This is a genomic window from Blattabacterium cuenoti (assembly GCF_014251735.1).
GTDB classification, from domain to species: domain Bacteria; phylum Bacteroidota; class Bacteroidia; order Flavobacteriales; family Blattabacteriaceae; genus Blattabacterium; species Blattabacterium cuenoti_C.
Genome location: NZ_CP059197.1, coordinates 362501 through 477843 on the forward strand (window position 1 = coordinate 362501; position 115343 = coordinate 477843).

Annotated in this window: 120 protein-coding genes, 6 tRNA genes, 2 rRNA genes, 1 other RNA gene and 1 pseudogene (2 of these 130 running past the window's edge); 40 read left to right on the plus strand and 90 right to left on the minus strand. The window is 27.9% G+C overall.

Going from position 1 to position 115343, the window contains the following annotated elements; all coding sequences use genetic code 11:
- The 4 genes from H0H60_RS01685 to H0H60_RS01700 form a co-directional block, all read right to left on the minus strand.
- Positions 1 to 252, minus strand: a 23S ribosomal RNA gene (locus H0H60_RS01685); it reaches 2636 nt to the left of the window's first position.
- Between the two features lie 55 nt (positions 253 to 307).
- A tRNA-Ala gene (locus H0H60_RS01690) sits at positions 308 to 381 on the minus strand.
- 10 nt (positions 382 to 391) lie between these two features.
- Positions 392 to 465 (minus strand) — tRNA-Ile (locus tag H0H60_RS01695).
- A gap of 61 nt (positions 466 to 526) precedes the next feature.
- Positions 527 to 2064, minus strand: a 16S ribosomal RNA gene (locus H0H60_RS01700).
- The 16S and 23S rRNA genes sit together here with 2 tRNA genes alongside, the layout of an rRNA operon.
- 217 nt (positions 2065 to 2281) lie before the next feature.
- On the opposite strand from H0H60_RS01700, the gene queA reads away from it, so the two are divergent.
- From queA to topA, 3 genes are read left to right on the plus strand one after another with little or no spacing between them, the layout of a single operon-like run.
- Positions 2282 to 3325, plus strand: coding sequence for a tRNA preQ1(34) S-adenosylmethionine ribosyltransferase-isomerase QueA (gene queA, locus H0H60_RS01705; RefSeq protein ID WP_185862466.1), 1044 nt, complete (start codon positions 2282 to 2284; stop codon positions 3323 to 3325).
- A 51-nt stretch (positions 3326 to 3376) separates the two neighbouring features.
- On the plus strand, positions 3377 to 4354 hold the full coding sequence (locus H0H60_RS01710; protein ID WP_185862467.1) for a polyprenyl synthetase family protein: 978 nt from the start codon (positions 3377 to 3379) through the stop codon (positions 4352 to 4354).
- A 23-nt stretch (positions 4355 to 4377) separates the two neighbouring features.
- Positions 4378 to 6474, plus strand: a complete 2097-nt coding sequence (gene topA, locus H0H60_RS01715; protein WP_185862468.1) for a type I DNA topoisomerase — start codon at positions 4378 to 4380, stop codon at positions 6472 to 6474.
- Positions 6475 to 6490: 16 nt separating this feature from the next.
- Here the strand turns inward: topA and H0H60_RS01720 are convergent, their stop codons facing one another.
- Complete coding sequence (locus tag H0H60_RS01720) at positions 6491 to 6913, minus strand: hypothetical protein (RefSeq protein ID WP_185862469.1); 423 nt, start codon at positions 6911 to 6913, stop codon at positions 6491 to 6493.
- A 244-nt stretch (positions 6914 to 7157) separates the two neighbouring features.
- Between H0H60_RS01720 and rsmI the strand changes: the two genes are divergently transcribed.
- Complete coding sequence (gene rsmI, locus H0H60_RS01725) at positions 7158 to 7823, plus strand: 16S rRNA (cytidine(1402)-2'-O)-methyltransferase (RefSeq protein ID WP_185862470.1); 666 nt, start codon at positions 7158 to 7160, stop codon at positions 7821 to 7823.
- Here rsmI and asd read toward each other — a convergent pair.
- A complete protein-coding gene (asd, locus tag H0H60_RS01730) occupies positions 7820 to 8818 on the minus strand; it encodes an aspartate-semialdehyde dehydrogenase (RefSeq protein WP_185862471.1) in 999 nt (332 codons plus the stop codon). The genes rsmI and asd overlap by 4 nt on opposite strands.
- Positions 8819 to 8979: 161 nt before the next feature.
- On the opposite strand from asd, the gene gmk reads away from it, so the two are divergent.
- Positions 8980 to 9564, plus strand: a complete 585-nt coding sequence (gmk, locus tag H0H60_RS01735) for a guanylate kinase (protein WP_185862472.1) — start codon at positions 8980 to 8982, stop codon at positions 9562 to 9564.
- Here gmk and H0H60_RS01740 read toward each other — a convergent pair.
- The 3 genes from H0H60_RS01740 to H0H60_RS01750 form a co-directional block, all read right to left on the minus strand.
- Positions 9546 to 9620 (minus strand) — tRNA-Pro (locus H0H60_RS01740). The genes gmk and H0H60_RS01740 overlap by 19 nt on opposite strands.
- Positions 9621 to 9625: 5 nt before the next feature.
- A tRNA-Asn gene (locus H0H60_RS01745) sits at positions 9626 to 9699 on the minus strand.
- Complete coding sequence (locus H0H60_RS01750) at positions 9700 to 10137, minus strand: RpiB/LacA/LacB family sugar-phosphate isomerase (RefSeq protein ID WP_185862473.1); 438 nt, start codon at positions 10135 to 10137, stop codon at positions 9700 to 9702.
- Positions 10138 to 10247: 110 nt separating this feature from the next.
- Here H0H60_RS01750 and H0H60_RS01755 point away from each other — a divergent pair, with 110 nt between their 5' ends.
- The 4 genes from H0H60_RS01755 (at position 10248) to H0H60_RS01770 (ending at position 12590) form a co-directional block, all read left to right on the plus strand.
- Complete coding sequence (locus H0H60_RS01755) at positions 10248 to 11453, plus strand: phosphoglycerate kinase (RefSeq protein WP_185862976.1); 1206 nt, start codon at positions 10248 to 10250, stop codon at positions 11451 to 11453.
- A 74-nt stretch (positions 11454 to 11527) separates the two neighbouring features.
- Positions 11528 to 12142, plus strand: coding sequence for a superoxide dismutase (locus H0H60_RS01760; protein ID WP_185862474.1), 615 nt, complete (start codon positions 11528 to 11530; stop codon positions 12140 to 12142).
- A gap of 1 nt (position 12143) precedes the next feature.
- Positions 12144 to 12497 carry a dihydroneopterin aldolase gene (gene folB, locus H0H60_RS01765; protein ID WP_185862475.1) on the plus strand — a complete coding sequence of 118 codons (354 nt, stop codon included), beginning with the start codon at positions 12144 to 12146 and terminating at the stop codon, positions 12495 to 12497.
- Between the two features lie 22 nt (positions 12498 to 12519).
- Positions 12520 to 12590 (plus strand) — tRNA-Cys (locus H0H60_RS01770).
- A 57-nt stretch (positions 12591 to 12647) separates the two neighbouring features.
- Here the strand turns inward: H0H60_RS01770 and H0H60_RS03175 are convergent.
- Positions 12648 to 12875 (minus strand): annotated as a pseudogene (locus tag H0H60_RS03175) (hypothetical protein); the annotation flags it as partial.
- Positions 12876 to 12987: 112 nt separating this feature from the next.
- Here H0H60_RS03175 and H0H60_RS01780 point away from each other — a divergent pair.
- Entirely contained in the window at positions 12988 to 13731 is a 744-nt protein-coding gene (locus tag H0H60_RS01780; protein WP_185862476.1) for a uroporphyrinogen-III synthase, read from the plus strand.
- Between the two features lie 3 nt (positions 13732 to 13734).
- On the opposite strand, the gene glmS is transcribed toward H0H60_RS01780, so the two are convergent.
- On the minus strand, positions 13735 to 15585 hold the full coding sequence (glmS, locus tag H0H60_RS01785) for a glutamine--fructose-6-phosphate transaminase (isomerizing) (RefSeq protein ID WP_185862477.1): 1851 nt from the start codon (positions 15583 to 15585) through the stop codon (positions 13735 to 13737).
- A gap of 41 nt (positions 15586 to 15626) precedes the next feature.
- Positions 15627 to 16442, minus strand: coding sequence for a glycogen/starch synthase (locus H0H60_RS01790; protein WP_185849563.1), 816 nt, complete (start codon positions 16440 to 16442; stop codon positions 15627 to 15629).
- Positions 16443 to 16610: 168 nt separating this feature from the next.
- Here H0H60_RS01790 and rnr point away from each other — a divergent pair, with 168 nt between their 5' ends.
- Positions 16611 to 18566, plus strand: a complete 1956-nt coding sequence (rnr, locus tag H0H60_RS01795) for a ribonuclease R (RefSeq protein ID WP_185862478.1) — start codon at positions 16611 to 16613, stop codon at positions 18564 to 18566.
- 12 nt (positions 18567 to 18578) lie between these two features.
- On the opposite strand, the gene coaD is transcribed toward rnr, so the two are convergent.
- Complete coding sequence (coaD, locus tag H0H60_RS01800; protein ID WP_185862479.1) at positions 18579 to 19046, minus strand: pantetheine-phosphate adenylyltransferase; 468 nt, start codon at positions 19044 to 19046, stop codon at positions 18579 to 18581.
- 70 nt (positions 19047 to 19116) lie between these two features.
- Between coaD and H0H60_RS01805 the strand changes: the two genes are divergently transcribed.
- The 3 genes from H0H60_RS01805 to H0H60_RS01815 are packed head-to-tail and all read left to right on the plus strand — an operon-like array spanning position 19117 to position 23493.
- The gene (locus H0H60_RS01805) at positions 19117 to 20175 is read left to right on the plus strand and encodes a PSP1 domain-containing protein (RefSeq protein WP_185862480.1); all 1059 of its coding nucleotides are present in this window, start codon (positions 19117 to 19119) and stop codon (positions 20173 to 20175) included.
- Between the two features lie 33 nt (positions 20176 to 20208).
- Entirely contained in the window at positions 20209 to 22527 is a 2319-nt protein-coding gene (locus H0H60_RS01810; protein WP_185862481.1) for a transglycosylase domain-containing protein, read from the plus strand.
- 9 nt (positions 22528 to 22536) lie between these two features.
- Positions 22537 to 23493 carry an NAD(P)-dependent oxidoreductase gene (locus H0H60_RS01815; protein WP_185862482.1) on the plus strand — a complete coding sequence of 319 codons (957 nt, stop codon included), beginning with the start codon at positions 22537 to 22539 and terminating at the stop codon, positions 23491 to 23493.
- On the opposite strand, the gene H0H60_RS01820 is transcribed toward H0H60_RS01815, so the two are convergent.
- The 14 genes from H0H60_RS01820 to menB all read right to left on the minus strand — a co-directional run bounded on the left by H0H60_RS01820 (position 23490) and on the right by menB (position 38778).
- Complete coding sequence (locus H0H60_RS01820) at positions 23490 to 24989, minus strand: TSUP family transporter (protein ID WP_238784883.1); 1500 nt, start codon at positions 24987 to 24989, stop codon at positions 23490 to 23492. The genes H0H60_RS01815 and H0H60_RS01820 overlap by 4 nt on opposite strands.
- Positions 24977 to 26662 carry an NADPH-dependent assimilatory sulfite reductase hemoprotein subunit gene (locus tag H0H60_RS01825; protein ID WP_185862483.1) on the minus strand — a complete coding sequence of 562 codons (1686 nt, stop codon included), beginning with the start codon at positions 26660 to 26662 and terminating at the stop codon, positions 24977 to 24979. The genes H0H60_RS01820 and H0H60_RS01825 overlap by 13 nt, the downstream gene beginning before the upstream one ends.
- 29 nt (positions 26663 to 26691) lie before the next feature.
- Positions 26692 to 28374, minus strand: coding sequence for a diflavin oxidoreductase (locus H0H60_RS01830; RefSeq protein WP_185862484.1), 1683 nt, complete (start codon positions 28372 to 28374; stop codon positions 26692 to 26694).
- 47 nt (positions 28375 to 28421) lie between these two features.
- Positions 28422 to 29234 (minus strand): uroporphyrinogen-III C-methyltransferase, encoded by an 813-nt coding sequence (gene cobA, locus H0H60_RS01835; protein ID WP_185862485.1) that lies wholly within the window; start codon positions 29232 to 29234, stop codon positions 28422 to 28424.
- 13 nt (positions 29235 to 29247) lie between these two features.
- Positions 29248 to 30162, minus strand: coding sequence for a cysteine synthase A (gene cysK / locus H0H60_RS01840; RefSeq protein WP_185862486.1), 915 nt, complete (start codon positions 30160 to 30162; stop codon positions 29248 to 29250).
- A 21-nt stretch (positions 30163 to 30183) separates the two neighbouring features.
- Complete coding sequence (locus tag H0H60_RS01845; protein WP_185862487.1) at positions 30184 to 31017, minus strand: serine O-acetyltransferase; 834 nt, start codon at positions 31015 to 31017, stop codon at positions 30184 to 30186.
- A 20-nt stretch (positions 31018 to 31037) separates the two neighbouring features.
- A complete protein-coding gene (locus H0H60_RS01850; protein ID WP_185862488.1) occupies positions 31038 to 32276 on the minus strand; it encodes a sulfate adenylyltransferase subunit 1 in 1239 nt (412 codons plus the stop codon).
- A gap of 18 nt (positions 32277 to 32294) precedes the next feature.
- Entirely contained in the window at positions 32295 to 33203 is a 909-nt protein-coding gene (gene cysD, locus H0H60_RS01855) for a sulfate adenylyltransferase subunit CysD (RefSeq protein ID WP_185862978.1), read from the minus strand.
- 27 nt (positions 33204 to 33230) lie between these two features.
- Positions 33231 to 33965: a phosphoadenylyl-sulfate reductase gene (locus tag H0H60_RS01860; RefSeq protein WP_185862489.1), complete on the minus strand. Its 735-nt coding sequence runs from the start codon at positions 33963 to 33965 to the stop codon at positions 33231 to 33233.
- A 190-nt stretch (positions 33966 to 34155) separates the two neighbouring features.
- Positions 34156 to 35232: an AMP-binding protein gene (locus H0H60_RS01865; protein WP_185862490.1), complete on the minus strand. Its 1077-nt coding sequence runs from the start codon at positions 35230 to 35232 to the stop codon at positions 34156 to 34158.
- A complete protein-coding gene (locus H0H60_RS01870; RefSeq protein WP_185862491.1) occupies positions 35208 to 36275 on the minus strand; it encodes an enolase C-terminal domain-like protein in 1068 nt (355 codons plus the stop codon). The genes H0H60_RS01865 and H0H60_RS01870 overlap by 25 nt, the downstream gene beginning before the upstream one ends.
- A gap of 26 nt (positions 36276 to 36301) precedes the next feature.
- Positions 36302 to 37000 carry a metal-dependent hydrolase gene (locus H0H60_RS01875; protein ID WP_185862492.1) on the minus strand — a complete coding sequence of 233 codons (699 nt, stop codon included), beginning with the start codon at positions 36998 to 37000 and terminating at the stop codon, positions 36302 to 36304.
- Positions 37001 to 37051: 51 nt separating this feature from the next.
- Entirely contained in the window at positions 37052 to 37957 is a 906-nt protein-coding gene (gene menA, locus H0H60_RS01880; RefSeq protein ID WP_185862493.1) for a 1,4-dihydroxy-2-naphthoate octaprenyltransferase, read from the minus strand.
- Positions 37954 to 38778 carry a 1,4-dihydroxy-2-naphthoyl-CoA synthase gene (gene menB, locus H0H60_RS01885; protein ID WP_185862494.1) on the minus strand — a complete coding sequence of 275 codons (825 nt, stop codon included), beginning with the start codon at positions 38776 to 38778 and terminating at the stop codon, positions 37954 to 37956. The genes menA and menB overlap by 4 nt, the downstream gene beginning before the upstream one ends.
- A 68-nt stretch (positions 38779 to 38846) precedes the next feature.
- Between menB and H0H60_RS01890 the strand changes: the two genes are divergently transcribed.
- Positions 38847 to 39257: a hypothetical protein gene (locus H0H60_RS01890; RefSeq protein ID WP_185862495.1), complete on the plus strand. Its 411-nt coding sequence runs from the start codon at positions 38847 to 38849 to the stop codon at positions 39255 to 39257.
- On the opposite strand, the gene H0H60_RS01895 is transcribed toward H0H60_RS01890, so the two are convergent.
- From H0H60_RS01895 to rplM, 39 genes are read right to left on the minus strand one after another with little or no spacing between them, the layout of a single operon-like run.
- Positions 39231 to 40493: an SLC13 family permease gene (locus tag H0H60_RS01895; protein WP_185862496.1), complete on the minus strand. Its 1263-nt coding sequence runs from the start codon at positions 40491 to 40493 to the stop codon at positions 39231 to 39233. The genes H0H60_RS01890 and H0H60_RS01895 overlap by 27 nt on opposite strands.
- 39 nt (positions 40494 to 40532) lie before the next feature.
- The gene (gene eno / locus H0H60_RS01900) at positions 40533 to 41813 is read right to left on the minus strand and encodes a phosphopyruvate hydratase (RefSeq protein WP_185862497.1); all 1281 of its coding nucleotides are present in this window, start codon (positions 41811 to 41813) and stop codon (positions 40533 to 40535) included.
- A complete protein-coding gene (gene rplQ / locus H0H60_RS01905; protein WP_185862498.1) occupies positions 41806 to 42261 on the minus strand; it encodes a 50S ribosomal protein L17 in 456 nt (151 codons plus the stop codon). The genes eno and rplQ overlap by 8 nt, the downstream gene beginning before the upstream one ends.
- Before the next feature lie 11 nt (positions 42262 to 42272).
- Positions 42273 to 43271 (minus strand): DNA-directed RNA polymerase subunit alpha, encoded by a 999-nt coding sequence (locus tag H0H60_RS01910; protein WP_185862499.1) that lies wholly within the window; start codon positions 43269 to 43271, stop codon positions 42273 to 42275.
- 14 nt (positions 43272 to 43285) lie between these two features.
- Entirely contained in the window at positions 43286 to 43894 is a 609-nt protein-coding gene (gene rpsD, locus H0H60_RS01915) for a 30S ribosomal protein S4 (RefSeq protein ID WP_185862500.1), read from the minus strand.
- Positions 43895 to 43904: 10 nt separating this feature from the next.
- Complete coding sequence (gene rpsK / locus H0H60_RS01920; RefSeq protein WP_185862501.1) at positions 43905 to 44297, minus strand: 30S ribosomal protein S11; 393 nt, start codon at positions 44295 to 44297, stop codon at positions 43905 to 43907.
- Positions 44298 to 44300: 3 nt separating this feature from the next.
- On the minus strand, positions 44301 to 44681 hold the full coding sequence (gene rpsM, locus H0H60_RS01925) for a 30S ribosomal protein S13 (protein ID WP_185862502.1): 381 nt from the start codon (positions 44679 to 44681) through the stop codon (positions 44301 to 44303).
- A gap of 13 nt (positions 44682 to 44694) precedes the next feature.
- Entirely contained in the window at positions 44695 to 44811 is a 117-nt protein-coding gene (rpmJ, locus tag H0H60_RS01930; RefSeq protein WP_185849590.1) for a 50S ribosomal protein L36, read from the minus strand.
- A 10-nt stretch (positions 44812 to 44821) separates the two neighbouring features.
- Positions 44822 to 45037: a translation initiation factor IF-1 gene (gene infA, locus H0H60_RS01935; RefSeq protein ID WP_012821520.1), complete on the minus strand. Its 216-nt coding sequence runs from the start codon at positions 45035 to 45037 to the stop codon at positions 44822 to 44824.
- A gap of 45 nt (positions 45038 to 45082) precedes the next feature.
- A complete protein-coding gene (secY, locus tag H0H60_RS01940; protein WP_185862503.1) occupies positions 45083 to 46480 on the minus strand; it encodes a preprotein translocase subunit SecY in 1398 nt (465 codons plus the stop codon).
- A gap of 32 nt (positions 46481 to 46512) precedes the next feature.
- Positions 46513 to 46977: a 50S ribosomal protein L15 gene (gene rplO, locus H0H60_RS01945; protein ID WP_185862504.1), complete on the minus strand. Its 465-nt coding sequence runs from the start codon at positions 46975 to 46977 to the stop codon at positions 46513 to 46515.
- 17 nt (positions 46978 to 46994) lie between these two features.
- Positions 46995 to 47522: a 30S ribosomal protein S5 gene (rpsE, locus tag H0H60_RS01950; protein ID WP_185862505.1), complete on the minus strand. Its 528-nt coding sequence runs from the start codon at positions 47520 to 47522 to the stop codon at positions 46995 to 46997.
- A 17-nt stretch (positions 47523 to 47539) separates the two neighbouring features.
- The gene (rplR, locus tag H0H60_RS01955; protein WP_185862506.1) at positions 47540 to 47875 is read right to left on the minus strand and encodes a 50S ribosomal protein L18; all 336 of its coding nucleotides are present in this window, start codon (positions 47873 to 47875) and stop codon (positions 47540 to 47542) included.
- A gap of 4 nt (positions 47876 to 47879) precedes the next feature.
- Entirely contained in the window at positions 47880 to 48425 is a 546-nt protein-coding gene (gene rplF, locus H0H60_RS01960) for a 50S ribosomal protein L6 (protein WP_185862507.1), read from the minus strand.
- A gap of 13 nt (positions 48426 to 48438) precedes the next feature.
- The gene (gene rpsH, locus H0H60_RS01965) at positions 48439 to 48828 is read right to left on the minus strand and encodes a 30S ribosomal protein S8 (protein ID WP_185862508.1); all 390 of its coding nucleotides are present in this window, start codon (positions 48826 to 48828) and stop codon (positions 48439 to 48441) included.
- 16 nt (positions 48829 to 48844) lie between these two features.
- Positions 48845 to 49114, minus strand: a complete 270-nt coding sequence (rpsN, locus tag H0H60_RS01970) for a 30S ribosomal protein S14 (RefSeq protein ID WP_185862509.1) — start codon at positions 49112 to 49114, stop codon at positions 48845 to 48847.
- A gap of 9 nt (positions 49115 to 49123) precedes the next feature.
- Positions 49124 to 49675 carry a 50S ribosomal protein L5 gene (gene rplE, locus H0H60_RS01975; RefSeq protein ID WP_185862510.1) on the minus strand — a complete coding sequence of 184 codons (552 nt, stop codon included), beginning with the start codon at positions 49673 to 49675 and terminating at the stop codon, positions 49124 to 49126.
- Positions 49672 to 49890 (minus strand): 50S ribosomal protein L24, encoded by a 219-nt coding sequence (rplX, locus tag H0H60_RS01980; RefSeq protein WP_185862511.1) that lies wholly within the window; start codon positions 49888 to 49890, stop codon positions 49672 to 49674. Before rplX ends, rplE begins: the two co-directional genes overlap by 4 nt.
- 12 nt (positions 49891 to 49902) lie before the next feature.
- Entirely contained in the window at positions 49903 to 50274 is a 372-nt protein-coding gene (rplN, locus tag H0H60_RS01985) for a 50S ribosomal protein L14 (protein ID WP_185862512.1), read from the minus strand.
- Position 50275: 1 nt separating this feature from the next.
- A complete protein-coding gene (gene rpsQ / locus H0H60_RS01990) occupies positions 50276 to 50566 on the minus strand; it encodes a 30S ribosomal protein S17 (RefSeq protein ID WP_185862513.1) in 291 nt (96 codons plus the stop codon).
- Entirely contained in the window at positions 50559 to 50750 is a 192-nt protein-coding gene (rpmC, locus tag H0H60_RS01995) for a 50S ribosomal protein L29 (RefSeq protein ID WP_185862514.1), read from the minus strand. The genes rpsQ and rpmC overlap by 8 nt, the downstream gene beginning before the upstream one ends.
- On the minus strand, positions 50750 to 51169 hold the full coding sequence (rplP, locus tag H0H60_RS02000; RefSeq protein ID WP_185862979.1) for a 50S ribosomal protein L16: 420 nt from the start codon (positions 51167 to 51169) through the stop codon (positions 50750 to 50752). The genes rpmC and rplP overlap by 1 nt, the downstream gene beginning before the upstream one ends.
- Positions 51170 to 51179: 10 nt before the next feature.
- Positions 51180 to 51887: a 30S ribosomal protein S3 gene (rpsC, locus tag H0H60_RS02005; RefSeq protein WP_185862515.1), complete on the minus strand. Its 708-nt coding sequence runs from the start codon at positions 51885 to 51887 to the stop codon at positions 51180 to 51182.
- A gap of 9 nt (positions 51888 to 51896) precedes the next feature.
- Complete coding sequence (locus H0H60_RS02010) at positions 51897 to 52259, minus strand: large ribosomal subunit protein uL22 (RefSeq protein WP_185862516.1); 363 nt, start codon at positions 52257 to 52259, stop codon at positions 51897 to 51899.
- 30 nt (positions 52260 to 52289) lie between these two features.
- Positions 52290 to 52574, minus strand: a complete 285-nt coding sequence (gene rpsS, locus H0H60_RS02015) for a 30S ribosomal protein S19 (RefSeq protein ID WP_185862517.1) — start codon at positions 52572 to 52574, stop codon at positions 52290 to 52292.
- A 6-nt stretch (positions 52575 to 52580) separates the two neighbouring features.
- Positions 52581 to 53405, minus strand: coding sequence for a 50S ribosomal protein L2 (rplB, locus tag H0H60_RS02020; RefSeq protein ID WP_185862518.1), 825 nt, complete (start codon positions 53403 to 53405; stop codon positions 52581 to 52583).
- Positions 53406 to 53410: 5 nt separating this feature from the next.
- Positions 53411 to 53695: a 50S ribosomal protein L23 gene (rplW, locus tag H0H60_RS02025; RefSeq protein ID WP_185862519.1), complete on the minus strand. Its 285-nt coding sequence runs from the start codon at positions 53693 to 53695 to the stop codon at positions 53411 to 53413.
- 11 nt (positions 53696 to 53706) lie between these two features.
- Positions 53707 to 54339, minus strand: coding sequence for a 50S ribosomal protein L4 (rplD, locus tag H0H60_RS02030; protein WP_185862520.1), 633 nt, complete (start codon positions 54337 to 54339; stop codon positions 53707 to 53709).
- A complete protein-coding gene (gene rplC, locus H0H60_RS02035) occupies positions 54330 to 54962 on the minus strand; it encodes a 50S ribosomal protein L3 (protein WP_185862521.1) in 633 nt (210 codons plus the stop codon). Before rplC ends, rplD begins: the two co-directional genes overlap by 10 nt.
- 11 nt (positions 54963 to 54973) lie before the next feature.
- A complete protein-coding gene (rpsJ, locus tag H0H60_RS02040) occupies positions 54974 to 55279 on the minus strand; it encodes a 30S ribosomal protein S10 (RefSeq protein ID WP_185862522.1) in 306 nt (101 codons plus the stop codon).
- Between the two features lie 25 nt (positions 55280 to 55304).
- Positions 55305 to 57428, minus strand: coding sequence for an elongation factor G (fusA, locus tag H0H60_RS02045; protein WP_185862523.1), 2124 nt, complete (start codon positions 57426 to 57428; stop codon positions 55305 to 55307).
- Between the two features lie 4 nt (positions 57429 to 57432).
- The gene (rpsG, locus tag H0H60_RS02050; RefSeq protein ID WP_185862524.1) at positions 57433 to 57909 is read right to left on the minus strand and encodes a 30S ribosomal protein S7; all 477 of its coding nucleotides are present in this window, start codon (positions 57907 to 57909) and stop codon (positions 57433 to 57435) included.
- A gap of 3 nt (positions 57910 to 57912) precedes the next feature.
- A complete protein-coding gene (rpsL, locus tag H0H60_RS02055; protein ID WP_185862525.1) occupies positions 57913 to 58290 on the minus strand; it encodes a 30S ribosomal protein S12 in 378 nt (125 codons plus the stop codon).
- Positions 58291 to 58350: 60 nt separating this feature from the next.
- Complete coding sequence (map, locus tag H0H60_RS02060; RefSeq protein WP_185862526.1) at positions 58351 to 59160, minus strand: type I methionyl aminopeptidase; 810 nt, start codon at positions 59158 to 59160, stop codon at positions 58351 to 58353.
- Complete coding sequence (gene gpmI / locus H0H60_RS02065; RefSeq protein WP_185862527.1) at positions 59144 to 60697, minus strand: 2,3-bisphosphoglycerate-independent phosphoglycerate mutase; 1554 nt, start codon at positions 60695 to 60697, stop codon at positions 59144 to 59146. The genes map and gpmI overlap by 17 nt, the downstream gene beginning before the upstream one ends.
- A gap of 7 nt (positions 60698 to 60704) precedes the next feature.
- Positions 60705 to 61526 carry a translation elongation factor Ts gene (gene tsf / locus H0H60_RS02070; protein WP_185862528.1) on the minus strand — a complete coding sequence of 274 codons (822 nt, stop codon included), beginning with the start codon at positions 61524 to 61526 and terminating at the stop codon, positions 60705 to 60707.
- Complete coding sequence (gene rpsB / locus H0H60_RS02075; protein ID WP_185862529.1) at positions 61523 to 62266, minus strand: 30S ribosomal protein S2; 744 nt, start codon at positions 62264 to 62266, stop codon at positions 61523 to 61525. The genes tsf and rpsB overlap by 4 nt, the downstream gene beginning before the upstream one ends.
- A 15-nt stretch (positions 62267 to 62281) precedes the next feature.
- Entirely contained in the window at positions 62282 to 62659 is a 378-nt protein-coding gene (rpsI, locus tag H0H60_RS02080) for a 30S ribosomal protein S9 (protein ID WP_185862530.1), read from the minus strand.
- Between the two features lie 5 nt (positions 62660 to 62664).
- On the minus strand, positions 62665 to 63117 hold the full coding sequence (gene rplM / locus H0H60_RS02085; RefSeq protein ID WP_185862531.1) for a 50S ribosomal protein L13: 453 nt from the start codon (positions 63115 to 63117) through the stop codon (positions 62665 to 62667).
- Between the two features lie 203 nt (positions 63118 to 63320).
- On the opposite strand from rplM, the gene dnaK reads away from it, so the two are divergent.
- Positions 63321 to 65225, plus strand: a complete 1905-nt coding sequence (gene dnaK / locus H0H60_RS02090; RefSeq protein ID WP_185862532.1) for a molecular chaperone DnaK — start codon at positions 63321 to 63323, stop codon at positions 65223 to 65225.
- A gap of 43 nt (positions 65226 to 65268) precedes the next feature.
- On the opposite strand, the gene H0H60_RS02095 is transcribed toward dnaK, so the two are convergent.
- The 4 genes from H0H60_RS02095 to rsfS are packed head-to-tail and all read right to left on the minus strand — an operon-like array spanning position 65269 to position 69113.
- Positions 65269 to 65934 carry a phosphatidylserine decarboxylase family protein gene (locus H0H60_RS02095; protein WP_185862533.1) on the minus strand — a complete coding sequence of 222 codons (666 nt, stop codon included), beginning with the start codon at positions 65932 to 65934 and terminating at the stop codon, positions 65269 to 65271.
- Between the two features lie 10 nt (positions 65935 to 65944).
- Entirely contained in the window at positions 65945 to 66763 is an 819-nt protein-coding gene (locus tag H0H60_RS02100) for a phosphatidate cytidylyltransferase (protein ID WP_185862534.1), read from the minus strand.
- Positions 66764 to 66794: 31 nt separating this feature from the next.
- On the minus strand, positions 66795 to 68753 hold the full coding sequence (ftsH, locus tag H0H60_RS02105) for an ATP-dependent zinc metalloprotease FtsH (RefSeq protein WP_185862535.1): 1959 nt from the start codon (positions 68751 to 68753) through the stop codon (positions 66795 to 66797).
- A gap of 48 nt (positions 68754 to 68801) precedes the next feature.
- Positions 68802 to 69113, minus strand: a complete 312-nt coding sequence (gene rsfS / locus H0H60_RS02110; protein WP_185862536.1) for a ribosome silencing factor — start codon at positions 69111 to 69113, stop codon at positions 68802 to 68804.
- A 120-nt stretch (positions 69114 to 69233) separates the two neighbouring features.
- Between rsfS and H0H60_RS02115 the strand changes: the two genes are divergently transcribed.
- Complete coding sequence (locus tag H0H60_RS02115) at positions 69234 to 70001, plus strand: biotin--[acetyl-CoA-carboxylase] ligase (protein WP_185862537.1); 768 nt, start codon at positions 69234 to 69236, stop codon at positions 69999 to 70001.
- Here the strand turns inward: H0H60_RS02115 and yidC are convergent.
- Positions 69998 to 71800 (minus strand): membrane protein insertase YidC, encoded by a 1803-nt coding sequence (gene yidC / locus H0H60_RS02120; protein WP_185862538.1) that lies wholly within the window; start codon positions 71798 to 71800, stop codon positions 69998 to 70000. The genes H0H60_RS02115 and yidC overlap by 4 nt on opposite strands.
- Positions 71797 to 73431 carry a CTP synthase gene (locus tag H0H60_RS02125; protein WP_185862539.1) on the minus strand — a complete coding sequence of 545 codons (1635 nt, stop codon included), beginning with the start codon at positions 73429 to 73431 and terminating at the stop codon, positions 71797 to 71799. Before H0H60_RS02125 ends, yidC begins: the two co-directional genes overlap by 4 nt.
- 112 nt (positions 73432 to 73543) lie before the next feature.
- Between H0H60_RS02125 and ffs the strand changes: the two genes are divergently transcribed.
- Positions 73544 to 73645, plus strand: an RNA gene (gene ffs / locus H0H60_RS02130) — signal recognition particle sRNA small type.
- A gap of 56 nt (positions 73646 to 73701) precedes the next feature.
- Positions 73702 to 74928, plus strand: coding sequence for an ATP-dependent Clp protease ATP-binding subunit ClpX (gene clpX / locus H0H60_RS02135; RefSeq protein WP_185862540.1), 1227 nt, complete (start codon positions 73702 to 73704; stop codon positions 74926 to 74928).
- 14 nt (positions 74929 to 74942) lie between these two features.
- Here clpX and obgE read toward each other — a convergent pair whose 3' ends face one another.
- From obgE to lpdA, 3 genes are all read right to left on the minus strand, one after another.
- A complete protein-coding gene (gene obgE, locus H0H60_RS02140) occupies positions 74943 to 75944 on the minus strand; it encodes a GTPase ObgE (protein ID WP_185862541.1) in 1002 nt (333 codons plus the stop codon).
- Positions 75944 to 76522 carry a nucleoside monophosphate kinase gene (locus H0H60_RS02145; protein ID WP_185862542.1) on the minus strand — a complete coding sequence of 193 codons (579 nt, stop codon included), beginning with the start codon at positions 76520 to 76522 and terminating at the stop codon, positions 75944 to 75946. Before H0H60_RS02145 ends, obgE begins: the two co-directional genes overlap by 1 nt.
- 75 nt (positions 76523 to 76597) lie before the next feature.
- Positions 76598 to 77986, minus strand: coding sequence for a dihydrolipoyl dehydrogenase (lpdA, locus tag H0H60_RS02150; RefSeq protein ID WP_185862543.1), 1389 nt, complete (start codon positions 77984 to 77986; stop codon positions 76598 to 76600).
- A gap of 126 nt (positions 77987 to 78112) precedes the next feature.
- On the opposite strand from lpdA, the gene fsa reads away from it, so the two are divergent.
- Positions 78113 to 78769 (plus strand): fructose-6-phosphate aldolase, encoded by a 657-nt coding sequence (gene fsa / locus H0H60_RS02155; RefSeq protein WP_185862544.1) that lies wholly within the window; start codon positions 78113 to 78115, stop codon positions 78767 to 78769.
- On the opposite strand, the gene H0H60_RS02160 is transcribed toward fsa, so the two are convergent.
- The 5 genes from H0H60_RS02160 to H0H60_RS02180 all read right to left on the minus strand — a co-directional run bounded on the left by H0H60_RS02160 (position 78766) and on the right by H0H60_RS02180 (position 81603).
- A complete protein-coding gene (locus H0H60_RS02160) occupies positions 78766 to 79077 on the minus strand; it encodes a hypothetical protein (RefSeq protein ID WP_185862545.1) in 312 nt (103 codons plus the stop codon). The genes fsa and H0H60_RS02160 overlap by 4 nt on opposite strands.
- Entirely contained in the window at positions 79074 to 79757 is a 684-nt protein-coding gene (locus H0H60_RS02165; protein WP_185862546.1) for an outer membrane protein assembly factor BamD, read from the minus strand. The genes H0H60_RS02160 and H0H60_RS02165 overlap by 4 nt, the downstream gene beginning before the upstream one ends.
- A 27-nt stretch (positions 79758 to 79784) precedes the next feature.
- On the minus strand, positions 79785 to 80300 hold the full coding sequence (locus H0H60_RS02170; RefSeq protein ID WP_185862547.1) for a ferritin: 516 nt from the start codon (positions 80298 to 80300) through the stop codon (positions 79785 to 79787).
- Positions 80290 to 81195 carry a 4-hydroxy-tetrahydrodipicolinate synthase gene (dapA, locus tag H0H60_RS02175; protein WP_185862548.1) on the minus strand — a complete coding sequence of 302 codons (906 nt, stop codon included), beginning with the start codon at positions 81193 to 81195 and terminating at the stop codon, positions 80290 to 80292. The genes H0H60_RS02170 and dapA overlap by 11 nt, the downstream gene beginning before the upstream one ends.
- A gap of 135 nt (positions 81196 to 81330) precedes the next feature.
- Positions 81331 to 81603, minus strand: coding sequence for an RNA recognition motif domain-containing protein (locus tag H0H60_RS02180; protein ID WP_012821568.1), 273 nt, complete (start codon positions 81601 to 81603; stop codon positions 81331 to 81333).
- Positions 81604 to 81817: 214 nt separating this feature from the next.
- On the opposite strand from H0H60_RS02180, the gene pncB reads away from it, so the two are divergent.
- The 7 genes from pncB to groL all read left to right on the plus strand — a co-directional run bounded on the left by pncB (position 81818) and on the right by groL (position 88582).
- Complete coding sequence (gene pncB / locus H0H60_RS02185) at positions 81818 to 83002, plus strand: nicotinate phosphoribosyltransferase (RefSeq protein ID WP_185862549.1); 1185 nt, start codon at positions 81818 to 81820, stop codon at positions 83000 to 83002.
- Between the two features lie 79 nt (positions 83003 to 83081).
- Positions 83082 to 84494, plus strand: coding sequence for a tRNA (N6-isopentenyl adenosine(37)-C2)-methylthiotransferase MiaB (gene miaB / locus H0H60_RS02190; RefSeq protein ID WP_185862550.1), 1413 nt, complete (start codon positions 83082 to 83084; stop codon positions 84492 to 84494).
- An 18-nt stretch (positions 84495 to 84512) separates the two neighbouring features.
- Positions 84513 to 85793 (plus strand): sigma-54 interaction domain-containing protein, encoded by a 1281-nt coding sequence (locus H0H60_RS02195; RefSeq protein WP_185862551.1) that lies wholly within the window; start codon positions 84513 to 84515, stop codon positions 85791 to 85793.
- Entirely contained in the window at positions 85783 to 86250 is a 468-nt protein-coding gene (locus H0H60_RS02200; protein ID WP_185862552.1) for a hypothetical protein, read from the plus strand. The genes H0H60_RS02195 and H0H60_RS02200 overlap by 11 nt, the downstream gene beginning before the upstream one ends.
- A 9-nt stretch (positions 86251 to 86259) precedes the next feature.
- Positions 86260 to 86490, plus strand: a complete 231-nt coding sequence (gene secG / locus H0H60_RS02205) for a preprotein translocase subunit SecG (protein ID WP_185862553.1) — start codon at positions 86260 to 86262, stop codon at positions 86488 to 86490.
- A 123-nt stretch (positions 86491 to 86613) separates the two neighbouring features.
- Positions 86614 to 86892, plus strand: a complete 279-nt coding sequence (locus tag H0H60_RS02210) for a co-chaperone GroES (RefSeq protein ID WP_185849640.1) — start codon at positions 86614 to 86616, stop codon at positions 86890 to 86892.
- Positions 86893 to 86941: 49 nt separating this feature from the next.
- Positions 86942 to 88582 carry a chaperonin GroEL gene (groL, locus tag H0H60_RS02215; RefSeq protein ID WP_185862554.1) on the plus strand — a complete coding sequence of 547 codons (1641 nt, stop codon included), beginning with the start codon at positions 86942 to 86944 and terminating at the stop codon, positions 88580 to 88582.
- 62 nt (positions 88583 to 88644) lie between these two features.
- Here groL and H0H60_RS02220 read toward each other — a convergent pair whose 3' ends face one another.
- The 3 genes from H0H60_RS02220 to H0H60_RS02230 all read right to left on the minus strand — a co-directional run bounded on the left by H0H60_RS02220 (position 88645) and on the right by H0H60_RS02230 (position 91374).
- Complete coding sequence (locus tag H0H60_RS02220) at positions 88645 to 89124, minus strand: KdsC family phosphatase (RefSeq protein WP_394366731.1); 480 nt, start codon at positions 89122 to 89124, stop codon at positions 88645 to 88647.
- Between the two features lie 97 nt (positions 89125 to 89221).
- Positions 89222 to 89611, minus strand: a complete 390-nt coding sequence (locus H0H60_RS02225) for a DUF3276 family protein (protein ID WP_185849643.1) — start codon at positions 89609 to 89611, stop codon at positions 89222 to 89224.
- Positions 89612 to 89703: 92 nt separating this feature from the next.
- A complete protein-coding gene (locus H0H60_RS02230) occupies positions 89704 to 91374 on the minus strand; it encodes an ABC transporter ATP-binding protein (protein WP_238784884.1) in 1671 nt (556 codons plus the stop codon).
- 123 nt (positions 91375 to 91497) lie between these two features.
- Here H0H60_RS02230 and nusB point away from each other — a divergent pair, with 123 nt between their 5' ends.
- The 4 genes from nusB to H0H60_RS02250 are packed head-to-tail and all read left to right on the plus strand — an operon-like array spanning position 91498 to position 93556.
- Positions 91498 to 92460 (plus strand): transcription antitermination factor NusB, encoded by a 963-nt coding sequence (gene nusB / locus H0H60_RS02235; protein ID WP_238784885.1) that lies wholly within the window; start codon positions 91498 to 91500, stop codon positions 92458 to 92460.
- Positions 92461 to 92506: 46 nt separating this feature from the next.
- Complete coding sequence (gene yajC, locus H0H60_RS02240; RefSeq protein ID WP_185862557.1) at positions 92507 to 92842, plus strand: preprotein translocase subunit YajC; 336 nt, start codon at positions 92507 to 92509, stop codon at positions 92840 to 92842.
- Positions 92839 to 93456, plus strand: coding sequence for a dephospho-CoA kinase (gene coaE / locus H0H60_RS02245; protein ID WP_185862558.1), 618 nt, complete (start codon positions 92839 to 92841; stop codon positions 93454 to 93456). Before yajC ends, coaE begins: the two co-directional genes overlap by 4 nt.
- Positions 93440 to 93556, plus strand: a complete 117-nt coding sequence (locus H0H60_RS02250) for a 30S ribosomal protein THX (RefSeq protein ID WP_185862559.1) — start codon at positions 93440 to 93442, stop codon at positions 93554 to 93556. Before coaE ends, H0H60_RS02250 begins: the two co-directional genes overlap by 17 nt.
- On the opposite strand, the gene H0H60_RS02255 is transcribed toward H0H60_RS02250, so the two are convergent.
- Positions 93553 to 94245: a zinc metallopeptidase gene (locus H0H60_RS02255; RefSeq protein WP_185862560.1), complete on the minus strand. Its 693-nt coding sequence runs from the start codon at positions 94243 to 94245 to the stop codon at positions 93553 to 93555. The two genes, H0H60_RS02250 and H0H60_RS02255, sit on opposite strands and share 4 nt — an antisense overlap.
- A gap of 106 nt (positions 94246 to 94351) precedes the next feature.
- On the opposite strand from H0H60_RS02255, the gene H0H60_RS02260 reads away from it, so the two are divergent.
- Complete coding sequence (locus H0H60_RS02260) at positions 94352 to 95641, plus strand: NAD(P)/FAD-dependent oxidoreductase (protein ID WP_185862561.1); 1290 nt, start codon at positions 94352 to 94354, stop codon at positions 95639 to 95641.
- On the opposite strand, the gene H0H60_RS02265 is transcribed toward H0H60_RS02260, so the two are convergent.
- Positions 95628 to 96686: a chorismate-binding protein gene (locus H0H60_RS02265; protein WP_185862562.1), complete on the minus strand. Its 1059-nt coding sequence runs from the start codon at positions 96684 to 96686 to the stop codon at positions 95628 to 95630. The two genes, H0H60_RS02260 and H0H60_RS02265, sit on opposite strands and share 14 nt — an antisense overlap.
- Positions 96674 to 97126 carry a PaaI family thioesterase gene (locus tag H0H60_RS02270; protein WP_185862563.1) on the minus strand — a complete coding sequence of 151 codons (453 nt, stop codon included), beginning with the start codon at positions 97124 to 97126 and terminating at the stop codon, positions 96674 to 96676. The genes H0H60_RS02265 and H0H60_RS02270 overlap by 13 nt, the downstream gene beginning before the upstream one ends.
- 261 nt (positions 97127 to 97387) lie before the next feature.
- Between H0H60_RS02270 and H0H60_RS02275 the strand changes: the two genes are divergently transcribed.
- The 7 genes from H0H60_RS02275 (at position 97388) to miaA (ending at position 104582) form a co-directional block, all read left to right on the plus strand.
- Entirely contained in the window at positions 97388 to 97930 is a 543-nt protein-coding gene (locus tag H0H60_RS02275; protein WP_185862564.1) for an isopentenyl-diphosphate Delta-isomerase, read from the plus strand.
- 19 nt (positions 97931 to 97949) lie between these two features.
- Positions 97950 to 98360 carry a 6-pyruvoyl trahydropterin synthase family protein gene (locus H0H60_RS02280; protein WP_185862565.1) on the plus strand — a complete coding sequence of 137 codons (411 nt, stop codon included), beginning with the start codon at positions 97950 to 97952 and terminating at the stop codon, positions 98358 to 98360.
- Positions 98350 to 99456 carry a glycine cleavage system aminomethyltransferase GcvT gene (gene gcvT / locus H0H60_RS02285; protein WP_185862981.1) on the plus strand — a complete coding sequence of 369 codons (1107 nt, stop codon included), beginning with the start codon at positions 98350 to 98352 and terminating at the stop codon, positions 99454 to 99456. Before H0H60_RS02280 ends, gcvT begins: the two co-directional genes overlap by 11 nt.
- 138 nt (positions 99457 to 99594) lie before the next feature.
- A complete protein-coding gene (locus H0H60_RS02290; protein WP_238784921.1) occupies positions 99595 to 100839 on the plus strand; it encodes an MATE family efflux transporter in 1245 nt (414 codons plus the stop codon).
- An 89-nt stretch (positions 100840 to 100928) separates the two neighbouring features.
- Positions 100929 to 102557: a DEAD/DEAH box helicase gene (locus tag H0H60_RS02295; RefSeq protein ID WP_185862566.1), complete on the plus strand. Its 1629-nt coding sequence runs from the start codon at positions 100929 to 100931 to the stop codon at positions 102555 to 102557.
- A 10-nt stretch (positions 102558 to 102567) separates the two neighbouring features.
- Positions 102568 to 103647 (plus strand): chorismate synthase, encoded by a 1080-nt coding sequence (gene aroC / locus H0H60_RS02300; protein WP_185862567.1) that lies wholly within the window; start codon positions 102568 to 102570, stop codon positions 103645 to 103647.
- A complete protein-coding gene (gene miaA, locus H0H60_RS02305; RefSeq protein ID WP_185862983.1) occupies positions 103644 to 104582 on the plus strand; it encodes a tRNA (adenosine(37)-N6)-dimethylallyltransferase MiaA in 939 nt (312 codons plus the stop codon). The genes aroC and miaA overlap by 4 nt, the downstream gene beginning before the upstream one ends.
- On the opposite strand, the gene H0H60_RS02310 is transcribed toward miaA, so the two are convergent.
- Together H0H60_RS02310 and H0H60_RS02315 are read right to left on the minus strand one after the other, a co-directional pair.
- Positions 104542 to 104617, minus strand: a tRNA-Val gene (locus H0H60_RS02310). The genes miaA and H0H60_RS02310 overlap by 41 nt on opposite strands.
- A 29-nt stretch (positions 104618 to 104646) precedes the next feature.
- Positions 104647 to 105948 carry a bifunctional folylpolyglutamate synthase/dihydrofolate synthase gene (locus H0H60_RS02315; RefSeq protein ID WP_185862568.1) on the minus strand — a complete coding sequence of 434 codons (1302 nt, stop codon included), beginning with the start codon at positions 105946 to 105948 and terminating at the stop codon, positions 104647 to 104649.
- Between the two features lie 82 nt (positions 105949 to 106030).
- On the opposite strand from H0H60_RS02315, the gene glnS reads away from it, so the two are divergent.
- Positions 106031 to 107656 (plus strand): glutamine--tRNA ligase, encoded by a 1626-nt coding sequence (glnS, locus tag H0H60_RS02320; protein ID WP_238784887.1) that lies wholly within the window; start codon positions 106031 to 106033, stop codon positions 107654 to 107656.
- Here the strand turns inward: glnS and rpoC are convergent, their stop codons facing one another.
- Both rpoC and rpoB read right to left on the minus strand, forming a co-directional pair.
- Positions 107657 to 111895, minus strand: coding sequence for a DNA-directed RNA polymerase subunit beta' (rpoC, locus tag H0H60_RS02325; RefSeq protein WP_185862569.1), 4239 nt, complete (start codon positions 111893 to 111895; stop codon positions 107657 to 107659).
- Positions 111892 to 115343, minus strand: the 3' portion of a protein-coding gene (gene rpoB / locus H0H60_RS02330; protein WP_394366734.1) for a DNA-directed RNA polymerase subunit beta. The gene runs 364 nt beyond the window's last position; only the last 3452 of its 3816 coding nucleotides appear in the window; its start codon lies beyond the right edge, outside the window; the stop codon is at positions 111892 to 111894. The genes rpoC and rpoB overlap by 4 nt, the downstream gene beginning before the upstream one ends.

Here is a 115343-nt window from a genome sequence, read left to right on the forward strand (position 1 = left end):
CGCATTCGCTCGCCACTACTAACGGAATCACTTTTGTTTTCTCTTCCTCTAGATACTTAGATGTTTCAGTTCTCTAGGTTCGCCTTACTTTAAAAAAAGTAATATCATATGATTAATATGATAGGTTGCCCTATTCGGAAATCTGCGGATCAATTTGTATGTGCCAATTCCCGCAGCTTATCGCAGCTTATCACGTCCTTCATCGCCTCTCAGAGCCAAGGCATCCACCATACGCCCTTACTTAGCTTTCTTTATGCTATTTTCCCTTAATGTATTGTATGTTATGTTAAAGAACTTTTAAAATAAATGGAGAATATCGGAATCGAACCGATGACCTCCTGCGTGCAAAACAGGCGCTCTAGCCAGCTGAGCTAATCCCCCTCTCCATATATAGTCTCGCGCGGAATTGAACCGCGGACCTCTACATTATCAGTGTAGCGCTCTAACCATCTGAGCTACGAGACTGATATCAAAAAAAAACTTCTAGCCCGATTCTTCAAAATTTTTTGAATAAAAAAAACTCTAAAAAAGAGATGTTCCAGCCGCACCTTCCGGTACGGCTACCTTGTTACGACTTAGCCCCAGTTATCGATTTTACCTTAAGCAGTTCCTTTTACGGTCACCGATTTCAGGTCCCCCCGACTTCCATGGCTTGACGGGCGGTGTGTACAAGGCCCGGGAACGTATTCACCGCATCATGGCTGATATGCGATTACTAGCGATTCCAACTTCATAGAGTCGAGTTGCAGACTCCAATCCGAACTGAGATCGGTTTTTAGAGATTAGCTTCTGGTTGCCCAGTAGCAAAACCCTTTGTACCGACCATTGTAGCACGTGTGTAGCCCAAGGCATAAGAGCCGTGATGATTTGACGTCATCCCCACCTTCCTCTCGACTTACGTCGGCAGTCTTGTTAGAGTCCCCGACTTTATTCGCTGGCAACTAACAATGAGGGTTGCGCTCGTTGAGGGACTTAACCCAACACCTCACGGCACGAGCTGACGACAACCATGCAGCATCTTGTACTCCGTCCGAAGACTAAACTATTTCTAGCTTATTCGTAGTACATTTAAACCTTGGTAAGGTTCCTCGCGTATCATCGAATTAAACCACATGCTCCACCGCTTGTGCGGGCCCCCGTCAATTCCTTTGAGTTTCAGCCTTGCGACCGTACTCCCCAGGTGGATCACTTATCACTTTCGCTTAGCCGCTGAATACAAAATCCAACAACTAGTGATCATCGTTTACGGCGTGGACTACCAGGGTATCTAATCCTGTTTGCTCCCCACGCTTTCGTGCCTCAGCGTCAGTATAGACTTAGTAACCTGCTTTCGCGATCGGTGTTCTGTGTGATATCTAAGCATTTCACCGCTACACCACACATTCCAGTTACTCCAATCTCACTCTAGCTTATCAGTATCAATAGCTATTTTAACAGTTAAGCTGCAACATTTCACTACTGACTTAACAAACCGCCTACGCACCCTTTAAACCCAATAAATCCGGATAACGCTTGTGTCCTCCGTATTACCGCGGCTGCTGGCACGGAGTTTGCCGACACTTATTCGTATAGTACATTCACAATTCTTATCTCGTAAAAATCTTTATTCCTATACAAAAGCAGTTTACAACCCATAAGGCATTCATCCTGCACGCGGCGTGGCTGGTTCAGAGTTTCCTCCATTGACCAATATTCCTCACTGCTGCCTCCCGTAGGAGTCTGGTCCGTATCTCAGTACCAGTGTGGGGGATCACCCTCTCAGGCCCCCTACCGATCATCGTCTTTGTAGGCATTTACCCTACCAACTAACTAATCGGACGCACGCCTATCTCTTGCCGCATTTATGCTTTAATAATATTATTATGCAATAATATTATATTATAGAATATTAATCCGAGTTTCCTCAGGCTATTTCCTAGCAAAAGGTAAGTTACGTACGTGTTACGCACCCGTTCGCCGGTCGCCATCAAGATCTAAAAAATAGATCCTATGTTGCCCCTCGACTTGCATGTGTTAAGCCCGCCGCTAGCGTTCATCCTGAGCCAGGATCAAACTCTCCGTTGTAATAAATTAAAATACGCAAAAATCTTATTAAAAAATCCTCAGAATCAGGCTTAGAAGCTCTTTAATACTATAAATTACAAAGAACAACCTAAAAGTTTATAAAAAAAAACTTTTTAACATAGACAAATGTATATATATTTTTTTTGTTAAAAAAAAAATAATCTAATTTTATCCAAAAAAAACCTAATAATTTCTAAATTATTTGCCAATCTAAATTATGAGAACTTCAGATTTCGATTTTGGTCTACCATTAGACCTTTTAGCTAATCAACCTGCTGAAGAAAGAGATGAGTCTAGGTTAATGATTATCGATAGAAAGAATAATAGCATTAAACATCAAATATTCAAAAACCTGCACCAATATTTTGAAGAAGGTGATACTATTATTTTCAATAATACAAAAGTATTTCCTGCAAGACTATTCGGAAATAAAGAAAAAACAGAAGCAAAAATAGAGGTATTTTTACTTAGAGAATTAGATCCAATAGACAGGACTTGGGACGTCTTAGTTGATCCAGCAAGAAAAGTTAGAGTAGGAAACAAATTAAATTTTGGACACGGATTAACAGGAGAAGTTATAGACAATACAACTTCTAGAGGAAGAATATTGCAACTTCATTTCAATGGGATACACAAAGAACTCATAAAAAAAATTAAAGAATTAGGAAAAACGCCTTTACCAAAATATATCAAAAGACTACCAGATAAAAATGATGAAGAAAGATATCAAACTATTTATGCAAAGGAAGAAGGTTCTGTTGCAGCCCCTACAGCAGGATTACATTTTTCAAAACATCTATTAAAAAAATTAGAAATAAAAGGAATAAACTTGGTAGAGATAACCTTACATCTTGGATTAGGAAGTTTCTTACCCGTAGAAGTAGAAGATATTTCTAAACATAAAATGGATTCTGAAAAGTGTTTTATAAAAAGAGAAACATGTGATATAGTTAATCAAAGCATACAACAAAAAAAACGTATATGTGCTGTAGGTACTTCATCTATGCGAGCTATAGAAAGTTCTGTTTCTTCCAATAAATATTTAAATCCATTTTCTGGATGGACTAACAAATTTATCTTCCCTCCTTATAATTTCAGTATAGCCAATTCCATGATTACAAATTTTCATATGCCAAAATCAACTCTATTAATGATGACAGTAGCATTTACTGGATATGATCTTCTTATGAAAGCATATAAAATAGCTACAAAAGAAAAGTACAGATTTTATTCATATGGAGATTCAATGCTAATCTTATAAAAGATTATAATTGTTTAAAAAAAACATAATATTAAATAAAAACTTGATATTATGAAGAAAATACTTGAAAAAGTTAAAATATCTATAAATGAAGAAATGAAAACTTTTGAAAAACAATTCAATACCATTATAAAAAGTAACGTTCCTCTTGTAAATAAAATAACACATTATATTATTCATAGGAAAGGAAAACAAATTAGACCTATGTTTGTCTTCCTAATTGCAAAAATGCTGGGACCTATCCAAAAAAAAACTTATCATACAGCTTCTCTAATAGAATTGATACATACTGCTACTCTTGTTCATGACGATGTAATCGACAATAGTTATCTTCGTCGTGGTTCTTTTTCTATCAATGCTATATGGAAAAATAAAATAGCTGTTTTGGTTGGAGATTACTTACTTTCTAAAAGTCTTTTATTAGCTACAGAAAATAATTATCATGATTTATTAAAAATTGTTTGCAGAACAATTAAAGATATGAGTGAAGGAGAATTATTACAAATGGAAAAATCTAAAAAATTAGATATCACTGAAAGAATTTATAATCAGATTATTTATCATAAAACAGCAAGTCTAATTGCAGCTTCTTGTGAAGGTGGTGCTCGTTCAGTAAATGCAAATGAAGATACCGCTTTAAAAATGCGAAAATTTGGTGGATTAACGGGTATTGCTTTTCAAATAAAAGATGATTTATTTGATTACAATGAATCTAATGAAAATTTAACAGGAAAACCTATTGGAATTGATTTTAGAGAAAAAAAAATGACTCTTCCACTCATTTATGCAATTCAAAAAGCATCTCAAAATGATCAAAAATGGATATTAAATTCTATAAAGAATTATGATGAAAAAAAAAGACATCAAATTATTGCCTATGTGAAAAAATACGGAGGTATAGAATATGCAATCCAAAAAATGATAAGAATACGTAATAATGCATTAAAAATACTGGATTCTTATCCAGATAGTACAATCAAAAAATCTTTAAAAAAGATGGTGAATTTTATTGTCGAAAGGAATATATAATAATCATAGTTATAGAAAAAAACATGAAAAAAAACTTAGTAATTGTTGAATCTCCTACTAAAGCTAATACTATACAAATATTTCTTGGAGAAGAATTTCATGTTGTTCCAAGTTACGGACACTTGATAGATCTTCCAGAAAACAAAATAGGAATCGATATAAATAAAAAATTCCAGCCTAATTATGTTATTCTTCCAAAAAAAAGAAAAATCGTTCAAAATTTGAAAACGTTAATAAAAGATTTCAATCTAATTTGGCTAGCTTCTGATGAAGATCGTGAAGGAGAAGCTATTGCTTATCAAATTTATAAAACACTAAATATTCCTTCTAAAAAATTTAGAAGAATAGTCTTTCATGAAATTACAAAAAAAGCTATTTTACATGCCATAAAAAATCCTAGATTAATTGATTATAATTTAGTTTATGCACAACAGGCGAGACGAATTCTAGATCGACTAGTTGGATTTGAATTATCTCCTATCTTATGGAAAAAGATCAATACGGGATTATCTGCGGGAAGAGTTCAATCTGCAGCACTCAGGCTTATAGTAGAAAGAGAGCAAGATATTCAAGATTTCACACCAATTCCTGGATATCAAATATTTGGAGTTTTTACTAACAAAAAAAAAACAACTCTGAATGCAAGGTTAGAAAAAAAAATAGAAGGGGAAAAAAAAATGAAAAATATTTTGCAAGGATGTATTGATTCTTCTTTTTTTATTAAAAAAATTATAACCAAACAAGAAAAAAAAACTCCACCACCTCCATTTACAACTTCTTCTTTGCAACAAGCAGCTTGTGAAAAATTGAATTTTTCTATATCCAAAACTATGTTTTTGGCACAGAAATTATATGAAAATGGATACATTACATATATGCGTACAGATAGCACTAATTTATCTAAAGAAATTTTATCAGAAATAAAAAATTATATTCTTTCCTCATATGGAAAACCATATTTATCTCCAAAAGAGTTTTCATCTAAAAAAAAATTTTCTCAAGAAGCTCATGAAGCTATCCACCCTACCGATATATTCAGAAGTTCTTTGGAAAATTTAGATACATATCAAAAACGTCTTTATCAACTCATATGGAAACGAACTATAATAGGACAAATGACGGATGCAAGAATTGAAAAAAAAGATTTTTATATTCAATCTTCAAATTTCGAGATACCTTTTGTATTTACCAAAAACACTATCATATTCGATGGATTTATGAAAATCCATGAAAATGAAAATATTAAAAAAAAAGAAGACAATTTATCAGAAATCAAAAAAGGAACTATCTTACAAAAAAAAGAAATTATAGCAAAACAAGTTTTTACAAAACATTTACCTAGATATAACGAAGCTTCTTTAGTAAAAAATTTAGAAAAATTAGGAATAGGAAGGCCTTCTACTTATGTTCCTATCATTTCAACTATCCAAAAAAGAAATTATGTCAATATGCAAAAATTTATTAAGAAGAAAGAATATCGAGAGTCTTTCATTCTTAAAAATCATACAATTATTGAAAAAAAAGATGAAATTCTAAATATAGAAAAAAATAAATTCATTCCAACTGAAATCGGAATTTTAACTACTAATTTCTTAAAAAAAAATTTTCAGGAAATTGTAGATTATGATTTCACGGCAAATCTAGAAAAAGAATTTGATAATATTGCTAAAGGAGAAGTTTCTTGGAACAAGATTATAAAAAATTTTTATGATGGATTTCATGAGAAAATAGAACACGTTGAAAAAAACGTAGAAAAAATTCGTAAAAAACGTTTTTTAGGTATAGATCCAATATCTAAAAAAAAAATTTTCTCTCAAGTAGCCAGATTTGGGCCCATTGTTCAAATGGGAGAATTTAAAGACAAAGAAAAACCTAAATTTTCTCCATTGATCGCAAGCCAAAAAATTGATACAATATCCTTACAAACTGCATTAAAACTTCTAGAATTACCTAAATCTTTAGGATTTTTTGAAGAAGAAGAAGTCTTATTAAGAGTAAATAAATATAACATCTATATTAAACATAAAAATAAATCCATTCCAATTGAAGAAAAAGTTTTTTTCAATTCTTTTCATTTAAAGGATGCTATTGATGTGATAAAAAAAAATAGAGAAAAATAAAAATTGATTAATTAACCTAACCGTCAAAATATCTTTGATTTAAATATGTAGTAGGATATGCTTGATCATGTCCTGTTCTTTTTACGTGATCCAAATATTTCGGGATATAAGATAAAGCTTTTATTCTATCAGATAAAGACATTCTATTCCATAAGTTTTCCGCCATTTTTTTTTTACCTACTTTATATTTATAATCTGTCCAAAAACGATTGAAAGATAAATCTACGGGAATTTCTTCTATAGAAAACGCTGCTTTTGCATTCTTCATTTTATTTATAATAGATTCATTATAAGGTAAATATTTTCCTATCCATATATAATGTGATAAGGAAAGTTTCTCTGGAAACACTACTTCCCTCAAAAAACCATTCAAATCATACTTAAATATAATCTCTCCAGACACTAAAGGACTTCTAAATATATATTGTTTACCTTTCATTCCTTTTTTTATTTCACTATCATTTATTAATTGTTTTCATAAAAAAGCACCATGAAGAACTTTCATAAAAAAATTGTTATATACAAATGATAATGAGATATAAATATGAAATACACTAAAATGCAATAATGATTTAAAATATATAATAGACAAACTATAATAAAAGTTATAGATTTTTCTCAGATAAGAAATATATACAAGATCTATCATTGGTAAGATCTTTTTTTCATATATTTAAAATAAAATGCTATATATCGTTCCTACTCCTATAGGAAATAGAGAAGATTTAACTTTTAGAAGCCTGCGAATATTAAATGAAGTAGATTTAATTTTAGCAGAAAATAATAAAATTTCTAAAAGATTATTGAGTTTCTATAAAATTAAAACTCATATAAAAACTTATCATATTTATAACGAACATAAGATGATTCCTTCTATTTTAGAAAAAATAAAAAAAGGAAAAAAATTAGCATTAATTTCCAACGCGGGTACTCCAAGTATATCCGATCCAGGATTCCTACTTATTAGATCCTGTATTGAAGCTTCTATTTCTATAGAATGTTTACCTGGACCAACCGCTCTTATCCCAGCTATAGTGATTTCTGGATTTCCTATTAATGAATTTACTTTTATTGGTTTTTTACCCAAAAAAAAAAGGAAAACAAAACTAAATAATTTATCAAAAGAAAATAGAACAATCATCTTATATGAATCCCCTCATAGATTATTACGAACATTAAACGATTTAAAAGATTTTTTTGGTTTGAAAAGAAACATTGTCATCTGTAAAGAAATATCCAAAATGTTTCAGGAAACCTTAAGAGGAAATATTGAAGACATGATTCTACATTATAAAAATATAAAGAAAATATTGGGGGAATATGTCATAATTATAGAAAGAAAGCTCTAAACATATTTTTTTTCAATTAAAGATTCCGCTATTTGTATTGCATTTGTAGCTGCACCTTTACGCAAATTATCTGCTACGATCCAAAAATTTAATGAATTTGAAAAAGAATAATCTTTACGAAAGCGTCCAACAAACACTTCATCCTTTCCGTGAGCTAATAATGGCATAGGATAAATATTTTTACTTGGATTATCTTGAACCACAATTCCTTTTTTTTTCGAAAAAATTTCATAAATATAATCAATGTGAGGCTCTCTATTAAACGTGACATTCACACTTTCCGAATGCCCACCTATAACAGGGACACGTACTGCTGTAGCTGTTATAGCTATGTTTTGATCATTCATGATTTTTTTTGTTTCTCTCATTAGCTTGATTTCTTCTATGGTATAACCATTTTCTCCAAATGAATCACAATGTGGTAATACATTTTGATAAATAGGATGTGGGTATACTTTTTCATATTCATGATTCATTAATGATTCCTTTTCATGATTTAATTGATCTACAGCTTTTTTACCTGTACCTGTTACCGATTGATAGGTAGAAACAACAACACGATTTATTCCATATTCCAAATGCAAAGGATGCAAAATCATAACTAATTGTATCGTAGAACAATTCGGATTAGCTATAATCTTATCTCTTTTAGATAAAGAAGATATATTAATTTCAGGAACGATTAACTTTTTATCAGGATCCATTCTCCATGCAGAAGAATTGTCTATTACCGTAGTACCTATTTTTGAAAACTTAGGAGCCCATTCTTTAGAAACATAAGATCCAGCAGAAAATAAAACAACATCAGGATTTTTTAAAAACAAATCTTGAATGCTAATTACTTGATATTTTTTTTCTCGAAAAAGAAATTTTTTTCCTATTGATTTTTCTGAAGCGGATATATACAATTCCTCTACTGGAAAATTTCTGGATTCTAAGACTTTCATCATTACACGTCCTACCATCCCTGTAACACCTACTATTCCTAATTTCATATTATTAGATTTATTCCTCTATTTTATTATTATTACAAACTAATGATTAACATTATTTTCCATAATAAGCAAACTAAGGAAAAACAAGCAAAGCAGAAACAAAGTTAGGAAAATAAATTATAATATTCTTATTTTTTAATTCGATATCTTGAAAGATAACAATGAAAAAAGGAAAGATGATTATTTTGTCAGGTCCATCAGGATCTGGAAAAACGACTATTTCACAACATCTACTTTCAAAAATTCCAGAATTAAAATTTTCTGTCTCATGCACTACACGTCCTATAAGAAATAAAGAAAAACATGGAAAAGACTATTATTTTATTTCTACAAATAAATTTGTTTCCAAAATAAAAAAATATCAGTTTGCGGAGTGGGAAGAAGTTTACCCTAAACTATTCTATGGAACATTAAAAAGCGAAATATATAAAATATGGAACGACAATAAACATATTTTATTTGATGTAGATGTAAGAGGAGGATTACATTTAAAAAAATTATATCCAGATAATTCTTTGTCTATATTTGTTTTAGTTCATTCCATAGAGATCTTAAAAAAAAGATTATTAAAAAGAAATCACGAAAATTTTTCTAAGATCAAAACACGTTTAGATAAAGCCAATATAGAATGGAAATATTCGAACTTATTTGATGTTATTTTGCTAAATATTAATTTGTATCAAACAAAAAGAAAAGCTCTAAATCTCGTATCAGATTTTATTTACAATCGGGGTGACTGGACTTGAACCAGCGACCACACGCCCCCCAGACGTGTACTCTATCCAAACTGAGCTACACCCCGAAGAGCTCCCCAGGCTGGATTCGAACCAGCGACACCCTGATTAACAGTCAGGTGCTCTAACCAACTGAGCTACTGAGGATTATCTTATTGGAATTTTTTCTATCCTTATTTTATGTCTTCCACCTTCAAAATCCGTTTTTAAAAATATTTCTACTATTTCCAAAACTTCTTTTTTACTTTCCACAAAACGCGCAGGTAAACTTAATACATTAGCATTATTATGTCTTCTCGCTAAAAATGCGATTTCTTTATTCCATACTAATGCCGCACGTATTTTTTGATACTTATTAGCAGTCATAGCAGCTCCATTTCCGCTTCCACAAATAATAATCCCAAAATCCATTTCCCCCTTATCTACTGATTTAGCTGCAGGATGAATGAAATCGGGATAATCAACCTTCTTCCCATAACTAGAATAACCAAAATCCCTTATGTGATAACCTTTTTTAACCAGAAAACCAATTATCAGATGTTTATAATCAATTCCTGTATGATCAGACCCTATTGCAATTTTCATCCACCCAATATAATATCCAATATAATAAAAAACATAATAAAAATACAATAAAAATTTATAAATCTATATTACTTTTGTATATTTCATGTTTCGAATATTGCAATATTATGATGGAGAATATAAAAACTGTAGATGATTTCAATTTTAAAAATAAAACAGCTTTAGTAAGAGTAGATTTCAATGTTCCTGTTAATAATACTTCTCAGATTATCGATGACACACGCATTTTATATAGTCTTCCTACTATTCAAAAAATAATTTCTGATTCTGGAAAAGTAGTTCTCATTTCTCATTTTGGAAGACCAAAAGGAGAATATTCAAAAATTTATTCTTTAAGATTCATCATCTCATATTTATCCGCAAAATTAAAAATACCTATAAAATTCTCGGAAAATTGTATAGGAAAAACAGTAGAAAAAAAAATTTCTGAATTAAAAAATGGAGAAGTATTACTATTAGAAAACATTCGTTTTTACAAAGAAGAAGAGGATGGAAATGAAAATTTTGCTTTCCAATTATCCAAACTTGGAGATATTTATGTAAACGATGCTTTTGGAGTTTCTCATCGTTCACATGCTTCCATCACCATAGTTCCTAAATTTTTTGTAGAAAAAAAATGCATAGGATTTCTTATGAAAAAAGAAATTCAATCTTTAAAAAAAGTTTTAGGAAAAGGAAAAAACCCCATTACAATCTTATTAGGAGGAGCAAAAATTTCTTCTAAAATAGCTATCATTGAAAACCTCATTAACTTAGTGGATTACGTATTAATAGGGGGTGGAATGTCATATCCTTTTATTAAAGCTCAAGGAGGAAAAGTAGGAGATTCTCTTGTAGATGAATACAAAGATCTTAAAATGTTGCAAAAAATTATTGAACAATATAAAAAACAAAATAAAACAAAAATTTTATTTCCAAAAGATGTTATTATCGCCGATTCTTTTAAAAATTCTGCAAAAACTAGAATCGTTTCTATTGACTCTATACCTAATGGTTGGATGGGATTGGATATAGGTCCTATATCTATAAAACATTTTTGTAAAATCATAAATTATTCTCGTACAATTCTTTGGAACGGACCATTAGGAGTTTTTGAATTTCCAAATTTTTCTTCAGGAACTATTTCTATAGCAAAAGCTATCGTCATAGCTACTCAAAATGGAGCTTTTTCTTTAGTAGGAGGGGGTGATTCTATTGCTGCATTAAAAATGAAAAAATATGAAACTAAGATTAGTTGTTTGTCTACTGGGGGTGGAGCAATGTTAGAAAGTTTAAAAAATAAAATTCTTCCTGGAATAAAAGCAATCATTTCATAGTTATTCTTGTGAATAAATTTTTTTTTATTTTAATTATATTTGTTCATTACATTAAACATTAAATAATAAAGAATATGTCATTCAAACTTCCAAAATTATCTTATTCTTATAAAGATCTCGAACCTTATATAGATGAAAAAACTATGGAAATCCATTATATGAAACATCATGCAGGATATACTAACAATTTAAATAAAGCTATTGATGGAACAGATCTTGCTCTTCTTTCTATAGAAGAAATACTACGAAGATCTAATATTGAAAAACCAATAGTACGTAATAATGGGGGAGGGTTTTATAATCATAATTTATTTTGGGAAATATTAATTCCTCATTTAAATTACACTCCTCCAAGTAAATATATAAAGAACGTTATTGAAAAAGATTTTCAGTCTTTTGATTCTTTTAAAGAACAATTTTCTTCCACTGCTATGAATCGTTTTGGTTCCGGATGGGCTTGGTTATGTGTTAAAGAAAAAAAATTAACCATTTGTTCCACAGCTAATCAAGATAATCCGATGATGTTGGGGATAGGTTGCGAAGGAGTTCCTATATTAGGATTAGATGTTTGGGAACATGCCTATTATCTTCAATATCAAAATCGTCGTGCTGATTATATTTCTTCTTTTTGGAATGTGATTAACTGGAAGAAAGTAGAAAAAAATTATAAAGAAGCCATAGAAGAATAGGATGGGGAAGATTCTTATTGAAAATATAAGATTATTTGGGTTTCATGGATGTATGCCGGAAGAAGCATTTTTGGGATCATATTACACGGTAAATGTAGAAGTTGAATTAGATCTTTATAAAGCGTCAATGAGTGATGATCTATCAAAAACTATTGATTATGCACATTTATATCGCATTGTAAAAGAAGAAATGGCTATTAATTCAAAATTATTAGAACATTTGGCTCAAAGAATCATTCAAAGAATCAAAAAATACAGAATGGATTTGGTTAAATCTACAAAAATAAAAATTTGTAAAGAAAATCCTCCTCTACAAAGCAGTGTAGATAGAGTTTGTATTGTTTTAGATGGATAGATTAGATTATGATTGATGATTAGGCACTGTGGCCGATTGGAAAGGCAGAGGTCTGCAAAACCTTTTATAGCGGTTCGATTCCGCTCTGTGCCTCTTTATAATATTCTCTTGTACTTTCTTCAATATATAAATATGATTTTCTATTTTCTTTGTATAAAAAAAATAATTGTACAAGAAACTTCTCTCTGTAATATTATATTTTTTATATATATTCTTCTCTTTATCTTCACAAGATGATCCATTCGAAGGATAAAAAAAATTATTTAAAAAAAGTTCTGTCATCAGATTTATCATTTTTTTCTGAGAAATAAGAAGACTGATAGGAATACTTTTTTCTGAAAAAATAAAAAAAAACAGTAATAGAATCATTTTTTTCATTTACAAAATTATTTTACTTACTCATTATCAGTTACATGTTAATTTTACCTAACTTTTTTGTAAATTTGCAAATTTAAATATTTATTCTTGTGATTATTCAATTAATGATATAATGAAGATCAATAATATTCTTATTTCACAACCTTTTACAAGTCACAATTCTCCCTATATAGAACTCAGCAAAAATGAAAATGTAAAAATAGATTTTAGATCTTTCATAGAAGTAAAAGGTGCATCATCTACTGATGTAAGAAAACAAAAAATAAACTTTTCTGATTTTACTGTAGTACTTTTCATAAGCAAAAAATCCATAGATCATTATTTTAGACTGGCAGAATCAATGCGCTTTAAAGTTCCTATTTCTATGAGATATGTTTGCCAAACAGCTGCTATAGCCTATTATTTACAAAAATATATAGTATATAGAAAAAGAAAAATATTCATTGGGAAGAAATCTTTTCAAGATATACTCCCTTATATTAAGAAACATTCAAAAGAAAAATTTCTTTTCCCATCTTCAGATATATTAAAACCAGAAATACCAAAAATGTTAAATAAACTTAATATTTTTTGGAAAAGAGCTATTTTATACAAAACTACTTATAGCGACTTATCTGATTTAAAGAATATTTATTATGATATCTTAGTTTTCTTTAGCCCAGCGTGTATCAAATCTTTATTTCAAAATTTTCCTAATTTTGATCAAAATCAAAACAACATAAAAATCGCAACTTTTGGTAAAAATACCTTAGATGCAGCTTACAAAGCTGGATTAAAAATAGAAATAAAAGTCCCAACTCCAAAATATCCTTCTATGGCTAAAGCTTTAGAAAAATACATACAAAAATATCGATAAAAATTATTCTACCGTTACAGATTTTGCCAAATTCCTTGGCTGATCTACATTTTCTCCACGTATAAAAGCTATCTGATAAGCTAATAATTGAAGAGGGATGACCGTGACTAATGGACTAAGCTCTTCAGATATTTTTGGAACATGTATTACATGATCTGCTAACATGCTTACTTGTATATCTCCTTCATTAACTATTGCTATTATTTTTCCTTTTCTTGCTTTAATTTCCTCAATATTTCCTATAATCTTATCATAACATCCTTTTTTTGTAGCTATAATTACAACAGGCATATTTTCATCTATTAAAGCAATAGGTCCATGTTTCATTTCTGCAGCAGGATAACCCTCAGCATGAATGTAGGAAATCTCTTTCAATTTCAAAGCTCCTTCTAAAGCTACTGGAAAATTTATCCCTCTACCTAAATAAAGAAAATTATTTACACGGTGATATACTTTAGATATTTTTTTTATAGTTTCATCCATTTTTAATGTCATACTCACTTTATCTGGAATAGAACCCAGTTCTTGACATAAATATTTGTAACGACTATTTGTAATCGCTGATCTATGTTTTCCTATTTTCAAAGCTAGTAAAACAAGAACAGTGATTTGTGCTGTAAAAGCTTTTGTAGAAGCAACTCCTATTTCAGGTCCTGCATGTGTATAAGCTCCTGCATCTACAATTCTTGCTATAGATGAGCCTACTACATTACAAATTCCAAAAACAAAAGCTCCTTTTTTCTTGGCTAATTTTAAAGCAGCTATAGTATCTGCGGTTTCTCCAGATTGGGAAATAACGATAACAATATCCCTTTTTTCTATAATAGGATTCCTATATCTAAATTCAGAAGCATATTCTACTTCTACTGGAATACGAGCCAATTCTTCTAATAAATACTCTCCAATTAAACTAGCATGCCATGAAGTACCACAAGCTACTATGGTAATACATCTAGCATTAATGAATACGTCTTTATTAGATTCAATTCCATCAATACAAATAACTCCATCTGCAATTAACAATCGACCACGTAAAGTATCTAAAATAGTTTTTGGCTGTTCATAAATTTCTTTTAACATGAAATATTTATATTCCCCTTTTTCAATTTGTTGAAGATTAATTTGAAGTTCTTTAATAATTGGATTAAGTTTGTGATTATCTATAATCTGACGAAGATCTAATTCTTTATTCTTTCTAAGAATAGCCATTTCACCATCTTTCAAATAAAGAGCATTTTTAGTATAATCAATAAAAGGGATTGGGTCAGAAGCAATGAAAAATTCCCTTTCATTTATTCCCAATGCTAGAGGACTTCCTAATTTTGCAATAACAATTCTTTCTGGATGAGATTTTTCCACTATAGCTATAGAATATGCTCCAATTACCTCATTCAGAGAGACTCGTACTGCTTCTTCCAAAGATAATTTATTTTTTTTTTGAATATATTCAATCAAATTTACTAAAACTTCCGTATCCGTTTTACTTTTAAAAGTGAAACCATTTTTCAACAAAATTATTTTAATAGCATGATAATTTTCTATAATTCCATTGTGAATTAAAATAAGTTCATTAGAATTAGAAACATGAGGATGTGCGTTAATATCATTCGGTATTCCATGTGTTGCCCATCTAGTATGTCCTATTCCTGTTGTTCCTTTTATTTGAATTTTGCAAGAGGAAATCTTTTTCTCTAATTCATCAACTTTTCCTTTAGTTTTATATAGATTATATCCATTTTCATAAAAAATAGCTATTCCAGAACTATCGTATCCACGATATTCCAATTTTTTTAATCCATTAATAAGAATTGGATATGCTTCTCTATATCCCAAATAACCAATTATACCACACATTCTAACTGATCAAATTAGAACTTTTTTACTTTTTTTCAATCTTAATCTGTTTCCAAAACAGTTTCTTTATAAAATTGTTGATAAACGGTTTCTATTTTTTCTACAGGATAATATTTTAATACTAATAACTTATTTTCATCTATATAATCTTCTATTTCTTTAGGAAAAGAAAGATCTCCTTTAATTATAGCATCAGAAAAAAACATACATAATTTTATCAGATTAAAATAATTTGGATTTTCTAACAATTTTAATTTTCTAGATTTAATTCCATCAAATTTTACTTTTTTAATAATATCCTTATTGATAGTTCCTTTAAAAGGATTATTATAAATGGAAGCGACTATTTTCGTATTCTGATAGACAGGATCATTCTTATAAAAATTCTTAATATATAGTGGAATAAAAGAACTAATCCAACCATATATATGAATAATATCTGGCTTCCAATTCAATTTTTTAACAGCTTCCAAAACTCCTTTTGTAAAAAAAAGAGCTCTTTCATCATTATCATGGAAAAATATTCCATTTTCGTCTTCATATATAGCTTTCCTTTTAAAATATTCTTCATTATCTATAAAATAAACTTGCAGTCTTGCATCAGGAATAGATGCGACCTTAATTAACAAAGGTTGATCCATCTCATTAATAATCAAATTCATTCCCGACAAACGAATGACTTCATGCAGTTGATGTCTTCGTTCATTTATCACTCCAAAACGTGGCATGAATATACGTACATCGTTTCCTATAGACTGCATAAACTTGGTAGCCTTTAAAACTGATAAGGAAATAGGATTCTCTGAAGAGAAAGGAAATAAATCTGAAGAAACATATAATAGACGTTTACCTGTCATCTTAGAGCAATTTTGTTATGTTTGATATATATTAAAAAAACGGATCATTGCAAAGATAATAAATAATATCCAATACATAGCTGCAAATGAAAAATGTATAATATTTATTTTTTCCAAATTACTTGTAGATTGTAGATTTTTAAATGTTAATTGATATGTTTTTTTATCATGAAATCAGAGAATAAAATCAATAAATTTGTCACGCCATATAATAATAATTTAGCTATTGGATTTATTAATATTACTAGTTATGGATACGCTTTTGTAAATATAGAAAGATTTCCTAAAGACATTTTTATTCCTAAAAATAAAACGAATAGAGCTATAGAAGGAGATTTAGTACAAGTAAAATTAAAAAGTCGTAAATCAGGAAGAAAAATAGAAGGAGAAGTCATAAAAATTATAAAAAGAAAAAGAAAGAATTTTACTGGAATATTAAAAATAGAATCTAAATCTCAATATGCATCAGTTATAGTACACAACAATGCTATTCACGTGGATATATTTATTCCAAAAAACGAATTAAAAGGATATATACATAATGAAAAAGTATTGGTGAATATCGTAGAGTGGCCAAAAAATTCCAAAAATCCTTTAGGAAAAATCATTAAAGGATTTGGAATATCTGGAGAATATAAAACAGAAATTTTTTCTTTATTGTCTGAATATGAAATATCCTATGAATTTCCTAAAGAAGTAGAGACAGAAGCAAAAGAAATAGTACTAAAAAAAAATTCAGATATAAATATGAGAAGAGATATGCGGAATATTAATACTTTCACTATAGATCCTATTGATGCAAAAGATATCGATGACGCACTTTCCATTAGAAAATTAAATTCTAATACTTGGGAAATTGGAATTCATATAGCTGATGTCTCTTATTATGTAAAAGAAGGAAGTTTTTTGGATCAAGAAGCATATACACGTGCTAATTCGATTTATTTGGTAGGAAAAGTGATTCCTATGCTTCCAAAAACATTATCCAATGATCTTTGTTCTTTACACCCTGAAAAAGATAAACTAAGTTTTTCTTCCATTTTTAATATGAATAATCAAGGAAAAATTTTAAAAAGTTGGTTTGGAAAAACTATTATACGATCAAATAGAAAATTTACATATGAAGAAGTACAAAAAATCATCGAAAGAAAAAAAGGAGATTATCACGAAGATATTTCCACTCTATTCTTTTTTTCTAAAATTTTAACCAAAAATAGACTAAAAAATGGATCAATTTCTCTAGAAAAAGTAGAAATAAAGTTTCATTTGGATAAAAAAAATAATCCTACTAGATTATATTTAGAAAAAAGTAATGAAGCACATCGTTTAATAGAAGAATTTATGCTATTAGCTAATAGAAAAATTTCAGAATTTGTTAGCTTAAATTTAGATGGAAAACCATCTAATAGAACTTATATCTATAGAGTTCATGATGAACCAGATTTTCAGAAAATTTTTGTTTTAAAAAAAATAATAGAACCTCTAGGTTATTTTTTAGATATAAAAAATCTAAAAACATCTATTAATCATTTATTAAAAAGTATTCAAGGAAAACCAGAACAAAATATGATCGAAAATTTGATTCTTAGAACTATGAGCAAAGCTAAATATTCTACAAAAAATATTGGACACTATGGACTATCTTTTATTTATTATACCCATTTTACTTCTCCTATTAGGAGATATTCAGATATCATAGCCCATCGTTTGTTAAATTATTATTTAACAAAAAATAATAATAAACTGAAATCCATAGAATTTTATGAAGAACAATCTAAGCACTGCAGTGAAAAAGAACGTTTAGCAATAGATGCAGAAAGAGAATTTTTAAAATATTTACAAGTTAAATATATAAAAAAACACCTCGGAAAAGAATTTGATGGAATTATTACAGGATTTACTGAATGGAGTATTTATATTGATTTACTCGTATTCCAAACAGAAGGAATGATCCGATTGCGTAATATACAAGAGGATATATACACGTTACATTCCAATAATTATAGCATAATTGGTAGAAAAAAAAGAAAAATTTACTATCTAGGAGATAGAGTTAAAGTCAAATTGATTGACGCGAATATAGAAAAAAAACAAATTACTCTTGGTTGGATAAATAAAGAGTGATTAATCAATTAATTAAATTCTTACATAAGGAGGAACAAAAATAGTGTAATCACCACCATTTTTCATGATTTCTCTTACAATTCTAGAACTTATATAAGATCTTCCGTGAGAAGAAAGAATAAAAACAGTTTCGATACAATTTCTATTCTCTAATTCTCTATTAGCATAAAAAACTTTCCTTTCAAATTCAAAATCTAATTGATCTCTTAGACCTCTCAATATAAATTGAGCCTTTTTTTTTCTACAAAAAGAGATAGTCATCCCTTGAAATAAATCTATTTCTATTTTAGAAAATCCTAAAAAAGTTTTTTGTATCCATTCCTTTCTCTTGTTAATAGAAAACATATTATTTTTTTCTGAGTTTTTTCCAATAGCTATAACAATTTTATCAAACAAATTTAAAGATCTTATAATGACATCATAGTGTCCTAAAGTTATTGGATCAAAAGAACCAGGAAATACGGCTATTCTCTTATTCATATCTATAAATATAAAAAAAAATAAGAAGCAGAATAAAAGTTTTATTTTTGTTTTTTAAATCATTAAAAAAATGGAAAAATTATGTTCCGGTTGTTTAAAACACGGATGTACTAATAATAATAGAAATAATATGTTTCAAAAAAAACAATGTATTAAAAAACTACATGTAGTAGATTGGTTATCTAATATTAAACCTCCTTTTTTATTAGATAATTGTGATCTTGTAGAAGTACAATTCAAAAATGATAGAAAAGAATTTTTCCATAATACAGAAAAAATAAACCTTTGCAAAGGAGATTTTGTTACTGTAGAATCTAAATCTAGTGGGTATGACATAGGCATAGTAACTTTGACCGGAGAATTGGTCAGATTACAAATCCGCAACAAAAAAAGCACTTCAATTTATTCAAATATAAGAAAAATATACAGAAAATCCACAGAAAAGGAGATAAACATATGGAATTTATCCAAAAAGAAAGAATTGAAAAGTTTTTTAAAGGCTAAAAAAATTGCAAAAAGTTTAAATCTATCCATGAAGATTTGTGATGTGGAATATCAAGGAGATGGTGAAAAAGCTACTTTTTATTATACGGCTGAAGACAGAATTGATTTTAGAAAGTTAATTAAAGAATTAGCTTTAGCTTTTCGCATACGTATAGAGATGCGTCAGATAGGATACAGACAAGAAGCAGCAAAAATCGGAGGAATCGGTTCTTGTGGTCGTGAACTTTGTTGTTCGACATGGTTAACAAATTTTAAGAGTGTCACTACTAATTCAGCTAGATATCAACAACTATCTATAAATATGGAAAAATTAACTGGACAATGTAGTAAATTAAAATGTTGCCTAAATTATGAATTAGATGCTTATTTATCAGCTATAAAAGATTTTCCAGATATTAATTGTAAAATACACACAGAAAAGGGAATAGCACAATGTATGAAGATTGATGTGTTCAAAAAACAAATGTGGTTTTCTTATATTAAAAATACAAATACTTGGTTTAGAATAGAAATAAAAAAAATCAAAGAAATTTTGGAAAATAATAGAAAAAATAAAATTTCTCCTCCTCTAGAGAAATTATCAACAATTGACGTGATTCAAAAAACAGAATTAACATTCAAATAACAGATATTTAGAATATTAATTAAAAAAAAATAAGTGTCTAATAAAAAAAATACAAAAATAAATTTTTACTTTCGTTTGCTTCTTTTTTACTTTTGGTTTTTCTTTTTTATAGGTATAGGAGTTACTTTTATAATTTTTTATGCGGCTTATAAAGGTTATTTAGGTACTTTGCCTAGTACAAAAGATATTGAAAATCCTATAATGGAAGTTGGATCAGAAGTATATGATGCAAATGGTATTTTATTAGGAAAATTTTTCTCAGAAAATAGAACTTTGATTACTTATCAAAAACTTCCAAAAAATCTTGTTAACGCTCTCATCGCAAAAGAAGATATTCGTTTCAAACATCATTCCGGAATAGATGCAAAATCTCTCCTTAGAGCTATTTTTTCCTTGGGGAAAAAAGGAGGAGGAAGTACGATTTCTCAACAATTAGCCAAACTTTTATTTACAGGTCCATCTGCAAAAAATAAATTACAAAGAATGCATCAAAAACTTTTAGAATGGGTAATGGCTATAGAATTAGAAAAACGTTATACAAAAGAAGAAATCATTACAATGTATTATAATAAATTTGATTTTTTATATAATGCAAAAGGAATAGAAACAGCCGCACATACTTATTTTAATAAAAAAGCTTCCGAACTTAATTTAGGAGAATGTGCGACATTGGTAGGGATGTTAGAAAATCCCTCTTTATATAATCCAAAATTATATCCTGATAGAGCTAAGAAACAACGAAATTTAGTTTTATATCAGATGAAAAAGTATGATTTTATAAACAATAGGAGATATCAAAATGAGTTAGAAAAACCCGTTAAAATAAATTTTAAAATACAAAAAAAAGATTTTGAATTATTAACTTATTATGGTGAATTTCTAAAAAAAGAAATTCAAGAAGCATTAGATGATTACGAAAAAAAAACCGGACAAAAACTGAACCTTTATTCTAGCGGTTTAAAAATATATACATCTATTGATGCAAAAATGCAAGACTATGCCGAAAAAGCAGTAAAAAAACATCTTAGTCAATTGCAAGTTTTATTTAATAATTCTCAAAAGAAAAATAAAAATGCTCCATTTTTAAATATCACTCCAGAAAAAACAAAGAGAATTCTTTCATCAGCTATGCATAGAACTCAACTTTATCAATATTTACGACAAAAGGGAATTTCGGAAGAAAAAATTATAGAAACGTTTAAAAAACCACAAAATACAAAATTGTTCACATGGAATGGATATAAAAAAGTATTCATATCTCCATGGGATTTCATCCGCTATCAAAAAAGCATAATCCAAGCTGGATTAATTTCTATAGAAGCCTCTACGGGATATATAAAAGCATGGGTTGGAGGTATAGATTTCAATTATTTCCAATATGATCATGTAGCAAAAACACAACGTCAAGTGGGTTCTGTTTTCAAACCTATTTTATATGCAGCCGCAATCAATGAATTGCATTATACTCCTTGTACAAAAATATCAAATGAAAAATTTCATTTAGGAAAATGGAGTCCTAGAAATTCCAATGGAAAATATGGAGGTTTTTTAACATTAAAAGATGGTTTAGCTCTATCTGTTAATACTATTTCTGCTCGTATTCTTTCTCAAATAACTACAGGTCCAGTGATTAGTTTAGCAAGAAAAATGGGAATAGAATCCTTAATTCCTCAACATCCATCTATAGCTCTTGGATCTGCGGATTTAACTTTATATGAAATGACAGGAGCTTTTAATACATTTACTAATTATGGAATTTATGTCAAACCCAGTATTTTAGTAAAAATAGAAGATGAATATGGAAAATTAATTAAAGAACATATAGATCTTAGTAGGAGACAAGTATTTAGTGAAGAAGTAGCATATATTATGTTAAAATTAATGCAAGGAGTAGTACAATATGGAACCGCTAAAAGATTACATAAATATAATTTTTTTGTAGGAGATATAGCAGGAAAAACAGGTACAACTAACGAAAATTCGGATGGATGGTTTATAGGGATGACTCCTAATTTAACTACTGGGATTTGGGTTGGGTGGGAAGATAGATTCGCTCATTTTGAAAGCATAAAATTAGGACAAGGAGCAAACATGGCATTGCCTATATGGGCATATTATATGAGGAGTCTATACAAAGATTCCAGTTTAATCTATCATGAAAAATTATTATTCCACAAACCAGAAAATTATCATTGGGATAATTGTGAAGAAGATCACAATAGTGATAAAGAAAAAAACAAAAATATATTAAAGAATGTTATAGATTTCGATGAAAGTTTAAACACTGAAAATAGTATTAAAAATGATGGAAGTTTTAATTCCGAAAATGGAAGTAAAAATGATGATCAATAATCAATTGATATGATAAAAAGAATATTAATTTTAGATAAAGATCATCCTTACATCATATACAAATTAAGAAAAGAGGGATTTATTTGCGACGAAAATTATTTTGATCCTATAGAAGAAATTACAAAAATTATCTCCCTATATGATGGAATCATTTTAAGAAGTAGATTAAAAATAAATAAAAACTTGCTCAAAGAAGCAAAAAAATTAAAATTTATAGCTCGTATCGGATCTGGAGTAGAAAATATAGATAAAGATTATGCTTATAAAAAGAAGATCATCTTGATTTCTACTCCAGAAGGAAATAAAGATGCAGTGGCCGAACATGCCATAGCTATGCTTTTATCTATAATGAATCATCTTTTTATTTCTAACCAAGAAATCAGAAAAGGCAAATGGAATAGAGAACCTAATAGAGGAAGAGAAATTAAGGGAAAAACTATAGGAATTATTGGATATGGAAATACTGGAAAAGCTTTTGCTAAAAAACTTTCAGGATTCGAAGCTACAATATTATGTTATGACATTTTACCTAAAGTCGGAGATATTTATGCACAACAAGTAGACATGAAAACGATTTTTATGAAATCAGATATAATTAGTTTACACGTTCCTTACACACGAAAAACTAAAGGAATGATTAACGAAGATTTTATAAAAAATTTCAGTAAACCTTTTTATTTTATTAACACATCTCGTGGAGGATGTGTCCTTACTGATCATTTAGTACAAGCGTTAAAAAATGGAAAAATATATGGAGCATGCTTAGATGTGATAGAATACGAAAGATGTTCTTTTGAAAATTTTTTTCATCATCGAAAACTCCCAAAAAATTTTTTTGATCTTATTCATTCTAAAAAAGTTATTATGACACCGCATATAGCTGGATGGACCAAAGAATCAAAATATAAAATGGCTCAAATCATTGTAAAAAAAATTCTTTCTATAAATAAAAAAACTCTATGTTAAATATTAAAAAAACAATTATATAAAACTCTAATACTCCAAATTATAACTAAAAATCCTATAGAAAAACACATAATTTTTAAAGGAAGTTTTCCTGATATTTTTGCAGCTAAAGGAGCTGCAAAAAAACCACCGAAAACTAATCCAAAAACGATTTTCCAATAATGAATTCCTAATAAAGAAAAAAAAGTTAATGTACTAGAAAGAGTTACAAAAAATTCAGATAAACTTACCGATCCTATTACATATTTTGGGGTTCTTCCCTTAGATATTAACGTACTAGTAACAAATGGACCCCATCCACCGCCTACAAAAGAATCCAAAAAACCTCCAAATCCAGCTAACCATCCTATTCTCTTCGCCTTTATAGGTTTTTTACTCCATGCAGTTAACAATATTCTAATACCCAAAAAAAAAGTGTAAAAAGCTAACATAGGTTTTATATAAAAAGCATAACTATCTCCATATTTAGATAATAAAAAAGCTCCAAGAATAGAACCTATAACTCCTGGAACTAATAATATTTTGAACAGCTTTTTATTTACGTTTCCCATTTTATAATGACTTAATCCAGAAATTCCACTAGAAAATATTTCTGCGGTATGTATACTAGCGCTAATTGATGAAAGAGGAATACCTAAGGTCAGCAATATTGTGGTACAAGTAAGCCCATATCCCATCCCTATAGCCCCGTCAACAAGTTGAGCAAAAAATCCAGTAACCACCAGATATAAAAAACTGATATCAAGATGATAAATCAATTTTTGATAGAAAACTTTTATATCTATATGTGATAAAAATAAGCAACACATTGTTACTAATGGAACAATTAAAAAAAATTTTAAAAGATTCTTTTTAAATCTTTTTTTATGTTGTTCCGGATAAAATGGATTTTTTAACCATTTTATAGTTAATGTATTAAGAACTTCTACTTTGTAATCAAAATCTCCTTTTAATTTTTTTCGTATTTTATGCATATTTATCAATACTTCATCCAATTCATAAGGAATAACCTCTGTAAAAATCTCTTTTAAACGTTTAGCTATGGTGGGAGATTTCCCATTAGTAGATATGGCTATTTTCAAGTTCCCTTTTTGTACTATAGATCCAAGATAAAAATCACAAAGTTCCGGTACATCCGATACATTTACCAATTTATGCATTTTCTTTGCATCTTTCTTAATTCTTTTACTAAGCATGGGATCATTTACGGCGACAATGATCACATCCATATTTTTTAAATCAGATGATCCATATACTTTTTTAGTTAATCTTATAGAATTAAATATTTTAGCTAATTCATAAACTTTTTGATCAATATGATAAGCTATTAAATTTACTTCTGTATCAGGATTATTTCGTAATACAGTTTTTAATTTTTCCAAAGCTGTTTTTCCACCACCAATAATTAAAAGGGAAAGTCTTTCTAATTGTAAAAATATAGGAAAAAGTCTATTATTTTCTTTCTTTATCATTATGAGATATATTAAACAATCCATTGTTTTCTAAGAGAAAAATTTCCAAAATTTTCTCCTAAAAATCTTTCTTTTCGAAAAACACCAAAAATTAGATCAAGTTCCTTCAAAATAGAAGATTCATCCATATTTTTTTTATAAAGTTTATTCAAACGTGTCCCCTCCTTATTCGCTCCTAAATATAGATTATATAACCCATAAGAAACTCCTATCAAACCAATTTCCGCTAGATAAGGACGTGAGCATCCATTAGGACATCCAGTCATACGAATAATAATCTCTTCTTTTTCCAATTGATATTTTTTTAAAATATGCTCAATTTTGTCTATTAAATTAGGTAAATAACGTTGTCCTTCCGCCAAAGCTAAAGGACATGTATTAAAAGCTACACAGGCCATAGAGTTCTTTCTTATAGAGGATATATTTTTCATATAATTGATAATTCCATATTCCTCAAGAATAGATTGTATTTTTTCTTTATGATTGACCTGAATATCAGTTAATGTTATATTCTGATTACAAGTGAATAAAAAATTACATATTTGAAGTTCTGCTATTTTTAACAAAGCAGATTTTAAATGAACAGATTTTCTATCAAAAACTAATCCGTTTTCTATAAAAAAAGTATAATTCCATAATTTTTTATTGTTCTGAATCCAACAAAAATAATCCGTTCTTTCTGTAAAAACAAAAGGATGTTCTTTTTCTAAAGAGAAACTAATTCTTTTTTCCAGTTCTTTTTTAAACCAATCAATTCCATAATTATCTATAGTGTATTTTAAACGAGCCAATTTTCGATCCTTTCTATTTCCATAATCACGTTGAATTGTCAATATCTCGTATACTATTTTTAATGTTTTTTCTTCCGAATCTGAAAATCCAATTACCGTACCTAATCTAGAATAAGTTTTAGGATTACCATGTGTAGTAGATAAACCCCCTCCTACTGATATATTAAATCCTTTTAATTGATAATTAAAAGGATCTATAATAGCAATTAAACCTATGTCATTAGCAAAAACGTCTACATCATTATTAGGAGGAACAGCTATAGCTATCTTAAATTTTCTAGGTAAATAATTTTCTTTATAAAGAGGCTCTTTATTTTCTTTTTCCAGAATTTTTTCTTCATCTAACCAAATTTCATAATAAGCCCTTGTTTTTGGAAGTAACATTTTACTAATTTTAGAAGCATAATCATATATTTCTTCATAAGAATGTTTTCCCACATATGTACTGCATATTACATTTCTATTAACATCACCACAAGTAGCTATAGAATCCAATTTAGAAAGATTAAAAGATTGAATAGTAGGTTTTATTTTAGATTTAATCAATCCATGCAATTGAACAGTTTGTCTAGTCGTTATTTTAATTACTCCTGTTGAATTTTTTTCTGAAATCTGATGGATAGCTATCCATTGTTTTGAATTAATAAGACCTCCTGGAATTCGTAAACGAATCATAAAAGAATATAAACGATCTAATTTTTTCTTAGAACGTTCTTCTCTTATATCTCTATCATCTTGTTGATATAATCCATGAAATTTTACAACAATTTGATCTTTATCATAAAAACCACCAAACAGTTCCTCTTTCAAGCTGTCTACAATAGACCCACGAAGTCCTTTGCTTTCTTTTTTTATTTTTTCCTCTACCGTTGTCATTTTTTTTTTATAATCACGATCTTTTATCATCTTATTTTCAAATTTTTTTTTGGAAAAAATTAATATACATCTTTCAAATAGCGTCCAGCTTCTTTCATTTTTTTTATAAAAAACTCTGGAGAAGTACGGCCAATTTCTTTTATCACACGATATATCGTATTCTCAACATCTATACTCATAGGTGTTTTTTTTCCACAAATGTATACATACGCCCCATTCTCTATCCATGTAAAAAATTCCTGACGATTTTCCCATATTTTATTTTGTACATATATTTTTTCTTCTTGATCTCTAGAAAAAGCAAGACTAACACGATGAAGTACTCCATTTTTTTTCCAATTTTGAACTTCTGTTTGATATAAAAAATCAGAAGCAAAATGCTGATCTCCAAAAAAAAGCCAATTCTTTCCAGAAGCTCCTATTGCTTCTCTTTCATATAAAAATGAACGAAATGGAGCTATCCCTGTTCCAGGTCCAATAAGAATAATATCTTTGTCTGATTCTGGTAACTTAAATAAGTAATTTTTATGAATAAAAAAAGATAAAATATCACCTTCCTTTAATTTAGAAAGAAAATCAGAACAATAACCATATTTAATTTTTTCACCTATTTGAAATTGATGACGTGATACTGTAATGTGTATCTCAGAATCATGAACTCTTGGAGAAGAAGAAATAGAATATAATCTAGGTTTTATAGGATCCATAATTTGAACTAAGTCTTCTGGTTGATTTCGATTTTTCATAGGAAAATTCTTTAAAAGATCAAAAAGATCCCATTCTTTATCATAAGGAATGTCTTTTTTTACCAACGCTGAATATTTTTTCAATACAATTGTAGACAAATGAAAAATATTTGCTTCTTTTTTTAAAAAATCAAACATATTTTTCATTTTATTTGAAGTATTATCATTTTTATTTTGAAAAAAATTCATAATCTTTTGTACTTCTTCTGAAGGGTTTTCTGCTATAATGCCTACCGAATCCCCTGGTTCATAATTGACTTCATCAGGGTTTTTGATTAAAATTTCAATATGATGAATTTCTTTGTTAGAACCTCTTCCTTTATCGTTTAAAAGTGTATTAGTTAAAATAGTTCCATAAATTTTTTTTTTTTTCACGTTTTTTTTGATAAATTCTTCCTGAATTTTCCCTTTCTCAAAAAAATTTACAATTTTCGTAAACCATTCTTCTGCTTTATCTTCAAAATCTACATCACATTTTTGTAACGGAATTAGTCTAGTAGCTCCCACTTCATGTAAACGTCTATCTACATCTTCTCCTGCTTTGCAAAAGAAAGGATAAGAACGATCGCCTAATGCTAATACACTATATTTCATACTATCTAAACGAAGATCTTTCTCTTGATGAATAAAATCAAAAAAAGATTTAGCAGATGATGGAGGTTCTCCTTCTCCATGTGTACTAATAATTATGAAAAAATAATTTTCTTTTTTTAAATCAATCAAACGGTATTGATCTAAACTTATTAATTTTATTTGTAATTTTTTATCTTTAGCTTTCTTAACAAGAGAAAAAGCTAAATTTTTTGCATTTCCGGTTTCTGTCCCATAAACAAGTGTAATTTTTTCTTTAAACTTTATCAATTTTTTTGAATTTTCATTTGAATTTTCATAGGAAGAAATTATTCCAGATAAAAATCCAGACATCCAAATAATTTCTTCTTTAGAAGAATTTTTTATGAATTCAATGAATGCTTTATTTTTTGATTCAGATAACATTTTTTTTCAAGTTTAAAACAGAGATGAATTACAAAAAAAACAAAATATTAAGACACAAAATAATTTTTTTTAGGAAAAAAATATAGATCAGAAGTCCATTTAAATTTTCTATGTAAATTGACCGTTTTTCCTATAATTACTAAAGATGGAGATAAAAATTTTTTTTCTTTTCTTATTAATTCTTTACAATTGTAAAGGGAACTTGTATAGACCTTTTGCATCGGTGTAGTAGCTTGTTCCACTATTGCTACCAATTTATCTGTATAAATATTTCTTTTATTCATTATCAATTTATCAAAAATATAGTCCAATTTTTGAATACACATATAAAATACTAACGTATCCGAAGTCTTCATAAATTCAATCCATTGATCTTGACGAATAGAGTTTGGATCATGAAGTGTAATAAAACGAACTGAAGAAGCGTATCCCCTTGCTGTAAGAGGAATCCCTGTGTAAGCAGCAGCACCTACAGCTGCAGTAACTCCTGGAATGATTTCATAAGAAATATCATATTTTTTTAATTCAATTAATTCATCCATAATATTAGAAAAAATAGAAACATCTCCCCCTTTTAGTCTAACTACATATTTTCCTTGCAAAGCATGATAAATCATAATGTCATTGATTTTTTTTTGAGTCAGATATAATGGATTCTCATTTCTACTACTACTACAATATGTAGAGCGTTTTCCTACATAAATAATTTTTCTTTTAGAATTTGAATATTTTTTTAGTATTTCAGGACTGACAAGACGATCTACTAATATCACTTCGGATTTTCTTAAATGATAAACGGCTTTAATAGTTATCAAATCAGGATCTCCTGGACCTGCGGAAATAAAAATAACCTTTTTCATTTTTTTTTATGATTTATGAATCAAAAAGATCTTCCACAGATAAATATCTCTCTCCAGTATCATAATTAAATGTCAGTATTGTCGAATTTTCAGAAAAATTGGATAATTTTTTCGCAATAGCAGACAATACAGCTCCTGTAGAAATTCCTACCAAAATTCCTTCTTTCTTTGCCACCTTACGAACATAACTAAATGCTTCTTCTTTAGATACTAAAAAAGTTCCATCTAGTATTTTAATATTTAAAATGGATGGAATAAAACCTGCACCTAACCCTTGTAATGCATGAGGATTAGGTGTCCCCCCAAATATTACCGAAGATTCTATAGGTTCTACAGAAAATATCTTTATAGTTGGAAATTTTTTCTTTAATACTTCTCCTATTCCAGTAATATGTCCTCCAGTTCCTACTCCTGTAATAAAATAATCAATTCCATCAGGAAATGATTCTAAAATTTCCTTAGCCGTAGTATATTTATGTATATTAGAATTAGAAATATTGTCGAATTGTTTTGGCATCCATGAATTTGGAATAGAATTCACCAACTCTTCCGCTTTTTGAATAGCTCCCTTCATTCCTTCTTCTCTAGGAGTAAGAACAAATTTTGCTCCATAAACTGAAAAAATTTTTCTTCTTTCAACACTCATAGATTCAGGCATTACTAAAATAAGACGATATCCTTTCACAGCAGATACCATTGCCAATCCAACTCCAGTATTTCCAGAAGTAGGCTCAATGATAGTATCTCCATTCTTAAGAATTCCTTTTTTCTCTGCATCCTCGATCATGGATAATGCTATTCGATCCTTAATGCTTCCTCCTGGATTATTTTTTTCCAGCTTCATCCAAACTTTATGATTTGGATATAAACGAAGAAGACATACATGAGGTGTATTTCCAATAGTATGCAAGATACTTTCTGCTTTCATCTTTATATTTTATTTTTTTTATTATATCATATAGTTAATAGGATCGGGAAAAGGATTGTTATTTCGCATCCTTATTTCGCTTTTTTGATAAACTATAGAATATGGAGGGATACTATGTGTGACCCATACATTTCCACCAATAACACTATCATGTCCAACTATCGTCTCTCCTCCCAATATAGTAGCTCCAGCATAAATAGTAACTTTATCTTCTATAGTAGGATGACGTTTCTTATTTGCTAATTTTTTATCTACATAAACAGCTCCTAAAGTGACCCCCTGATATATTTTCACTTTATTTCCTATTTTCGTACTAGATCCTATCACTATTCCTGTTCCATGATCTATCACAAAAGCTTTTCCGATTTCTGCAGCGGCATGAATATCGACACCCGTTTTACTATGAGCATATTCTGTTATTAGTCGAGGGAGAATTGGAACTTTTAAAATCCACAGTTGATGAGCCATTCTATATAATGCAGTAGCAAAAAATCCGGGATATGACAAATAAATTTCTTCTATTACGGTTGCAGCTGGATCAAAATCTAAAATAGCATTAGCATCTGTCACTAATGTTTGATAAATATTAGGAATTTTTTCAAAAAAATTTTTTGTAAATGTTTTTGATTGATTTTCTTCAAAATTTAATTCTAAAAGAATATGATGCAACTCGTGTTGTAATATTTGATAATTTTTATTTAAAGATTTTCTGTTTTCTAAAATATTCTGATCAGGGGTAAAAAGTAGATGAAATAAACCTTCTACAAATTTTTCGGACATCTTTTTATGAGGAAAAGGATAAAATCCTTTTTTTTTATTTTCAAACAAATTATTTAAAAAATCTGAATTAGACATAATAAAAAATTATTCAAAATTTACTCGATCATACAAGCGGCTATTGTGGCATAACTCGTTTCATCTATCAAAATAGAAGCTCCATTATCTCTTATCTTTTTATAAGAATCAAAAGGAATTGGTTTGGATGTTTTTATTCTCACTTTTACTAAATCATTTAATCCTACATTATCTGGATTTCTCTCTTTTTGAAAAGTATTCACATTTATGCGATAAATAATATCTGTAATCACAATTGGAATTTGAAAACTGTGAATTTGAAATAAATATCTTTTTTTTCGTTTCAAACGACTATTCTCCATCCAACAAAGAACAGCATAAAAATCTTGAGAGACCTTAGGTTGATCATCGTCATTCTTTACAAGAATATCACCACGAGAGATATCTATTTGATCTTCTAAATACATAATTATGCTTTGAGGAGCAAATGCTTCTTCAATTCGTTTTCCACCCATTTCCATATACTTTATTTTTGTGTGCAAATTAGTGGGATAAACAATGATTTCATCTCCTTTTCTATAAATACCACTGATAATTTTCCCTGCATATCCACGTAAGTAATTATTAAGTTCTCTTGATCGAATAATATACTGAATTGGAAATCTAGATGGTTCTAAATGAGGTTCTTTTTGAATCCATATATTTTCTAGCAAGGAAAGAATGCTAGGGCCTCTATACCATTTCATATTGGAAGATTTATCTACTACATTATCTCCATTTTTTGCACTAATCGGAATTGTTTCTATATTTTTCAAACCGACTCTATGAGCAGTGATTTGATATTGACGAATTATATCTTTGTATATTTCATAATCATAACCAATCAAATCCATTTTATTAATAGCTAAAATAATTTTTGGAATATTCAATAATCCGAGAATTAAAGAATGTCTTTGTATTTGTTCTACTATTCCATAACGAGCATCTACCAATATAATTGCTAAATCTGCGTGAGAAGCACCCGTTACCATATTTCTAGTATATTGAAAATGTCCTGGAGTATCTGCTATAATAAATTTTCTTTTAGATGTAGAAAAATATTTATAAGCCACATCAATAGTTATGCCCTGTTCTCTTTCAGCTCTTAACCCATCTGTTAACAATGATAAATCTATTTGATTTTCATTATCCACATGTTTTTCCGTAATCATAGATAATTGATCTGTCAATACAGAATGACTATCATATAATAAACGTCCAATAAGAGTACTCTTTCCATTATCTACACTCCCTGATGTGATGAACCTTAAACTATCCATGAATATATATGTTGTATATTAAAAATATCCTTGTTTTTTTCGATCTTCCATAGCAGTATCCGATAGAGAATCATCAATTCTTGTCTGACCTCTTTCACTTATTCTCGTATCTAAAAGTTCTTGAATGATTTGTTCTACATTTTTTGCATTTGACTCAATGGCTGCTGTACAAGTCATATCTCCTATAGTACGATACCGTAAGTTTTTTCTACAGATGACTTCATCTGGATTAGGTTGAATGAATTTCGATATGGCCATCCATTTTCCTTGAAAATTAAAAGCATCTCTTTGATGTGAAAAATAAATAGAAGGTAATAAAATATCTTCTTTTTGTATATAATTCCATACATCTAATTCGGTCCAATTACTAATGGGAAAAACACGTATATTTTCTCCATTTCGTATTTTTCCATTGTAAACATTCCACAATTCAGGTCTTTGTAATTTTGGATCCCAAGATCCAAATTCATTTCGAATGGAAAAAATCCTTTCTTTAGATCTCGCTTTTTCTTCATCCCTGCGTCCGCCACCAATACATGCATCAAATTGAAATTCTTCAATTGTATCTATAAGTGTATAAGATTGTAAAATATTTCTGTTGGGAAATCTTCCTTTAGGTTCAGATAAATTCTTACGTATTATAGTGTCCTCTACTTTACGTACAATAATTTTTTCTTCAATATTTTTCACTAAAAAATCTCTAAAGTCTAATGTTTCAGGAAAATTATATCCCGTATCAATGTGTACCAAAGGAAATGGTAACTTTCCTGGTCTAAAAGCTTTTAAAGCTAAATGAACTAATAAAATAGAATCTTTACCTCCTGAAAATAATAAAGCCGGTCTATCAAATTGTCCTGCTACTTCCCTATAAATATGAATGGTTTCTGATTCTAATTGTTCCAAATAGTTTAAATAATAAGTTTTCATATGTTCCTTTTGATGCATTTTGTATCATTAATTTCTTATATTTTTTAAGTGTAATCCACACTCTTTCTTTACAGAATTCTCTTCCCACCACCATCGTCCACTACGATAACTTTCTCCACTTTTAACCGAACGTGTACATGGTGCACATCCTATACTTAAATACCCATTATTATATAAACGATTATAAGGAATGTTATATTTTTTAATAAGTTTTATTATTTGGTCGGACTTCCAATTAAAAAGAGGATGATATTTTATTAATTGATAATTAGAATCCCATTCTAAAAAATTTAAATTTTTTCTTTCAATAGAATGTTCTGAACGTAATCCAGTAACCCAAATTGCATTTCCTTGCAAAGCCCTTTTTAAGGGTTCTACTTTTCGTAGAAAACAACATTTCATTCTATTTTGAACGTTTTCATAAAAAGAATTAGGTCCTTTTTCGGATAAAAATTTTTCTAATTTTTTAGTATCCGGATAATATGCAGAAATGGAATAATTGTAAAACTTATTTGTATCTGACCAAACTTGATAAGTTTCTTTAAAAATCCTACCCGTATCTAGGGTGAATATTTTTATAGGAATTTTTCCATTTAGAATAAAATGAGAAATCAATTGATCTTCAATGTTAAAACTGGTAGAAAAAACTATTCTTTCAGGAAAAATCTCTGAAAGAATTTTTAACTTTTCTTCTATAGAAAAAGATTCAATTTTTTTAGCAATATCAGACAAACATTTCTCGGATGGATTTCGCAATTTCATATTTTTTATTCATTACCATTTCTTCTTTGAAGAAGAAGATTAATCATTACAAATTAATCTTCCATATAACCAAAAAAAATAAAAAACCCTTCGAATTATCTATCAAATCAAAGGGAGGCTTGTTACAGATCGCAATTTTAATTTACAAATATATAAAGAATTGTAGAATTTATTATGAGATCATAAAATTTTATTCATTAAGAAGAAGATTTTTTATTACAAAATTCCTTATTTCTTTCCTTTTCAATTTTCCAAAAGAATTTTCTATAAAATTTTTTACGAAAAAAATTGCTCTCGGTTTATAAAATTTTTTTTTTCCAATAAACACATGTTGAGGTATTTTAACAGAAAAAAAACTACCCTCAATAATTAATACTATTTTTTCTCCCAAAATTTTATCGGGAATTGAAGAAATTAAAAATCTTCTATGAGAAGGAATAAATGAATATATTTCCTTTTCTATTAATTCAGGAAGTATTTTAATCCCTCCACTATTAATAATATTATCAAATCTACCTATCCAATTAAATTCATGATCAGAAATCAAATGAACCATATCATTGGTTTGAATAAAGGATTCCATATTATATATCCCTAAACAATTCCTTTTATCTATACTTAGATAGACATCATCGAATGATTGAAAATATGGAACACGATCTAATCCATTAATCTTTCTCAAGGCTATATGACCCAATGTTTCTGTCATTCCATAGGTAGCATAACATATCGTTGATATTTTTTGTAATCTTTCTTCTAATTCAACAGAAACAGAACTGCCCCCTATCAAAACAATTCGGATTTTATACAAATGATTTATACTTGAAAAAACTTGCATAGGTACCATGGATGCAATATCAAAAAATTCTTCAATATTTTCTAATGGAGTAGATGATGGCGGAATACAATAGATATTCCACTGAAATATCATTGCACGTATCAAAAACATTTTACTCGCTATAGAATCTGGAGATAGACATAATAAACCTATAGTTCCTCTTTTTTTGAGATTTAAAAAATTTACGGTTCTTTTTGCCGATTCATACATCCATTTTTTTTTCATAAAAATCCTTTTAGGATTACCCGTGGTTCCAGAAGTAAAACCCATTAATACTGTTTGATTTTTTTCATTCCAATTCTTTAAAAAAGAAAGAATAGATTCTTGCCATTGATACAATGGATGTCCTTTTAAAACTAAATTAGTAACAGATATTTTATTTGAAGAAAAATAAATCCACATTCCTAGAAAATACTCTTTATATTCCATTGATGCAAAGGATTGTACCAAATAAAACCTTTTTTTATATAAATAGGAGAAAAAAGATCATTATAAAAATATCCTACATTTAACCCATGTATTCCTCTACTATTTTTATATTTTTGTTCAATTTTAAAGGTCCATTGAGCCATCGTATTAATTCCTATATGACTATCCAAAGAAGAACTAATCCACCATACTATTCCTCTTTTATTAGCTTCTAATATCCATTCTTTACATCCGGAAAACCCTCCACATACACTTGGTTTTAACACTATATATTGAGGTTTTATCGTATCCAACAATCTTTTTTTCAATTTTAAATCATTAATACCTATTAATTCTTCATCTAATGCTATGGGGATTTTTGATACTTTGCATATTGTAGACATTTCTTTCCAATTCCCAGATCGTATAGGTTGTTCTACCGAATGAATAATATTTATATCACAAAGCTTATTTATACAGGATAAAGTATCTTCTTTCCTTTTAAAAGAACCATTTGCATCCATTGATATTTTTATATATGGATATTGATTTTGAATTTTTTTTAACAAAAAATACAAGTATTGATTATGAAAAAAAATTGGACTTATTTTCATTTTGATGAATGAGAATCCTTGAAATATTTCCTTTTCTATTTCATGTTCTGTATTCTTTATAGAAGAATACCATATCAAACTATTTATAGAAAGCCCTATTTTACCATTAGTAAATTTAGAATCATATAAAATTGGAAACTTTTTCTTTAAATACAAAAAAGCCTGTTCCAATCCAAATAAAATCGAAGAATAAGAAATATAAGAACGATAATAATCGATTTCTGTTTTCTTTATAGCGTTTATTTTTCTAGAAACAAACAACAATTCTTTTTCGTAAAAATTTAAATTAGTTACTTTTTCCAATAGTGGATTGCATTCTCCAACTCCTATTTTTTCTTCTTTTTTTATAATCAAAAACCAGATTATACTATAATCAAATGTCTTATTGGCATTTTTCACTTTTTCTTTGAAAAAAAATTGATATTTTTTTAGTTCAGATCTTACCATCATACATATGATAAACTTATCATAATCTCTTATACCCTTATAGATTCTCCCATTTTTAATAAAAATAATTCTTTTCCATTTTCAAAAAATTTATTTTTTGCCTGTTCTTTATCAATTTCTATAGATTCAAAAGTGTCGTAATGCACTCCCAATATTTTATTACACTGCAGAAAATTTGAAGCCATAATAGCTTCTTCTACATCCATAGTATAAACACCTCCTATAGGAAGAATAGATATTTTTAATTTTCCAAAAGTAGGAATGAGACTCATTTCTTTTGTCAAAGAAGTATCTCCGGATATATATATATTTCCTTTTTTTGTATGTAAAAGAAAACCTCCAGGATTTCCTCCATAAGTTCCATCATTAAAAACACTAGAATGAACGGCCCAAACATACTTTAATTTTCCAAACGGAAAAGATATAAAAGATCCATAATTTATTCCATAAGTTTTTAATCCTTTTTTTTCAAAAAAATTGGATATTTCATAGTTTGAAATCACCATAGAATTTAACTTTTTTGCAAATAATTCAACATCACATATATGATCATTATGTGCGTGAGTGATTAAAATGTAATCAACTTTATTAAATTGACGAATAGTGTTATTTAGTAATGATGTATTTTTTTTGAATATAGGGTTATCCGAAAAAAATGGATCTATTAACAAATAGATTTTTTCTATTTCTAATAGACATGTACTATGTGTAAAAAAAGTTATTTTCATTTTCAAATTATATATTATATAAGTGTTACAATATAATTTTTTGCATTTTATTTAATAAATAAAGCTTCCAAATCCTATACACATGGAATAAAAAAAAGTAATTAAAACTAATTTTTTTAATTCTGAAGTAAAACCCTTATAATTTTTCATGAAAAAAATTTTCTTTAAATGTTGTGCAAAAAAAGGAATACTTAATATAAAAAAAAACCATTGATAAATATTTTTGTAAGTTAAATAAATAAACCATCCTCCTAAAAATAGAGAAATTAATATAGAAAAAATATGATATAATTTTGCATATTTAATACCTAATATTCCAGCTATTGTATATTTTCCATTTTTATAATCATTTTTTATATCTCTCATATTATTAACATTTAAAACAGAAAGACTCAAAAATCCTATTGATAATGATAAAAAAAGCATTTCCGAGGAAAATACATAAGTATACAAAAAATAACTTCCTTCTACAGAAACTAAACCAAAAAAAATCAAAACAAATAAATCTCCCATTCCCACATATCCATATGGATAAGGGCCAATAGTATATTTGATTGAACTATATATGCAAATTAAAAGACCCATAAAATAAATTAGAAAAATAAAAACACCTTTTGTATTTAAAGATTTGTAAATTAAAAATATACCGGATAAAAAAGATAATATAGAAAATATATTTATAGCTCTTTTCATAGCTAACAAAGAAATTAACCCTCTTTGAACAATTCTTTTTGGTCCAATTCGATGATTATTATCTATTCCTTGAATGCTATCTCCATAATCATTTGAAAAATTAGCCAATATTTGCAATAATATAGCAGTAAAAAGACACTGAAAGTAAGTAATAAAATCTCCAAATCCTTGAGATTTAGAAATTAAAAAACTTAAAGTAATTCCGGAAAAAGAAAGGAGTAATGTTTGAAAACGAATGGCATAAAACCAATATTTTAATTTCATAAAAATCTTGGAAATTTCTTAAAATTTGGATTTCTTTTTTCTAAAAAAGCATCTTTTCCTTCTCTAGATTCTTCCGTTAAATAAAACATTAAAGTAGCATCTCCAGCTAATTGCATTAATCCATGTTGTCCATCTAATTCTGCATTTAAACAACGTTTAATCATTCTTAAAGACATTGGACTTCTCTTTTGTATCGTTTGACACCATTCTATAGTTGTTTTTTCTAAATCATTCAAAGGAACTACTTTATTAATCAAACCCATTTTGAATGCCTCTTCTGCAGAATATTTTTTACACAAAAACCACATTTCTCGCGTTCTTTTCTGACCAATATGACGTGCTAAATAAGAAGAACCGAACCCTCCGTCAAAAGATCCTACTTTAGGTCCAACTTGACTAAAAATAGCATGATCTGATGCTATAGTTAAATCACAAACTACATGTAAAACATGTCCTCCTCCCACAGCAAAACCATTGACCATTGCAATGACTGGTTTAGGTATTTCTCTTATTTTCTTATAAAAATCTAAAATATTTAATCTAGGAATTCCATCTTTTCCTAAATATCCACCATAACCCCTAGTTTTTTGATCTCCTCCAGAACAAAAAGATTTATTTCCAGATCCAGTAATAATCAATACATCAATATCTTTTCTATCATAACATATATCTATAGCATCGATCATTTCTTTCACAGTTTCTACACGAAAAGCATTATGACATTCAGGCCGATTTATTTCTATTTTAGAGATTCCTTTCCAAAAAAGAAATAAAATATCTTCATATTTTTTTATTGAAATCCAATTTATTGTAGAATGCATATTAAAATTGATGTTTATTTTTATATACCAAAGTAACAAAAAAAATCATTTTTTTTAATAATGTTATTATGTTCCGTAATATTTTTTCCATAATAATAGGATTATTAGTAAGTCTTGCTGAAATTCTTTATGCTATAAAATGGATAAAAAAGTGGTTTATAACAATACAATTTATTCCACTGAAAAAATTACAAAATGTATTTTTTTATGCTCCTCCTGAATTTTTTATAACTTTATTTTTTTTCTATATTATTAGCGCTTTAATAGGAGGAATAACTACGGCATTTTTTGTCCAAAACGCTAAAAAAGCTTATGCATTATTAACTGGTTTTATTTTATTTATTATTGCTTTCATTCACATATTTTTATATACTTTACCATTGTGGTTTAAAATAATTATCCTTCCTATTTTTTTCCCATTTTCATATTTAGGAGGAGAATTTGTAGAATTTTTACAAAGGAAGAAATGGATAAACTAACAAATATAAAAATCCAGATAAATATCCTATTATAGCTAGCCAACTAATTTTTTTCAAATACCAAAAAAAATCTATTTTTTCCATTCCCATAGCTGCTATACCGGAAGCAGATCCTATAAGAAATATACTGCCTCCCGTTCCGGATACATAAGCTATATGATGCCAAAACTCATGATCTACAGGATAAGAAAACATGGCAATAGTAGCTGCTACTAATGGAACATTATCTATAACAGAAGATATTAATCCAAATAAAAATGTAGTTACTTTCCATGTAGAAACTATATGGCTAATCCAACGAGATAAATTATATAATACACCTAAATATTCTAAAGCTGAAACAGAAAGTAATATTCCGAAAAAAAATAAAATACTAGAAAAATCTATATTTTGAAATACTTCTTCTATAGAAAAATTTTTTTTTTGCATATTAATGATCAATCCTAGTATTCCAAGAGAAAAAATCATCCCCATATATGGAGGAAGACCAGTTATAGTTTTAAAAATAGGAACAAATAATAAAAGACATAATCCTATATTTAATATCCAAAAACCTTTTTTACGATCTATTTTTGATAACTGACTTTTTTCTATTTGAATAATTCCATCAAAAATGGGCATTAATGAACCGATTAGCGTTGAAAAGAACATACATAAAGCAGATGGAATAAAGATTCTTTTAACAAGATTAAAAGTAGTTACATTCTTAGATATCCATAACATTGTAGTAGTAATATCACCTATAGGTGACCATACTCCACCTGCATTTGCAGATATGATAACTAAACCTAAATAGTATAAACGTTCTTTATAATCATAAATTACTTTTTTTAAAATGGTTGCTACAACTATGGTTGCTGTTAAATTATCTATAATAGCAGATAAAACAAAAGATAATAAACTTATTATCCATAAAAATTTTCGTTTTGTATTAGTATGAAATAAATTCCTTAATACTTCAAAACCAGAATATTTATCAATAATAGAAATAATTGACATGGCCCCAATAAGAAAAAATACTATTTCAGATGCTTTTCCTAAATGGAATAATAAAAAAATTTGAGGGTCTTTCCATTTATTATTTAATTCAAAAATAGGAATATTCCAAAACATAATTAAAGACCAACAAACAGAAGCCATAAGAATAGATGGAATAACCTTATTCAAGGATATTGTATTCTCAAGAGTAATAAAAAAATATCCAATAATAAAAATCAATATTATCATTGATTCCATAGTTTATTTATTGGAGATAATAAAAAAAAAATTAATAATTTATTTCCATCCTGGATAATGAGAATTTTTACCTAGCGCATCTTCGATACGTAATAATTGATTATATTTTGAAGTCCTTTCAGAACGACAAATAGAACCTGTTTTGATTTTTCCAATATTTAATGCTACAGATAAATCAGCTATAAAAGGATCTTCTGTATCTCCAGAACGATGAGAAATAATGTTATAATATCCATTTACTTTTCCTGTATTTATGGTTTCTATTGTTTCTGTCAATGTTCCCACTTGATTTACTTTGATAAGAATAGAATTGGCTATTCCTTCCTTTATCCCCTCATTTAATTTTTCTACTTTTGTTACAAATAAATCATCTCCAACTAATAAAACTTCTTTTCCTAATTCTCTAGTTAATATTTTCCATCCTTCCCAATCATTTTGATCCATTCCATCTTCAATGGATATAATAGGATAACGTCTTGTTAAATAAGACAAATAATTAACATGTTCCTCTTTCGATCTTTCTATTTTCTCTTTATTTCCATTTTCAAATTTAGAATAATTATATTTGTTATCTTGATAGAATTCAGATGCTGCACAATCTAAAGCCAAACCTATTTCTTCATAAGGTTCATAGTTAGCCTGATGTATTGCTTCCATAACATTATCTAATACATCTTCAATTCCATTAAAATTAGAAGAAAAACCACCCTCATCCCCAACATTTGTTGATAATCCTTTTTTAGATAAAATATTTTTTAGTTTATAAAAAACTTTATATCCCATTTGAAGTGCATCAAGAAATGTATTAGCTTTCATGGGAACTATCATAAATTCTTGAAAGGCTATAGGAGCATCTGAATGCCTACCACCGTTTACAATATTCATTAATGGAATTGGCAGTACATGTGCATGTACTCCTCCTATATATTTATAAAGAGGTATATTTAGCTCATTAGAAGCTGCTTTTACTACAGCTAAAGAAACTCCTAAAATTGCATTAGCTCCTAATCTTTTTTTATTTTTCGTTCCGTCTAAATCTAATATTAATTTATCGATAGATATTTGATCCATTACAGAATAACCAATTAGTTCTGGAGATATAATATTGTTTACATTATGAACCGCTTTCATTACTCCATTTCCTAAAAATTTATCTCCACCATCGCGCAATTCAAAAGCCTCATTTTCTCCTTTTGATGCTCCAGATGGAACACAGGCACGTCCTAATATATTTTTTTCTGTCACTACATCTACTTCTACAGTAGGATTTCCTCTAGAATCTAATATTTGTCTAGCTTTGATAGTTTTAATTTTACTCATGGTTATTTTTACCTATTTGATCCTCCTTCTTCCTTTTTTTACTATTACTACGCCTTACTGATTTCCTATTTTTTTTAGAATTATAAATATCATTAAAATCAACTAATTCAATCATAGATAACTTAGCCATATCACCAAAACGAGATTGAATTTTTATAATTCTTGTGTATCCACCAGGACGTTCACGTACTTTTTGAAAATGCTCTCTAAAAAGTTCTGATACTGCAAATTTATCTCTTAATAATGCAAATATATTTCTTCTAGAATGAAGAGTTTTTATTTTAGATTTAGTAATAATAGGTTCTATATATTGTTTTAAAGCTTTTGCTTTGGCTAAAGTTGTAAAAATTCTTTTTTCTTTAATCAAAGATGAAGACATATTAGAAAGAAGAGATTTTCTATGTCCAAATTTTCGTCCTAAATGATTATTTTTTCTTCTATGATTCATAAATCAAAAACCTATTCTTGATTTAATTTGTACTCTAAAATATCCATTCCAAAATATAAACCCTTCTCTTTCATTTTACTTTCTAGTTCATCCAAAGATTTTTTACCAAAATTTCTCATTTTTAACATATTAGACCTATTACATGTCACTAAATCTGCTACAGATTGTATAGATGCAGATTTTAAACAATTTTTTGTCCGTACAGATAAATCCATATCGGTCAATTTAGATTTTAATAATGCACGCATACGTAAAAATTCTTCATCATACTTTCTTTCTTTGCTGATTTCTTCATGTTCTTTCTTTCCTATTTTTTCATAAGAAAAAATAGAAAAATATTTTATTAAAATTTGAGAAGCCTCCATTAAAGCTGTTTTTGGAGACATAGATCCATCTGTTCTTATTTCCAATGAAAGACTTTCAAAGTCGGTTTTCTGACCTACACGACAATTTTCTATTGTATATTTCACATTTTTGATAGGTGTATAAATGGAGTCTATAGGAATATTCCCTATTAAATCATCATTATTTTTCTTATTTTCTTCTGCTGGAACATAACCTCTTCCTTCTTCAATAGTGAAACTCATTTCTAATGGAATAGATTTTTCTTTATGACAAATGATTATATCCGTATTTAAAACTTGAAAACTAGAAATAAATTCATTTAAAATTTTTCCAGTAATTTTTTCTTTATTTTTCACTAATACATTGACTGTTTCTTTTGTAACTCCTTTTACTTTACGTTTAAAACGAATTTTTTTGAAATTTAATACGATTTCAGTAACATCTTCTACTACACCTTCTATAGTAGAAAATTCATATTTTACTCCTTTAATTCTTATGGAAGTTACCGCAAACCCTCTTAAAGATCCTAAAAGAACTCTTCTTAAAGCATTTCCCAACGTAAGACCATAACCCGGCTCTAAAGGTTTTAAATGGAAAACCCCTTTTTGATCTGTAAATTCCGATATTGTGATTCTATCAGGTTTAACAAAATCTAAAATAGCCATAATATAATTTTTCCTTATTTTGAATATAATTCAACAATGAGTTGTTCTTTAATATTTTCAGGTATTTGTTTCCTTTTTGGCACAATTCTAAATATTCCAAACATATTTTTTTCATCTAAAATTAACCATTCTACCAAAGAACCTATTTTATTATTTATAGATTCCAATATAACTGGATGTTTTTTAGATTTTTCTCTTATACCTATCTTATCTCCAGGTCTTAATCTAAAAGAGGGAATATTTACTATACGATCATTGACTGTAATGTGCCTATGAGAAATTATTTGACGAGCAGAAGATCTAGACGGTGCAAATTTTAGTCTAAATATAATATTATCCAAACGAGATTCACATGCTTGTAATAATAATTCTCCAGTAATCCCTTTTTTTTTCGCAGCTTCAAGAAATAACCTCTTAAATTGACGTTCTAATATACCGTATGTATATTTCGCTTTTTGTTTTTCTATTAGTTGTATAAAATATTCCGAACGTTTTCCTCTACGACGATTATTTCCATGTTGACCGGAAGGGTATTTTCTTCTTTCAAAATACTTGTCTTCTCCGTATATACATTCTCCAAACTTTCGAGATATTTTTGTTTTTGGTCCTATATATCTTGCCATAAAAAAAATATTAAACTCTTCTCCTTTTAGGAGGACGACAACCATTATGTGGTAAAGGAGTTATATCTTTTATTAAAGTAATCACAATTCCAGAATTACTTAATGCTCGTATAGCAGCATCTCTACCAGCACCAGGACCTTTTACCTTAACTTCTACCTTTTTTATTCCTGCATTTAATCCTTCTTTTGCTACATTCTCTGCGGCTATCTGAGCTGCATAAGGAGTATTTTTCTTAGATCCTTTAAAATTCATTTTTCCAGCAGAAGACCAAGCTATTACTTCTCCTTTTTTATTTGTCAGTGTAATAATGATATTATTAAATGTAGATTGAATATGAGCAACTCCCAATGTATCTACGATAACAGATCTTTTTTTATTATTACCCAATGATGATTTGACCATATATTATTTCGCTGCTTTTTTCTTATTTGCTACAGTCTTTTTTCTACCTTTTCTAGTCCTACAATTATTTTTTGTTTTCTGACCTCTTAAAGGTAAACGTTTTCTATGTCTAGTTCCTCTATAACAACCGATATCCATTAATCTTTTAATACTTAATTGTATTTCAGATCTTAACTCTCCCTCTATTTTCACATAACTTGAAATATATTTCCTAATGTTACTAATTTCTTCATCAGACCAATCCATAACCTTAACATTTTCGTCTATTCCAACAGACGATAAAATTTTCTTAGATAAACTTTTGTTTATTCCATATAAATACGTAAGTCCAATGATCCCCCTTTTAGATTTAGGTAAATCTACACCTGATATTCTAACTGACATATAAAATTAACGATTAACCTTGTTTTTGTTTAAACCTAGGATTTTTTTTATTGATAATCCGTAAACGTCCTTTTCTTCTGATTATTTTACAATTACCAGTTCTTTTTTTTAAAGAAGTTCTTACTTTCATATTTTCATAATTAATATCTATATGTTATTCTTCCTCTTTTTAAATCATAAGAAGACATTTCTAATCTAACTTTATCTCCAGGTAATATTTTTATATAATGCATTCTCATTTTTCCAGAAATATGTGCCTTAACAATACATCCATTTTCTAATTCAACACGGAACATAGCATTTGGAGAAGATTCTATGATAGTTCCATCAACTTCAATATGCTTTTGTTTAGCCATAGAATATATATATTTAATACAAAATCCAATATACAAAAATTATTACTATAATTTACTACTGCTAACAGGATATCTACTGTTACGATTTTTCATCATCATCAAATCATCATAATAATAATTCAATAAGTATATATTAACTTGTTGCATAATGTCTAAAATTACTCCAACTACAATTAACAAAGAAGTTCCTCCATAAAATAATGCAAAATTTTGAGTCACACCTAAACGAAAAACTATAGATGGAAGTATGGCTATTATAGCTAGTAATATAGCTCCAGGAAACGTAATTTTTGATAAAATGGAATCTATATATTCTGCTGTTTCTTTTCCTGGTTTTATCCTCGGAATATGTCCTCCGTTTCTTTTCAAATCATCAGCCATTTGATTTACTGGAATTGTAATTGCTGTATAAAAAAAAGTAAAAATTATTACCAATAGAGAAAAAGTCAAATTATAACACAACCCATAAACATCTTGAAAAAGATAAAAGAATTTTTTTATTTTATCATTATGAACATAGTCATAAAAAGTTAAAGGAAAAAGCATAATAGCCTGAGAAAAAATAATAGGCATTACACCTGCTGCCGTCATCTTTAATGGAAGATATTGATGTTTTTTATGAATTAATTTAGAATCAAAACCTAAATAATGAGAAACATATTGCACAGGAATTTTTCTGATAGCTTGAATAATTACAATAGTAAATAAAATTACTAATAACCACAATAAAATTTCAAGAAACAAAACGATTAACCCTCCACTTCCGACTTCCAATTTACTAAAAATTTCTTTAGCTATGGCATCTGGAAAACGAGCAATAATTCCGGACATGATAATTAAAGATACCCCATTTCCTATTCCTTCTTCTGTTATTTTATCCCCTAACCACATAGTAAACAATGTTCCAGAAGTTAGAATTACAATTCCTATTGTCCAAAATAAAGTTTTTCCATAAAAAGTATTTATTTTCAATAGATAAGTATTCGATAAAATTGGATTTGAAAAAGGAATAAACTGTTTAGTTAAAGAAATTAAATATAAAGGAGCTTGTATTAAACATATACCTACAGTCAACCATCTCGTAAGAAAATTAATTTGTCTTCTTCCACTTTCTCCATCTCTTTGCAATCTTTGCAAATAAGGAATAATTAGACACATTAATTGTATAATAATAGATGCAGATATATAAGGCATAATACCCAAAGCAAAAATAGAAGCACGATTAAAAGCACCTCCTGTAAAAGAAGAAAGAATTTGCATAAGACCTCTAGAACTCGAGTTAAGACTTCCTAAAAAATCACTAATTCCTAATGGATTAATGCCCGGAATAGGAATGTAAGCTCCAAAACGGTATACTAATAAGAAACTTAAAGTTGTTATGATCTTCTTTCGTAATTCTTTTGCATTCCAAATATTATAAAATGTAACCAAAAAATTATTCATAACTGTTCATTATGATTTCAATTTATTTTACTTTACATAAATAATGGTTCTCCACCTACTTCTTTTATAAAAGTAACAGCGTTTTTACTAAATTTGTTAGCCTCTATTTTTAAAGACGATTTTAATTTTTTTTTTCCTGCTAAAATCTTTATTAAATCATTTTTTTTTCTAACTAAATTATTATCTAGCAATACTTGTTTATTAATGACTTTGTCATCCGAAATTTTTCCTTTATTGATCAAATTTTGTAAAGTATCTAAACTAATTATAAAATATTTTTTTTTAGAAACATTTTTAAATCCAAATTTTGGAATTCTTCTTTGTATAGGCATTTGTCCTCCTTCAAAACCATGTTTTTTAGAATATCCAGAACGAGATTTAGCCCCCTTATGTCCTCTTCCACAAGTACCTCCTTTTCCAGATCCTTGTCCTCTTCCAAGTCTAATTTTTTTTTTTCTAGATCCTATCTTAGGCGTCAAAAAATTTAATAACTGCATAATTAAAAAATTTAATTTTATCCATTAAATACTTTATTAATAGAAATTCCTCTTTGTTGAGCTATTGTTTTTACGTCTCTCATATAAGTAAGAGCCTTTATTGTAGCCTTAATAACATTATGTGGATTAGATGATCCTTTGGATTTAGATAAGACATTTCTCAACCCTACAGCCTCAAGAACAGCTCTAAGAGGACCTCCTGCTATAATTCCGGTTCCTTCAGATGCAGGTTTAATAAGAATATTAGCTCCACCATATTTAGCTTCTTGCTCATGAGGAATTGTTCCATTGGATATGCAAACTTTACACAAACTTCTTTTAGCTTGTTCTCCGGCCTTGTGGATCGCATCTGGTGCTTCTTTAGATTTTCCAAAACCATAACCAACCATTCCATTTTCATTCCCTTTAATAACAATAGCACTAAAACTGAAATATCTTCTCCCTTTAGTTACTTTACAAACTCTAGTCACTCCTACTAATCTTTCTTTCAATTCTAATCCTGAATATCTTGTTTTTTTTTCTTTTTCAGATAAAAATGTAACCATACTTATTATTTAATAATTTAAAAATCTAAACCCATCTCTCTTATTCCTTCTGCTAAAGATTTTATTCTTCCATGATATAAATATTTTCTCTTATCAAAAACAACTTTTTCTATTTTCAACATTTTTGCTCTCTTTCCCAAAAGTTTTCCTACTTCATTAGATAATTCTATTTTTGTTTTCTTTTTATCTGTAAACACTTTTTCTCTAGATGAAGATGAAACTAAAGTTTTTCCAGAAAAATCATCAATTAATTGTACATATATAGCCTTATTACTTCTAAAAACAGATATTCTAGGTCTATTAGAAGTTCCAAATATTCTCTTCAATTTTTTCCGATCTTTTTTTTTTATCATACAATTAAGCAGATTTTCCCGTTTTTCTACGTATTTCCTCTTTTAGATATCTAACCCCTTTACCTTTATAAGGTTCTGGTTTTCTTAACGAACGAATTTTGGCAGCTATCAAACCCAACAATTGTTTATCATGAGATTTAAGAACAATAATAGGGTTTTTTCCTTTTTCTGTTTTTGTTTCTATGTAAATTTCCTTAGGAATTTGAATCATGATATTATGAGAATAACCTAAATTCAATTCTAATATTTCACCATGAAAAGATGCTCTATATCCTATTCCTACTAATTCTAACTCCTTTTTAAATCCTTTAGAAACTCCTTTTATCATATTATAAATTAATACACGATACAATCCATGTAAAGATTTAGATTTTTTATCTTCTTGAATTCTATTTAAATGTAGTTTATTTTCCTGTACAGTCAATTTAATTTGATCAGAAATTTCTTGGCTTAAAACACCCAACTCTCCCTTTATTATTATTTTATTGCCAATGATTTTTAAATTTACATTTTCAGGAATAGAAATCGGATTTTTTCCAATTCTAGACATATGTAATTATATTTTAATAAACGTAACACAAAATTTCACCTCCCAACTTATTTTTTCTAGCTTGTTTATCCGTTATAACACCATGAGAAGTAGAAATAATTGCTATTCCCAATCCATTTAACACACGAGGTAATTTTTTGTATTTAAAATATCTTCTTAACCCAGGTTTACTTATTCTGATTATTTTTTGAATCACAGATATATTTTTGTAATATTTTAAAGCTATTTTAATTATTTCTACTTTTTTATTTTCTAATTTATAATCCAGAATATAACCATTATCCAATAAAACTTTAGTAATTTCTTTTTTTAACTTTGAAGAAGGCACTTCTAAAAGAGGATGTTTGGCAAGACTAGCATTTCTAATTCTAGTTAAAAAATCAGCAATAGGATCAGTATACATAATTAGTATTTTTTTATTACCAACTTGCCTTTTTTATTCCAGGAATAAGGCCTTGAGAAGCCATATTTCTAAAAACAATACGAGATATCCCAAATTGACGCATATATCCCCTAGATCTTCCTGTAATTGAACATCTATTTCGTAAACGAACAGGCGAAGCATCTCTTGGTAATCTCTGCAACAACTCATAATTCTGAGAATCTTTTAAAAACTTTCGTTTTTTTGCATATTTTAATACCATTTTTTCCCTTTTTCTTTGTCTTGCTTTTACAGATTCTTTAGGCATTTTTATTTTTTATTTATTCTTAAACGGAATTCCAAAATGAGATAAAAGACTTTTAGCTTCTGTATTTGTTTTAGCAGAAGTAGCAAAAGTAATATTCATTCCCATATTTTTTTTAATTTGATCGATATTTATTTCAGGATAAATCACTTGTTCAGATATCCCCATATTATAATTTCCATTTCCATCAAAACTATTTATTTTTACTCCATTAAAATCTCTTACTCTTGGCAAAGAAACAGTAATAAGTCTTTCTAAAAATTCATACATCTTAATTCTTCTTAAAGTAACTTTTACACCTATAGGCATTCCTTTTCTTAATTTAAATCCAGATTCATCATGCTTTGAATAACAAAAAATAGCTTTTTGACCTACAATAGCCGTAATTTCTTCCATAGAGGAATCTAAAAGTTTTTTATTCAACACAGAAATTCCTACACCTTGATGGAGAACTATTTTTTTCAATTTAGGAACTTGCATAACAGAAGTATATTCAAATTTTTTCATCAAAATTGGAATAATTTTTTCTTTATACAATTTTTTTAGCCTAGGTTGATAAATCACGATTTTTCCTTTTTAAGATTAGATATATGTATCGGAGCTTCTTTTTCTATTATGCCTCCTTTAGGTTTTTTTGCACTAGGCTTAACATGTTTTTTGACCATATTAATTCCATGTATAATTGCCTTTTTTTTTTTTGGAAAGACTCGAATAACAAGACCTTTACTTCCTTTAAAATTTCCTGACAAAATAGAAACTTTATCTCCTTTTTTTATCATAAATAATTGTTTTTATAAAACCTCTTGAGCTAAAGAAATAATTTTCATATACTCTTTATCTCTTAATTCCCTAGCTACAGGACCAAAAACTCTAGTTCCCATTATCTCTCCAGATGGATTAATAAGAACACACGCGTTATCGTCAAAGCTTATATAAGACCCATCTTTTCTTCTTGTTTTTTTCTTTGTTCTAATTATTACAGCTTTAACTACTTGACCTTTTTTAACAACATTTCCACCAGACACAGCTTCTTTTATTGTAACGACAACAGAATCACCCAATGAAGCATATCTTTTTTTAGTACCACCTAAAACTCTAATAATCAAAACTTCTTTAGCACCTGTATTGTCTGAGACCTTACATCTAGATTCCTGTTGTAACATTTTATGATTTTTCTAAAATAGAAACTAATCTCCAACATTTTTTTTTACTAAGAGGACGTATTTCCATGATACTAACCTTGTCGCCATTTTTAGATACATTTTTTTCATCATGAACCATATATTTTTTCTTTTTCAGAATGCTTTTTCCATAATACTTATGTTTTACTTTTTTGATTTCAGAAACAATAATTGTCTTATCCATTTTATCACTAGTTACTATACCTATTCTTTGTTTTCTAATATTTCTAATAGTATTAGAAGAACTTTTATTGTTCTTCTTTTCATCAACCATTTCTTCTTTTATTTAATTCTGTTTTTAATTTAGCCACATTTTTTCTAAAAATTCTAATTTTCATAGGATTTTTAATTAATCCAAAAGCATGATCAAATTTCATCTTTTGACAATTATTTTTTTGCTCTTTTATATGATTTTTAATATCTCCATCGGATAAAACTTTTATATCGAAATATTTCATCATTTTATATTTTCTTTAGAAAATACAAATTTCATTTTGATAGGAAGTTTTTGAGAGGCTAATCTTAATGCTTCTTTAGCAATTTCCATTTCAACTCCATCTATTTCAAATAATATTCTACCAGGTTTGACTACAGAAACCCAAAACTCTACAGGTCCCTTCCCCTTTCCCATACGAACCTCCTGTGGTTTTCTTGTAGCTGGCTTATCCGGAAAAATATTTATCCACAATTTTCCTTCTCTTTTCATGTATCTGGTAGCTGCAACACGAGCAGCTTCTAATTGTCTAGATGTAATCCATGCTCCTTCTAAAGCTTTTATTCCATATAACCCCCTTGACAAAGCAATTCCTTTTGAGGAATTTCCACGTATACGTCCTTTTTGTTTTTTTTTATATTTCGTTTTTTTTGGTTGTAACATTATTTCCAATTTATAATTTTTTCTTCCTAAAAAAAGAAGCTTTATTATTAGAAAAACGATGTCTTTTTTGCATTACAAATAAAGGTGATAATTCTCTTTTTCCATATATTTCTCCTTTCATAATCCAAACTTTAACCCCAATACTTCCATATACGGTATGAGCTACTGCCATATGATAATCCACATCTGCACGAAAAGTACCAAGAGAAATTCTACCTTCTTTATAAGATTCACATCTTGCCATTTCAGCACCATTTAATCTACCAGATATTTGTATTCTTATTCCTTGAGCATTCATTCTCATAGCAGAAAGTATGGATAATTTTATGGCTTTTTTATAAGAAATTCTATTTTCTAATTGTCTGACCAAATTTTTCGCTACTAATGGGGCATCTAATTCAGGACGTTTCACTTCAGAAATATTAATTTGAACTTCTTTTTTCGTAAGTTTTTTTAATTCTTTCCTAACTGTATCCACTTCATCTCCACCTTTTCCTATAACAAGAGCAGGACGTGATGTCCTAATAGTTATGGTTATAAATTTTAGAGTTCTCTCTATAAAAATACGAGAAACTATTCCTTTTGGAAGACGAGCCTCTATATATCTTCTTACTTTAAAATCTTCTTGAATTCTATCTTTATAATTATTACACCAACTGGATTGCCATCCCATAATAATGCCAAGACGGTTAACAATTGGATTTGTTTTTTGTCCCATATAATTTATTTATCTTTTCTCTAAAAAAACTAAGATTTTACTTGATTTTTTTCTGATTCTATGACCTCTTCCTTGAGGTACTGGGCGCAATCTTTTCAAAGTCTTACCTTGATTGACTGTAATTTTTTTTATATACAAGGAAGATTTCTTATCAGAAAATGATAAGTTTGGATATTTCCTATGCCAATTAGACAATACTGAAAGAAGTAATTTTCTCAAAAAAGAAGAAACTTTTTGTTTTTTACTGTACTTCAATATATCTAAAGCTTTTTGAATCTCTTTATTCCGAATTAGATTAACTAATAATCTCATTTTTCTCGGAGCACTGCGAACCTCATTCAAAGAAGCAGATATTATAGCTTTATCTTCCATTCCATATTATTTGCTTACTGTTGTCAAGTTTTAATTCTTAATTTTTAATTTGCTTTTAGATCCAGCATGTCCTCTAAAAGTTCGAGTTGGTGCAAACTCTCCTAATTTGTGTCCAATCATATTTTCCGTAATATACACATTAACAAATTGTCTTCCATTATGAACTGCAAAAGTTTGTCCTACAAAATCAGGCAAAATAGTTGATGGCCTCGACCAAGTTTTAATAATAGATTTTTTTTCAGATTTAATATTATTCAAAACTTTATTATACAATTTTTGAGAAACATATGGACCTTTTTTTAAAGATCTTGCCATAAAATTTTATTTTTTTCTTCGTTGTAAAATATATTTATCCGAATATTTCTTTCTAGCACGAGTCCTAAAACCTTTAGAAGGTAATCCCCTTCTATTTCTAGGAATTCCACCAGATGCTTTTCCTTCTCCACCTCCCATTGGATGATCTACAGGATTCATTGCTACTCCTCTTGTTCTAGGTCTTTTGCCATAATGTCTACTTTTTCCAGCCTTTCCATATGTTTCTAATTGATGATCTGGATTAGAGACTATTCCAATAGTAGCCATACAATTAATCATTACCATTCTTATTTCTCCAGAAGGAAATTTAATAGTTGCATATTTTCCATCTTTCGCAAACAACTGTGCATAAGCTCCAGCACTTCTAGCTATTTTAGCACCTTGTCCAGGTTTTAATTCTATACAAGAAATATTAGTTCCCAAAGGGATTTCGTTCAAATAAGTAGAATTTCCTATATCAAAAGGGACATTTCTTCCAGAAATTACTTTTTGCCCTACTTTGAATCCATCCATAGCAATAATATATCTCTTTTCTCCATCTTTATAATGAAGTAAAGAAATAAAACAAGACCGATTTGGATCGTATTCTATAGATTTTATGATAGCATATATTCCAAATTTTTTTCTTTTAAAGTCAATAATTCTATATTTTCTTTTATGTCCTCCTCCAAAATAACGCATAGTCATTTTTCCATAATTATTTCTTCCTCCCGATTTACACTTCCCTTTTGTCAAAGATTTTTCGGGATAAAATTTTGTAATTTCATTAAATTTATTGACTATTCTAAAACGTTGACTAGATGTTATTGGTTTTAACTTTCTTATTGACATTAAATTTATTTTTTATTAAAAAAATCAATTTTTTGATTTTCTTTCAATTGAATAATCGCTTTTTTCAATCTATTCGTTCTACCGTATAAAAATCCTTTTTTGGTATATTTCGATTTATTTTTTCTAGAATAAATCATTGTTCTGATTTTTTTAACAGAAACTCCAAATATTCTAAATATTTCCTTTTTTATCTGATTTTTATTACAATCAATATATACAGAAAACGTATAACAAGAATCTTCTTCTTTCAAAGAAGACTTTTCTGTAAGAAAAGGTTTAATTAAAATCATGAATTTGTAATTTATGAAACATTTAAAAATTTTTCTATTCTTTTTACCGAACTTTCAGAAAGTATAATATATGAATAATTTAATAAAAAATAGCTATTCAATTCTTCCGCATTTAACAACTTAAAATTTTTTAAATTTCTAGCAGATAAATATAAGTTCTTATTTGTTTTTTCTACAATCATCAATGATTTTTCATTGATTAATTGTAATGACTTTAATATATTTAGAACCAATTTGGTTTTTGGTTTTTCCAATTGAAAATCTTCTATAATTTTTACTTGGTTCATTTTTAATTTATGTTCTATAATATTTTTTCTTACCAAATTTTTTGTTAATTTGTTAATTTTCAATGAATAATCTCTCGGTTTTGGACCAAAAACCCGTCCTCCTCCTCTAAATAGAGGATTTTTTACATCTCCTTTCCTAGAACCTCCAGTTCCTTTTTGTCTATGTAATTTTTTTCTACTTCCAGATATATCTCCTCTCTCTTTAGATTTGTGTGTTCCTTGACGTTGTGCAGATAAATACCTTTTTATCTCTAAATAAATAGGATGATCATAAGATTTTTTAGAAAAAAATTTTTCATTAAATTGAACTCTGCGATTAGTACAATTTCCTTTAATATCTAAAATTTTTAGTTCCATTTTTTTTTCTTAATCATTAAATATGAATTTTTATTACCAGGTACCGATCCCTTCAATATAAGAATATATTCAGTTACATCAATTTTTAATATTGTTAAATTTTTAATAGTTACATGTTTTCCTCCCATTCTTCCAGCCATTTTTTTTCCTTTAAAAATTCTAGATGGATCGGAACCAGCCCCAACAGATCCAGGCGCTCTTAATCTATTATGTTGTCCATGACTGCTTTCTCCCACACCTGAAAACTTGTGTCTTTTTACTACTCCTTGAAATCCTTTTCCTTTACTAATTCCTTTCACATCTACTAATTCTCCTTCCATAAAAGAATTTAGATTTATTTGACTACCTAATTTTATAGAATGAATTGAACCATCTTTAAATTCCAACAGTTTTTTTTTTGGAATAATACCAGATTTTGTAAAATGGCCTTGTAAAGCCTTAGTCGTATGTTTTTCTTTTTTATCGATGATTCCCAATTGAATTGCCAAATAACCATCTTTTTCCATTGTTTTTATCTGTGTCACATAACAAGGACCGACTTTCACAATAGTACATGGTATATTTTTTCCATTTTTAGAAAAAATACTAGTCATTCCAAGATTTATACCTATTAAACCAAACATTTTTATTTTTATTATACTTTAATTTCTGCTTCTACCCCACTCGGTAATTCTAATTTCATCAATGCATCTACTGTTTTAGATGAAGCATTGTGAATTTGTAAAAGTCTTTTATGAGTAGGAAGTAAGAATTGTTCTCTTGATTTTTTATTAACATGAGGAGAACGTAATACTGTAAATATTTTCTTTTCGGTAGGCAATGGAACCGGTCCATTAAGTACTACTCCTGTAGGTAAAACAGAATTCACTATTTTTTCAGCTGACTTATCTAATAAATTATAATCATAAGATTTCAATTTTATTTTTATATCATGACCCATGGTATTGATATTGTTAATTTTTTTTCTATTTTTTTTTCAATTTTTTATTATGTTCTCTATAATTATTATTTCCTATTATAATGTTATCCATAATATTTTTTGGAACTACATCATAATGAGAAAATTCCATAGTAGAAGTTCCTCTTCCAGAAGATAGAGTTCGTAATACAGTTACATATCCAAACATTTCAGATAATGGAACAACACCTTGAATTATCTTTATATTTCCACGATTACTTAAATTTTGAACTATCCCCCTTCTACGATTTAAATCTCCTATAACATCTCCCATATTTTCTTCTGGAACTAATACTTCCAATTTCATAATCGGTTCTAATAGAATAGGTTTCGCCTTTTTTGCTGCTTCTTTAAACCCATACTTTGCAGCTATTTCAAAAGATAGCTGATCAGAATCTACTGGATGATAAGAACCATCTAAAATAGTAATTTTCGCATTTTCTATCTCATATCCGGAAATAGGACCATTTTTCATCATTTCTTTACATCCTTTTTCTATAGATGGAATATATTCTTTAGGAATATTACCTCCCTTTATTTTATTAACAAATTCTAAACCGGACTTACCTGGCTCACCTGACTCTAAACGAAATAAAATATCTGCAAATTTTCCACGACCCCCTGTTTGTTTTTTATAAACTTCCCTATGTTCTACTATACCTGTTAGAGATTCTTTATATTCTACTTGCGGTTTTCCTTGATTTACTTCTACTTTAAACTCCCTTTTCATTCTATCTACAAGAATTTCTAAATGCAATTCACCCATTCCGGATATAATAGTTTGTCCTGTATAATTATCTGTACGAACTTGAAAAGTTGGATCTTCTTCCATTAATTTAGATAATGCTAAACTCATCTTATCTATATCTGATTTTAATTTAGGTTCTATAGCCAAACCAATTACTGGTTCTGGAAAAGAAATATTTTCTAAAATAATTGGAAATTTTTCGTCACATAAAGTATCTCCCGTTTTAATATCTTTAAATCCCACTACAGCAGCAATATCTCCAGCACCTATCTCACAAATGGAATTTTGTTTGTTAGCATGCATTTGATATATGCGAGAAATACGTTCTTTATTTCCAGATCTTGTATTTAAACTATATGATCCAGCATTAATCTTTCCAGAATAAACTCTAAAAAAAGCTAAACGACCTACAAAAGGATCACTAGCTATCTTAAAAGCCAAAGCAGAAAATGGTTCTTCTTCACTTGGCTTTCTTGTTTCTTTTGTTTGATAGTTCGGATGAACCCCTACGATATCTTTTACTTCTAACGGAGAAGGTAAATAACGACATACCGCATCTAATATGGCTTGTACTCCTTTATTTTTAAAAGACGATCCACACAAAACAGGTATTATTTTCATCTTGATAGTATTCTTTTGCAAAGAATAAATAATATCATCTTCAGAAATGGAATAATTATCATATAAGAATTTTTCCATAATAAAATCATCATGCTCCGACAATGATTCAATCAGTTTATTGTGATAATGTTTTACCATATTTTTCATTTCAGATGGGATAGGTATTTCTTGATATGAAACTCCATAATTATTATCATCCCAAACAATAGCTTTATTCGCTATTAAATCTATCACTCCTATAAAACTATCTCCAGATCCAATAGGGATTTGCAACGGAACAGAATTAGCTCCTAACATCTTTTCCATTTGTAGACATACATTAAAAAAATCAGCTCCTTGACGATCCATTTTGTTTACGAATGCGATTCTAGGAATATCGTATTTATCTGCTTGTCTCCATACTGTTTCTGATTGAGGTTCCACACCATCAACTGCACTAAATAAAACAATCATTCCGTCTAATACTCTCAAAGATCTTTCTACTTCTACTGTAAAATCAACATGACCTGGAGTATCAATAATATTAATTTGATACTTCTTATTTTTATAAACCCAATTACAACATGTGGCTGCAGAAGTAATGGTTATTCCACGTTCTTGTTCTTGTAACATCCAATCCATGGTTGCTGCCCCATCATGAACTTCTCCAATTTTATGATTTATTCCTGTATAAAATAAAATCCTTTCTGTAGTTGTAGTTTTTCCTGCATCAATATGTGCCGCTATACCTATATTTCTTGTATACTTTAAATCTTTTGACATGATATTAAAATCTAAAATGTGAAAAGGCTTTATTGGCTTCGGCCATTTTATGTATACTTTCTTTCCTTTTTATTGCTTCTCCCTGTTCCCGAAAAGCATCTAATATTTCATAAGCTAATTTATTAGCCATTGTTTTTTCATTTCTAATAGATGCACAAGATATAAGCAATTTCATTGCTTTTGTGATTTTACTATTAGAAGAAATAGGAACGGGAACTTGAATATTTGCCCCACCCATCCGACGACTTCTTACTTCTACATGAGGCATTACATTTTTTAACCCAACCTTCCATATTTCTAATGCGGATTTCTCTTCTTTCTCCTTTATGTGATCGATTCTTTTCATAGCATCATAAAATATTTTATAGGCTAAACTTTTTTTCCCATTTTTCATTAAATGATTAACAAAACGTGTGACCAAAGAATCGTTAAATTTTGGATCAGGAAAATATACTTTTCTTTTTCTTTTCGTTTTTCTCATTTTTTATTTCTTATTTTCTATTTTAGCCCCATATTTACTTCGACTTTTTTTCCTTCCATTTACTCCGGCTGTATCCCTAGCGCCACGCACTATCTTATATTTTACTCCTGGTAAATCTTTTACTCTTCCTCCTTTTACCAAAACGATAGAATGTTCTTGAAGATTATGTCCTTCCCCAGCAATATAGCTAATAACTTCTTTCCCATTTGTAAAACGAACACGAGCTACTTTTCGCATAGCAGAATTTGGTTTTTTTGGAGTGGTCGTATAAACACGTATACATACTCCTCTTCGTTGAGGACAAAATCCTAATGCTATAGACTTTCTCTTTTTTGAAACGGAAGATCTACCTTTTCTAATTAATTGTTGTATAGTGGGCATAATATATATATCAGAATTAGAACGTAAATTATATTATTTATAAATTTTTAAGAAATAAAATTAATTAATTTTTTCATTTTGAAAAGATTCTTCTTCTAAAGATTGAATATTAAGTTCTTGGTATATGTACCGATAAGTAGAAAGTAAACATGGATATCCATCTACAATAGCAACATTATGTTCAAAATGTGCAGATATATCTTTATCAGAAGTAGTGACAGTCCATCCATCATCATGAAAAACAACTTTTGAATTACCTCTGTTAACCATAGGTTCAATCGATAAGACATAACCTTCTTGTAATTTTAATCCTTTTCCTTTTACACCAAAATTAGGAATTTGAGGATCTTCATGCATTTTTCTCCCTAGACCATGTCCTACAAGATCTTTTACTATACTATACCCATAACTTTCAATAAAAGATTGTATAGAATAACCTATATCCCCAATAAAATTCCCCTCTTTACACTTAGATAAACCTATATATAAAGACTCCTTTGAACGATTAAGAAATTTTCTGACATTATTTGTCACTTTCCCAACTTCAAATGTATAGGCATGTTCTCCATAAAAACCATTCATATAAACTCCACAATCTATAGATAATATATCTCCGTCACGTAGAGGTTCTTGATTGGGGATCCCATGTACAACTTGAGAATTAGGAGAAACACATAAAGTGTTTGGATAATCATATAAACCTAAAAATGCTGGAATTCCACCATGATCACGAATAAAACTTTCTGCAAGATGATCTAAATAAAGTGTGTTGATACCAGGTTTTACTTCTTTAGCTAACATCCCTAATGTTTTAGATGCTAAAACAGCACTTTTTTTGATGAGAATTATTTCTTCAATGGTTTTTATCATAATTTTCTATAATAGAATTTCCACTCATTATACAAGGTTTAGGTAAACCCATTAATTGAAGAATAGTAGGAGAAACGTCAGATAAAACAGCTTCTTTTCTCAATACATTTTTTTTTCTAAATACTGGATCTAAAAGAATGAAAGGAACTAAAGAATTCGTATGAGTCGTATTTGGGCTACCATCTGGATTAATCATACAATCAGCATTTCCATGATCTCCAACTATAATAACTGTATATGAATTTTTTATAGATTCCTCGGAACAAACTTTCGTACAATTATCAACAAATTCACATGCTTTGATAGTTTCAAGCATTTTTCCAGTATGACCTACCATATCTGGATTCGCAAAATTTAAACAGATGAAATCTGTTTCTTTTCTCCTTAATTCAGGAATAATTTTATTCACTATTTTTTTTGCACTCATTTCTGGTTTTAAATCATAAGTAGAAATTTTAGGAGAATTGCATAAAATACGAGTTTCTCCATTAAATGGTTTTTCCCTACCTCCCGAAAAGAAAAAAGTTACATGGGGATATTTTTCTGTTTCAGCAATACGAATTTGCTTTTTCCCATTTTTTTCCAATACTTCTCCCAAAGTATTTGATAAATTTTTTCTTTCAAATAGAACATAAACATTTTTGTATTCAGGATTGTAACACGTCATTGTTACATAGTATAAATTCATCTTTTGCATGTCTTTTAAATAGGAATTACCATTACTTTTATTGATTAATAATTCAGTGATCTGTCTTGAACGATCTGAACGAAAATTGAAGCAAAGAACAATATCTCCTTTTTCTATTTTGGAAAATGGATTTCCAAAAGAATCTCCAACTATTATAGGAGTTATAAATTCATCAGTGATTCCTTTATCATAAAAAGAGTTCATACATTCTAAAATATTATCCGTATAAAAACCCTTAGAATGAACCAATGCATTATATGCTATTTTAGTTCTTTCCCACCTTTTATCTCTATCCATGGAATAATACCTTCCAATAACCGATGATAATTTTCCCACAGATATTTTTGTTTTTTCTAATAGTTTTTTTATATATTTTATTCCAGTTTTAGGAGAAGAATCTCGTCCATCTGTAAATGCATGTATAAATACATTTTTAATGTTTTTTTCATTAGCTGCATCTAATAAAGCAAAAAGATGATTTATATGTGAGTGAACACCTCCATCAGATAATAATCCAATTAAATGAATTTTTTTTCCAGAATAAGTGACATAATCTAGTATAGGATTAACTTTTTCGATAAATATTTTGTTTTTAATGGATTCATCTATTTCTTCTAAACTTTGAATGACTTTTCTTCCGGATCCTAAATTTATATGACCGACTTCTGAATTCCCCATTTGACCATCAGGTAGTCCAACAGGAATTCCAGAAGCGTGTAATTTACTGAAAGGATATTGTTGATAACAATAATCTATAAATGGAGTATGAGCTTGATCAATGGCTGAATAGAAAGAATTTGAATTCGATAAACCCCATCCATCCAATATAATCAATATTAATTTTTTCATCTTTAAATTACGGAAAAGTTATTCTATTATAAATGTTGATCTTTAAATTCTTATTAAATTTATTCATGTATTCCTGAATAGTTATTTTGTTATCCTTTATATATTTTTGATTGATAAGAGTATTATCCAATATAAATTTTCTAATCTTTCCTAAGATAATTTTCTCCTTCACGTTATTTGGTTTATTTTCTTTTTCCACCTGATGAAAAATGATTTCCTTTTCTTTTTCTATGATGGAATCTGGAATTCCTTTTTCATCTATAGCTATGGGATTCATAGCCGCAATATGCATAGCAATGTTTTTAGCTATAGTTGAGTTAATTCCATCATGAGATGAAAACCCTACTAAAGTGGCTATTTTATAATTGTTATGAATATAATTTGTCACAAATGGAGATTCTATTCTTTCAAATATTTTCAATTCTATTTTTTCACCCACCACACCCATTTTTTCTATGATCAAGTCTTGAATTTTTTTTCCATGATAATAACTAGATAAAAACTTTTTTTTATTATTATGTCGTAAAGAAATCTTCGATAACATGGACAAAAAATCTAAAAAACATTTGCTTTTGGAAAGAAAATCAGTTTCACAACTTAATCCAATGGTAACTCCAAAAGTTTCATCGTCATTAATTGAAGAATATAATGCTCCTTCTTTCACATCCAAAAAAGAACGCTGTATTGCTATATTTTCCCCTTTTTTTCTTAAAAAATTGATTGCTTTATCAAAATTTCCATTAGACTTTATCAAAGCATCTTTACAATCCATAATTCCAATACCGGTTAATTCTCTAAGTTTTTTTATTTGATTAGCTGAAACTTTCATGATTTTTCAGACATTTTTCCATTTTTTAATTCATGTTTATCCGTTTTTCCTATAGGAGCAATGCTACTTTCTTGAATAGCTTTTGTTATGAATCTTAAAATGATATCAATAGATTTAGAAGAATCATCATTAGATGGAATAGGAAATTGAATTCCATTTGGATTTGTATTAGTATCCACCATAGCAAAAACAGGTATATTTAATTTTATGGCTTCTGATAAAGCTATTTTTTCTTTATATGGATCTACTAAAAAAATCCCACCAGGTAAGTGATTCATTGAAGATATACTACCTAAATTTTTGTATAACTTTGCATATAATCTGCTTATTAATAATCGTTCTTTTTTAGACAAAGTATCAAATGTTCCATTTTTTTTCATTTTTTCTATATTATTCATTTTTTTCACAGATCTACGAATGGTTGTAAAATTTGTTAGAAACCCTCCTAACCATCTTTCTGTAACACAAGGCATATTTACACTTTTAGCATAGAAAAAAACTTTTTCCTTAGCCTGTGCTTTTGTTCCTACTAATAATATTTTTTTTCCCATAGCTACTATTTTTTTTAAACCTATACAGGCTTCTTGCAGCTTTATGATAGTTTTCGATAAATCTATGATATGAATTCCTCCTTTTTTCATAAAAATAAAAGGACGCATATTTGGATTCCATTTACGTGCAATATGTCCAAAATGAACCCCAGCTTTCAATAAATCTTGAGTACTGATTTTTGTTTCCATTTTTATTATAATTTTTTAACGTTTTGAAAACTGAAATTTTTTTCTCGCTTTTTTTTTACCAAATTTTTTTCTTTCAACTTCTCTAGAATCACGAGTTAACAGTCCTTCAGATTTTAATAAACTTCTATTATTTGGATCAAATAAGCAAAGAGCACGAGATATAGCTAGACGAATAGCTTCAGCTTGACCATTAAAACCTCCTCCATTCACTTTAATCTTTATGTGAAATTTTTTATTATCTATTTTTTTTAATGGATATAAAATTTTTCCGTGAACATTTTTTGGAAAATAATTCTCATAATTTTGAGAATTTATTAAAATAGATAGTTTTTCTCCTGATTCTAAATATATTCTAGCAAGAGACCTCTTTCTTCTCCCTATGGAATGTATCATTTTTATTATATATTATTTGTAATTAAAATAGGTTTTTGCGCCTGATGTTTATGTTCTGACCCTTGATAAATATGAAGATTTTTAATTATTTGATGTCCTAAACGATTTTTTGGAAGCATTCCCTTAACAGCATTGTAGATTAATAATCTTGAATCTTTATTAAAAACTTCTTTTACAGAGGTGATCTTTTTACCTCCAGGATAACCAGTATGACGGACATATTTTTTATAATCCCATTTTCTTCCAGTTAGTTTAATTTTTTCAGAATTAATTACAATAACATGATCTCCACAATCCACATGTGGAGAAAAATTAGGTTTATGTTTTCCTCGTATCCTTAATGCTATTTTTGAAGAAAAACGTCCAAGACACTGATCAGAGGCATCCATAATTACCCACACCTTTTCCTCAACAGAACTTTTTTTTCCAGAAATAGTTTTAAAACTTAACGAATCCATTTTTTAATTTTAAACATAATATAAGATTTTTTCAAAGAAAAATTTTATTTAAGTGACTTTTTGTCATATAAAAACTTATTTTCTTTTTGATTATAAGCTTATTATTGTCATAGATTCTATAACTTCATTTAAGATGATTGTTCGATTTCCTTTATGGCATAATGATTGGAGTGTGAGAGATTATATGAAAAAATGTAATAAAAATGAGTAAAATTATAGGAATAGATTTAGGGACAACAAATTCTTGTGTTGCCGTAATGGAGATAAATGATCCTGTTGTTATACCAAATTCAGAAGGAAAAAGAACTACTCCATCTATAGTAGCTTTTGTAGAAGGAGGAGAAAGAAAAATAGGAGATCCTGCAAAAAGACAAGCAGTTACAAATCCACAAAAAACTGTCTTCTCAATTAAACGTTTCATGGGACGAATGTACTCCGAAATAACGGAAGAATTAAAGCATGTTCCTTATAAAGTAGTAAAAGGAGGAAACAACACACCTCGTGTTGACATAGAAAATCGGTTATATGCTCCTCAAGAAATATCTGCAATGATCCTTCAAAAAATGAAAAAAACGGCTGAAGATTATTTAGGAAAAGAAGTGACTAAAGCCGTCATCACTGTTCCTGCATATTTTAATGATGCTCAGAGACAGGCTACTAAAGAAGCAGGAGAAATAGCTGGTTTAAAAGTAGAAAGAATTATTAATGAACCTACTGCAGCTGCATTAGCATATGGATTGGATAAAAATAATCAAAATAAAAAAATAGCGGTATACGATCTAGGAGGAGGGACATTTGATGTTTCTATATTAGAACTAGGAGATGGAGTTTTTGAAGTTCTTTCTACTAATGGAGATACTCATTTAGGAGGAGACGATTTTGATCAAGTTATCATAGATTATTTTGCGGATGAATTTAAATCTAAAGAAGGAATAGATTTAAGAAAAGATCCTATGGCATTACAACGTTTAAAAGAAGCTTCTGAAAAAGCAAAAATTGAATTGTCATCTTCTACTCAAACAGAAGTGAATCTACCATATATTACAGCTACAGAATCAGGACCAAAACATTTAGTTCTTACATTAACTCGTGCTAAGTTTGAACAGTTATCTGAGGATTTGATACGTAGATCCATTTCTCCTTGTAGTAAAGCATTAAAAGATGCAGGACTAACTACTAAAGATATTGATGAAGTCATTTTAGTAGGAGGATCTACACGTATTCCTAAAGTTCAGGAAGGAGTTGAAAATTTTTTTCATAGAAAACCATCCAAAGGGGTTAATCCAGATGAAGTAGTTGCAATTGGAGCAGCCATACAAGGAGGTGTTTTAACTGGAGATGTTCAAAATGTCTTATTACTTGATGTAACTCCTTTGTCTTTAGGAATTGAAACATTGGGTGGTGTTTTTACAAAGCTTATTGAATCAAATACCACTATTCCTACTAAAAAATCAGAAATTTTTTCTACAGCGGCAGATAATCAGTCTGCAGTAACTATACGAGTGGGACAAGGAGAAAGACCAATGTTTAATGACAATAAAGAAATAGGAAGATTTGATTTAGTAGATATTCCTCCTGCTCCTAGAGGGACTCCTCAAATAGAGGTTAGTTTTGATATTGATGCCAGTGGAATACTTCATGTTTCTGCAAAAGATAAAGGAACAGGAAAAGAACAATCTATACGTATTGAAACTTCATCTGGATTAAGTCAAGATGAAATAGAAAAAATGAAAATGGAAGCAGAAAAAAATGCTCAAAAAGATGAGAAAATTAAAGGAGAAATAGATAAATTGAATGCAGCAGATAATCAAATTTTTCAATCAGAAAAACAACTAAAAGATTATGGAAGTAAATTATCTGAAAGTAATAAAAAAAATATAGAAAATTCTCTAGAAGAATTAAAACAAGCGTATTCTAAAAAAGACTTTTCACAAATTGAAATTTGTATGAATAAATTAAACCAAGCTTGGACAAATGCTTCGCAAGAAATTTACGCTGCTTCCAAAACAAAAAGCCATCAAGATAATTCTGAAAATGAAGAAAAAAATAATAAGAACAATAAAGGAAATGAAAACGTACAAGATGTAGATTATGAAGAAGTAAAATAAATAAGAACATTCTTTCTTTAGATTAGAAAAGGGAGCAGAATTATTATTGTGGAATAACAGAAATTACAGTTTTTCCACCAACGACTTTCTCTCCTTTTTTTACAAGAATAAGGATATCTAATGGTAAATAAATATCAACCCTAGATCCGAACTTAATAAATCCAAATTCTTCTCCCTTTCTTGCTAAAGAATTTTTTTTTGCATAAAAAACTATACGACGAGCTAAAAACCCTGCTATTTGTCGAAATAGTATTTTTTTTTTTGTTTTCATTTCTATTACAGTAGTAGTTCGTTCATTATTTAATGAAGCTTTAGGTTCCCATGCTAACCAGTATTTTCCTGGATGATACTTAACATAAATTATTTTTCCAGATACTGGAAATCTATTTATATGAACATCAAAAGGAGACATAAAAATAGATATACATATACATTTTTTCTTTATAAACTCATTTTCCAATATTTTTTTGATTTCTATGACTTTTCCATCAGCAGGAGAAAGTACTTTGCTTTCGTCTTTATAAGAATTTATAGATATTTTTCTCTTAGGATTTCTGAAAAAAAAAATAATAAAACAATACAACGCAATCAAAAATGAAAAAATAAATAAATTGAGCAACTTGGAAAATAAAAAAGTGGAAATCCAAATCACTATTAATATTATAATTAACACATAGATCAAAAAAGGAAAACCTTCTTTATGAATCATAAAAATGCTTTTAATAACAAAAATGAGTTATTCCAGTAGCTATTGCACTTATAATAGGTATTACAAATATAAAGCTATCTAATCTATCTAAAAATCCTCCATGTCCAGGAAACCAGATTCCTGAATTTTTTACACTATAAGATCTTTTGATAGTAGATTCTACTAGATCTCCAATAGTAGCAAAAATAGGGATAGTAATGGCTAAAATGAACCAATATTTTTCTTTCCATATGCTATACAGTAAAAAACCAAAAATTAAACAAAAGAATAAACCTCCTATAAATCCTTCTACAGACTTTTTAGGAGATATGGATACGGCTATTTTTCTCTTGCCCCACTTTCTTCCTATCAAATAAGATAAAGTGTCGTTAGTCCATATTAAAATAAAAGTTCCCAAAATTAACTCTCTTCCTCCATATATTGTATATATATAAGAAGCTAGCAAAAAAGGGATAATTATATATACTAAACCAAAAATTAAATGGCTAATTTGTGTTATTTTTTCTTTATGAGAAGAATTTTTAGAAAATAATTGAATGGTAAAAAATATTATGGAATAAGGAATAAAACATATGATATATAGAATTAAACCTTTTCCTATTAAAAAATCTACAAATATCGAAGACAGTAGAAATAACAACGCGATTTTAATTAAAGCAGTATTTGTTTTTAAAATAACTAAAAATTCAAATAAACAAAAAAAAGATAATATCATCATTACAATTCTGAAAAATTTTTCTCCTTTTTCTATAGAAAAAATAATCAAAAAAACATAAATTAATCCGGTAAGAAATCTTATTAAAAAGCCTAATTTTTTTTTTTTTTTCATTAAAAATATTTTATTTCAATTATCAATCAAATCAAGAAGAACGAAGATTACTTACTGAAGGAAAAATATCTCCGATGTCCTCAGAAAAAGGTCTTTCTCCAAAAATTTTTTTCAAATCTTCTCTGAAGATAACTTCTTTTTCTAAAAGTTCATTAGCTAACATCACTAGTTTTTTTTCATGATGTTTTAACAGATTTTTAGCTCTTTGATATTGTTCAGCAATAATTTTCGATATTTCTTCATCTATAATTTGTGCTGTTTTTTCACTATAAGGTTTGGAAAACGAAAATTCGTTCTGTCCCGTAGAATCATAATAAGAAATATTTCCAATTCTATCATTCAATCCAAAAATGGCCACCATGGATTGTGCTTGTTTAGTTACTCTTTCTAAGTCATTTAATGCTCCTGTTGAAATACTTCTGAAAATAACTTCTTCTGCAGATCTTCCTCCTAATAAAGCACAAATTTCATCTTTCATTTGTTCTGGAGTAGTGAGTTGTCTTTCTTCTGGAAGATACCAAGCAGATCCTAAAGATTTACCTCTTGGAACAATGGTAACTTTGACTAAAGGAGCCGCATGTTCTAATAACCAACTTACAGTAGCATGTCCAGCTTCGTGATAAGCTATTCTTTTTTTCTCATTTGGTTTTATTATTTTATTCTTTTTTTCTAATCCTCCTATAATACGATCTATAGCATCTAAAAAATCTTGATTTTCTATCTTTGATCTATTTTTTCTTGCTGCAATAAGAGCAGATTCGTTGCAAATATTGGCTATATCTGCGCCACTAAACCCTGGTGTTTGTTTAGCTAAAAAATCTATATCTACATTATTAGATAAAATAAGTCTTTGTAAATGAACACGAAATATTTCTTTTCTTTCATTCAATTCTGGTGGATCAACTAATATAGTTCGATCAAATCTACCCGGACGTAGTAATGCTTTATCTAATATGTCGGATCTATTTGTAGCAGCTAATACAATAACATTTGTATGAGTCCCAAATCCGTCCATTTCTGTCAGTAATTGATTTAAAGTGTTTTCTCTTTCGTCATTAGATCCTGCTATGCTACTTTTTCCTCTAGCTCTTCCTATTGCATCTATTTCATCAATAAATATGATACAGGGAGATTTATCTTTTGCTTTTTCAAATAGATCTCTTACTCTAGAGGCACCAACACCTACAAACATTTCAACAAAGTCAGAACCAGATAAAGAAAAGAAAGGGACTTTAGCTTCTCCAGCTACGGCTTTCGCCAATAAAGTTTTTCCAGTTCCAGGGGGTCCTATTAAAAGAGCTCCTTTCGGAATTTTACCTCCTAATTTAGTATACTTTTGAGGGCTTTTCAAGAATTCTACAATTTCTTGTACTTCTTCTTTAGCTCCTTCCAAACCAGCTACATCTTTAAATGTTATTTTCACATTATCATTTTCATCAAATAACTTAGCTCTAGATTTTCCAATATTAAATATTTGTCCTCCAGGACCTCCTCCAGTAGCTCCAATTCTACGAAAAACAAAAACCCAAAAGATGATCAACAAAATTAAAAATATCCCATAGTCAAAAAAAAATTTTGTAATAGTATATTCTTGCTGATTTTTAAAATCAATAAGAGTATCTAAACTATATTTTTTTTTGTATTCTTCAAATTTTTTCTGGAAAAACTGTAAATCTCCTATTTCAAATTCGTATTGCAAAGGATGCGAAATAAATTTTTTATTGCTATCATTTTTGATTATATCATGTGGATTAAGAATATCATGAGATGGCAAAAATTCTTTTTTTAAATAAACATGTACAATTTCCCTATGTTTTACTATAATTTTTTGCACTTCTCCTTTCATAAGAATATCAAAAAAAGTGTCTTGATCTATTTTTCTAGGATTAGAAAAAGAAGATTTAAAGAAAAATATACCCAGAAATATGGCTAGTATAACTGCATATATCCAAAAAAAGTTGTTTTTACTTTTTACTTTTTTATCTATCATAGGTTTTCTTCATTATATTTAAATATAAATCAAGCATAGCTATAAATTTTATGTCCAAATATTTTCTATGTTATAATATAATCTAACTTGTTTTTGAAAAATATGTACAACAATAGAAACATAGTCTATCAATATCCATTCTCTATTTTTTAACCCTTCTGTATGCCAAGGTTTTTCTTTTAACTTTTCAAGTGTAATCTTTTCTATGGATCTATATATAGCATAAACTTGATTTTGAGATTCCCCATTACAAACGACAAAATAATCACAAACAAAATTATTTCTATTTTTTAAGTTTAAAACAGAAATATCTTTACCTTTTACCATTTGAATCCCTTCTATAATATTTTTTAATAGCAAAACGGATTTTTTTTAGTAGAAATATTCTAGTAATTTACTTGTTAAGTATTTTTTTTAAAACTCAAAAACAAAAATAAGGTTTTCACTTTAAAGAAGTTAAATTTTTCGACATAAAATATTTTGAAAAGATTTATTTGGCCAATATATTTAATTTTTCTACAAAAAGTAGATTCTACTAATCAATACATAAAAAGAAACATTTCAAAATGGATAAATAATTGGACTATTATTTTGTCTACGCATCAAACAAATGGAAAAGGAGTCGGTAAAAATTTTTGGGAAACAGAAAAAGGAAAAAACTTAACTTTTAGCATTTTTTTTAAATCGATTCCATTATCAATAGATAAGGGTTATATAGTGAATATGATCATAAGTAATGCTATTCATAAAATTTTATTTACTTACAGTAAATCCATTTGGATAAAATGGCCTAATGATATTATTCTAATTAACAAAAAAATAGGAGGAATACTAATTGAGAATAAAGTTCTTTATAAAAAAATACATACAACAATTATTGGAATAGGACTAAATGTCAATCAATTAACATTTGATTCTAAACTTCAAGCTTCTTCTTTAAAAAAGATTCTTAACAAGGATTTTAAATTGGACAAATTATTTTATGATATAATTTATTCCATACAAAAAGAATATTTTATTTTTACGATTTACGGAGAATCGTATATAAGAAGTTATTATGTAAGTCATCTTTATATGAAAGATAAAACCTCTTTTTTTTATGTGAGAAAAAATCTTCATTGTGACATAAATGGATATACTAAAGGTATTATTCGAAATATAACAAAAAGAGGAAATTTAGTGATTGAATTTAATAAGAATAAAAAATTTTTTTTCTTTTCTCAAAAAGAAGTACAATTTATTTTTTAATAATCAGAAATTTTTTCCATTCTCTTCTTTTTCATGATTTCTTTTATTCTATATTTCCAATAGTAGTGTTTTTTTGGTTTGTTTTTGTTTTCTTGAATTTTTTGACGAATTTTATTTTCATCTAACAGAAATTTTTTAATAAAAAAAATTAAACCAATGTTGATTATATTGGATATAAAATAATAAAGAGAAAGTCCAGATGCATAACTATTTATAAATAATAACATTATAATAGGCATTAAATATAATATAAAAGGCATGTCAGAAGGGTTGTTCTTATCATTTCTGCTTACGCCTACATCATTACTTAATTTTGTATAAATGAGAAGAGCAAATGAATACAATAGTGTGAGTAAACTTACATGATTTCCATAAAAAGGAATAGAAAAAGGTAACTCTAAAATAGAATCATATGAGGTAAGATCATCTACCCATAAAAAAGATTTTCCTCTGAGATTAATCAAAGTTGGAAAAAATTTAAACAAAGAGTAAAAAATAGGAATCTGAAATAAAGCAGAAAAACATCCAGACATAGGATTTATTCCTGCTTTTTGATATAGTTCCATTACGGCTCTTTGTTTTTTTAATGGATCAGAATTCCTGAATTTATTATTAATCTCATCTATTTCTGGACGAATTAATTTCATCATAGCACTCAATTTATATTGTTTATAAGTAATTGGTGATAATATTAATTTTACTACAATTGTCATTAAAATAATAATTAATCCATAATTCAAATTTGTTTTTTCTAAAAATTGAAAAATTACTAAAAAGAAATATTTATTAATCCATTTTAAAAAACCCCAACCAAATGGAATAATATTTTCGATTTTTTGATCAAATTTCTTTAATAAAGAAAAGTCTAAAGGTCCAAAATATAATTGAAAAGGAATATTTATTTCTTCATGTTCTTTTATCTTTAATAAAATATTAGATTGAATTTTTTTCAAAAAAATTCCTGAAGAAAAATTTTCAGAATGTATAAAGAAATCTCTTAAAGGTTTTTTTGGTATAAAAATTGTCGCAAAAAATTGTTGTTTATGAGCAATCCAATTCAAATCAGATATATTTCTTTCTTCTGACTTTTTTTCGGATAATGACTGAATCTTAAAATGAGAATTTTTATTATGAGAATAATAAACTTGTGTATATGTATTTTCCCAATTTCTATCTTTTTCTAAGGAAAAAATTTTTTGTTCTAAATTAATTGAAATGTTTTTATTTGTAATAACGGATAAATTGACTGTTCGTATATGAAAACCTATATGGTATTGTAAACCTTTACCTAAAGTATATATATGATCGATAAAACCCATACCGTAAGGATTACGAGCTCTCATTACAAGAATTATAAATTTGCCTCGTTTATGAAAAAAAAAAGGATGAAAATATAAGGAGTTTGTAGTTATTTTAGAATGTTTTTTATTAGAAGTTACCCAAAAAACCATTCTATATAAAAAACTAGAATCTTTTATTAAGTAAAGATTTTTATTATGTGATAGATGAATAAAATCATAGGCCTTATATTTTTTTAAAAAAACTTCATCTATCATTCCTCCTAAACTAGAGATTCTTAGTCTTAAAACTTCATTTTCTAAAACACAATCATTTTTTGATTTTTTTTTTGAACCAAAGAATGGTTTATTAAATAAGGAAACTTTCTTTTCTATAAATTTATTTGAATTTGATATGGAATCCTTATCATTATATGTGTTAAAGTATGTAAAAACAGTTAAGATTAACAATATAAGAAATAAACCAATTGTAGAATTATAATCCAAATTTTTATCCTTCATACATAATGATAATTCTGAGAATCAAATGATTTATAATTTTTAGAAATTTGTACAAAATAAGTAAACAATGGATGAGGATGAGCCACTGTGCTATTATATTCAGGATGATACTGAACTCCTAAGAAAAAAATATGATTATCCAATTCCATAGCCTCTACTAAACCAGTTTCAGGATTTATTCCAACAGCTTTCATCCCAGCATTAGAAAAACTTTCTAAATAAGCGTTATTAAATTCATATCTATGACGATGTCTTTCCAAAATTTCTTTCTTTCCATAAATAGAAAAAATTTTAGATTTCTCTATTAATGAACATTTCCAATCTCCTAAACGCATCGTTCCACCTTTTTGCGTTATATTTTTTTGTTCTTTCATTAAATTAATAACTGGATGAGATGTATTTGGATTAATTTCAAAACTTTCTGCTTCTTGTATTTTTAATACATTTCTAGCGAATTCTATTACTGCAATCTGCATTCCCAAACATATTCCTAAAAAAGGAATTTCATTCTCTCTGGCATACTTTACTGCTAATATTTTTCCTTCTATCCCTCGATTACCAAATCCAGGAGCAATTAAAATTCCAGAAATACCCTCAAAATATTCTTTTATATTTTTTTCTTTGATCATTCCGGAGTAGATCCATTTTATATTGACATAAATTTCATTTTCGGTTCCAGCATGTATTAATGCTTCTGTAATAGATTTATACGAATCATGTAAAGAAACATATTTTCCAACTAAAGCTATTTTTATTTCATATTTAGGATTTTTATATTTCTTCAAAAAAACTTTCCATCTATTCAAATCTGGAGTAATTAGAGTGGATAAATTTAAATGATTTAAAACTACTTTATCAAAATTTTGTACATGTAACAAACATGGAATATCATAAATAACTTTAGTATTGATAGATTCAATCACATGCTCTGGTTTTACATTACAAAATAAAGCTAATTTGTTGCGAATACTTTTTGATATATGTTTTTCTGTTCTGCAAACCAAAATATCTGCTTGAATTCCATTTTCCATTAAATTTCTAACAGAATGTTGTGTAGGTTTTGTTTTTATTTCTCCAGTTACCGATATATAAGGTAATAAAGTTAAATGAATAACTAATCCGTTGTATTCTCCTAATTCCCATTTTAATTGACGTACAGTTTCAATATAAGGAAGAATTTCTATGTCTCCTACCGTACCTCCTATTTCAGTAATAACAATATCATAATCATTAACTTTACCAAGTTTTTTAATACGTCTTTTAATTTCATTAGTTATATGTGGGATCACTTGCACAGTTTCTCCTAAATAATTTCCTTTTCTTTCATTATCAATAACAGTTTTATATATCATCCCAGATGTTACATTATTATTTTTCGTTGTTGGTTGATCTAAAAAACGTTCATAATGACCTAAATCCAAATCGGTCTCCGCACCATCTTTAGTAACGAAACATTCTCCATGTTCATAAGGATTTAATGTTCCTGGATCTATATTGAAATAAGGATCTAACTTTTGAATTGTGACTTTGTAACCTCTATGTTTTAATAACATTCCTAAAGAAGCAGATACGATCCCCTTTCCCAATGAAGAAGTTACCCCTCCTGTAACAAAAACATATTTTGTTTTCATAAAAAAAAATGTTGTGAAACAACCTATCAGTATTTTCCAATAACAAATTGGTGTCAATTTGAAAACTGAATAAGAAAGAATTTATAATTTTTTTTTATATTTGCCAAACTTGGAGCAAGTTCTACACAATCAGCTCCCTATGAAACCCTCCAGGGTGGGAACACAGCAAAGGTAATTAGGTTGCAGCGATGTGATGTAGATTCGCTTGCTCCTTTTTGTTATTTTATTTATCATTCAATAATGATATATAGGATCTTTATATAAAGATTTATGGAAGATTCATTGAAATGTAATTTTTGTGGAAGAATAAGAAATGAAATCACTTTTCTCATATCAGGTGTAAATGGTCATATTTGCAATTTTTGTATAGAAAAAACATACTCTATAATTCACAGGAGATTTTCTGTAGAAAAAGAAAAAAATAATATTGAAGAAAAAAAAACAATAGAAATAAAAAAACCTAAAGAAATAAAAAAATTTCTAGATAAATATGTTATAGGACAAAATGAAGCAAAAAAAGTCATATCTGTAGCTGTATATAATCATTACAAACGTATAATCTCTTCCAATAAAGAGGAAAACAATGATGTGGAAGATGTAGAAATAGAAAAATCTAATATCCTATTGATAGGAAATACAGGAACGGGAAAAACATTACTCGCTAAAAGTATTTCCAAACTTTTAAAAATTCCATTTACTATAGCAGATGCTACAGCATTAACGGAAGCAGGATACGTAGGAGAAGATGTAGAATCTATTTTAACTAGATTATTGCAATCAGCAAATTACGATGTAAATACCACGGAAAAAGGAATTGTATTTATAGACGAAATTGATAAAATATCAAGAAAAAAAAATAATCCATCTATCACTAGAGATGTATCTGGAGAAGGTGTACAACAAGCTTTACTAAAAATATTGGAAGGATCAATTATTAACGTTCCTCCACAAGGAGGACGTAAACATCCGGATCAAAAAATGATACCGATTAATACAGAAAACATATTATTTATAGCTGGAGGCACCTTCGATGGAATCGAAAACATTATATCTGACAGGATTCATCAATTTTCTATAGGTTTTATTAATCACAATAAAAAAAATAAAAATGAAAAAAATTTTTTAAAAAATATCACCGCTCATGATCTAAGAAAATTTGGATTGATTCCTGAACTTATAGGAAGATTCCCTATTATTACTCACCTGAATTCATTAGACAAAATAATGTTAAAGAAAATATTGATAGAACCAAAAAATGCTTTAATCAAACAATACAAAAAACTATTCGATTTAGATAAAATATCTATCAATGTTACAGATGAAGTTTTAGACATTATAATAGATAAAACCCTTGAATTAGGTTTGGGAGCAAGAGGTTTACGTTCTTTCTGTGAAAAAATATTTGTAGACTATATGTTTAATATAGAAGAAATAAATAAGAATCAAATATTAAACATAGATAAAGAAATTGTTATAAAAAAATTCAATGGCTTGTAATCTTTTTATAATCTTCATAATTTGTTATATTTATTTCTCTTAATACAATTCCATAATTTTTTCTTTAACTCAAGAATTCCCTCACTTGTAAAAGAAGAAATAAAAATAATATTTTCTTTTAAAGAAAAGAATTTTTCTCTTATTTGATTTTTTGTTCTATTATCAATTAAGTCTGATTTAGAAATACATAATAAACGTTTTTTACTTAATAATTTTGGATTAAATTTATTTAATTCATTTAATAAAGTCATATATTCCATTTCTTGATTTTCTACGTCTGCAGAAATTAAAAATAACAAAATCAAATTACGTTCTACATGTCTTAGAAAATCATGTCCTAATCCTTTACCTGATGATGCATTTTCTATGATTCCTGGTAGATCAGCTACTGTAAATGAATCATAATTCATTTTAACTATTCCTAAATTTGGAATCGTAGTAGTGAAACAAAAATTACCTATTTTTGGTTTTGCTTTTGTAATTTTGGAAAGTAAAGTAGATTTTCCTGTATTAGGATATCCAATTATACCAACATCTGCTAATATTTTCAATTCCAGAATTATCCAATTTCCATTAGTCATTATTCCAGGTTGTGCATAATAAGGAGATCTCCTTGTAGAGCTCTTAAAAAAAGCGTTTCCTTTTCCACCTATACCTCCTCGAAACAAAATTTTTTCTTGATGATCTACAGTAATTTCTACTAGAAGATTTTGATTAATATCTTTAACTATAGTACCTATAGGTACTTCTATGAATAAATCTTTACCGCTAGCTCCGGTCAAATTATTTCTTTTTCCTGGATCTCCAGAATCTGCAATCCAATGTTTTTTGTATTTTAAATGAAGAAATGTATGAATATGAGAATTACCTCGTATAATAATATCTCCACCCTTTCCCCCAGATCCTCCATCAGATACTCCATTCATATTATTATATTTTTGGAAGTGTATTGCACCTTTTCCTCCATTTCCACTTTTACAGTAAATTTTTATAATATCTATGAAATTTTCTTTCATCAAAAAAATTTCAGAATTTGACCTTCAATAAAAAGAGATATATCTTCTATAGAAGATGAAGCATTAACTTTTACAAAAACATTTTTCCATTTTTCTTCATTCCAAATACATGCAGTTACTCTTTTATATTCTTCTATCCTTCTTTGAACAGTAATAATATCCGTATCATCATCACGATAACTTTTTCTTCCTCTGTTTAATAATCTATTAATTAACAAGTTTTTTTCAATAGAAAAATTAAAAATCACATCTATTTTTCCTATAGATTCTTCTTTTAATATTTTCTCTAAAGAAAAAACCTGATTTTTTGTTCTAGGATATCCATCGTAAATAATCCCATTAGATGAGATATTCTTTTTTATTTCTACATTTAACATATTAGTGGTGATATGATCAGGAACTAACAATCCTTGATTAAGATAATAATGGACTATTTTTCCCAAATTTGTTTTGCACTTTATATGATGTCTAAACATGACACCAGTAGATAAATGAACAAATCCAAATTTTTTTTTTAAAATTATTGCTTGAGTTCCTTTTCCACATCCTGGTGGACCAAATAATACTATATGTATCATAATAACATATGAATCTTAAATACTTAAAAAAAAATGCGAGATAGGGGGGAATCAAATTTTGTAAATTAGTATTATTTATAAATGAATAGCTTTTCCATAAGCATGAGCAATAGATTCTAAAATAGATTCACTTAATGAAGGATGAGGGTGAACAGATGTCATTATCTCATGATTGGTAGCTTCTAATTTTCTAGCAACAACAACTTCGGAAATCATATCTGTCACATGATTTCCAATCATGTGACAACCTAACCATTCATCATATTTATCATCAAAAATTACTTTAACAAATCCTTCCGTATTTCCATCACAAACAGATTTTCCGAGAGCACTAAAAGGAAATTTTCCTATTCGAATTTGGTATCCTTTTTCTATAGCCTCTTTTTCGGTATAACCTACTGATGCTATTTCAGGTAAACAATAAACGCATTTAGGAATATTATTATAATCTATTTTTTGAGGATTTAATCCTTTTATATTTTCTATACATACAATAGCTTCATGTGATGCGACATGAGCTAAAGATGGCCCTTCTATTACATCTCCAATAGCATAATATCCATTGACATTAGTTCTATAATTTTCATCTACAACAATAAAACCTCTTTTAGTACAAATTCCTATTTCCTCTAATCCTATAAATTCAGTATTAGACACCGTGCCAACAGCAGAAATAACTATATCTGCTTCTAGAACAAAATTTTTACTAGTAGTATGAATACTAGCTAAAACCCCTTTATTAGTACAATTTATTTCTTTTATGAAAGAAGAAACATAACATTGAATTCCTATTTTATCAAAAGAAGATTTTAATTGATCAGATATTTCTTCATCTCCATTTGGAAAAAGCTGAGAACATTGTTCTATGATGGTTACTTTAGACCCCATAGAATGATAAAAATAAGAAAATTCTAATCCAACAGAACCAGATCCAATAACAATTATTTTTTTAGGTAAAAAAGAAAGAGATAAAGCTTCTTTATATCCTATTATTTTCTTTCCATCTTGTGGAATTTTTTTGTCTACTCTAGACCTCGAACCCGTAGCTATGATAATATGTGAAGCGTAACATTCTTCGACTTTTTCTCCATTTCTAAAAATTTCAATTTTTTTTCCATTTTTTAACTTAGCATTTCCATAAATAACATGAATTCCATTTTTTTTCATCAAAAATGATAGACCATTTCTCATTTTATCCACTACTTGTCTACTTTTAGATATAATTTTAGAAAAATTAATTTCTATTGGATTATTTATTCCAAATAAATCCTTATTCTCTTTCACACGTTGCAAGTTTTTAGCAGTATTTAAAAGAGATTTAGTAGGAATACAACCCCAATTTAAACATATGCCACCTAAAGAATCTTTTTCAATCAAAGCTGTTTTCATTCCTAACTGTGCAGCACGTATGGACGCCACATAACCTCCAGGTCCACTTCCCAAGATAACAACATCAAAATACATAATACTTATGTCATTCAATATAAAAAAAATATAAATTTACAGATTTTTATTTAGTCAATTTTTAATAAATTTCTAAGAAAAATATAACTTTTTTTTCATAAATTTGTCATTTCGTGTTTTACAATTATGAAATTTTTTATAGATACAGCTAATTTAGAAGAGATTAAAAAAGCTAAAGCATTAGGAATATTAGATGGAGTCACAACTAACCCTTCTTTAATATCTAAGGAATCTCTTGATAAAGAATCGATAATGGATCACTACATATCCATTTGTAATCTTTTAGAAGATGAAGAAGACCTTAGTGCGGAAATAATTAGTACAAATTATGTAGATATGATTCAAGAAGGTGAAAAACTCTCACTTTTACATCCAAAAATTGTAGTTAAGATTCCTATGTGTGAAGATGGAATTAAAGCTATAAAATTTTTATCAAAAAAAAACATCAAAACTAATTGTACTCTTGTTTTTTCAATAGGACAAGCTATTCTAGCAGCAAAATCTGGATCCTATTATGTATCGCCATTTGTAGGAAGATTAGATGATATATCACATAATGGATTGTCTTTAATAAAAGATATTAAGATGATTTATGATAATTTTCATTTGAAAACAAATATTTTAGCCGCTTCAATACGTCATCCATTACATATTACAGAATGTGCTAAGATTGGAATTCATGCCATTACTTCTCCTTTAAATGTTATATGTAATCTTATACAACATCCACTTACAAATATAGGATTAGATAAATTTTTGAAAGATTATAAAAACAAGTTTTAATTGATTTTTATTTTCTCGTCTAACAAATACTGAATGGAAATAGAAGTAGGCTTTGGAAGCCTTTCATAAAATATAGAAAGATTTATTTGTTCTTTATTCTCAAAAATTTCATCTAAATTATTTTTATTCATAAGATTAAATTCTTCTAATTTTTTATCTAAATCTTCTTTAATCTCACAATTAATTTTTTCACTAACTTTCTCCAAAATACAAATAGTTTCATATATATTTTTATTAGATTTTTTTTCCAATTCTATACGATCTATAGTGACTGTGTCCATCGGAGCTTTAATTTCTTTGAAATTCATAATTTTAATAATTCTTTATAATATGTTTTCAGTTTTTTTATATTGGAATAAGAATCAGGATATAATTTTATATATTTTTGATAGACATCAAAAAAATCTAAAGCTTTTTCTTTGTTTACTGCCATTTTATATGTAATAATGCAAATTTTGTATAAAGCTTTTTCTTTATAAATACTTTTTGGATGTTTTTTAATAAAATCTTTAAAGTAAACTAAAGCAGCCTTATATTTATGCATAAGAAAATAAGTATTAGCTATATAATAATCTCTTTTTTCAATTTTTTTGATCAGCTTGACTATAATATTCTTAACTTCTTGTATTTTAGGACTATTAGGGTATTTTGTAATAAATTGATTTAGAGTATCAATAGCCGCATAAGTTTTTGTCTGATCTAAATTAAAATCCAATGAATGGATGAATTCATTTAATCCACGTTTAAATAAACGATTTTCTTCCGAATTATGACCATAAGAATTAGAAGAATCTTTTTTTGAAAAAAAATTCCAATTCTTGAAAACATTTTTCAATATTGAAATTTCATTTTTAGAAAAATGAGGATTATAAGGGTTACTATGAAAAAAATGAGGGTAAATATGATTATCAGAATTTTTTAATACATATTGATCTTTGTAACAACCAAATATTATAAATAATGATAAAAAAATTATTTTTTTATTCATGATTCACATGATGTTTTCATTTCTTAATTAAGTAAGATGAAAATTTTTTATATCCCGATCAAATAAATATAATCCCGCTTTGTCTTTTTCAACTAATTTAATCTTATCTAAGATCATTTTAGTCAAAGCTTCTTCTTCTATTTGTTCTTCAACAAACCATTGCAAAAAATTATAAGTAAAATAATCTCTTTCTTGTAAAGACAACTCTACTAAAGAATTAATTTCTTTAGAAATTATTTTTTCATGTTCAAATAATTTTTGAAATAATTCTTTTAAAGAATCGTATGAAATATCATCAATAATAGGAAAATATTTTTTTTCCATAAGAATATCCGCGTATCCTCCTCTTTTATTAATATATCTTATTAATTTTAACATATGTTTTCTTTCTTCATCTGAATGATCATATAAAAAATTACAGATCCCCTCTAAACTTCCATGTTGATATTCCACCCAAGATGCCATAGATAAATATAATTGAGAGGATTCTAATTCTCTATTTAATTGTTTTTTTAAACCTATCTGTACTTTTTCACTGAACATGATTTATATTATTTTTTTGATTTATAAAATTTAAATGATTTTGTATTTTTTTCTTTAAAAGAGAAGTCCCATTTATTAATGGTAATCTCACATAAGAATTACATATGTTTAGAAGACTTAATAAAGTTTTAATTCCTGTTGGGTTCCCTTCTTCATAAATAAGTTCAATCATATTAATAATTTTATAAAAAATAGAGAATGCTTCTTGAACCTTATTTTCTTTGGCTAAAGACACCATTTTAGATATTTCTTGTGGAAATCCTTGAGCAATTACTGAAATAACTCCATCTCCACCTCCTAATATAACAGGTAAAGTAATAAAATCATCTCCTGATATTAAACTGAAATTACTTGGTTTTTTTTCGATAATTTTATAAGATTGTAAAACGTTTCCAGAAGCTTCTTTTATACCTATTATATGATCAAAATCATTAGCTAATCTGATAACTGTATCTGGAAGAATATTCGATCCAGTTCTCTTAGGTACATTATAAATAATGATTTTAGCATCGGTATTATTAACAATAGATTTAAAATGCTGATATATTCCTTCTTGAGAAGGTCTATTATAATATGGAGAAACAGAAAGAATTGCAGAAAAATCGTTCAAATCTATATTATTTATCTTTTCTATAATATCTTCTGTATTATTCCCCCCTACTCCTAATATTAAGGGGAGTTTTGTATGATTAATATTTTTAACACATTCAATTATATTTTTTTTTTCTTCTTTTTTTAAAGTAGACGTTTCGGCTGTAGTACCTAATACTACTAAATAATCCACTTTATTTTCTACGACATGTTTTACAATTTTTTCAAGTCCTTCGAAATCAATTTTTCCATCTCTTTTAAAAGGAGTAACCAACGCTACACCTGTTCCATATAATTTTTTCATATATTAGTTTACTACATTTGGTATAAATATCGTTGTTATTTCATATTGAGAAATCATTCACTCTTTATTTTTTTTCCATATAATAATAATAAAAACAGATGTAGACGTAGATAATAAAGAATAGATATAGAGGGTTTAATAGTCTTTTTTCGCTCTTGGTCTCGCTGCAGAAACAATAATATTTCTTCCCATAAATTCTGTTCCATTTAGTTTTTCTATGGCTTGTTTTGCATTCTCTTCATTAGACATCTCTATAAATCCAAAACCCTTGCTTCTTTTATTGGATGTAGATTCATCAAAAATAATTTTCGCATGGGTGACTTCTCCTATAGATTCAAAATATTTTTTTAATTCTTGTTCTGTCATCTCATAAGATAAATTTCCAACGTATAATTTCGTGTTGTCCATATTAAAAATAAATTGTTTTAAAAGCAAATTTAGAGAAATATTTTTTCTAAAAAAGAAAAACATCCTACTTAAACAAGTTTTTTAATTCTATAAAAAAATACTATTCAAATTAAATTAATGTTCACAAAAATTTATTGAAACTATCAAATATTTTATCTTAAAAAAAAGAAGAAAAAAAATTTTTTAAGAATTCCAAAGAATGCACTTGATGAAAATGAAATATTTTCCTATTATATGGTCTTTATTAGACAATGATTTTTATAAATTTACCATGCAAAATGCCATAATAAAATTATTTCCTTATGCAAAGGCAAAATATGAATTGATTAACCGGGGAAAACATTCTTTTCCAAATAATTTTGCAAATATTTTAAAAGGTTATCTCAAAAAAATGGCTCACCTAAAATTATCAAATAAAGAAAGAATTTATCTAGAAAAAAATTGTCCCTATTTAGATTCTTCATACTTAGATTTTTTAGAAAAATATCAATATAATCCAAAAGAAGTTAATATATCTCAGAATGGAAAAAATATACAAATTCATATAGAAGGATTATGGAGTAGAACTATTTTATGGGAAGTACCTTTAATGGCTACAATATCTGAATTATATTACTATTTAACAGGAGCAAAACGTATTTCTGATAATGAAATTATTTTTATAACAAGAAAAAAATTAGCCAAATACAAAAAGTTGAATGTTAAAATCGGTGAGTATGGAACAAGAAGAAGATACTCTTATGAAGTCCAAAAAATAGTCTTAAAAATTTTAAAAGAAGAAGGAAATCCTTTCTTTATGGGAAGTAGTAATGTTCACCTATCCAAAATTTTTTCCATAAAACCTCTTGGAACACATGGACATGAATGGATCATGTTTCATGCAGCTAAATATGGGTTTAATATAGCGGATCGAATAGCTATGGAAAATTGGTTAAATATATATGGAAAAAATCTAGGAATCGCTTTGTCCGATACATATACTTCCTCCGTGTTCTTCCAAAATTTCGATAAAAAACTAGCAAATATTTTCGAAGGAATTAGACATGATAGTGGAAACCCTATTTCATTTATTGATGAAACCATCAAACATTACAATAAATTTAATATAAATCCTCTACAAAAAAAGATTATATTTTCTGATAACTTAGATCCATATAAAGTAGCTAATATTTCTTCTTTTTGCAAGAAAAGAATCGATTCATTTTTTGGGATAGGTACTAATTTTACAAATGATGTAGGACAGCCGTCTATGAACATAGTCATTAAAATGGTAAAAGCTTTACCAGAAAAAAAATGGATCTCCGTTGTTAAACTCTCTAATATAGAAGAAAAATCTACAGGAGATAAAAACATGATTTTTTTGGCTAAAAAAATTCTTCATTTATCATCCAAAAATTAAGGATATTTTTCAATTATGACATAATGACATTTTATTTTTTTACCTTTATTATAATCATTTAAATAATTTTATAAATGAGATGAAAAAAATTTTTCTTAATACCTTAAAGACTCCATTTTTTTATATAGAAAACTACGGTTGCCAAATGAATGTATCTGACACTGAAATAATAGTTTCAATTCTATCGGAAAATGGATTTTCATTAACAAATGATTTAAAAAAGGCTCATATAATCCTACTGAATACATGTGCAATACGAAAAAAAGCAGAACTATCCATTAAAAAAAGATTAGATAATCTGAAATATTTAAAATCAAAAAATCAAAAAATTCCATTATTTGGTATTCTAGGATGTTTATCAAAATCAGAAAAACATTTATTTTCAAACTTGATAGATTTTTCTGTAGGTCCAAATTCTTACAAAAAGATACCTGATATCATTCGTTTAGTTATGATAAATGATAGAGAAAAAATAAAAAAAATTCTATCATTTGAAAATCAAAACGAAACATATGAAAATATTAGTCCTTCTCCATATACAAAAAAAATAACTACTTTTTTAAGCATAACAAGAGGATGTGATAATATGTGCACATTTTGTATAGTTCCTTTTACAAGAGGAAGAGAAAGAAGCAGCAGTCCATATTCTATAATTAAGGAATGTGAAAAATTATACGAAAATGGATATAAAGAAGTGACTTTATTAGGTCAAAATGTTGATTCTTATCTTTGGGTTGGTGGAGGGTTGTTAAAAAAACAGATAAAAATAGATAAAGATAATAATAACGAAAAAGCCGTTGATTTTTCAAATCTTTTAGATTTATTAGCTTCAGAAATACCCTTTATGCGAATTCGGTTTTCTACGTCTAATCCTCATGATATGTCTGATAGAGTTATAGAAGTTATTTCAAAACATTCTAACATATGTAAACATATTCATTTACCAGTTCAATCAGGAAGTAATAAAATATTAAAACTGATGAATCGGAAATATACTCGTGAAAAATATCTTTCTTTAATACATAAAATTAGGTCTATAGTGCCTGAATGTTCTATTTCACATGATATTATAACAGGTTTTTGTCATGAAGAAGAAGAAGATCATTTAGAAACTATTAGTTTAATGAATGAAGTAAAATATGACTATGGTTATATGTTTTCTTATTCTCCTAGACCTGGAACCTATGCATACAAAAAATTAAAAGATAATGTTCCAGAAAATGTAAAAAAAAGAAGATTAAAAGAAATTATTGATTTGCAAAGAATTCATTCTTTTTTTCGAATGAAAAAATATTTGGGAACAATACAAGAAGTTTTAATAGAAGGAAAATCCAAAAAAGACAATCAAAATTGGTATGGACGAAATACACAAAATATTGTGGTAGTTTTTCCAAAAAAACTATCAAAAATAGGAGAAATAGTTTTTGTGAAAATAACGAATTGTACATCTGCTACATTAATAGGAAGAATAGATGATAATGAAGATAAATAATAAAATCCATCCTAATACATGGAATCTATTCACAATGTAAAACAAAAATTTAGTATTGTTGGAAATGATTATGCTTTACATAGAGCATTAGAAAAGGCTATTCAAGTAGCACCTACAGATATTTCTGTATTAGTTATTGGAGAGAGTGGAGTAGGAAAAGAATTTATTCCAAAAATTATTCATCAATTTTCTTGTAGAAAACATCATTCTTATATTGCTGTAAATTGTGGAGCTATTCCAGAAGGAACAATTGATAGCGAACTATTTGGACATGAAAAAGGATCTTTTACAGGTGCAACAAGCATGCGTAAGGGGTATTTTGAAGTGGTGAATGGTGGAACTATTTTTTTAGATGAGGTTGGCGAGCTTCCTTTAACTACACAAGTTCGTCTTCTTAGAGTTTTAGAATCTGGTGAATTTATGAAAGTAGGATCTTCTGAAATACAAAAAACGAACATACGTATTGTCGCTGCTACTAATTTGAATATGATAGAATCTATTCAAAAAGGAAAATTTAGAGAAGATTTATATTATCGTCTAAATACTGTACAAATTAATGTACCACCCTTACGTTTTCGTAAGAATGATATTAAATTATTGTTTAAAAAATTTTCTAATGATTTTGCTGAAAAATATCACATGCCTCCAGTCAAACTTACTGAAGAAGCCTTTAAGTATTTAGAAAATTATCCTTGGCCTGGAAATATTAGACAATTGAAAAACTTAACAGAACAAGTATCTGTCGTTGAAAAAAAACGTGATATATCTATAGAAAAATTAAAAGAATATCTCCCAGAAAATATTCCTTCTTTATCTATTTCTAGTTCAAATAATGAACAATTTTTTCATGATTTTTCGAATGAAAGAGATTTTATTTATAAAGTTTTGTTTGATATGAGGAAAAATTTGAATAATCTAAAAAATTTAACCTTACAATTGATAAAAAGTCAAAACAATGCTAATAATAATTTTTTAGAAGAAAATCAACAACTTATGGAAAAAGTTTTTGGAAATATGATTAATACATCGAACAATCCTGTCAAATCTATAATGGAAGATTCTATATTCAGATTAGAACATTCCTATAAATCGTCTGAAAATGATGATCTTGATTATGAAGAAGTAGAAGAAGATGCTACTAATAAAAATGAATCAAATACTTTTTCCTTACAGAAAAGAGAAATAGAATTTATTCAAAAAGCTCTAAAAAAAAATAATGGAAAAAGAAGAAAAACAGCTAGAGAATTAGGAATTTCAGAAAGAACATTATATAGGAAAATCAAACAATATGGTTTGTAAACAAATCCTGATTATTTTTGTTACTAGTTTTATTGTATTTTATAATCATGTTTATTCCGAGAAAGAGAAAACAATAGAACTTGGAAACTTTTCGGAAGAAATAAATATTCCAGGAATGTCTGTTTCTTTTGAATTGAAAAAAAATTTGGAGGATTATATCCTTTTGCATAATCCTTTGAGCTTAGTTTTAAAAAATGGAGATATTCTTTTAGAAGGAAAATTCACTGATTATAAAATACACTCAATAAAAAATCATCCATTGAAAATAATTGAAATAAAAGCAAAAATTTTTTTTATAGATAAATCAAATCCAGAGAAAAATTGGACTCAAGATTTTGAAATTATAGAGAATGTTTCTCATGATGAAGCTTCTTTTATAGATAATTATCATATAATAGATCAAATTAAAAAAAATTTTGTAGTTAAATTGTACAATAGAATATTTAATGATTGGTAAAAAAAGCTAATGTATTCAACCATACTTATTGGATTTTTTATTATTCTAACATGTTTATTTCTTATTGGGATAATTTTAATCCAAAATCCTAAAAAAGGACTTATTTCTCAATCTTTTATGGAGAAAAATTTTAGATTTTTTGGAATAAAAAGAACTAATATTTTTTTGGAAAAAATAACTTGGATTTTATCTATTATCATCTTATTTCTAACTTTATTTTTCAATCTTTTATTAAAGTAGAAATAAAAAATATGTCATTATGGCATTAAATTTTATATAATTGTATAAAAATTCAAATTTTTTTTATTTGGCATGTTTTTGGCTTTGAACGATTAAGTATCGTTAACCTTAAAAATTATAAATATGGTGGAAGTAAAGATTAAACCTTTAGCAGATCGCGTTTTAGTACAACCTGATCCTGCTGAAACAAAAACAGCTTCAGGTATTATCATTCCTGATACCGCAAAGGAAAAACCACAAAAAGGCACTATAATAGCAGTTGGAAATGGAAAAAAAGATGAACCTATGATCCTAAAAGAAGGAGATAGAGTTTTATACGGAAAATATTCAGGAACTGAACTGAAATGGGAAGGTGAAGAATATCTTATTATGAGAGAGTCTGATGTTATAGCTATTATATGATTTTAGGATAATAAATCCACAAAATTATAACTATAAAAATATAAAAATTATGGCAAAAGATATTAAATTTGATATTGAAGCAAGAGACAAGTTAAAAAAAGGGGTAGATGCATTGGCTAATGCTGTTAAAGTAACTTTAGGACCAAAAGGACGTAATGTAGTATTACAAAAATCTTTTGGAGGTCCTCAAGTAACCAAAGATGGAGTTACTGTTGCTAAGGAAATAGAATTAGAGGATCCTATAGAAAATCTAGGAGCACAAATGGTTAAAGAAGTAGCATCTAAAACAAATGATGTTGCAGGAGATGGAACAACAACTGCTACTGTGTTGGCCCAAGCTATTGTGAGAGAAGGATTAAAAAATGTGGCTGCTGGAGCTAACCCTATGGATTTAAAAAGAGGAATAGATAAAGCTTTGGAAGTCGTTATTTTAGATTTAAAAAAACAATCTAGAGAAGTTGGAGGAAATACAGAAAAAATTAAACAAGTAGCTTCTATATCTGCCAATAATGATGAGAAGACTGGTGCATTAATAGCAGATGCTTTTGAAAAAGTAGGAAAAGAAGGAGTTATTACTGTAGAAGAAGCTAAAGGGACAGATACATCTGTAGATGTGGTTGAAGGTATGCAATTCGATAGAGGATATCAATCTCCTTATTTTGTTACAAATACCGAGAAAATGATCACAGAATTTGATCAACCACAGATTCTTTTGTCTGATAAAAAAATAGCTGCGATGAAAGATTTGCTACCTATATTAGAGCCTGTAGCACAATCCGGAAAACCTTTATTAATTATTTCAGAAGAAGTGGAAGGAGAAGCCCTAGCAACATTGGTTGTTAATAAAATACGTGGAACATTGAAAGTTGCGGCAATCAAAGCACCTGGTTTTGGTGATAGAAGAAAAGCGATGTTAGAAGATATTGCTATTCTTACAGGAGGAACCGTAATTTCAGAAGAAACGGGTAGTAAACTAGAAGATGTCAAACTTAACATGCTAGGAAAGGCAGAAAGAGTTATTATTGACAAAGACAATACAACTATTGTTAATGGTGGTGGAAGTAAAAAAGATATAAGAGCACGTGTTGATCAAATCAAAGCTCAAATAGAAACTACTACATCAGATTATGATAAGGAAAAATTGCAAGAACGTCTTGCTAAATTGGCAGGAGGTGTTGCAGTTCTTTATGTAGGTGCAGCATCTGAAGTGGAGATGAAAGAGAAAAAGGATCGTGTAGATGATGCATTGAATGCCACTCGTGCAGCTGTTGAAGAGGGAATTGTAGCAGGAGGAGGTGTTGCACTAGTTCGTGCCATAAAATCATTAGATCATATTTTTGGAGAAAATCCAGATCAAGATACTGGTATACAAATAGTTAGAAGATCTTTAGAAGAACCTTTACGTCAAATAGTAGCTAATGCAGGTGGAGAAGGATCTGTTGTAGTAGCTAAAGTTTCTGAAGGAAAAGGAGATTTTGGTTATGATGCAAAAATTGGAGAGTATAAAAATATGATAGCAGAAGGAATTATTGATCCTACTAAAGTAGCTAGAGTAGCATTGGAAAATGCAGCTTCAGTATCTGGAATGTTATTAACTACTGAATGTGTTGTTACAGAAATCAAAAAAGAAGAAACAAATGCTCCTCCAATGCCTGGAGCTGGAGGTGGAGGAATGGGTGGAATGATGTAGATGATAAATCTAAAATAAAATAAAAAAAATAGTGTCATAAAAAAGCAGACACTATTTTTTTTTTAAAACCAGTTTTTTTGTATTTTTAAAGTTTGTTCAATTACATCTCTTACACATCCTTTTCCGCCTTTTTTTGGCGAAATATATTTAGATATCTCTTTAACTTCTTGAACAGCATCTATTGGAGAACATGGCAATGCAACAGATTTCATGATTTCTATATCTGGAATATCATCTCCCATATATAAGATACTATTTTTGGGAATATTCAAAATGTGACAATATTCATCTAAATATTTCTTTTTATTATCAACCCCTTGGTAAATATGACGAATATTTAAACCTCTTAAGCGTCTAAAAACCATTAAGTCTGACCCTCTTGTTATAATACATAAATTATATCCTTTCTTTTTCGCTAGTTGCATAGCATATCCATCTTTAGCGGACATTTGACGGACCATATTTCCATCAGGAAATAGATTTAAAGTACAATTTGTTAATACCCCATCAACATCAAATATAAAAGTATTAATATTATTCATTATATTCCTATAGTTATCCATAAAAGACCCAATTACTAAAAAAAATGACTTAAAAAATCGCTATAAATAAACTATAAATAATAATGAATGAATACTATTATATATCTTCAAAATCAATATTCGTGAATTTTTTCGCTTCTGATGTTTTTTTTTGTGCATCTTTAATTTCTTGATTAAAAGCATGATTTTTGAAATCTTTTTGATGACGTTCCGAGATCACTTCTCTCCCTTTTTCATTAATGATAAATCGAATCATATCATCCAATATACTCTGAAACTTAGAAAAATCTTCTTTATACAAATAAATTTTATGTTTTTTGTAAGTGACTTCACCAGTTTCAGAAAAATTTTTCTTACTCTCAGTTATAGTTAAATAATAATCTCCTGCTCTAGTTTCTCTTGCATCAAAAAAGTACGTACGACTACCAGTCTTTAGAGTACGTGAACAAATTTCATTTCTTTCTTTAATATTTTCTTTTTCGTCCATTTCAATCAATATTAATATTCCTAATTGAGCAAATCTAAATAAAAAAAATGGTCTACACTACTTTTCCTGAAATTATTATAAATAATTTTTCTCTAAAAAAAGATACTAGGATTTCCTATTTTAGATATTTTTCCATTTTTTAAAACAATAATAAGATCAAAATCAGATATATAAGATATATCATGCGTAATAATGATAATAGTGCTATTTCTCATATCCTCTTTTATATAACGAATGATTGATTTTCTAGTTTTTTGATCTATAGCAGAAAAACTATCATCAAATATAAGAATACTTGGATTCCTTATAATAGCTCTAGCTATACATATTCTTTGCTTTTGACCTCCAGATAAAGTCATTCCTCTTTCTCCTATAACAGTATCATATCCATCTTTAAAATTAAGAATATCATCTTCTATCATAGCCTTTTTGGCTGCATCATAAACTTTATTAGGTTCTACTTTTTCTATGCATCCTAAAGCAATATTATTATAAATAGAATCCGAAAATAAAAAAGATTCTTGAGGAACGTAACCTATTTTACTTCGAAAATTATAAAGATCATGATTTTTCAAAGATAAATTATCGATAAGAATTTCTCCTTTATAAGGATCATATAAACGGGAAATCAATTTTCCTATAGTTGTTTTCCCAGATCCTGTTTCTCCAGTCAATATTAAAGTTTTTCCTTTTGGAATAGTAAAAGATACTTTACTTATAGTTTTCGTAGCTTGATCTTTTCTATTATAATAAATAAAGCTAACATTTTTAAATTGAACTTTTCCAAGTATTTTGGTTTTTATTAAATTATTATCATTAAATATTTCAGGCGTTTCTTTTAAGAATTCATTAATACGTAATTGTGATACTTTTGCTCTTTCTACAATAGAAACTACCCATCCTAAAATAATAAAAGGAAAAATCAAAACATTTATATATGTAAAAAATTCTGCAATAGTTCCTATTTCTCTTATTTCTCCGTTAAAATATTTTTTACCTCCAAAAAAAAGGATTAATAAATGACTTGTTCCAATAAGAAAAATAATAACAGAAGATAGAATGGTATCAATTTTAGCTAATTCTATATTTCTATTTCGATATTCCAATATAATTTTTTTATGTTTTTCTTGAAAAAACTTTTCAGATACAAATGATTTAATTACTTGAATACCAGAAAAAGTTTCTTGCATAAAAGAACAAATAAGAGATTGATAATTTTGTACTTCTTCACTTTTCTTGGTTATGTAAATGCTAATATAATAAATGGAAATAAAAAGGATAGGTATAGGTAAAATTACATAAAAAGTTAATGTTCTATCTATACGAAACATTTGTATGAAAACCATTAAAAATAAAACTACAAGATTAATAAAATACATCACTCCTGGACCTATATACTGTCGTATAAAAGAAACGTCTTCCGTAAGACGATTCATTAAGTCCCCTGTTGAATTTTTTTTATAAAAAGATAAATTTAACTTTTGATAATGTGAAAAAATTTCATTTTTTATATCAAATTCAATCATCCTAGATGTAGTAATAATACATTGTCTCATATGATATTTTACAAATCCACCTATAATTGGGATTATCAATATAATACCTGTATATATACAGATTTCTACTTCTAAATTTGAATAAGTTTTTGTATCATGTTTTGAAAAACTTATGAAAAGATTTTTAATGGTATTAACAGATTTTCCTATATATGGAATGGGTAACAAAGTTAAAACATTGGATATTAAAATCAATATGAACCCCATGCATAAACGCGATTTATATTTACGAAAATATTTCTTACTAAAATGCAGTAAACCCCCCATACAGAAGACAAAAATACAAACTTTTTAAGTTTCACTTTTTATTTATATAATTGCAAAAATTGCATGCCTACATTATTGTATAATAAAAAATTTATGCCATTAAAAAAAATGTTAATTAGGCGATATTTTAGAATAAGAAGTTTGCAATTTTTATATGCTCAGCATTTGTCTAAGATGGATTCAAGTAAAGTAGAAGAAAACATGCTTCGAAGTATTGATGAATTACATGATTTATATATTTATCTTCTTCATTTAATATTAAAAATTAGAGATAAAGCACTAAAAATAAATCAGCTTCAGCCTAAAAATAATAAAATTAGTCCTGTACAAAGGATTGCATATAATTCTGTAATAAAAATATTATCTAATAATAAATATTTGTTAGAATATGATAATTCTGAAAAAATTTTATGGGAAAAACAAGATCAGTACGTTCTTTTTTTATTAAAGGAAATACAAAAATCTAATTTTTGTGATATTCAAGAATATAATTTTTCTTTTGAAAAAGATAAAAGCTTTCTTATAAAATATTACAAAAATTTTGTTATTCCTAATAAAAAATTAATAGAATACATAGAAGATATATATATAAATGGATCAAATGATTTATATATAGCACATATGATGGTATGTAAAACTTTACAATTTATTCAATTATCTACTCCGAAAAATTTTAAATTATATAATGTTTATAGAAACGATGAAAATAAAAAATTTCTCGTAAACTTATATAGAAACACAATTTTTCATAAAAATGAATTCAATGAATTAATTAATAATATATCCAATAATTGGAATATAGAAAGGATAGCTGTAATTGATTTAATTATATTACAAATGGCTATTTGTGAATTCTTATACTTTCCAAGTATTCCTCCAAAAGCAACTATGAATGAATACATAGAAATTGCTAAAATTTTTTGTATGGATAAAAGTAAAATTTTTATTAATGGCATTTTAGATCAAGTATTTAAATTATTGCATAAAAACAACAAAATTTTCAAAGTAGGAAAAGGATTGAAGTAATTAATTTATTCTTATGTTTACTCATTTTATATTAAACTTTTATTTTATGTTTTCCATACTACTACAACAAAATCCTATAACAAGTACTCTTTGGATGTTTGCTTTAATATTTATTGTATTTTATTTTTTCATGATACGTCCACAAATACGAAAACAAAAAATAGAAAAGAAATTCCAGGAAAATATAAAAAAAGGAAATTATATAGTAACGAATTCAGGAATACATGGAAAAATTATAGAAGTCACAGATTACTTTTATATATTAGAAACCATTGTAGGAAAAATAAAACTTGAAAGAAATACTATATCTAAAGAATTAACTCAATTACGTTATGGAAATACTATTAGTGGAACAACAACACCTAAAATAGAAAAAAAATGAAATATTTTTTAATAGGAATTACCGGAAAAATGGGTTCTGGAAAAAGTCTATTTTCCTCTTTCTTCGAGAAAAAAGGAATTCCTGTTTATTCCTCTGACAAAAGGGGAAAAATATTAATGAACAAAATTGATAATATCAAAAAAAATATCATAAAATTTTTTGGAAAAAAATCCTATGAAAAAAATAGAATAAACACCAATTTTTTATCTGAAAAAGTATTTCAAGATCCTATTGCATTAAAATTATTATGTTCCATTGTTCACCCTTGGGTTTTTTTAGATTTTAAAAATTGGATTTTATCTCAAAAAAAAAATTTATATTTCATCAGAGAATCTGCTCTTTTGTTTGAAAGTGGAGCATATAAAAACTGTGATTTAATTATAACTTTAACTTCTCCTATAGAAATAATGATTGAAAGAGTAATGAAAAGAGACAATTTAAAAGAAGATCAAATTATGAACCGTCTTAATGTTCAAATTTCTAACAGAGAAAAAATAAAACATTCTCATATAATCATTGAAAACATTCAAGATATTTCTTTTTTAGAAAAGGAAGCAAAAAAAATACATAAAGAAATTATTTCAAAAATTTATAAAAATGGGAAAAGGAGATAAAAAAACTAGAAGAGGAAAAATAAGAAATAAAACATATGGAAATCTTCGTCCGAACCCAAGAAATGCTGCTAGTGCTAAAAAGAAAAAAAAGAACAATTAATCATCTTTCTTGTCGCTAAAAATAGACATAAAATATATTAATTGAGCCAAACTTCCTAACGCGGAAACTACATATGTCATAGAAGCCCATTTCAGAGAATCTTTTGCAGTGTCATATTCTTGATATGAAACTATATTTTTATTTTTTAACCAACTTAAAGCCCTTTTGCTTGCGTCAAATTCTATTGGAAGAGTAATAAAAGAAAAAAGCACAGCCAAGGAAAATAAACCTATTCCTAATTGGAGAAGAAATGCATTCTTTCCCCCTGAACTATAGAAAATCGCAAGTCCAGACATAAGAACTAAATTTGTGAATCTAGAACTAAAATTTAAAATAGGAACTAATTGATTCCGTAATTTTAACATATTGTAACCTAATTTATGCTGCAATACATGACCACATTCATGAGCAGCTACAGCAGCCGCAGCTGCTGTTTTATCATGATAAACCCTTTCACTTAAATTAACTGTTTTATTCATCGGATTATAATGATCTGTTAATTCTCCTTCAACAGATATAACGCTAACATCATAAATTCCATTATCAGTTAACATTTTTTCTGCTATTTCTTTTCCACTCATATGATTGTGCAAATACAGTTCAGAATAAATTCTAAATTTATTTTTTAATATTCTACTAACAATAACACTAACAAAAAATGTGATGCCAACAATCCAATAGTAAGTCATAAAAAATACAGATCTATTTTTTTATTAACAAAATTATTAATTTATTAATTAAAATGAAAATATAAATTTTATAAATTTAGAAATTCATAACGTCAAACTTTTAACCATGAATATCCCAACAGTAAACAATCTAAAAAGAGTCGTGATTATTGGTGCAGGATTTGCTGGTTTACAAGTTGCAAAAAAATTGAAAAGAGATAAGTTTCAAGTAGTACTTATAGATAAAAATAATTATCACACTTTTCAACCTTTATTATATCAAGTAGCTACAGCAGGTTTAGAACCAGATTCTATCGCACATTCTATTAGAACAATTATCAAAAAAACGAAAAACTTCTTTTTTAGACTAGCTAATGTTCATTATATCAATACAGAAAAACAAAAAATATATACAAATGTTGGAGACTTATTTTATGATTATTTAATTATGGCCACTGGTTCAGTTACCAATTATTTTGGAAATAAAAATATTGAACATTTTGCTTTACCTATGAAATCCATTCCAGAAGCTTTAAATTTAAGAAGTCTCATATTACAAGATTTTGAATCTGCTTTACTTACTAAAGATTCTAAAGAAAGAGAAAGACTTATGACTTTTGTTATTGTTGGTGGTGGTCCTACTGGAGTAGAATTAGCAGGAGCATTAGCAGAAATGAAAAAATACGTATTACCACACGATTATCCAGATTTGGATATTCAACGTATGAATATACATTTATTGCAAGCTACTCCTAGATTATTAGACGGAATGTCGGAAGAATCTGCAAAACAAGCTTTTAAAAATTTAAAAGAATTAGGAGTCAATATTTGGTTAGATTGCTTGGTTAAAGATTATGACGGAAAAATTGTTTTTATAAATGCAAATAAAAGCATAGAATCTGCTAACGTTATATGGGCCGCTGGAGTAAAAGGTGCTATTATAAAAGGATTTATTAAAGAAGATATAGAAGGACAAAGAATTTTGGTGAATGATTATTTAAAAGCTTTAAGATATAAAAATATTTTTGCTATTGGCGATGTTGCCTACATGATCAAAAATCCATCTTATCCAAATGGACATCCCATGATGGCACAACCAGCTATCCAACAAGGAAATTATTTAGCGAATAATTTCAACCGTTTTTTAGAAAAAAAACAGATAAAACCATTTCGATATAAAAATTTAGGAACTATGGCTACCATTGGTAGAAATAAAGCGGTATGTGATTTTCCATATTTTAAATTAAAAGGTTTTTTGGCATGGATTGTTTGGATGTTCGTTCATTTAGTTAGTTTAGTAGGTTTTAGAAATAGGGTTATCGCATTAATGAATTGGGTGATTCAATATTTTCATTATAATAAAAGTGTAAGACTTATTATAAGACCATTTCATAGAAAAAAAATTAATCAAAAATAAAATTAGAAAGAATGTTTTTGAATTTGTTTTCTGTTTCAGCATATTCTTTATTAACATCACTATCCTTTGTTATTCCACTTCCTGCATATAAAACAATTTCTTTTTTATCCATTTTTATCTTTGCACACCTTAAGTTAAGATATAATTCTATTTTATTCCCTCCATCATAAACAGGACCAAAATAACCTGTATAGAAATCTCTTTGATATCCTTCATATTTCTGTATATAATCTAAAGAATTTTTCTTAGGAAATCCACATATAGAAGGTGTAGGAGACATCTCGTATAGTATTTTAAAATAATTTGGTTTTTCTAAAAAAGAAAAACTAATAGGCGTTTCTAAATGATGTAGATGACCCATATTCAAAATTCTAGTTTTTTCTACACAAATATTTCCAGAAAATTTTTTAAAAAAATTAACAAGATATTTTATTACCACGTTATGCTCTTTTACTTCTTTATTTGTCCATTTATGATTACCCCAAATTGTACCAGCTAATGCTACAGTTTTTAACTCTTTATTATAACATTTTACTAGTAGTTCCGGAGATGCCCCTAACCAAAAACCGTGATTAAAGTCATACCATAGAGTAATAAATGCATTTGGATAGGAATATATAAGCTTCTGAAAAGTTTCCTTCAAATATAAATTATGAAATGGAATCTTCATATATCTAGATAAAACTACTTTTTCAAAATCTTTATTCTTTTTTATGGTTTCGATAGCTTTTTCAATCGAATTCTTATATTTTTTTGAATAGATTAATAAAGAAGATTCCAAATTTCGTAATGGAGAAATGAAATGACACATTTCTTTGGAATATTCTATGTCCATAGAATAAATTGTTTTTGTATAAATTTTTATAACAGTATTTTGATTAAAACTGACAATTAAAAAAAAATTATTTTCTTTTTTAGATTTCTCATCTTGAGAAAATAAATAAATTTTTTTCTCATAGGGTTTTTTAAAAAGTACAAAACTTCTATTGTCCCAATAATTTTGGATTATTTTTTTATATAAATTAATCACATTTATATTTGCCATTTTACAATTCTTGTTTCTTTTTTTGGAATTATTATATTAGTCATTTTGCAATGACTAATCTTATCATTTTTTTCATTATAAATATTAATTTGAATAAAGTGAATAGTTTTTCCTTTATGAATTAACTTTGCTTTAGCGAAAATGACACCGCCTTTTCTGACTTTTTGTATATGATTTGCTGAAATTTCAATATTAAAGACATTAAAAACGTTTTTATTTACATTGATAACAGACAAAGAACTTCCAACACTTTCAGCTAGTGCTATTGTAGCACCACCATGAAGAAAACCTATAGGTTGTAATTTTTTTCTATTTACGGGCATTTTTGCTACCAAAAAATTTAATCCTAAATAAATGTATTTTATTTGAAGAGTGTTCATTAATGTATTTTTTCTTAGACTATTTAATTCTTTTAATATTTTTTTATTTTTTTTTTCCATAATTTCAAAGTTCCTAACATCATTGTTAACTTTCTAGTTTTATTAATTTTAAACTAAACAATTACAATGTAAAAATAATAGATTCATATTCTAATTATGAAAGCTAAAAAATATATGACAAAACGTTACTCATGGATACAAAAATGTATAGAAAAAACTTATACATCTAATTATGAATTGCTATTACCCAACAAAATATATTTCCATACTAATACTATACTATATAGATAGTTCATATATTTGCCCGTTAAAAAATCAAACATGACGAGAAAACAAGAGGATTTTATTCCTTTGATAGGAAACAAAAATAAAATTATTGGTTTTGAAAAAAAAGAAAAGATTCATGAAAAGGGATTATTACACAGTGCTGTATCTGTTTTTGTATTTAATAAAAAATATAGAAAATATGATAATATGTTGTTAATGTTGCAAAAAAGATCCTCAGAAAAATATCACTCTTCACTTTTATGGACTAATACCTGTTGTAGTCATCCTAGAAAAGATGAATCTGTTTTGACAGCTGCACATCGTTGTTTAATAGAAGAAATGGGTTTTGATTGTTTTCTAGAAAATAAATTTTGTTTTACCTATCATGAATTATTAAATAATGGATTAATAGAAAATGAATTAGATCACGTATTTGTAGGATATTATGCATATTCTCCTGTTATTAATTCTAAAGAAGTAGATAATTGGAAATGGATGACTATAAAAGAATTAATAAAAGATATTCAACTTAATCCGAATTCTTATACCATTTGGTTAAAAATTATTATCAAAAATTATTTACTAAAATTAATTTAGATTTAAAAAAAATTTAATTATGGAAGCAACTATAAGTAGAAAAGGACATTTTAGTGCTGCACATAGACTATGCAATCCTCAATGGGATTATCATAAAAATATTGAAGTATTTGGAAAATGCGCTTATTTAAATTATCATGGACATAATTATGAGTATATAGTAAGTCTTACAGGAAAGATAAATCCGGAAACTGGATTTGTTTTCAGTTTACAAAAATTAAAAAACATCCTTTCTAAAGAAATAGAAGAACTTTTTGATCACAAAAATATCAACCTAGACATTAAAGACTTCTCAAAAATTAATCCTACCGCAGAAAATATTGCTATTTTTTTATGGAATCGAATAAAAAAGAAAATATCGTCTAACTTGCATTTAAAAGTAACTTTATATGAAACAAAAAATAATTTTGTAGAATATGATGGATCATAATGTAAAAAAAACAGCTCTATATAACAGTCATATAAAATTAGGAGCTAAAATAATTCCTTATTCTGGTTTTTATATGCCTCTTCAATATGTTTCTTCATTAATAGAACATATGGCTGTAAGGAAAAATGTTGGCATTTTTGACGTAAGTCATATGGGTAAATTTATTTTAAAAGGAAAAAATTCTCATAATCTTTTGCAATACCTTACAACTAATGATCTGTCTAATATAAAAACAGGTCAAGCTCAATATTCTTGTTTAATCAATAACTTAGGAGGAATTATAGATGATTTAGTCATTTACAAAATTTCAGAAGAAGAATTTTTACTTATAGTTAATGCAACTAATATTGAGAAAAATAAAAAATGGATAAATGATCATTTTAATTATCAAGATTTAGCATTTACAGATTATTCTCATGAATATTCTCTTTTAGCTATCCAAGGGCCAAAATCTTTGTCTTCTATTCAAAAATTAACCAACATTTCTTTATCTAAAATTCCTTTTTATTGTTTTGAAATAGGAAAATTTGCACAAATAGATGATGTTTTGATATCTCGTACAGGATATACTGGATCTATAGGAGTAGAAATTTATATACGTAATGAATATGCAGAAAATATTTGGAATGAAATTCTAAAAATAGGAAAAATTTTTCAAATAACACCTTGTGGAATAGCAAGTAGAGATTCTTTGAGATTGGAGATGGGATATCGTTTATATGGTCATGAATTATCTGAAAATATAACGCCTATAGAAGCTGGATTATCTTGGATTACCAAGTTTAACAAAAAATTTATAGGAAGAGAAATATTGTATAAACAAAAAAAAGAAGGCAACTATAAAAAGTTTATATCTTTTCTTGTAGAAGAAAAAGGAAAAATACCTAGATCAGGATATTTTTTGAAAGATGAAAAAAATTTGATAGTTGGAAGAGTCACTTCTGGTGTATATTCTCCAGTATTAAAAAAAGGAATAGGATTAGGATACATAACAAAAAATAATTGGGATTTAGACAAACATTCTATTTTTGTTTCAATAAGAGAAAATAATATTCCCATTAAGATAATCAAACTTCCCTTCATAAAAAAAACATAAAAACATTTCGTATTTCCTTAATTTAAAAATATCCAAAGTATAACATATTTACAACATATCAAAAAAAATTTTTTATTGGCCATTCCTGTTTCTTTTACTCAATTAGGAGTCATATGTGTTAGTTTTTCTGATAATATCATGGTAGGTTTTTTAGGAAAAAAAGCTTTAGCATCAGTTTCATTAGCCAATGCTGTTTTTTTTATTGTCATTATTTTTGGACTTGGAATATCCACCTCAATCTCTTCTTTGATAGCATCTTTGGATGCTAAACATGAATATAAAAAAGGAGCCATGATTTTTTATCATGGTCTAATTCTTAATTTTTTCTTGTCAATTATTATGTACGTTTTTATACATGTTTTTTTTTATGTGATTCCATATTTAGGACAACCTCAAGAAATTTTAAATGATACCATATCTTTTTTAAGAATTACAGCTTTATCTTTTATTCCGTGGATGGCTTTCGAAGTTTTTCGAAAGTTTTCCGAAGGATTATCTTTAGTTTTTCCTAGCCTAATTATTACTTGGGTTTCGGCTATTGTTAACATAATATTAAATTATTCATTTATCAACGGATATTATGGATTTCCAAATTTAGGAATAAGGGGAATAGCTTATGCTACTTTGATTTCTCGTATCACTATGCTTATAGGTCTTTATCTTCTATTATATAAGTATAAAAAAGTTCGTATTTATTACAAGTACTTTCATTATTTCTTTAAAAAAGAATATTTTGAAAAAATTTTGAGAATTGGAATTCCTTCTGGACTACATATGTTATTTGAAATGAGTACTTTTTCTATATCTTCTTTTATTACTGGAAAATGTGGGATCAAAGAATTAGCAGCACATCAAATAGTAATTAGTCTTGTTTCGTCTACTTTTCTTTTAAGTACAGGATTTTCTGTGGCAGCAACAGTAAGAATAGGAAATCAATTAGCATTAAAAAATTATTCTGAATTAAGAAAAATAGGATGGTCTATTATATTTATGGGCATGACATTCATGTTATTATGCAGTTTTTTATTTGTTTTATTTAGAAATCATATTCCATATATATACATAAAAAACGACAATGAAGTCGTTCATATAGCAGAAAAAATGATTATTATTGCTAGTATTTTTCAATTATTTGACGGATTACAAGGAATAATTATTGGAGCTTTAAGAGGCATACAAGATGTAAAAATTCCTATGTGGATAAGTTTTTTTTCTTATTGGATTGTGGCGTTGCCCATTGCATGGATTTTTTCTATATATCTTAAGATGGGGGGGAAAGGAGTTTGGACGGGTTTAGGAATCGGTCTCACTATATCCTCTATGCTATTGATGATAAGATATGAAACTATAACCAAAAGACTCATAAAAATGAATAATAATTGAATCTTTATTAAAGATTAAATATCTATATTTGTTGGAATATGTATTATACAAAATCTTGATTAAGTGTTCTTAATTAATTTCATTCGTTTATGAAAACATTCAAAGATTATAATTTTTTAAACGATAAAATTATTCAAGCTTTAGAAGATATAGGAATAAAAACTCCTACACCTATACAAAAAAAAGTTATTCCATATTTGTTAAAATCAGGAAAAGATTTAATAGCATTGGCACAGACTGGTACTGGAAAAACAGCTGCTTTCGGATTGCCTATCATACAAAAAATAAATTTAGAATTTCGTTTTCCTCAAGCATTAATCTTATGTCCGACAAGAGAACTTTGCATACAGATAACACGTGATCTTTCTCGTTTTTCTAGATATATTTCATTAATAAAAATTATTCCATTATATGGAGGTGTTAGTATCGATAATCAAATATTATCTTTACAAAAAGATGCTCATATTATTGTCGGAACTCCAGGTAGAATTATTGATTTAATGAAAAGAAAAAAACTACATTTATCCGATATAAAATATTTAGTACTTGATGAAGCAGATGAAATGTTAAATATGGGATTCAAAGAAGAATTAGATTCCATTATTATAAAATTACCGAAAAAAAGACAAAGTTTACTATTTTCTGCTACGATGTCTAAATATATGAATGGAATAGCACATGATTATTTAATAGATCCTAGAGAAATTATTACAGGAAAACGAAATGTAGCATCTGATGATGTAAAACATATTTATTACATAGTAAGCAATCAAAATAAATATCTTGCTTTAAAACGTATCGTAGATATCAATCCGGATATTTATGGAATTATTTTTTGTAAAACTAGAAAAGAAACTAGAGAAATAGCAGAATGTTTAATACAAGATGGTTATAACGCGGATGCTCTTTATGGAGATCTGTCTCAATCACAACGAGAATCCGTTATGAACCGATTTAGAAAAAGAATTTTACAATTTCTTGTGGCAACAGATATAGCAGCACGCGGTATAGATGTAAATGATGTCACTCATGTAATCAACTATAATATTCCAGATGAAAGTGAAATTTATGTACATAGGAGCGGTCGAACAGGAAGAGCTGGAAATACGGGAATTTCTGTTTGTATCATTCGTTCTAAAGAAACCAGAAATTTACGAGAATTTGAAAAAAAAATAGGAAAAAGTTTTGAGAGAATTATGATTCCTTCTGGTGAGGAAGTATGTAAAAAAAAACTCTTTCATTTTATAGAAAAAGTAAAAGAAGCAGTAGTGGATGAACAATCTATGAAAACATTTCTTCCAGAAATACAAAAAAAATTGGAATTATTTGATCGGGAAGAATTAATTAAACGTTTTTCTTGGATAGAGTTTGATCGTTTTTTTTCTTATTACAAAGATTCTAAGAATTTAAACAATTCTATTTTTTCTTGCAAAAACAAGCATTCTACAAAAAGAAAATTTTTGTCAAAAAGAATGAAAAAAGAATCTTTTTCAAAACTTTTTCTAAATATAGGATATAAAGATAATTTAACAAAGTTAGGCCTGATTAATTTAATCAATCAAGCAGTTAATAATTCACGTATTAATATTGGAAATATAGAAATATTATCCAATTTTTCTTTATTTGAAGTAGAAAAACGTTATCAAAAAAAAATATTAATAGGAATGAGTAGAATCCATCATTTTGGAAAACCTATTTCTATAGAAATAAAAAATTAAAATTTGATTTATGGCTGGTAATATTTTTGGGAATTTATTTAGAGTTACTACTTTTGGAGAAAGCCATGGAAATGCTCTAGGAGGCATTATTGATGGATGCCCTGCTGGAATAGAATTAAATTTTGAAGAAATTCAAAATGAATTAAATCGAAGAAGACCAGGTCAATCCTCTATTGTTACTCAAAGAAATGAACCGGACAAAGTAAATTTTCTTTCTGGAATTTTGGACAATAAAACTACAGGAACTCCTATTGGATTTGTTATCTATAATAAAGATCATCAATCCGATGATTATAGACATATTCAAAACATATATCGTCCTTCTCATTCAGATTTTACCTATGAAAAAAAATATGGAATAAGAGATTATAGAGGAGGTGGACGTTCTTCTGCACGTGAAACAATATGTAGAGTCGTAGCTGGATCCATTGCTAAACAACTAATAAAAGATATCAAGATCACATCTTATGTTTCTTCCGTTGGTAACATATCCATCAACAAACCTTATCAAGATTTGGACTTATCAAAAATAGAAGAAAGTCCTATCAGATGTCCTGATTCATATACTGCAGAAAAAATGATATCTTTAATCCGTAAAATTCAGAAAAAAGGAGATACCATAGGTGGAACTATCACCTGTGTTGTAAAAAATGTTCCAGTAGGGATCGGAGAACCAGTTTTTAACAAATTACATGCTGAATTGGCAAAAGCTATGCTTTCTATTAATGCTGTAAAAGGTTTTGAATATGGTAGTGGATTTTTTGGATCGGAGTTGACTGGATCCAAACATAATGATTTATTTAATAGTGACGGAACTACTAAAACGAATTTTTCCGGAGGTATTTTAGGTGGAATATCAAATGGAATGGATATTTATTTTAGAATAGCATTTAAACCTGTAGCTACAATAATGCAAAAACAAAAAACTATAGATAAAAAAGGAAATTTAGTTTTTATGGAAGGAAAGGGGAGGCATGATCCATGTGTACTTCCTCGTGCTATTCCAATTGTGGAATCTATGACTGCTTTAGTTTTAGCAGATTATTGGATGTATAGAAAATTATCTAAATATTCTTCAATAAGGAATTGAAATCATACCTTCTAATTTTTATTTTAGGTCCAACTAGCGTTGGAAAAACGTCTATATCCATTTTTTTAGCAAAAAAATTAAAAACTGAAATTTTGTCTTGTGATTCTAGACAATTTTATCAAGAACTAAAAATAGGATCTTCTAGACCTACTGTAAAAGAACTTGAATCTATTCCACATCATTTTATAGGACATTTAACTATTCATCAGTCTTATAATGCTAAATGTTTTGAGAAAGATTCATTAAAAAAAATGAAACAATTATTTAAAAAATATTCCGTTTTGATTATGGTTGGAGGATCTGGATTATATGAAAAATCGATAACAGAAGGGTTGTCAGATATTCCGAATATTGATTTAAATATTAGAAATGATCTAATCTATAATTTCAAAAATAAAGGAATTGTTTTTCTTCAAAAAGAAATTCATAAATTATCCTCTATCCCTACAAATATAGATATGAATAATCCAAGACGTTTAATAAGATATTTGGAAATAATTAAATCTACAGGAAAAAATCCTTCTTTCTTTTTTAAAAAGAAAAATTTAAGATTTTTTTCAATCCTAAAAATTGGATTAACTTTGCCAAGAGATGAGATCTATTTTAGAATAAATAATAGAGTAGAAAAAATGATTCAAATGGGATTATTAAAAGAAGCTTATAGATATTATCCTCACAGACATTTAAATAGCTTATGCACTATCGGATATAAAGAAATCTTTGATTTTTTATCATCTAAAAATAAACACTCATTCCATGAAACAATAGAAGAAATAAAAAAAAACACCAGAAAATATGCAAAAAGACAATTAACTTGGTATCGAAAAGATCCTTCTATTACATGGTTTCATCCAAAAGACAAAGAAAAAATATTTTCTTTTATTAAAGCAAAAATGGGCAATACTGGATTTGAACCAGTGACCTCCTGCTTGTAAAACAGATGCTCTAAACCATGCTGAGCTAATTGCCCTAAAAATATTTTCAAATGTAAAGAAAAATTTATAAACTTAATAAAGCTTCAGATACAGTAAAAGTACTTCCACTTATTAAAATTAAATCTTTTTTTTTAGCTTTAGATTTTGCTGATAAAAAAGCTGTTTTTACAGAAGAATAAAAGTACATCTTTTGGTTATTTTTTAACATATTTTTTGCCAAAATTTTTAAATTTTCAATAGAAAATTTTCTTTCTATATTAGGTTGACAAAAGTAGTAATAAGCATTAACAGGAAAATATTTTAATAATCTTTCCACTTTTTTTTCTTTTACAAAACCTAATACTAAATGCAGATTTTCATAGGATTCTTTTTTCAATTGTTTATTGATTATAAGAATACCTTCTTCATTATGAGCAATATCACAAATAATTTTCGGATCCAATCGTTGTAATATCTGCCAACGTCCTCTAAAATTAGTATTTTCAATAACTTTTTTTAATCCGTTCTTTATAGATTCATTCGAGACTATTACATTTTTTCTTTTTTGCAAAATGTCTATAGTTTTTAATACTATAATTCTATTCAATTTTTGATAATCAGCTTCAAAAGGCATTTGATATTTTGAATAATCTTTTACATTTTTTGAAAAATATATGGGAGCATTTTTTTTTAAAGCTTCTTTAAAAAAAACAAATTGAATCTCTTTAGATATTTCGCTACCAATTATAACCGATATGTTCTTTTTTATAATTCCTGCTTTTTCGAAAGCTATTTTTAATCTATTGTTTCCTAATGATTCTGTATGATCTTCACTGATACTAGTAATAATAGAAATTTCAGGATTTATAATATTAGTAGAATCTAAACGGCCACCCATTCCTACTTCAATAATAGCTAAATTCACTTTTTTTTCCTTAAAATATTGAAACGCTAATGCCGTATTCATTTCAAAAAATGACATTTTTTCTTTCTCAATAATTTTCTTATTGTCTGCAATAAAATTGATAATGAAATCTTTTTCTATTAAAATACCATTACAGCTAATTCTCTCTCTAAAGTCTATTAAATGAGGAGAAGTAAATAAACCTATATTATATCTTTCTTCTTGCAAGATAGAAGATAACATATGCACTGTTGATCCTTTCCCATTAGTTCCTCCAACATGAATGCTTTTAAAAAAATTTTGTGGATTTCCTAAATAAGAACAAAAGAATTCTATTCTTTTCAAACCAGGTTTATAGGATTTTAATCCTGTTTTTTGATAAATGGGAAGACGGTTAAAAATCCATTGAATAGTTTCAGAGTAATTCACTAAAAGTATAAGTTTAATAATATGGCAAAAATAGATTTTTTTAAAAAAAATCATTAAATTTACAAAATGGTATAAGCTTACACTTTTAATAATAAAAACACATCTGCACTTCATTGAAAAAATTATAGAGGAAGATTTGAAAAGAGGTTTTTCTATTGAAAAAATTAAATTTCGATTTCCTCCAGAACCAAATGGATTTCTTCATATTGGACATGTTAAAGCTATATATCTGAATTTTGAATTAGGAAGGAAGTACAAAGCACCTGTATATTTAAGATTTGACGATACGAATCCTATTGGAGAAGAAAACAAATTCGTAGAATCTATCAAAGAAGATATCCGATTTTTGGGATTTAAATGGCATAAGGAATGCTATGCTTCGGATTATTTTCAAAAGCTTTATGAATGGGCTGTCGAACTTATTAAAAAAAATAAAGCTTATGTAGACGATCTACCTAAGAAAATTATACAAAGTCAAAGAAAAACTCCTTTTGAAGATGGGGTAAACAGTATATATCGTAATAGATCTGTAAATGAAAATTTGTATTTGTTCGAAAGAATGAAAAATGGATTTTTTGAAGAAAAATCATGTGTTTTAAGAGCTAAAATAAATATGAAATCTTCAAATATGAATATGCGAGATCCAATCATGTATAGAATTTTGAAAAAAAAACATCCTCGTACTAAAAATGAATGGTGTATTTATCCTACTTATGACTGGACTCATGGTCAATGTGATTATATTGAACAAATATCTCATTCTTTATGTTCTTTAGAATTTGAAAATAGACGTCCATTATACAATTGGTATTTAGATCAAATTTGTGAAAACAATAAAATAAGACCAAAACAAATAGAATTTTCAAGACTAAATATGAGCCATACTATAACTAGTAAAAGAAAAATTCAATACTTGATTGAAAACAACATTATCCAATCATGGGATGATCCACGTCTTTTAACTATATCTGGATTGCGTCGTAGGGGATACACATCTTTAGCTATAAACAATTTTATTCAACAAATAGGAGTAACAAAAAGAAAAAATATTATTGATACCTCTCTTTTAGAATTTAGAGTTAGAGAACATTTGAATAAAATTGCATCTAGAGTAATGGTAGTATTAAAACCAATAAGATTAGTTATTGATAATTATTCTATAAATCATACCGAATGGATGGAAGCAGAGAATAATCCAGAAAATACTAAATACGGATGTAGAAAAATTCCTTTTTCAAAATTTTTGTATATTGAGAAATATGATTTTCTAGAAAAAAAAGCAAAAAAATTTTTTAGACTTTCAATTGGACATGAAGTAAGACTTAAAAATGCTTATATCATTAAAGCAAATTCTGTAGTAAAAGATTCTAATGGAAAAATAGAAGAAATACATTGTACTTATGACCCAAAAAGTCAATCTAGAAAATTAAGAAAAAATGAAGATAAAAAAAGAGTAAAAACTACCTTACACTGGATTTCTATAAAACATTCTATTCCGATAAAAATACATCTGTATCATCCTCTTTTTTCAATAAAAGATCCAGACAAAGAAAATTTTAAAGAACACATAAACTCAAAATCTATAGAAAAAATTATCGCCTATGCAGAACCTTCCTTGCAAAATGCTAAAATAGGGGATCATTATCAATTCCAAAGAATTGGATATTTCTATGCAGATATCAATCCAAATAATAAAGAAGAATTAATCTTTCATAAAACAACTTCTATTAAAGATCAATGGAAAAAAATAAATAAAAAGTGATTACAAAATTTCTACATCTGGATTTTCATATTCTCTTAATCCGGTTCCTGCAGGTATTTTATGTCCGACAATTACATTTTCTTTTAATCCATATAAATGATCAGTCTTACTGCTTATAGCTGCTTCACTTAGAACTTTAGTTGTTTCTTGAAAAGAAGCTGCAGATATAAAAGATTTAGTCTGCAAAGCGGCTTTGGTTATCCCTTGCAATATAGGTCTAGCAGTAGCTGGTATAGCACTTCTAGTTTTTATCAACTTCTTATTTTTATATTTTAAAACGGCGTTTTCATTCCGAAAATCTCTATAACTAATCAAATCTCCAGATTTAAAATTTGAAGAATCTCCAGGATCTTCAACTACTCTCATTTGAAAAATTCTATCATTTTCCTCTATAAAATCATCTTTATATTCAATATTTCCTTCTAAAAATTTAGTATCTCCTACTTCAATCACTTCTACTTTACGCATCATTTGCAAAACAATCACTTCAAAGTGTTTGTCGTTAATTTTTACACCTTGTAAACGATATACTTCTTGTATTTCTTTCACCAAATATTCTTGAACAGCTCTTGGTCCCCTTATATTTAAAATATCATTCGGAGTAACTGCTCCATCGGATAAAGGCATTCCTGCTTTCACATAATCATTCTCTTGAACTAAAATTTGATTAGAAAGCTTTACTAAATACTTTCTAATTTCTCCTGTTTTAGATTCTACTATAATTTCTCTATTTCCTCTTTTTATTTTTCCATGACTAACTATTCCATCCATTTCTGATACTACAGCTGGATTAGAAGGATTACGTGCTTCAAACAGTTCAGATAAACGAGGTAATCCTCCTGTAATATCTCCAGAAGATTTAGCAGATCTTCTAGGCACTTTAACCAAAATTTTTCCTATTTTTATTTTTTCTTGATCTTCTACCATTAAATGAGCACCTACTGGTAAATTGTAAACTTTCAATTCTTCATCATTTTCATCCAAAATTTTTAATGTAGGTATTAAATTTTTATTTCTTACTTCTGTAATTACTTTTTCTTGAAATCCAGTTTGCTCATCTATTTCTACTTGAAATGTCTCCCCCTGTTCTAAATGTTGATAAGATATTTTTCCAGCATACTCTGCAACAATAACGGCATTATACAAATCCCACTGACAAATTTTGTCTCCTTCTTTTAACTTATCTCCATGTTTAACATATAAAGTAGCTCCATAAGGAATATTATTAATCATTAAAATGGATGACTTGTTTTCATTGAATAGTTTCATTTCTGTAGAACGAGAAACAACCACTCCAACTTTTTCTCCATAATCATTTTTAGTTTGAACAGTTTTTAAATCTTCAAATTCTATAATTCCATCATATTTTGCTCGTATCTGTGAAGATTCTGTTATGTTTCCAGCAGTACCTCCAACATGAAAAGTACGTAAAGTTAATTGCGTTCCAGGTTCTCCAATAGATTGAGCAGCAATAACTCCTACGGCTTCACCTTTTTGAACTATTTTTCCTGTAGATAGATTACGTCCATAACATTTAGAACAAATACCCATCTTAGCTTCACAAGTAAGAGGAGAACGTACTTCTACGAATTCTATTCCAGATTTCTCAATTAAGTCTGCTATTATTTCATCAATCATTTTTCCAGAAGAAACTATTAATTCATTATTTTTCGGATGAAAAAGATCGTTCAAAGATATACGTCCTAAAATTCTATCAAATAAAGTTTCAACTACTTCTTCGTTCTTTTTTAATGCTGATATTTCTAAACCACGTAACGTATTACAATCTTCCATTTTTATAATTACATCTTGAGCTGCATCTACTAAACGTCTTGTCAAATATCCGGCATCTGCTGTTTTTAACGCTGTATCCGCTAGTCCTTTACGAGCTCCATGAGTAGATATAAAATATTCTAAAATAGAAAGACCCTCTCTAAAATTAGACAAAATAGGATTTTCAATGATTTCTCCACCAGAAGATCCTGCTTTCTGAGGTTTAGCCATTAATCCACGCATTCCAGAAAGCTGACGAATTTGTTCCTTGGATCCCCTTGCTCCAGAATCTAACATCATATATACGGGATTAAAACCATGTCTATCTTCACGCATATGCTTCATTACTTTTTCTGTTAACATGGCATTTGTATTTGTCCATATATCAATAACTTGATTATAACGTTCGTTATTTGTTATTAACCCCATATTATAATTTATTTTCACATTATCCACTTGTTTAATAGCATGATTTACCATGTTTTTTTTATCACTTGGAATAATAATATCTCCTAATCCAAAAGAAAGACCACCTTTGAAAGCATTGTAAAATCCTAATTCTTTGATGTCATCTAAAAATTTTGCAGTAGTAGGAACATCTGTTAAATGCAAAATTTTTCCAATAATTTCCCTTAAAGATTTTTTTGTAAGGGATTCATTAATAAATCCCACTTTTTTAGGAACAACTTGATTAAACAATACTCTCCCTACAGTAGTTTCTATCAATTGATCAGACAAAGTATTTTTATTTCGAATACTAACTTTGACTTTTATTAATGCATGTAATTCTACTACATTTTGATTATATGCTATTTCTACCTCTTCCGGAGAATAAAAAGTAAGACCTTCTCCTTTTATTACATTCCTAGAACTTGAAGCTAAAGGTTTAGTCATATAATATAAACCTAATACCATATCTTGAGACGGAACAGTAATAGGAGAACCATTAGCAGGATTTAAAATATTCTGAGAAGCTAACATAAGAAGTTGAGCCTCTAAAATAGCTCCAGAAGATAAAGGAAGATGAACAGCCATTTGATCTCCATCAAAATCTGCGTTAAAAGCAGCACAAACTAAAGGATGTAATTGAATCGCTTTACCTTCTATCAATTTAGGCTGAAAAGCTTGAATTCCTAATCTATGTAAAGTCGGTGCTCTATTCAATAAAACAGGATGTCCTTTCAATACATTTTCTAAAATATCCCAGATCATAGGATCTCTTTTATCTATGATTTTTTTAGCAGATTTTACAGTTTTTACAATACCCCTCTCAATTAATTTTCGTATAACAAAAGGTTTATAAAGTTCAGCAGCCATATCTTTAGGAAGTCCACACTCTTGTAATTTTAAATGAGGTCCTACTACAATAACTGAACGAGCAGAATAATCCACTCTTTTTCCAAGAAGATTTTGTCTAAAACGACCTTGTTTCCCTTTTAATGAATCAGATAATGATTTTAAAGGACGATTTGCCTCAGATTTCACTGCAGATACTTTTCTTGAATTATCAAAAAGAGAATCTACAGCTTCTTGAAGCATTCTTTTCTCATTTCGTAAAATAACTTCAGGGGCTTTAATTTCTATAAGCCTTTTTAAACGATTATTTCTTATAAGAACACGACGATATAAATCCGTCATATCAGAAGCAGCATAACGACCTCCATCTAGAGGAACAAGAGGACGTAATTCAGGAGGAATAACAGCTAAAATATGAATAATCATCCAAGAAACATTTCCGCCATTTCTTTTTCCCTCTCTAAAAGATTCTACGACTTGTAAACGTTTTAAAGCTTCAATACGTCTTTGTTTAGAAGTTTCGTTATGAGCTTGATTTCTCAGATCAACAGATAATTGATCTAAATCTAAACGGTTTAAAAGATCCTCTATACACTCAGCACCCATCTTAGCTATAAACTTGTTAGGATCTGTATCTTCTAAATAAAAATTTCCTTTTGGAAGTTTATTTAAAACATATAAATACTCTTCTTCCGTAAGAAAATCTCCTCTTTGAAAAAAAGAACCATCTGAACGAGTAGCTAATCCTCCCTGAATCACTACATATCTTTCATAATAAATGATCATTTCCAGCTTTTTGGATGCTAATCCCAATAAATACCCTATTTTATTAGGAGAAGAACGAAAACACCAAATGTGTACCACAGGGACCACTAAATTAATATGTCCCATACGTTCTCTTCTTACCTTCTTTTCGGTCACTTCTACTCCACATCTATCACAAACAATCCCTTTATAACGGATTCTTTTATATTTTCCACAAGCACATTCATAATCTTTGACTGGACCAAAAATACGTTCACAAAAAAGACCATCTCTTTCTGGTTTATGAGTTCTGTAATTAATAGTTTCTGGCTTTAATACTTCTCCATGAGATTCTTTTAATATAGATTCTGGAGAGGCTAATCGAATAGTAATTTTATTAAATTTGTTATTTATTTTTCTATTCATTCTTCTAAATTAATATCCAATCCCAATCCTTTTAATTCATAACATAAAACATTAAAAGATTCCGGATTGTTGGGTTCTGGCATGGGATCACCTTTCACTATAGCTTCATAAGTTTTCGCTCTTCCTGCTACATCATCAGATTTGACAGTTAATATTTCACGTAAGATATTAGAAGCTCCAAAAGCTTCTAAAGCCCAAACCTCCATTTCTCCAAAACGTTGCCCTCCAAATTGAGCTTTACCTCCTAGAGGTTGTTGAGTGATAAGAGAATAAGGGCCTATAGAACGAGCATGCATTTTATCGTCAACCATATGACCTAATTTTAACATGTATATAACTCCTACTGTTGCTGGTTGATCAAATCTATCTCCTGTTCCTCCATCAAACAAATAAGTAGTTCCAAAACGAGGAATATCTGCTTTATCTGTAAACTCCGATATTTTTTCTATAGTAGCTCCATCAAATATAGGAGTAGAAAATTTAATATTTAACTTATAACCAGCCCAACCTAATACCGTCTCATATATCTGTCCAATATTCATTCTAGATGGAACTCCTAATGGATTTAAAACTATATCTACAGGACTTCCATCTTCTAAAAAAGGCATATCTTCCTCGCGAAGAATACGAGCTACTACACCTTTATTTCCATGTCTTCCAGCCATTTTATCTCCAACTTTCAATTTTCTTTTCTTTGCAATATAAACTTTAGCCATTTTAATAATACCAGAAGGCAATTCATCCCCAACTGTAATAGAAAATTTCTTGTGTTTCAACATACTATTTAAATCATTAACAGAAATTTGATAATTATGTAATATTTCTGATACAAGATTGTTAGTTTCTACATCATAAGTCCAATCTACAGGAGTACTTTCTATATAATCCGATATTTTATTAAGTAATTTTGCCGTGAATTTAGTTCCTTCTTCTATAATTTCCTGTTTTTTTTCATCAATAATAATTTTCTTAGAAGTTTTTCCATATAAAACAGTATGTAATTTTTGCAATAAATGATTTTTTAAATCAGAAAATTTTTTATCATATTCTTTTTCTATGCGCTCTAACTGTATTTTATCCTGAACTCTGGATTTTTTGTCTTTTATGCTACGAGTGAATAATTTTGTATCTATCACCACTCCAAATAAAGAAGGTTCTGCTCTTAAAGAAGCATCTTTAACATTTCCAGCTTTGTCTCCAAAAATAGCTCTCAACAATTTTTCTTCTGGAGTCGGGTCTGATTCTCCTTTAGGAGTGATCTTTCCAATCAAAATATCACCAGGTCTTACTTCCGCTCCTACTCGTATAATTCCATTTTCATCTAAATCTTTAGTAGCTTCTTCACTAACATTTGGAATATCATTTGTTAATTCTTCCATTCCTAATTTTGTATCACGTACGTCTAGAGAATACTCATCTATATGTATAGAAGTAAACCAATCTTCACTTACTACTTTTTCTGAAATTAAAACGGCATCTTCAAAGTTATACCCATTACATGGGATAAAAGCGGCTCTTAAATTTCTTCCTAAAGCTAATTCTCCATTTTCAGTAGCATATCCTTCACATAAAATCTGTCCTTTTACTACTTTCATTCCCTTTTTTACAATAGGTTTTAAAGTAATACATGTATTTTGATTAGTTTTCCTAAATTTTATCAAATCATAAGTTTTCACTTCAGGTTCAAAACTCACTAAAGCTCCTATTTCTGTTTTTTCATAACGTATGATTATTTTTCTTGCATCAAGATATTCTACAAATCCATTACTTTCTGCATTAATTAAAATACGAGAATCTATGGCTACCTGCTTTTCTAATCCGGTTCCTACAATTGGCGCTTCAGGTTTTAATAGTGGAACAGCTTGACGCATCATATTAGAACCCATGAGAGCTCTATTCGCATCATCATGTTCTAAAAAAGGAATTAAAGAAGCAGATATAGAAGCAATTTGATTAGGAGCCACATCTATATAATCCACTTGTTTTGGAGTGACTATAGGAAAATCACCATCTTCACGAGCTATTATTCTATCAGAAACAAAATTTCCATATTGATTGATAGCATTAGCTTGTGCTATAATTTTCCCTTCTTCTTCTTCTGCGCTTAAATATTTAACCTTAGATTTTAAATCCACTCTTCCATCATGAATAGATCGATAAGGAGTTTCTACAAATCCCATATCATTAATCTTTGCAAAAACAGAAAGGGAAGAAATTAAACCAATATTTGGACCCTCTGGGGTTTCAATAGGACATAATCTTCCATAATGGGAATAATTGACGTCTCTTACCTCAAATCCAGCTCTTTCTCTAGACAAACCTCCAGGACCTAAAGCTGATAATCTTCTCTTGTGAGTAAGTTCAGATAATGGATTTGTCTGATCCATAAATTGGGATAATTGATTAGTTCCAAAAAAAGTATTTATAACGGAAGACAATGTTTTTGCATTGATAAGATCTACTGGCATAAAAACTTCATTATCTCGAACATTCATTCGTTCTCTTATTGTTCTAGCCATTCTAGCTAAACCAATACTAAATTGTGCATAAAGCTGTTCTCCTACAGTTCTTACACGTCTATTAGAGAGATGATCGATATCATCAACCTCTCTTTTAGAATTGAATAAGGCATTCAAATGTTCAACTATAGCAATAATGTCTTCTTTAGTTAAAACTAAATAATCCGGATCAATATTCAATCCAAGACGTTTATTCAAACGATACCTACCCACAGGCCCTAAACTATATCTAGTATCAGAAAAAAAAAGTTTATCTATAACTCCTCTAGCCGTTTCTTCATCTGGAGGTTCTGTGTTTCTAAGCTGTCTATATATATATTCGACAGCTTCTTTTTCAGAATTAGTAGGATCTTTTTGCAGTGTATTATAAATGATAGAATAATCTTTCTTCTTTCCTTCCTTTTTATGCAATAAAATTGTTTTTATCTCATGTTGAATCATCAAATCAATATGCTCTTGTGTTATCGTGACATCTCTGTCTATCAAAACTTCATTTTTTTCTATAGAAATTACCTCTCCTGTATCTTCATCTACAAAATCTTCGTGCCAAATATTCAATATTCTAGCTGCTAAAACTCTCGATAAGATAGATTTTGTATTATCTTCTGTAATTTTTACTTCTTCTGCTAAATCAAATATTTCTAATATCTCTTTATCTCTTTCATATCCAATAGCACGAAGTAAAGTGGTCATAGGTAATTTTTTCTTTCTATCGATATAGGCATACATCACATTATTTATATCCGTAGCAAACTCAATCCAAGATCCTTTAAAAGGAATAATTCTTGCTGAATATAACTTCGTTCCATTAGCATGATGAGATTGTCCAAAGAATACTCCAGGAGAACGATGCAACTGGGATACTATAACACGTTCTGCTCCATTGAATATAAAAGAACCAGAATGGGTCATATACGGATATGTACCTA

Excerpts from the sequence above, each read along its gene's own strand:
- H0H60_RS01890 (WP_185862495.1), top strand. The coding sequence starts at position 38,847 with ATGTTCCGTAATATTTTTTCCATAATAATAGGATTATTAGTAAGTCTT.
- H0H60_RS02260 (WP_185862561.1), top strand. The coding sequence starts at position 94,352 with ATGAATATCCCAACAGTAAACAATCTAAAAAGAGTCGTGATTATTGGT.
- map (WP_185862526.1), bottom strand. The coding sequence starts at position 59,160 with ATGATAAAAACCATTGAAGAAATAATTCTCATCAAAAAAAGTGCTGTT.
- rpsE (WP_185862505.1), bottom strand. The coding sequence starts at position 47,522 with ATGGTTACATTTTTATCTGAAAAAGAAAAAAAAACAAGATATTCAGGA.
- rplB (WP_185862518.1), bottom strand. The coding sequence starts at position 53,405 with ATGTCAATAAGAAAGTTAAAACCAATAACATCTAGTCAACGTTTTAGA.
- H0H60_RS02295 (WP_185862566.1), top strand. The coding sequence starts at position 100,929 with ATGAAAACATTCAAAGATTATAATTTTTTAAACGATAAAATTATTCAA.
- H0H60_RS01760 (WP_185862474.1), top strand. The coding sequence starts at position 11,528 with ATGTCATTCAAACTTCCAAAATTATCTTATTCTTATAAAGATCTCGAA.
- rplF (WP_185862507.1), bottom strand. The coding sequence starts at position 48,425 with ATGTCTAGAATTGGAAAAAATCCGATTTCTATTCCTGAAAATGTAAAT.
- rpmJ (WP_185849590.1), bottom strand. The coding sequence starts at position 44,811 with ATGAAAGTAAGAACTTCTTTAAAAAAAAGAACTGGTAATTGTAAAATA.
- rplN (WP_185862512.1), bottom strand. The coding sequence starts at position 50,274 with ATGTTACAACAGGAATCTAGATGTAAGGTCTCAGACAATACAGGTGCT.
- cysD (WP_185862978.1), bottom strand. The coding sequence starts at position 33,203 with ATGAAAACTTATTATTTAAACTATTTGGAACAATTAGAATCAGAAACC.
- yajC (WP_185862557.1), top strand. The coding sequence starts at position 92,507 with ATGTTTTCCATACTACTACAACAAAATCCTATAACAAGTACTCTTTGG.
- H0H60_RS01910 (WP_185862499.1), bottom strand. The coding sequence starts at position 43,271 with ATGGCTATTTTAGATTTTGTTAAACCTGATAGAATCACAATATCGGAA.
- H0H60_RS02095 (WP_185862533.1), bottom strand. The coding sequence starts at position 65,934 with ATGATTCATAAAGAAGGTTTTCCTTTTTTGATCTATGTGTTAATTATA.
- H0H60_RS01805 (WP_185862480.1), top strand. The coding sequence starts at position 19,117 with ATGGAAAAATTATGTTCCGGTTGTTTAAAACACGGATGTACTAATAAT.
- rpmC (WP_185862514.1), bottom strand. The coding sequence starts at position 50,750 with ATGAAATATTTCGATATAAAAGTTTTATCCGATGGAGATATTAAAAAT.
- H0H60_RS01750 (WP_185862473.1), bottom strand. The coding sequence starts at position 10,137 with ATGAAAATTGCAATAGGGTCTGATCATACAGGAATTGATTATAAACAT.
- cobA (WP_185862485.1), bottom strand. The coding sequence starts at position 29,234 with ATGAAAAAGGTTATTTTTATTTCCGCAGGTCCAGGAGATCCTGATTTG.
- rplW (WP_185862519.1), bottom strand. The coding sequence starts at position 53,695 with ATGATTTTAATTAAACCTTTTCTTACAGAAAAGTCTTCTTTGAAAGAA.
- rsmI (WP_185862470.1), top strand. The coding sequence starts at position 7,158 with ATGCTATATATCGTTCCTACTCCTATAGGAAATAGAGAAGATTTAACT.
- H0H60_RS02145 (WP_185862542.1), bottom strand. The coding sequence starts at position 76,522 with ATGATACATATAGTATTATTTGGTCCACCAGGATGTGGAAAAGGAACT.
- H0H60_RS01870 (WP_185862491.1), bottom strand. The coding sequence starts at position 36,275 with ATGATGGTAAGATCTGAACTAAAAAAATATCAATTTTTTTTCAAAGAA.
- glmS (WP_185862477.1), bottom strand. The coding sequence starts at position 15,585 with ATGTGTGGTATAATTGGTTATTTGGGATATAGAGAAGCATATCCAATT.
- rpsJ (WP_185862522.1), bottom strand. The coding sequence starts at position 55,279 with ATGGGTCATGATATAAAAATAAAATTGAAATCTTATGATTATAATTTA.
- H0H60_RS02250 (WP_185862559.1), top strand. The coding sequence starts at position 93,440 with ATGGGAAAAGGAGATAAAAAAACTAGAAGAGGAAAAATAAGAAATAAA.
- H0H60_RS02315 (WP_185862568.1), bottom strand. The coding sequence starts at position 105,948 with ATGATTTTTTTTAAAAAAATCTATTTTTGCCATATTATTAAACTTATA.
- H0H60_RS02170 (WP_185862547.1), bottom strand. The coding sequence starts at position 80,300 with ATGTTCAGTGAAAAAGTACAGATAGGTTTAAAAAAACAATTAAATAGA.
- rplO (WP_185862504.1), bottom strand. The coding sequence starts at position 46,977 with ATGCAGTTATTAAATTTTTTGACGCCTAAGATAGGATCTAGAAAAAAA.
- aroC (WP_185862567.1), top strand. The coding sequence starts at position 102,568 with ATGGCTGGTAATATTTTTGGGAATTTATTTAGAGTTACTACTTTTGGA.
- H0H60_RS02230 (WP_238784884.1), bottom strand. The coding sequence starts at position 91,374 with ATGGGGTTCATATTGATTTTAATATCCAATGTTTTAACTTTGTTACCC.
- rpsI (WP_185862530.1), bottom strand. The coding sequence starts at position 62,659 with ATGATACATTCCATAGGGAGAAGAAAGAGGTCTCTTGCTAGAATATAT.
- obgE (WP_185862541.1), bottom strand. The coding sequence starts at position 75,944 with ATGAAAGAAAATTTCATAGATATTATAAAAATTTACTGTAAAAGTGGA.
- H0H60_RS01860 (WP_185862489.1), bottom strand. The coding sequence starts at position 33,965 with ATGAAATTGCGAAATCCATCCGAGAAATGTTTGTCTGATATTGCTAAA.
- H0H60_RS02225 (WP_185849643.1), bottom strand. The coding sequence starts at position 89,611 with ATGGACGAAAAAGAAAATATTAAAGAAAGAAATGAAATTTGTTCACGT.
- H0H60_RS01815 (WP_185862482.1), top strand. The coding sequence starts at position 22,537 with ATGATAAAAAGAATATTAATTTTAGATAAAGATCATCCTTACATCATA.
- topA (WP_185862468.1), top strand. The coding sequence starts at position 4,378 with ATGAAAAAAAACTTAGTAATTGTTGAATCTCCTACTAAAGCTAATACT.
- H0H60_RS02010 (WP_185862516.1), bottom strand. The coding sequence starts at position 52,259 with ATGGAAGATAAAGCTATAATATCTGCTTCTTTGAATGAGGTTCGCAGT.
- H0H60_RS02210 (WP_185849640.1), top strand. The coding sequence starts at position 86,614 with ATGGTGGAAGTAAAGATTAAACCTTTAGCAGATCGCGTTTTAGTACAA.
- H0H60_RS01850 (WP_185862488.1), bottom strand. The coding sequence starts at position 32,276 with ATGGATAGTTTAAGGTTCATCACATCAGGGAGTGTAGATAATGGAAAG.
- queA (WP_185862466.1), top strand. The coding sequence starts at position 2,282 with ATGAGAACTTCAGATTTCGATTTTGGTCTACCATTAGACCTTTTAGCT.
- lpdA (WP_185862543.1), bottom strand. The coding sequence starts at position 77,986 with ATGTATTTTGATGTTGTTATCTTGGGAAGTGGACCTGGAGGTTATGTG.
- H0H60_RS01845 (WP_185862487.1), bottom strand. The coding sequence starts at position 31,017 with ATGTCTAATTCAGATTTTTTAAATAATTTGTTTGAAAATAAAAAAAAA.
- H0H60_RS01865 (WP_185862490.1), bottom strand. The coding sequence starts at position 35,232 with ATGGAATATAAAGAGTATTTTCTAGGAATGTGGATTTATTTTTCTTCA.
- H0H60_RS01720 (WP_185862469.1), bottom strand. The coding sequence starts at position 6,913 with ATGAAAGGTAAACAATATATATTTAGAAGTCCTTTAGTGTCTGGAGAG.
- gmk (WP_185862472.1), top strand. The coding sequence starts at position 8,980 with ATGAAAAAAGGAAAGATGATTATTTTGTCAGGTCCATCAGGATCTGGA.
- tsf (WP_185862528.1), bottom strand. The coding sequence starts at position 61,526 with ATGAAAGTTTCAGCTAATCAAATAAAAAAACTTAGAGAATTAACCGGT.
- rpsB (WP_185862529.1), bottom strand. The coding sequence starts at position 62,266 with ATGGAAACAAAAATCAGTACTCAAGATTTATTGAAAGCTGGGGTTCAT.
- rpsQ (WP_185862513.1), bottom strand. The coding sequence starts at position 50,566 with ATGGTTGATGAAAAGAAGAACAATAAAAGTTCTTCTAATACTATTAGA.
- rplQ (WP_185862498.1), bottom strand. The coding sequence starts at position 42,261 with ATGAATCATAGAAGAAAAAATAATCATTTAGGACGAAAATTTGGACAT.
- H0H60_RS02200 (WP_185862552.1), top strand. The coding sequence starts at position 85,783 with ATGGTTTGTAAACAAATCCTGATTATTTTTGTTACTAGTTTTATTGTA.
- H0H60_RS02275 (WP_185862564.1), top strand. The coding sequence starts at position 97,388 with ATGACGAGAAAACAAGAGGATTTTATTCCTTTGATAGGAAACAAAAAT.
- rpoC (WP_185862569.1), bottom strand. The coding sequence starts at position 111,895 with ATGAATAGAAAAATAAATAACAAATTTAATAAAATTACTATTCGATTA.
- pncB (WP_185862549.1), top strand. The coding sequence starts at position 81,818 with ATGAAATATTTTCCTATTATATGGTCTTTATTAGACAATGATTTTTAT.
- H0H60_RS01820 (WP_238784883.1), bottom strand. The coding sequence starts at position 24,989 with ATGGATTGTTTAATATATCTCATAATGATAAAGAAAGAAAATAATAGA.
- H0H60_RS02270 (WP_185862563.1), bottom strand. The coding sequence starts at position 97,126 with ATGGAAAAAAAAAATAAAAAAATATTAAAAGAATTAAATAGTCTAAGA.
- dapA (WP_185862548.1), bottom strand. The coding sequence starts at position 81,195 with ATGAAAAAATTATATGGAACAGGTGTAGCGTTGGTTACTCCTTTTAAA.
- rpsM (WP_185862502.1), bottom strand. The coding sequence starts at position 44,681 with ATGTCAGTTAGAATATCAGGTGTAGATTTACCTAAATCTAAAAGGGGG.
- nusB (WP_238784885.1), top strand. The coding sequence starts at position 91,498 with ATGCCTACATTATTGTATAATAAAAAATTTATGCCATTAAAAAAAATG.
- groL (WP_185862554.1), top strand. The coding sequence starts at position 86,942 with ATGGCAAAAGATATTAAATTTGATATTGAAGCAAGAGACAAGTTAAAA.
- coaD (WP_185862479.1), bottom strand. The coding sequence starts at position 19,046 with ATGAATAAGAGAATAGCCGTATTTCCTGGTTCTTTTGATCCAATAACT.
- H0H60_RS02220 (WP_394366731.1), bottom strand. The coding sequence starts at position 89,124 with ATGAATAATATTAATACTTTTATATTTGATGTTGATGGGGTATTAACA.
- rpsC (WP_185862515.1), bottom strand. The coding sequence starts at position 51,887 with ATGGGACAAAAAACAAATCCAATTGTTAACCGTCTTGGCATTATTATG.
- H0H60_RS02125 (WP_185862539.1), bottom strand. The coding sequence starts at position 73,431 with ATGAAAACAAAATATGTTTTTGTTACAGGAGGGGTAACTTCTTCATTG.
- H0H60_RS02195 (WP_185862551.1), top strand. The coding sequence starts at position 84,513 with ATGGAATCTATTCACAATGTAAAACAAAAATTTAGTATTGTTGGAAAT.
- rplR (WP_185862506.1), bottom strand. The coding sequence starts at position 47,875 with ATGATAAAAAAAAAAGATCGGAAAAAATTGAAGAGAATATTTGGAACT.
- H0H60_RS01790 (WP_185849563.1), bottom strand. The coding sequence starts at position 16,442 with ATGACAGGTAAACGTCTATTATATGTTTCTTCAGATTTATTTCCTTTC.
- rplC (WP_185862521.1), bottom strand. The coding sequence starts at position 54,962 with ATGTTTGGTTTAATAGGTATAAATCTTGGAATGACTAGTATTTTTTCT.
- H0H60_RS02160 (WP_185862545.1), bottom strand. The coding sequence starts at position 79,077 with ATGAATTTCAAAGAAATTAAAGCTCCGATGGACACAGTCACTATAGAT.
- gcvT (WP_185862981.1), top strand. The coding sequence starts at position 98,350 with ATGGATCATAATGTAAAAAAAACAGCTCTATATAACAGTCATATAAAA.
- H0H60_RS01825 (WP_185862483.1), bottom strand. The coding sequence starts at position 26,662 with ATGATAAAAGATCGTGATTATAAAAAAAAAATGACAACGGTAGAGGAA.
- secG (WP_185862553.1), top strand. The coding sequence starts at position 86,260 with ATGTATTCAACCATACTTATTGGATTTTTTATTATTCTAACATGTTTA.
- rnr (WP_185862478.1), top strand. The coding sequence starts at position 16,611 with ATGAAATCAGAGAATAAAATCAATAAATTTGTCACGCCATATAATAAT.
- H0H60_RS02165 (WP_185862546.1), bottom strand. The coding sequence starts at position 79,757 with ATGAATAAAAAAATAATTTTTTTATCATTATTTATAATATTTGGTTGT.
- rpsL (WP_185862525.1), bottom strand. The coding sequence starts at position 58,290 with ATGCCCACTATACAACAATTAATTAGAAAAGGTAGATCTTCCGTTTCA.
- eno (WP_185862497.1), bottom strand. The coding sequence starts at position 41,813 with ATGAGTAAAATTAAAACTATCAAAGCTAGACAAATATTAGATTCTAGA.
- menA (WP_185862493.1), bottom strand. The coding sequence starts at position 37,957 with ATGAAATTAAAATATTGGTTTTATGCCATTCGTTTTCAAACATTACTC.
- yidC (WP_185862538.1), bottom strand. The coding sequence starts at position 71,800 with ATGAAGGATAAAAATTTGGATTATAATTCTACAATTGGTTTATTTCTT.
- rpsN (WP_185862509.1), bottom strand. The coding sequence starts at position 49,114 with ATGCCTAAAGAATCTGTAAAAGCAAGACAAAGAAAAAGGGAAAAAATG.
- folB (WP_185862475.1), top strand. The coding sequence starts at position 12,144 with ATGGGGAAGATTCTTATTGAAAATATAAGATTATTTGGGTTTCATGGA.
- cysK (WP_185862486.1), bottom strand. The coding sequence starts at position 30,162 with ATGAAAGCAGAAAGTATCTTGCATACTATTGGAAATACACCTCATGTA.
- H0H60_RS01780 (WP_185862476.1), top strand. The coding sequence starts at position 12,988 with ATGAAGATCAATAATATTCTTATTTCACAACCTTTTACAAGTCACAAT.
- rplD (WP_185862520.1), bottom strand. The coding sequence starts at position 54,339 with ATGGAACTAAAAATTTTAGATATTAAAGGAAATTGTACTAATCGCAGA.
- H0H60_RS01710 (WP_185862467.1), top strand. The coding sequence starts at position 3,377 with ATGAAGAAAATACTTGAAAAAGTTAAAATATCTATAAATGAAGAAATG.
- miaB (WP_185862550.1), top strand. The coding sequence starts at position 83,082 with ATGAAAAAAATTTTTCTTAATACCTTAAAGACTCCATTTTTTTATATA.
- rpsG (WP_185862524.1), bottom strand. The coding sequence starts at position 57,909 with ATGAGAAAAACGAAAAGAAAAAGAAAAGTATATTTTCCTGATCCAAAA.
- rpsS (WP_185862517.1), bottom strand. The coding sequence starts at position 52,574 with ATGGCAAGATCTTTAAAAAAAGGTCCATATGTTTCTCAAAAATTGTAT.
- infA (WP_012821520.1), bottom strand. The coding sequence starts at position 45,037 with ATGGCTAAACAAAAGCATATTGAAGTTGATGGAACTATCATAGAATCT.
- H0H60_RS02100 (WP_185862534.1), bottom strand. The coding sequence starts at position 66,763 with ATGAAAAAAAAAAAAAAATTAGGCTTTTTAATAAGATTTCTTACCGGA.
- clpX (WP_185862540.1), top strand. The coding sequence starts at position 73,702 with ATGGAAGATTCATTGAAATGTAATTTTTGTGGAAGAATAAGAAATGAA.
- secY (WP_185862503.1), bottom strand. The coding sequence starts at position 46,480 with ATGAATAATTTTTTGGTTACATTTTATAATATTTGGAATGCAAAAGAA.
- coaE (WP_185862558.1), top strand. The coding sequence starts at position 92,839 with ATGAAATATTTTTTAATAGGAATTACCGGAAAAATGGGTTCTGGAAAA.
- rplM (WP_185862531.1), bottom strand. The coding sequence starts at position 63,117 with ATGGATTCGTTAAGTTTTAAAACTATTTCTGGAAAAAAAAGTTCTGTT.
- H0H60_RS01755 (WP_185862976.1), top strand. The coding sequence starts at position 10,248 with ATGGAGAATATAAAAACTGTAGATGATTTCAATTTTAAAAATAAAACA.
- gpmI (WP_185862527.1), bottom strand. The coding sequence starts at position 60,697 with ATGAAAAAATTAATATTGATTATATTGGATGGATGGGGTTTATCGAAT.
- H0H60_RS01830 (WP_185862484.1), bottom strand. The coding sequence starts at position 28,374 with ATGTTATCTGAATCAAAAAATAAAGCATTCATTGAATTCATAAAAAAT.
- H0H60_RS02290 (WP_238784921.1), top strand. The coding sequence starts at position 99,595 with ATGGTAGGTTTTTTAGGAAAAAAAGCTTTAGCATCAGTTTCATTAGCC.
- rpsK (WP_185862501.1), bottom strand. The coding sequence starts at position 44,297 with ATGGTCAAATCATCATTGGGTAATAATAAAAAAAGATCTGTTATCGTA.
- ftsH (WP_185862535.1), bottom strand. The coding sequence starts at position 68,753 with ATGATAGATAAAAAAGTAAAAAGTAAAAACAACTTTTTTTGGATATAT.
- H0H60_RS01895 (WP_185862496.1), bottom strand. The coding sequence starts at position 40,493 with ATGGAATCAATGATAATATTGATTTTTATTATTGGATATTTTTTTATT.
- H0H60_RS02280 (WP_185862565.1), top strand. The coding sequence starts at position 97,950 with ATGGAAGCAACTATAAGTAGAAAAGGACATTTTAGTGCTGCACATAGA.
- menB (WP_185862494.1), bottom strand. The coding sequence starts at position 38,778 with ATGCATTCTACAATAAATTGGATTTCAATAAAAAAATATGAAGATATT.
- H0H60_RS01875 (WP_185862492.1), bottom strand. The coding sequence starts at position 37,000 with ATGAAAATAACTTTTTTTACACATAGTACATGTCTATTAGAAATAGAA.
- rpsH (WP_185862508.1), bottom strand. The coding sequence starts at position 48,828 with ATGTATACTGATCCTATTGCTGATTTTTTAACTAGAATTAGAAATGCT.
- fusA (WP_185862523.1), bottom strand. The coding sequence starts at position 57,428 with ATGTCAAAAGATTTAAAGTATACAAGAAATATAGGTATAGCGGCACAT.
- H0H60_RS02255 (WP_185862560.1), bottom strand. The coding sequence starts at position 94,245 with ATGACTTACTATTGGATTGTTGGCATCACATTTTTTGTTAGTGTTATT.
- dnaK (WP_185862532.1), top strand. The coding sequence starts at position 63,321 with ATGAGTAAAATTATAGGAATAGATTTAGGGACAACAAATTCTTGTGTT.
- rplX (WP_185862511.1), bottom strand. The coding sequence starts at position 49,890 with ATGATAAAAAAAGGAGATAAAGTTTCTATTTTGTCAGGAAATTTTAAA.
- fsa (WP_185862544.1), top strand. The coding sequence starts at position 78,113 with ATGAAATTTTTTATAGATACAGCTAATTTAGAAGAGATTAAAAAAGCT.
- rplP (WP_185862979.1), bottom strand. The coding sequence starts at position 51,169 with ATGTTACAACCAAAAAAAACGAAATATAAAAAAAAACAAAAAGGACGT.
- rpsD (WP_185862500.1), bottom strand. The coding sequence starts at position 43,894 with ATGGCAAGATATATAGGACCAAAAACAAAAATATCTCGAAAGTTTGGA.
- H0H60_RS02265 (WP_185862562.1), bottom strand. The coding sequence starts at position 96,686 with ATGGCAAATATAAATGTGATTAATTTATATAAAAAAATAATCCAAAAT.
- asd (WP_185862471.1), bottom strand. The coding sequence starts at position 8,818 with ATGAAATTAGGAATAGTAGGTGTTACAGGGATGGTAGGACGTGTAATG.
- H0H60_RS02180 (WP_012821568.1), bottom strand. The coding sequence starts at position 81,603 with ATGGACAACACGAAATTATACGTTGGAAATTTATCTTATGAGATGACA.